The 115,343-nt window shown below is 44.5% G+C and carries 92 protein-coding genes, 1 tRNA gene, 9 pseudogenes and 1 riboswitch (2 of these 103 only partly in view); of the genes and pseudogenes, 65 read left to right on the top strand and 37 right to left on the bottom strand.

The genetic code is table 11. The annotated features are described in order from the left end of the window. The 11 genes from BFO_RS16305 to BFO_RS13180 all read left to right on the top strand — a co-directional run. A protein-coding gene (locus tag BFO_RS16305) for a helicase-related protein (protein WP_014226275.1) crosses the window boundary here: on the top strand, window positions 1-2,813 show its 3' portion. Its footprint begins 793 nt before the window's first position; the window shows 2,813 of its 3,606 coding nt (coding positions 794-3,606); the start codon falls outside the window, past its left edge; its stop codon occupies window positions 2,811-2,813. 178 nt (window positions 2,814-2,991) lie between these two features. Further along, a complete protein-coding gene (locus tag BFO_RS14620; RefSeq protein WP_051322484.1) occupies window positions 2,992-3,588 on the top strand; it encodes a TetR/AcrR family transcriptional regulator in 597 nt (198 codons plus the stop codon). Window positions 3,589-3,635: 47 nt separating this feature from the next. Continuing rightward, window positions 3,636-4,445, top strand: coding sequence for a hypothetical protein (locus BFO_RS13145; protein ID WP_014226277.1), 810 nt, complete (start codon window positions 3,636-3,638; stop codon window positions 4,443-4,445). Beyond that, on the top strand, window positions 4,438-5,568 hold the full coding sequence (locus BFO_RS13150; protein ID WP_014226278.1) for a beta-ketoacyl-ACP synthase III: 1,131 nt from the start codon (window positions 4,438-4,440) through the stop codon (window positions 5,566-5,568). The genes BFO_RS13145 and BFO_RS13150 overlap by 8 nt, the downstream gene beginning before the upstream one ends. Window positions 5,569-5,591: 23 nt before the next feature. Then, window positions 5,592-7,844 carry an efflux RND transporter permease subunit gene (locus BFO_RS13155; protein WP_014226279.1) on the top strand — a complete coding sequence of 751 codons (2,253 nt, stop codon included), beginning with the start codon at window positions 5,592-5,594 and terminating at the stop codon, window positions 7,842-7,844. Next, window positions 7,841-8,575: an outer membrane lipoprotein-sorting protein gene (locus BFO_RS13160; protein ID WP_021644789.1), complete on the top strand. Its 735-nt coding sequence runs from the start codon at window positions 7,841-7,843 to the stop codon at window positions 8,573-8,575. The genes BFO_RS13155 and BFO_RS13160 overlap by 4 nt, the downstream gene beginning before the upstream one ends. 11 nt (window positions 8,576-8,586) lie before the next feature. Continuing rightward, window positions 8,587-9,993: a hypothetical protein gene (locus tag BFO_RS13165; RefSeq protein ID WP_014226280.1), complete on the top strand. Its 1,407-nt coding sequence runs from the start codon at window positions 8,587-8,589 to the stop codon at window positions 9,991-9,993. Window positions 9,994-10,047: 54 nt separating this feature from the next. Then, complete coding sequence (locus BFO_RS16310; protein ID WP_244262921.1) at window positions 10,048-11,478, top strand: DVUA0089 family protein; 1,431 nt, start codon at window positions 10,048-10,050, stop codon at window positions 11,476-11,478. After that, window positions 11,478-12,476 carry a DUF7689 domain-containing protein gene (locus BFO_RS16315; protein ID WP_456243253.1) on the top strand — a complete coding sequence of 333 codons (999 nt, stop codon included), beginning with the start codon at window positions 11,478-11,480 and terminating at the stop codon, window positions 12,474-12,476. Before BFO_RS16310 ends, BFO_RS16315 begins: the two co-directional genes overlap by 1 nt. 10 nt (window positions 12,477-12,486) lie before the next feature. Next, entirely contained in the window at window positions 12,487-13,014 is a 528-nt protein-coding gene (locus BFO_RS13175; protein ID WP_014226283.1) for a hypothetical protein, read from the top strand. Window positions 13,015-13,098: 84 nt separating this feature from the next. Beyond that, window positions 13,099-13,767, top strand: a complete 669-nt coding sequence (locus BFO_RS13180; RefSeq protein WP_014226284.1) for an HAD family hydrolase — start codon at window positions 13,099-13,101, stop codon at window positions 13,765-13,767. A 521-nt stretch (window positions 13,768-14,288) separates the two neighbouring features. On the opposite strand, the gene BFO_RS13190 is transcribed toward BFO_RS13180, so the two are convergent. The 7 genes from BFO_RS13190 to BFO_RS15225 all read right to left on the bottom strand — a co-directional run bounded on the left by BFO_RS13190 (window position 14,289) and on the right by BFO_RS15225 (window position 22,072). After that, on the bottom strand, window positions 14,289-15,350 hold the full coding sequence (locus BFO_RS13190; protein ID WP_014226286.1) for an AMP-binding protein: 1,062 nt from the start codon (window positions 15,348-15,350) through the stop codon (window positions 14,289-14,291). A 23-nt stretch (window positions 15,351-15,373) separates the two neighbouring features. After that, on the bottom strand, window positions 15,374-16,444 hold the full coding sequence (locus tag BFO_RS13195; RefSeq protein ID WP_041590813.1) for an o-succinylbenzoate synthase: 1,071 nt from the start codon (window positions 16,442-16,444) through the stop codon (window positions 15,374-15,376). Continuing rightward, a complete protein-coding gene (gene menB, locus BFO_RS13200; protein ID WP_014225282.1) occupies window positions 16,444-17,268 on the bottom strand; it encodes a 1,4-dihydroxy-2-naphthoyl-CoA synthase in 825 nt (274 codons plus the stop codon). Before menB ends, BFO_RS13195 begins: the two co-directional genes overlap by 1 nt. A gap of 18 nt (window positions 17,269-17,286) precedes the next feature. Continuing rightward, window positions 17,287-19,023, bottom strand: coding sequence for a 2-succinyl-5-enolpyruvyl-6-hydroxy-3-cyclohexene-1-carboxylic-acid synthase (gene menD / locus BFO_RS13205; RefSeq protein WP_244262901.1), 1,737 nt, complete (start codon window positions 19,021-19,023; stop codon window positions 17,287-17,289). After that, entirely contained in the window at window positions 19,020-20,138 is a 1,119-nt protein-coding gene (locus BFO_RS13210) for an isochorismate synthase (RefSeq protein ID WP_041590956.1), read from the bottom strand. The genes menD and BFO_RS13210 overlap by 4 nt, the downstream gene beginning before the upstream one ends. 66 nt (window positions 20,139-20,204) lie before the next feature. Continuing rightward, window positions 20,205-21,656, bottom strand: a complete 1,452-nt coding sequence (locus BFO_RS13215) for an RNA-binding domain-containing protein (RefSeq protein WP_014226288.1) — start codon at window positions 21,654-21,656, stop codon at window positions 20,205-20,207. Window positions 21,657-21,844: 188 nt separating this feature from the next. After that, window positions 21,845-22,072: a helix-turn-helix domain-containing protein gene (locus BFO_RS15225; RefSeq protein WP_014226289.1), complete on the bottom strand. Its 228-nt coding sequence runs from the start codon at window positions 22,070-22,072 to the stop codon at window positions 21,845-21,847. Window positions 22,073-22,110: 38 nt separating this feature from the next. Between BFO_RS15225 and BFO_RS13220 the strand changes: the two genes are divergently transcribed. Next, the gene (locus BFO_RS13220; protein ID WP_005874550.1) at window positions 22,111-23,436 is read left to right on the top strand and encodes an ATP-binding protein; all 1,326 of its coding nucleotides are present in this window, start codon (window positions 22,111-22,113) and stop codon (window positions 23,434-23,436) included. Window positions 23,437-23,492: 56 nt separating this feature from the next. On the opposite strand, the gene BFO_RS13225 is transcribed toward BFO_RS13220, so the two are convergent. Both BFO_RS13225 and BFO_RS13230 read right to left on the bottom strand, forming a co-directional pair. Further along, on the bottom strand, window positions 23,493-23,687 hold the full coding sequence (locus BFO_RS13225) for a helix-turn-helix domain-containing protein (protein WP_010956331.1): 195 nt from the start codon (window positions 23,685-23,687) through the stop codon (window positions 23,493-23,495). Beyond that, window positions 23,684-25,150 (bottom strand): annotated as a pseudogene (locus BFO_RS13230) (toprim domain-containing protein); the annotation flags it as partial. The pseudogene BFO_RS13230 and the gene BFO_RS13225, both read right to left, overlap by 4 nt. A 63-nt stretch (window positions 25,151-25,213) precedes the next feature. On the opposite strand from BFO_RS13230, the pseudogene BFO_RS14265 reads away from it, so the two are divergent. Next, window positions 25,214-26,297, top strand: a pseudogene (locus tag BFO_RS14265) (IS5 family transposase). A gap of 250 nt (window positions 26,298-26,547) precedes the next feature. Here the strand turns inward: BFO_RS14265 and BFO_RS13240 are convergent. Next, entirely contained in the window at window positions 26,548-28,893 is a 2,346-nt protein-coding gene (locus tag BFO_RS13240) for an outer membrane beta-barrel family protein (protein WP_041590957.1), read from the bottom strand. A gap of 11 nt (window positions 28,894-28,904) precedes the next feature. Further along, window positions 28,905-30,236 carry a radical SAM/SPASM domain-containing protein gene (locus BFO_RS13245; RefSeq protein ID WP_244262923.1) on the bottom strand — a complete coding sequence of 444 codons (1,332 nt, stop codon included), beginning with the start codon at window positions 30,234-30,236 and terminating at the stop codon, window positions 28,905-28,907. Between the two features lie 465 nt (window positions 30,237-30,701). On the opposite strand from BFO_RS13245, the gene BFO_RS16730 reads away from it, so the two are divergent. Both BFO_RS16730 and BFO_RS16735 read left to right on the top strand, forming a co-directional pair. Further along, window positions 30,702-30,902 carry a transposase family protein gene (locus BFO_RS16730; protein WP_394329991.1) on the top strand — a complete coding sequence of 67 codons (201 nt, stop codon included), beginning with the start codon at window positions 30,702-30,704 and terminating at the stop codon, window positions 30,900-30,902. Window positions 30,903-30,935: 33 nt separating this feature from the next. Continuing rightward, window positions 30,936-31,358, top strand: coding sequence for an ISAs1 family transposase (locus BFO_RS16735; RefSeq protein ID WP_080561830.1), 423 nt, complete (start codon window positions 30,936-30,938; stop codon window positions 31,356-31,358). 383 nt (window positions 31,359-31,741) lie between these two features. On the opposite strand, the gene mobC is transcribed toward BFO_RS16735, so the two are convergent. Continuing rightward, the gene (mobC, locus tag BFO_RS13255) at window positions 31,742-33,727 is read right to left on the bottom strand and encodes a conjugal transfer protein MobC (RefSeq protein ID WP_014226294.1); all 1,986 of its coding nucleotides are present in this window, start codon (window positions 33,725-33,727) and stop codon (window positions 31,742-31,744) included. A gap of 88 nt (window positions 33,728-33,815) precedes the next feature. On the opposite strand from mobC, the gene BFO_RS15955 reads away from it, so the two are divergent. The 9 genes and pseudogenes from BFO_RS15955 (at window position 33,816) to BFO_RS13295 (ending at window position 40,200) form a co-directional block, all read left to right on the top strand. Then, window positions 33,816-34,124 carry a hypothetical protein gene (locus tag BFO_RS15955; protein WP_208854691.1) on the top strand — a complete coding sequence of 103 codons (309 nt, stop codon included), beginning with the start codon at window positions 33,816-33,818 and terminating at the stop codon, window positions 34,122-34,124. 56 nt (window positions 34,125-34,180) lie between these two features. Beyond that, entirely contained in the window at window positions 34,181-35,638 is a 1,458-nt protein-coding gene (locus BFO_RS14630; protein WP_099046125.1) for a DUF3289 family protein, read from the top strand. A gap of 2 nt (window positions 35,639-35,640) precedes the next feature. Beyond that, complete coding sequence (locus tag BFO_RS13270) at window positions 35,641-36,186, top strand: hypothetical protein (protein ID WP_014226298.1); 546 nt, start codon at window positions 35,641-35,643, stop codon at window positions 36,184-36,186. Window positions 36,187-37,502: 1,316 nt separating this feature from the next. Then, window positions 37,503-37,628, top strand: a pseudogene (locus tag BFO_RS15895) (conjugative transposon protein TraK); the annotation flags it as partial. Between the two features lie 7 nt (window positions 37,629-37,635). Beyond that, a complete protein-coding gene (locus BFO_RS16320) occupies window positions 37,636-37,797 on the top strand; it encodes a hypothetical protein (protein ID WP_244262973.1) in 162 nt (53 codons plus the stop codon). Between the two features lie 135 nt (window positions 37,798-37,932). Further along, window positions 37,933-38,256: a hypothetical protein gene (locus BFO_RS16325; RefSeq protein ID WP_014226302.1), complete on the top strand. Its 324-nt coding sequence runs from the start codon at window positions 37,933-37,935 to the stop codon at window positions 38,254-38,256. Beyond that, window positions 38,249-39,151 carry a conjugative transposon protein TraN gene (gene traN / locus BFO_RS13285; RefSeq protein ID WP_014226303.1) on the top strand — a complete coding sequence of 301 codons (903 nt, stop codon included), beginning with the start codon at window positions 38,249-38,251 and terminating at the stop codon, window positions 39,149-39,151. Before BFO_RS16325 ends, traN begins: the two co-directional genes overlap by 8 nt. Continuing rightward, window positions 39,145-39,723: a conjugal transfer protein TraO gene (locus BFO_RS13290; RefSeq protein ID WP_014226304.1), complete on the top strand. Its 579-nt coding sequence runs from the start codon at window positions 39,145-39,147 to the stop codon at window positions 39,721-39,723. Before traN ends, BFO_RS13290 begins: the two co-directional genes overlap by 7 nt. A 12-nt stretch (window positions 39,724-39,735) precedes the next feature. Beyond that, the gene (locus tag BFO_RS13295; RefSeq protein ID WP_014226305.1) at window positions 39,736-40,200 is read left to right on the top strand and encodes a DUF3872 domain-containing protein; all 465 of its coding nucleotides are present in this window, start codon (window positions 39,736-39,738) and stop codon (window positions 40,198-40,200) included. Between the two features lie 354 nt (window positions 40,201-40,554). Here BFO_RS13295 and BFO_RS13300 read toward each other — a convergent pair whose 3' ends face one another. Further along, window positions 40,555-40,938, bottom strand: coding sequence for a PH domain-containing protein (locus BFO_RS13300; protein WP_244262924.1), 384 nt, complete (start codon window positions 40,936-40,938; stop codon window positions 40,555-40,557). A gap of 537 nt (window positions 40,939-41,475) precedes the next feature. Between BFO_RS13300 and tssD (BFO_RS13305) the strand changes: the two genes are divergently transcribed. The 5 genes from tssD (BFO_RS13305) (at window position 41,476) to BFO_RS13325 (ending at window position 44,710) form a co-directional block, all read left to right on the top strand. Further along, window positions 41,476-41,901 carry a type VI secretion system tube protein TssD gene (tssD, locus tag BFO_RS13305; protein WP_014226309.1) on the top strand — a complete coding sequence of 142 codons (426 nt, stop codon included), beginning with the start codon at window positions 41,476-41,478 and terminating at the stop codon, window positions 41,899-41,901. A gap of 12 nt (window positions 41,902-41,913) precedes the next feature. Then, window positions 41,914-42,318 carry a type VI secretion system tube protein TssD gene (gene tssD / locus BFO_RS13310; RefSeq protein ID WP_041590961.1) on the top strand — a complete coding sequence of 135 codons (405 nt, stop codon included), beginning with the start codon at window positions 41,914-41,916 and terminating at the stop codon, window positions 42,316-42,318. A gap of 10 nt (window positions 42,319-42,328) precedes the next feature. Next, window positions 42,329-43,420, top strand: coding sequence for a hypothetical protein (locus BFO_RS13315; RefSeq protein WP_014226312.1), 1,092 nt, complete (start codon window positions 42,329-42,331; stop codon window positions 43,418-43,420). Window positions 43,421-43,895: 475 nt separating this feature from the next. After that, window positions 43,896-44,099: a hypothetical protein gene (locus tag BFO_RS15745; RefSeq protein WP_157755326.1), complete on the top strand. Its 204-nt coding sequence runs from the start codon at window positions 43,896-43,898 to the stop codon at window positions 44,097-44,099. A gap of 77 nt (window positions 44,100-44,176) precedes the next feature. Then, a complete protein-coding gene (locus BFO_RS13325) occupies window positions 44,177-44,710 on the top strand; it encodes a hypothetical protein (RefSeq protein WP_041590964.1) in 534 nt (177 codons plus the stop codon). A 374-nt stretch (window positions 44,711-45,084) separates the two neighbouring features. Here BFO_RS13325 and BFO_RS13335 read toward each other — a convergent pair whose 3' ends face one another. The 9 genes and pseudogenes from BFO_RS13335 to BFO_RS15250 form a co-directional block, all read right to left on the bottom strand. Continuing rightward, on the bottom strand, window positions 45,085-45,276 hold the full coding sequence (locus BFO_RS13335) for a hypothetical protein (RefSeq protein ID WP_014226314.1): 192 nt from the start codon (window positions 45,274-45,276) through the stop codon (window positions 45,085-45,087). 222 nt (window positions 45,277-45,498) lie between these two features. After that, on the bottom strand, window positions 45,499-45,801 hold the full coding sequence (locus BFO_RS15750; protein WP_157755327.1) for a hypothetical protein: 303 nt from the start codon (window positions 45,799-45,801) through the stop codon (window positions 45,499-45,501). A 598-nt stretch (window positions 45,802-46,399) separates the two neighbouring features. Beyond that, a complete protein-coding gene (locus tag BFO_RS13340) occupies window positions 46,400-46,915 on the bottom strand; it encodes a hypothetical protein (RefSeq protein ID WP_014226317.1) in 516 nt (171 codons plus the stop codon). Between the two features lie 40 nt (window positions 46,916-46,955). Beyond that, window positions 46,956-47,570, bottom strand: coding sequence for a class I SAM-dependent methyltransferase (locus BFO_RS13345; RefSeq protein WP_014226318.1), 615 nt, complete (start codon window positions 47,568-47,570; stop codon window positions 46,956-46,958). 14 nt (window positions 47,571-47,584) lie between these two features. Then, on the bottom strand, window positions 47,585-48,157 hold the full coding sequence (locus BFO_RS13350) for a methyltransferase family protein (RefSeq protein ID WP_014226319.1): 573 nt from the start codon (window positions 48,155-48,157) through the stop codon (window positions 47,585-47,587). Further along, window positions 48,154-48,798: a DUF6796 family protein gene (locus BFO_RS13355; RefSeq protein WP_014226320.1), complete on the bottom strand. Its 645-nt coding sequence runs from the start codon at window positions 48,796-48,798 to the stop codon at window positions 48,154-48,156. The genes BFO_RS13350 and BFO_RS13355 overlap by 4 nt, the downstream gene beginning before the upstream one ends. Window positions 48,799-49,393: 595 nt before the next feature. Beyond that, the gene (locus BFO_RS13360) at window positions 49,394-49,852 is read right to left on the bottom strand and encodes a DUF1896 domain-containing protein (RefSeq protein ID WP_014226322.1); all 459 of its coding nucleotides are present in this window, start codon (window positions 49,850-49,852) and stop codon (window positions 49,394-49,396) included. Window positions 49,853-49,878: 26 nt separating this feature from the next. Then, window positions 49,879-50,412 (bottom strand): ORF6N domain-containing protein, encoded by a 534-nt coding sequence (locus BFO_RS13365; RefSeq protein WP_014226323.1) that lies wholly within the window; start codon window positions 50,410-50,412, stop codon window positions 49,879-49,881. Window positions 50,413-50,447: 35 nt separating this feature from the next. Further along, window positions 50,448-50,654: pseudogene (locus BFO_RS15250) on the bottom strand (tyrosine-type recombinase/integrase); the annotation flags it as partial. A 284-nt stretch (window positions 50,655-50,938) separates the two neighbouring features. On the opposite strand from BFO_RS15250, the gene BFO_RS13370 reads away from it, so the two are divergent. The 4 genes and pseudogenes from BFO_RS13370 (at window position 50,939) to BFO_RS13390 (ending at window position 54,989) form a co-directional block, all read left to right on the top strand. Continuing rightward, window positions 50,939-52,168 carry a site-specific integrase gene (locus BFO_RS13370; RefSeq protein ID WP_014226325.1) on the top strand — a complete coding sequence of 410 codons (1,230 nt, stop codon included), beginning with the start codon at window positions 50,939-50,941 and terminating at the stop codon, window positions 52,166-52,168. A 52-nt stretch (window positions 52,169-52,220) separates the two neighbouring features. Further along, a complete protein-coding gene (locus BFO_RS13375) occupies window positions 52,221-53,423 on the top strand; it encodes a site-specific integrase (RefSeq protein ID WP_014226326.1) in 1,203 nt (400 codons plus the stop codon). Between the two features lie 60 nt (window positions 53,424-53,483). Beyond that, window positions 53,484-54,614: pseudogene (locus BFO_RS15755) on the top strand (IS630 family transposase). A 12-nt stretch (window positions 54,615-54,626) separates the two neighbouring features. Beyond that, window positions 54,627-54,989 (top strand): hypothetical protein, encoded by a 363-nt coding sequence (locus tag BFO_RS13390; protein ID WP_014226327.1) that lies wholly within the window; start codon window positions 54,627-54,629, stop codon window positions 54,987-54,989. 61 nt (window positions 54,990-55,050) lie between these two features. On the opposite strand, the gene BFO_RS13395 is transcribed toward BFO_RS13390, so the two are convergent. Continuing rightward, on the bottom strand, window positions 55,051-55,455 hold the full coding sequence (locus tag BFO_RS13395) for a nuclear transport factor 2 family protein (RefSeq protein ID WP_014226328.1): 405 nt from the start codon (window positions 55,453-55,455) through the stop codon (window positions 55,051-55,053). 133 nt (window positions 55,456-55,588) lie between these two features. Here BFO_RS13395 and BFO_RS13400 point away from each other — a divergent pair, with 133 nt between their 5' ends. From BFO_RS13400 to BFO_RS13440, 7 genes and pseudogenes are all read left to right on the top strand, one after another. After that, on the top strand, window positions 55,589-55,903 hold the full coding sequence (locus BFO_RS13400) for a winged helix-turn-helix transcriptional regulator (protein WP_014226329.1): 315 nt from the start codon (window positions 55,589-55,591) through the stop codon (window positions 55,901-55,903). Window positions 55,904-55,956: 53 nt separating this feature from the next. After that, entirely contained in the window at window positions 55,957-56,805 is an 849-nt protein-coding gene (dinD, locus tag BFO_RS13405; protein WP_014226330.1) for a DNA damage-inducible protein D, read from the top strand. A 19-nt stretch (window positions 56,806-56,824) separates the two neighbouring features. Further along, a pseudogene (locus tag BFO_RS14285) lies at window positions 56,825-57,418 on the top strand (type 1 glutamine amidotransferase family protein). 451 nt (window positions 57,419-57,869) lie between these two features. Next, on the top strand, window positions 57,870-58,400 hold the full coding sequence (locus BFO_RS13420; RefSeq protein ID WP_041590967.1) for an HXXEE domain-containing protein: 531 nt from the start codon (window positions 57,870-57,872) through the stop codon (window positions 58,398-58,400). 33 nt (window positions 58,401-58,433) lie between these two features. Continuing rightward, complete coding sequence (locus tag BFO_RS13425; RefSeq protein WP_014226333.1) at window positions 58,434-59,282, top strand: AraC family transcriptional regulator; 849 nt, start codon at window positions 58,434-58,436, stop codon at window positions 59,280-59,282. Between the two features lie 96 nt (window positions 59,283-59,378). Continuing rightward, complete coding sequence (locus tag BFO_RS13430; RefSeq protein WP_014226334.1) at window positions 59,379-60,731, top strand: MATE family efflux transporter; 1,353 nt, start codon at window positions 59,379-59,381, stop codon at window positions 60,729-60,731. 297 nt (window positions 60,732-61,028) lie between these two features. After that, the gene (locus BFO_RS13440) at window positions 61,029-61,349 is read left to right on the top strand and encodes an RteC domain-containing protein (RefSeq protein WP_021583719.1); all 321 of its coding nucleotides are present in this window, start codon (window positions 61,029-61,031) and stop codon (window positions 61,347-61,349) included. Here the strand turns inward: BFO_RS13440 and BFO_RS15760 are convergent. Further along, window positions 61,345-61,485: pseudogene (locus tag BFO_RS15760) on the bottom strand (conjugal transfer protein MobA); the annotation flags it as partial. The gene BFO_RS13440 and the pseudogene BFO_RS15760 overlap by 5 nt on opposite strands. 671 nt (window positions 61,486-62,156) lie before the next feature. Here BFO_RS15760 and BFO_RS13445 point away from each other — a divergent pair. From BFO_RS13445 to BFO_RS13485, 9 genes and pseudogenes are all read left to right on the top strand, one after another. Then, window positions 62,157-62,582: a DUF3408 domain-containing protein gene (locus BFO_RS13445; protein WP_014226339.1), complete on the top strand. Its 426-nt coding sequence runs from the start codon at window positions 62,157-62,159 to the stop codon at window positions 62,580-62,582. Between the two features lie 595 nt (window positions 62,583-63,177). Then, on the top strand, window positions 63,178-64,428 hold the full coding sequence (locus BFO_RS13450) for an ATP-binding protein (RefSeq protein ID WP_014226340.1): 1,251 nt from the start codon (window positions 63,178-63,180) through the stop codon (window positions 64,426-64,428). 96 nt (window positions 64,429-64,524) lie between these two features. After that, a complete protein-coding gene (locus BFO_RS13455) occupies window positions 64,525-65,301 on the top strand; it encodes a DUF4007 family protein (RefSeq protein ID WP_244262925.1) in 777 nt (258 codons plus the stop codon). Next, a complete protein-coding gene (locus tag BFO_RS13460; RefSeq protein WP_014226342.1) occupies window positions 65,298-68,507 on the top strand; it encodes a hypothetical protein in 3,210 nt (1,069 codons plus the stop codon). Before BFO_RS13455 ends, BFO_RS13460 begins: the two co-directional genes overlap by 4 nt. Continuing rightward, a complete protein-coding gene (locus tag BFO_RS13465; RefSeq protein ID WP_014226343.1) occupies window positions 68,504-69,610 on the top strand; it encodes an adenine nucleotide alpha hydrolase family protein in 1,107 nt (368 codons plus the stop codon). The genes BFO_RS13460 and BFO_RS13465 overlap by 4 nt, the downstream gene beginning before the upstream one ends. After that, window positions 69,611-71,882 (top strand): annotated as a pseudogene (locus tag BFO_RS14290) (DEAD/DEAH box helicase family protein). Between the two features lie 6 nt (window positions 71,883-71,888). Further along, complete coding sequence (locus BFO_RS13475; RefSeq protein WP_014226344.1) at window positions 71,889-72,122, top strand: hypothetical protein; 234 nt, start codon at window positions 71,889-71,891, stop codon at window positions 72,120-72,122. 11 nt (window positions 72,123-72,133) lie between these two features. Next, window positions 72,134-74,272 carry an AAA family ATPase gene (locus BFO_RS13480; RefSeq protein ID WP_244262926.1) on the top strand — a complete coding sequence of 713 codons (2,139 nt, stop codon included), beginning with the start codon at window positions 72,134-72,136 and terminating at the stop codon, window positions 74,270-74,272. A gap of 7 nt (window positions 74,273-74,279) precedes the next feature. Continuing rightward, on the top strand, window positions 74,280-74,852 hold the full coding sequence (locus BFO_RS13485; RefSeq protein ID WP_014226346.1) for a hypothetical protein: 573 nt from the start codon (window positions 74,280-74,282) through the stop codon (window positions 74,850-74,852). Window positions 74,853-75,586: 734 nt separating this feature from the next. Here the strand turns inward: BFO_RS13485 and BFO_RS13490 are convergent. Genes BFO_RS13490 through BFO_RS13500 form a run of 3 tightly spaced genes read right to left on the bottom strand, consistent with a single transcriptional unit; the run spans window position 75,587 to window position 79,282 of the window. Further along, window positions 75,587-78,103: a S8 family peptidase gene (locus BFO_RS13490; protein WP_014226347.1), complete on the bottom strand. Its 2,517-nt coding sequence runs from the start codon at window positions 78,101-78,103 to the stop codon at window positions 75,587-75,589. 5 nt (window positions 78,104-78,108) lie between these two features. Continuing rightward, window positions 78,109-79,062, bottom strand: a complete 954-nt coding sequence (locus BFO_RS13495; protein ID WP_014226348.1) for an AAA family ATPase — start codon at window positions 79,060-79,062, stop codon at window positions 78,109-78,111. 1 nt (window position 79,063) lies between these two features. After that, window positions 79,064-79,282 (bottom strand): helix-turn-helix domain-containing protein, encoded by a 219-nt coding sequence (locus BFO_RS13500; protein ID WP_014226349.1) that lies wholly within the window; start codon window positions 79,280-79,282, stop codon window positions 79,064-79,066. 389 nt (window positions 79,283-79,671) lie between these two features. Here BFO_RS13500 and BFO_RS13505 point away from each other — a divergent pair, with 389 nt between their 5' ends. Continuing rightward, entirely contained in the window at window positions 79,672-80,760 is a 1,089-nt protein-coding gene (locus BFO_RS13505) for an IS5 family transposase (protein WP_394330007.1), read from the top strand. A gap of 220 nt (window positions 80,761-80,980) precedes the next feature. Here the strand turns inward: BFO_RS13505 and BFO_RS14295 are convergent. The 4 genes and pseudogenes from BFO_RS14295 to BFO_RS13525 all read right to left on the bottom strand — a co-directional run bounded on the left by BFO_RS14295 (window position 80,981) and on the right by BFO_RS13525 (window position 85,619). Further along, a pseudogene (locus BFO_RS14295) lies at window positions 80,981-81,916 on the bottom strand (IS1595-like element ISTfo1 family transposase). Window positions 81,917-82,716: 800 nt separating this feature from the next. Beyond that, window positions 82,717-83,919, bottom strand: coding sequence for an IS110 family RNA-guided transposase (locus BFO_RS13515; RefSeq protein ID WP_014225157.1), 1,203 nt, complete (start codon window positions 83,917-83,919; stop codon window positions 82,717-82,719). Between the two features lie 218 nt (window positions 83,920-84,137). Beyond that, entirely contained in the window at window positions 84,138-85,235 is a 1,098-nt protein-coding gene (locus BFO_RS13520) for a site-specific integrase (RefSeq protein WP_041590969.1), read from the bottom strand. Window positions 85,236-85,545: 310 nt separating this feature from the next. Then, window positions 85,546-85,619 (bottom strand) — tRNA-Asp (locus BFO_RS13525). Window positions 85,620-85,787: 168 nt separating this feature from the next. After that, a riboswitch (cobalamin riboswitch) is annotated at window positions 85,788-85,992 on the top strand. 69 nt (window positions 85,993-86,061) lie between these two features. Here BFO_RS13525 and BFO_RS13530 point away from each other — a divergent pair. From BFO_RS13530 to BFO_RS13540, 3 genes are read left to right on the top strand one after another with little or no spacing between them, the layout of a single operon-like run. Next, the gene (locus BFO_RS13530) at window positions 86,062-88,044 is read left to right on the top strand and encodes a TonB-dependent receptor plug domain-containing protein (RefSeq protein ID WP_244262927.1); all 1,983 of its coding nucleotides are present in this window, start codon (window positions 86,062-86,064) and stop codon (window positions 88,042-88,044) included. A 36-nt stretch (window positions 88,045-88,080) separates the two neighbouring features. After that, a complete protein-coding gene (locus BFO_RS13535; protein WP_014226354.1) occupies window positions 88,081-89,181 on the top strand; it encodes a YncE family protein in 1,101 nt (366 codons plus the stop codon). Between the two features lie 22 nt (window positions 89,182-89,203). Continuing rightward, the gene (locus tag BFO_RS13540) at window positions 89,204-90,343 is read left to right on the top strand and encodes an ABC transporter substrate-binding protein (protein WP_014226355.1); all 1,140 of its coding nucleotides are present in this window, start codon (window positions 89,204-89,206) and stop codon (window positions 90,341-90,343) included. Between the two features lie 2 nt (window positions 90,344-90,345). On the opposite strand, the gene BFO_RS14300 is transcribed toward BFO_RS13540, so the two are convergent. Continuing rightward, entirely contained in the window at window positions 90,346-93,192 is a 2,847-nt protein-coding gene (locus BFO_RS14300) for a T9SS type A sorting domain-containing protein (protein ID WP_080561833.1), read from the bottom strand. A gap of 215 nt (window positions 93,193-93,407) precedes the next feature. On the opposite strand from BFO_RS14300, the gene rpmH reads away from it, so the two are divergent. From rpmH to BFO_RS13605, 11 genes are all read left to right on the top strand, one after another. After that, window positions 93,408-93,563: a 50S ribosomal protein L34 gene (rpmH, locus tag BFO_RS15275; RefSeq protein WP_014226357.1), complete on the top strand. Its 156-nt coding sequence runs from the start codon at window positions 93,408-93,410 to the stop codon at window positions 93,561-93,563. Window positions 93,564-93,674: 111 nt separating this feature from the next. Further along, on the top strand, window positions 93,675-94,343 hold the full coding sequence (locus BFO_RS13555) for a PASTA domain-containing protein (RefSeq protein WP_014226358.1): 669 nt from the start codon (window positions 93,675-93,677) through the stop codon (window positions 94,341-94,343). After that, window positions 94,334-95,422 carry an RluA family pseudouridine synthase gene (locus tag BFO_RS13560; RefSeq protein WP_014226359.1) on the top strand — a complete coding sequence of 363 codons (1,089 nt, stop codon included), beginning with the start codon at window positions 94,334-94,336 and terminating at the stop codon, window positions 95,420-95,422. The genes BFO_RS13555 and BFO_RS13560 overlap by 10 nt, the downstream gene beginning before the upstream one ends. A gap of 17 nt (window positions 95,423-95,439) precedes the next feature. Next, on the top strand, window positions 95,440-96,435 hold the full coding sequence (locus BFO_RS13565) for a D-alanine--D-alanine ligase (protein WP_014226360.1): 996 nt from the start codon (window positions 95,440-95,442) through the stop codon (window positions 96,433-96,435). A gap of 52 nt (window positions 96,436-96,487) precedes the next feature. Further along, window positions 96,488-97,654, top strand: coding sequence for a 1-acyl-sn-glycerol-3-phosphate acyltransferase (locus tag BFO_RS13570; protein ID WP_014226361.1), 1,167 nt, complete (start codon window positions 96,488-96,490; stop codon window positions 97,652-97,654). Then, on the top strand, window positions 97,651-98,301 hold the full coding sequence (locus BFO_RS13575; RefSeq protein ID WP_014226362.1) for a redox-sensing transcriptional repressor Rex: 651 nt from the start codon (window positions 97,651-97,653) through the stop codon (window positions 98,299-98,301). The genes BFO_RS13570 and BFO_RS13575 overlap by 4 nt, the downstream gene beginning before the upstream one ends. 4 nt (window positions 98,302-98,305) lie before the next feature. Then, on the top strand, window positions 98,306-98,917 hold the full coding sequence (locus BFO_RS13580) for a fumarylacetoacetate hydrolase family protein (RefSeq protein WP_014226363.1): 612 nt from the start codon (window positions 98,306-98,308) through the stop codon (window positions 98,915-98,917). A gap of 19 nt (window positions 98,918-98,936) precedes the next feature. Further along, entirely contained in the window at window positions 98,937-102,368 is a 3,432-nt protein-coding gene (gene porU / locus BFO_RS13585) for a type IX secretion system sortase PorU (protein ID WP_041591401.1), read from the top strand. Between the two features lie 106 nt (window positions 102,369-102,474). Continuing rightward, window positions 102,475-103,524, top strand: coding sequence for a hypothetical protein (locus tag BFO_RS13590; RefSeq protein WP_041590971.1), 1,050 nt, complete (start codon window positions 102,475-102,477; stop codon window positions 103,522-103,524). A gap of 1,415 nt (window positions 103,525-104,939) precedes the next feature. Beyond that, window positions 104,940-108,185 carry a S41 family peptidase gene (locus BFO_RS13600; protein ID WP_014226367.1) on the top strand — a complete coding sequence of 1,082 codons (3,246 nt, stop codon included), beginning with the start codon at window positions 104,940-104,942 and terminating at the stop codon, window positions 108,183-108,185. A 154-nt stretch (window positions 108,186-108,339) separates the two neighbouring features. Then, the gene (locus tag BFO_RS13605) at window positions 108,340-110,151 is read left to right on the top strand and encodes a glycoside hydrolase family 2 protein (protein ID WP_014226368.1); all 1,812 of its coding nucleotides are present in this window, start codon (window positions 108,340-108,342) and stop codon (window positions 110,149-110,151) included. 12 nt (window positions 110,152-110,163) lie between these two features. On the opposite strand, the gene BFO_RS13610 is transcribed toward BFO_RS13605, so the two are convergent. From BFO_RS13610 to BFO_RS13625, 4 genes are read right to left on the bottom strand one after another with little or no spacing between them, the layout of a single operon-like run. After that, window positions 110,164-111,315, bottom strand: a complete 1,152-nt coding sequence (locus BFO_RS13610) for a Rid family hydrolase (RefSeq protein ID WP_014226369.1) — start codon at window positions 111,313-111,315, stop codon at window positions 110,164-110,166. Further along, window positions 111,312-112,100 carry an amidohydrolase gene (locus BFO_RS13615; protein ID WP_014226370.1) on the bottom strand — a complete coding sequence of 263 codons (789 nt, stop codon included), beginning with the start codon at window positions 112,098-112,100 and terminating at the stop codon, window positions 111,312-111,314. The genes BFO_RS13610 and BFO_RS13615 overlap by 4 nt, the downstream gene beginning before the upstream one ends. Further along, the gene (locus BFO_RS13620) at window positions 112,093-112,677 is read right to left on the bottom strand and encodes a lysophospholipid acyltransferase family protein (RefSeq protein WP_014226371.1); all 585 of its coding nucleotides are present in this window, start codon (window positions 112,675-112,677) and stop codon (window positions 112,093-112,095) included. Before BFO_RS13620 ends, BFO_RS13615 begins: the two co-directional genes overlap by 8 nt. After that, the gene (locus tag BFO_RS13625) at window positions 112,674-112,973 is read right to left on the bottom strand and encodes a hypothetical protein (RefSeq protein ID WP_014226372.1); all 300 of its coding nucleotides are present in this window, start codon (window positions 112,971-112,973) and stop codon (window positions 112,674-112,676) included. Before BFO_RS13625 ends, BFO_RS13620 begins: the two co-directional genes overlap by 4 nt. Window positions 112,974-113,125: 152 nt before the next feature. On the opposite strand from BFO_RS13625, the gene BFO_RS13630 reads away from it, so the two are divergent. Then, window positions 113,126-114,781: a glycogen/starch synthase gene (locus BFO_RS13630; RefSeq protein WP_014226373.1), complete on the top strand. Its 1,656-nt coding sequence runs from the start codon at window positions 113,126-113,128 to the stop codon at window positions 114,779-114,781. Between the two features lie 18 nt (window positions 114,782-114,799). Here BFO_RS13630 and BFO_RS13635 read toward each other — a convergent pair whose 3' ends face one another. Then, window positions 114,800-115,343, bottom strand: the 3' portion of a protein-coding gene (locus BFO_RS13635) for a hypothetical protein (protein ID WP_141729019.1). It continues 236 nt past the right edge of the window; 544 of the gene's 780 nt are visible here — the last part of the coding sequence; its start codon lies beyond the right edge, outside the window — the gene reads right to left on this strand; it ends in the stop codon at window positions 114,800-114,802.

The following is a 115,343-nucleotide window of genomic DNA, read 5'->3' on the forward strand; positions in this document are numbered from 1 at the left end:
AGCCCGACACTTTCAAGGAAAAGCTTGCCGACCGCTACAACCGGCTGTTCAACTGTTTCGTAAGACCGCAGTACGACGGCAGCCATCAGACCTTTCCGGGTCTGGACGTAAAGGCATTGGGATTCGACGATTTGTACAAGAGCCAGAAAGATGCCGTATGGATGCTCAAGATGAACGGTGGCGGCATCTGCGACCATGAAGTGGGAGCCGGCAAAACGATGATCATGTGTACAGCCGCTTACGAGATGAAACGGCTCGGTCTGGCGAACAAACCGATGATTATCGGACTAAAGGCCAATGTGTACGATATTGCCGCCACATTCAGCAAAGCCTATCCCAATGCACGTATTCTCTATCCCGGCAAAAACGACTTTACCGTCCGAAACAGGGCAAGGATTTTCAGCGATATCAGAAACAACGACTGGGATTGCATCATCCTGACCCACGAACAGTTCGGGGCCATTCCCCAATCGCTCGAAATACAGGAGGGGATTTTTCAAAAAGAACTCGACTCGGTGGAAGAGAATCTGGAAGTGCTCCGTCAGCAGGGACGGGAAATTTCCGGACGAATGCTGAAAGGGTTGGAAATCCGGAAAAAGAATCTGGAGGCCAAACTCACCCGGATTGCCGACGACATCGCCGAACGGAAGGACGATACGATCGATTTCAAACGGATGGGAATCGACCACCTTTTTGTGGACGAAAGCCACAAATTCAAGAACCTGACTTTTACGACCCGTCACGACCGGATAGCGGGGCTGGGCAACAGCGAAGGCAGTCAGCGTGCCCTGAACCTGCTCTTTGCCATCCGCACCATTCAGGAACGCACGGGCAAGGATTTAGGGGCGACCTTCCTTTCGGGAACGACCATTTCCAACAGTCTGACCGAGCTGTATCTGCTGTTCAAATACCTGAGACCGCAAGCGCTCGAAAAGCAGGGAATCGGAACGTTCGACGCATGGGCAGCCGTCTTTGCCAGGAAAAGCACCGACTATGAATTTTCGGTGACCAACGAGATTATCCAGAAGGAGCGATTCCGCACCTTTATCAAAGTCCCCGAATTGGGAGCGTTCTACGCCGAAATCTGCGATTTCCGCACGGCGAAGGACATCGGGATCGACCGTCCGGAAAAGCATGAAATTCTGCATCACATTCCGCCGACGCCCGAGCAGGAAGCCTTTATCCAAAAGCTGATGGAATTTGCCCGTACGGGTAATGCCGAGCTATTGGGTCGGGAGAAACTCTCCGATCGGGAAGAAAAGGCGAAGATGCTTATCGCTACCGACTATGCCCGAAAGATGTCGCTCGACATGCGGATGATCTCTCCTTCTTACGAAGACCATATCGACAACAAGGCTTCGCACTGCGCCCGACTGATCCACGATTATTACCGGAAATATGAACGGGAGAAAGGTACCCAGTTCGTTTTCTCGGATTTGGGCACGTACAAGCCCGACGAGTGGAACGTTTACAGCGAAATCAAACGAAAACTGACCGATGATTACGGCATCCCTGCGTCGGAAATCCGTTTCATTCAGGAATGCAAAACGGAGGCTGCCAAGAAAGCGATGATCGCGGGCATGAATGCCGGCAGCATACGTGTCCTGTTCGGCTCCACCGAAATGCTCGGAACGGGCGTCAATGCCCAGCAGAGGGCTGTGGCGGTGCATCATCTTGATACGCCCTGGGTGCCCAGTGCTCTGGAGCAACGGGATGGCAGGGCAATCCGCAAAGGCAATGAAGTAGCCAGGTTCCATGCCGGCAACAAGGTCGATGTCATCATCTACGCCGTGGAAAAGTCGCTCGACAGCTACAAGTTCAATCTGTTGCACAACAAGCAGCTTTTCATCAATCAGCTGAAGACAAACTCCCTCGGAAGTCGAAGTATCGACGAAGGTGGCATGGACGAAGCAACAGGCATGAACTTTTCCGAATATGTAGCCGTGCTATCCGGTAATACCGACCTGTTGGAGAAAGCCCGGTTGGATAAGAAGGTGATGGCGATGGAGAGCGAGCGAAAGAACTTTCTTTACGAAAGAGACACGGCCCGTTCGCAACTGGCGAAACTTCAGGGCGCAGTCGAGTTTCATGAGAAGAAGATCGCCGAAGCCGGGAAAGACCGGACGGTTTTCGAGGAGCGGGTAAAGAAAAACGAAGACGGGACATACCAAAACCCGATACGGATCGATGGAGTGGAAGACGGCAGGGATATCAAAACGATCGCCCGCAGGCTGAAAGAGTACGAAGAGAAAGCCCGGACAGGCGGTGAGCACATGCCGATCGGCGAATTATACGGCTTTCAGTTATCCGTCAAGAGCGAAGCCTCCATGAAAGAGAGTTTCGACTTCGTGGATAACCGGTTCTTTGTGAAGGGTTGTGGCAGCATCTATTATACTTACAACAACGGACATTTGGCTGAAGACCCCAAACTGGCCTGCATGAACTTTCTGAATGCCTTGGAGAAGATTCCCAGAGTTGTCGAGAGTCACCGGAAAGAACTGGCTGCGACACAAGCCAAGATACCGACGTTCGAAACGATGGTTTCTGCCGTATGGAAGAAAGAGGAGGAATTGCAGGAGTTGAAGAGACAGGCCGCGGAGCTGGATCGCAAGATCGCCCTTTCGCTCAAAAAAGAGGACAACAGCGAATTGAAACCGGAAGAAACGGTCGCTCCCGATGCGACAATCGCAGTCGATGCGCCCTTACGGGAGGAGCTAAAAAGGGAACGGTCTTCCGAGCGGAGTCATACCGATTGGAAAGAAATACGGGAGGATGAAAAAATCAAACCCTGCATAAAATCCGGAAGGTGGTGAGAAGAGCTTAGAAATTAAAAATCAGCCTGCTGTTTTCATATATATGAGTCAACTCTACATTGGATTATTCAACACGGACGATTTTTTTATGCTGTATTTTTTGCATCTCTTAAAATCTTTCTTACTTTTGCACCTGTAAACCGACCGCTCGGTCTTGTTTGCAGCAAAGGATAATGATATGAACGCAACAAAGAACTTTATTTTAGAAAAGTCGTTCGGCCTTTTTCTTCAAAAAGGCTATAATGGTGTTTCAATCAGAAATATCCAAGAAGAAACCTGCTTATCAAAAGGGGCCATCTATCATCATTTCCAAGGCAAGGAAGAAATCTTTGCCAAAGCAATGGATTTGTTCTTTTTTCCGGCTCTCAGAAGTTTTCATTATTCTGATGATGAAACAAACACTCCATTGAAAAATGCACTTAATGAAGCTATTGAACATAGAAAAGGACATATTGATAAATTGCGGGAAATGACCGATTTCAAAGTTGATGACTTTTATTTTTTCAAGCTGGCCTTTCAGGTAGAAGAATTTTATCCGGATTTTAAGAGCAAAGTTGAAAATACATTTTCAGAAGAAGAAAATGAATGGAGAGAAGTGCTGCAAATGGCTGTTCAAAAGGGAGAAATCCGTAAAAATACGGATATTGATTTAACACTGTCTCTTCTTATGCTTATCCCACGAGGATTGGGATTGAGCATGGCATTTTCTTCCGGTATTTCGACCGACTCACTGAAGGAGATCTATGAAAAATTTTATCGGACATTAAAAGAATAATTTTTTTACCCCAACACAAACCGAGCGGTCGGTATCTTACAAAGGATATGGAAAAAAGAAGGATACAAATAGTCTATTATTCGCAATCGGGTTCTTTGAAATACTTGATAGAAGAATCGATGCGTCCTTATCTGGGAGATTACGTCCTTATCTGGAATCCCATTCATTGTGCGAAACCATTTCCTTTTCCTTGGAACAGGAGGCGTTTTTTTAGTGTCTTCTGCGACTCTGTTTTACATAAAGGATGCCGGATTGTATGCGACGAAATCGAAATAAAGATTGAGAAAGGTGATATGATTTTACTTGGTTTTCAGCCGTGGTTCCTTCATCTTTCATTACCCATACAGTCTTTTATAAACTCTACGCAGTTCGGTCGGATCGTGAAAGATAGAGAAGTTATTCTCTTTACCTGCTATCGCAATACCGGAGCCATGGCAAGGAAACAAATGGCGGCGCATGTAGAAAGCCGTGGCGGGCATATAGTTGCCGAGCTGGAAATCTCGGATCAATCTAAAGAGCGGTCAAGCGCTTTCCGATTTGTCAGATGGTTCTTTACAGGAAAGAATGACCCGTTTAGAAACATGGAAAAGCAGCAGGAAAAAGTTTGGAATGTTTTAGATGAAGTATTGCATAAGTCGAACCGAATCAGAATTCAATATCAAGAAAAACAACTTCTGAAAGAACAATATATACTTGGGAAATTTCAAAGATGGGCACATTTTATTCAGCCTGCAGACAAAATATATCGCTTTCGTTTATTGCTGTTTCAAATATGGATTTTAATGGCATTGATATTTGTTTCACCAATCATGAACCGTATAATCAAATCAAAAAAAACAAAGAACAGTTATGAATGAAGTCTTTATTACAAGAACATCTTCTTTCCTTCCTAACGAAGCCGTTGAGAATGACAACATGGAACAAATCCTGGGGATGGTCGGTGGTCATCCTTCCAGAGTCCGCAGTATCATTCTCCGTCAAAACGGGATTAAGAAACGCTATTATTCTCTTGACAGAGAGGGAAAGATTGTTTACACAAACGCAGAATTGACCGCTATTGCCGTAAACAAGTTATTCGATCAGGCTATTTCGTTTAAGGACATAGGTTTATTAGCCTGCGGAACGTCGCTTCCGGATCAACTTTTCCCATCACATGCCGTTATGACACATGGTCTTTTGGGGAATAAGCCGATAGATCTGCTTTCTCCTTCGGGTGTCTGTTGTGCGGGTATGCATGCTTTCAAACATGCTTATTTATCCGTGCTTTCCGGCATGTCTCAGAATGCCGTATCGACAGGCTCGGAACTGGTCTCGCCTGTACTTCGTGCCGATAATTTTGAAGAAGAATATAAAATGTTGAGTCTGGTCGAAGAAAAGCCGATTATTGCTTTTGAGAAAGACTTTCTCCGTTGGATGTTATCGGACGGTGCCGGAGCATTCTTATTCGAAAACAGATGCAGAGGAGATTTGTCTTTGAGAATCGATTGGCTCGAATCCATCTCTTACGCAAATGAACTGGAGGTCTGCATGTATGCAGGAGCCATTTTCGAGAACGAACGTTTCAAAAGCTGGAAAGAAGCCGATCCCCTGGAATGGGGACGAGAATCTTACTTCGCTGTTAAACAGGATACGAGACTTCTCGGAGCCCATGTCATAGAAAAAGGAGTCGACTTCGTTTGCGAGAATCTTTGCAAACATGATATCGGCTTCAATGAAATAGACTACGTGCTTCCCCATATATCCTCAATGTACTTTTTCGATAAGCTGAAAAAAGGCTTTGAGATGAAAGGTTATCCGGTGGCGGATGGACAGTGGTTCCTCAATTTGCCTTATGTGGGAAATGTCGGGTCGGCTTCTATTTATTTAATGCTCGACGAATTATTCCATTCGGGTAAACTCAAGCAAGGGCACCGGGTTTTACTTATCGTACCCGAAAGTAGTCGATTCTCCTATTCAGTGGCGTTACTCACAGTTGTATAAGTAAATTTCAAATTATATCGTATATGAACCGTATTGCAGAATTTATCGTCAAAAAACGTCTTGCCATCATTACGGCCGGCGTAGCAGTTACGTTGATACTCGGCTATTTTTCGACCAAGCTGACCATCAACTCCAATTTTATGTCCTACTTACCCGATGATGATCGGAAAGTTATGCTGTTTGAGCGAACGGACAGCTTATATGCCACAGGAAATATCATCGTAATCGGGATGAGCAATACGGAAAATACCATTATAACGCCAGAAGGAATATCGGTTATACGGCAGGTTACCGACTCCATTTCCGAAATAGAAGGAGTGGAGAAGGTAACCGGCCTGACCAATGTAATCGATATCAGGCATCGTAACGACGGAGTGGAAATAGGACGATTGATGGATGAAGAGATAATTCCCGACTCTTTACCCTCCTTACAGTCGTATATTTTGAATAAAGAGATGTATCGTGGCCGACTGTTGTCGGAAGACGGTCGAAGCACGGCAATCATTGTTTTTGTCGAAACAGCTGCCGACAAGGAAAAAGCAGCCCGGGAGGTAAATGACCTGCTTGATGAAGTCAGGCGATCGCATCCCGAATTAACTGTTTATTGCGACGGTTTGCCGATGCAGCAACAAAGCCTTACGGAATCGACGAAAAAGGATCTGATCCGGCTTGTTCCCCTTGTCTGCTTGCTGATTGCTCTTATTCTCGCATCGACACTGCATTCGTTGCGAGGCATATTCCTTCCGCTGCTTTCCGTGGCGATGGGCAGCATTTGGAGTATGGGGGCGATGGGACTGTTCCATGTTCAACTTTCTCCCATATCCGGTTCGATTCCGGTTGTCCTTTTTGCCGTAGGATCGGCTTACACAATACATGTTCTGAACTTTTTCAAATTGCTTGAAAACGGCGAAAATCATAAGGGAATCGTCGTAAGGGGAATAACGATTATAGGGGTTCCCGTAATGCTGGCCGGACTGACGACCATTGTCGGTTTCCTTTCATTTATTCCGGGGACATACCTGAGCATCATTCGTGATTTCGGTATTTTTATGGCATTGGGTACATTCTTTTGCCTGCTTTTGTCACTTACCTTTATTCCGGCTGTCGAGTCCTATCTTCCACCCTTGAAACATCAGGAGAAAAAACAGAAGAAACACGTTCTTTCCGGTGTTTTGCAATGGCTTGCCGGAGTTTCCATACATCGCAACAAAATGGTTCTTTACTGTGCCGGTGGCTTGATTCTTCTGATGGGAGCCGGCCTTTTCCGACTAAAAAGTAATATTGACGTACTCTATTATTTCCCCGAAAAGCATCCGTTAAGACAATCCGCAGCCTTTCTCAACCGGGAATTCGGAGGAACCCTCCCTGTTCAGATCAAGGTGACTGCTGACCTGAGACGTTCCGAAACGCTGGCAGCCATGCAAGATTTCGAAGATTTCCTTTCCAGACTTCCGCATGTGCATAATCCGCAATCGGTAACAGAGCTTATCAAAGAAATGAATCAGGCTATGGGGGAAGGCAAGCAAATACCCGACACACAAGAGAAAATACAAAACCTCTGGTTCCTGCTCGAAGGAGAACCCGTAATGGAGCAGCTCTGCAATACCGACAAAAGTGAAGGCATGATCCATGCTACCATGTGTAATGCACCGACCGGAGATTATCATGCGGTAAGCCGGAAAATCGACGAATATGCCGCCGCACATTCATCCGGTACGGTGCAATTCGAAACAACCGGATTGCCTTCCATCTATTCGAATTTTGACTATAATTTGATGCAGAATCTCTTCTGGAGTCTGCTGTTAGCCTGCATATTGGTATTTATCTGTATGACATTTCTGGTCAAATCGCTTAAAAGCGCCCTTGTCGGATTTGTACCGCTTATGAGTGCCATCCTTTTCATCTTCGGACTGATGGGCTATCTCGGCATCGCCCTTAATCTGGCGACTGTGCTGATTGCCGGAGTTGCCGTAGGGATTGGGGTAGACTATTCCATCCACTTTATTTCCGGTTACCGGAATGCGCTCGTATCGGGGAAAGAGTGCAATGAAGCTGTCATCCAAACACTTCAGACTTCCGGAAAGGGCATCCTGTTCAATGTAACGGCTGTTGCATTCGGATTTTTGGTTTTGGTGTTTGCAGACCTCGTACCATTGAAAGAGTTCGGTCTGATCATGTTTGCCACCATGTTCGTATCCGGCTTGGCGGCAACTCTCCTCCTGCCTTCGATAATTCTATGTTTTCATATCAATCTTAATAAAACTCAGAAACAATGAAAAAATTATCTTTCTTCTTCATGGCTGCCTTTCTGCTTTCGTATTCGGCAGCATCGGCTCAAAATGCTACAACCATTTTAGAAAAAGCAGACAGTGTGCTGAATGCACCTAAAGATGTGACAGCAACCAGTACGATGACAATCACTGCCAAAAACGGCAGTCGGAGTGTCCGCACCATGCAGGTCTTTCAGAAAGGAACCGACAAACGGTTGGTTCGGTTCCTCTCGCCTGCAGATCAGAAGGGCATCGCTTTTCTCTCGCTCCCCAACGACAATCAGATTCTTTATTTGCCGGCTTTCGGAAAAACGCGTCGGATAGCTTCGCACGTAAAGAACACCCGTTTTGCCGGAACGGATTACACCTATGAAGATTTGGAGGCCAAACGTTATGCCGATAAGTGGGATGCAGAACTGAAAAGTCGGTCAGCCGGCGAATACACATTGTCGCTTACACCGAAAAAGGGGGTCAAGACAGATTATGCCAAGATGGATATCCGGATAAAAGCGGATACCTATTTCCCCGTGGAAGTTGTTTTCTACAACAAGAAAGGAGTGGCTTCCAAACGGATGACCGTCTCGGAAATCTCCAATCACAAAGGTTTTCTTATTGCCAAAACATCTGAAATGAAAGACCTTTCAGGAGGCAGTTCGACACAAACGCATCTTCAGCATGTGGAACTGAATACAGGCTTAAAAGACGATGTTTTCACCGAACGGAATCTGATGAAATAAACCATTGAACCATGAGATTTCTTCTGTTTATCCTGATGGCATGTCTGACGATATTTGCCAAGGTGCACGCTCAAACCGTCGAAGATAAACCTTTCGAGCTGAATGGCAGTCTGCAACTCGATGACCGTATCCGCCTGAAAAGCGGAGGGCTTGACTGGCAGGAATACCGGATGAGCCTGCAACCCGTGTATAAGGTAAACGATAAGGCACGGCTCCATGCCGATATTTGGATTCGCAAACTTATCACAGCTTCACCTTTCGACCAACCGGTCGAGAATGTACAGCTTCGAGAGGCATACGTCGATTTATACGGCTTTTTAAGTGAGCATATCGATGTCCGTATCGGCCGACAGCGCATTGCCTGGGGAACGGCCGACCGGCTCAACCCTTCGGATAATATCAACCCTTGGGAGCTGGAGGACTTTTGGGATTTCGGACGGCATACACCTACCAATAGTCTTCTTGCCAAATACTATTGGAATGGGTTCACACTTACGGCTGTATTCACGCCCCGGTTTTCTCCATCCTTACTTCCCGACCAAAGTTGGAAAGCAGCGTTTATGCCTGAAGTTCCCGATCGCTGGCAAATTCCGTTACCAGACGGGACGATGACGGATATATTGCTTCAGCCTCTTTCTGTTTCCCGGATGGAAAATCTGCCCGAACGGAAACTGAAAGCATCGACTTATGCTGTCAAAATAGCCCGGGATATACGCAATTATACCGTTTCGTTCGGATGGTTGCGCCAATATGCACCGATTCCGGTATTGACCCGTTTATCCGTTCAAGGGAAAATAACGAGCCTGCCCACTTCCCCTGATATGCCTGTTCCGATGAATACGACTGTCGATGCAATGCTCTCATACTCGTTGCGCAACGTCGTGAGTGCCGATTTTTCCGGTTCCCTCGGAAGTGTGGGCGTATGGGGAGAGGCGGCTTTATTTATTCCTGAAAAAACGATACTCACGCGTTCGGTCTCTATAGAAAGTCCTATGGGAACATTTAATCCGGTTCTTCCCGACAGTACAATCTTTGACGGCAATCCGTATTTGAAATATACACTCGGATTCGATTACACTTTTCCGGCTAATATCTACCTGAATGTACAATACGTACATGGGTTCTTTCACGAGGAAGGGAGGAAGAGCCTGACCGACTGGCTGGCGTGGACATGCGAATGGAAATCGGCTGATGAAAAACTGAAATTATCATTGTTGAACGGAGCTTTTCAGGTTGCCGATTTCAATAACATCAAAGAAGGGTGCACATTGTTCTGGTTGCCGGAGCTTTCGTATAAGCCGGTCGACAATGTCGAACTCAAGGCCGGTGCACACTGCATCTTCGCCGGAAAAGATGCTCCGTTTTACCCCATAAGAAAAAACGGAGATGCATATCTGAAAGTGAAATACTCGTTTTAGGAACAATCATACCGAGAAGCAATATAAAATACTAACCCCTAAAAGAGTAAAAAGATGAAAAAGTTATCGTTACAGAGTATTGGACTATTTTTCGCTGCTGCTGTTCAGACGGTATTTCTGACAGGGTGCGAAAACCGGTTTGACTTGGAGGACATTCCGCAAGAAGCGGAAATCCGGACATGCTCGGCCGTAGGCGAGACGGATAACGGCAGAGAATACCTGGGCCGTAATTTTTACCTGACAAGTTCGGATGAAGTGGTTTCGGACAGTCGATCCGGAGCAGAAAGGAAAATGCTGGCCCGTACATTTAACATTCAGACCGGTTCTGTGGGGAGCAATTACTTAGGTGTACACGTCATGGCATGTTATACCGATAAGGATGGAACATTGCAGCAAATCGAAGTGTGGGTTAATGACGAATATGCCGGAGAGCTTGACATTCGTAAAGCCGAATGGGATTTTGTTACGCTCAAGGATGGAAAAACAGTCCGGCTGCGTCAAGGAGCCAACAAAATTACTTTCTTGTCCTCTTTGCCGTATTTTCCCGAAATAGACGCTATTCAAGTTGAATCGGCGCGGCAGGCACTCATAAAAGAAGATCCTCAGTATAATGCCTTTATCGCTCTATTGAAACAACAGCGGAATGCTTCGACGAGCAAGTTGGAGCAGGAAGAAATCATCCGGATGACATCGGAGAGCGACGACGGACTAAGTGCTTTTTCCCACTCTGTGGGCAGGTCAGCTTATGACCAGGGCTGGAACTGGCAAGTGACCCCACGCGAACTCAGTAATCCCGACGGAAATTACAGGCACCTGGTTTGTGTCCCGGTAACTTATACTTATCATCGCAAGCTGTCATTGAGCAGCGGAACGCATACATTTATGACCACTCCCATCGAAGGAGACAGCTATTACACCGTCGATCCGGTTATGTATTTATACAAAATCGATGATCCTCACAACTATACGTATTATAATGATGATGCCTCCGGGCTGGGACATCACGCCCAAATAACCGCAACATTACCTGCCGGAGAATACTATCTGGTTATCCGGGCATACAGCAGTTATTATGCCTCTACTACGACGGGAAGACAAGGCTTGGTCAATGTCTTCCAGGATGGTTATATCCTGAATTCACAATGTCCGATAGCCGGTTATTCCGTGGATGTCGATTCTCCGAACACGGGTATCATCAACTATTTTACAGCGTACACGACAGGTATAGCAGAGTTCTTTCTGGAAGAAAAAGGAAGCAAAAAAGTGAAATTCTTCGGCGAATCCTATTTCTACGTTCCCCCCATGGAACAGATGTGGTTCAACGATGCACGCGTGAGGTTGACGAAGCCATCGAGTCAGGCCCGATACAATATGATTATATCTTCCGTAGGTGCTTTCGGTGCTTATTACGGCAACTGCGACGTGTATGGTTCCTGCCAGCAGGTAATGTCCGGAGACTTGGTGCCAACAGTTTTCCCAACTTGATGGTAAACGATGGCATATACAGTAGCGGAGGAGAGACCAACGTATATAACTGCGCGTCATGGGCCGGAGGCTTAACATACGGCTGGACGTGGGGAGGCATCTATGAAAGCAATACAAGTCCCTATTTGGTTGGTCCTTATTACGGCGATCCTAACGTATGGAGCAGTTGGGACGCTTTCTTTGCCAACAACCCGCAACGATATGCCGGCGCGACTGTATACACACGTGAAAATGCCGATGCAACCAATGGAGAAGTAGCCGTATGGTCCTATAACGGAAACATAAGCGGAGTTACTCATTTCTCGTGCAGAGGTACAGCCAATGACCATCCGCACGGTTACGCATGGGAAAGCAAACCCGGAGCACTCAGAAGAATCTTTCACCCGCGCGATGCTCTTAGAGGTCAAGGCATGTATTCGTATGGTCAAGTGTTCGCTTATTATAGAGATGCTAATAAGCCGGCCGGTCCTTATCCCAATCCCGGTTTGAGGAAAAATTCTTCCCAATCCATTTCTTTCGAAGAATCGGTACGGAGAGGTTTGACGGTGATTGAAAAGGTGGAACTTACTCCGGTCGAAAAAGAAACGTTCACACGGAAAAGCAAAGAGAAAGGGTTGACTGCAAACAATCCCGAAATAAGAAAGCTGTATGAGGCCTGGGACAAAAAAATCTCTTCTCAATATGCTCATATCAGCAACCCGTATGTGCTTATGGAGATTCAGGAAGGGAAAAACCTGATCGCATATTGCCGGGAAAAACAACAGGAGGCTCTGGTATTCTTTATCAACCTGTATTTTAACGATAGTCGCGAGACTGCCACCAAGGCAGTGTCCCACTATATGTTTTGCGTAATATTTTCAGAATATGGTGCAGAAATCGAGGCGATAAAAAATGATTGGAGACGTAATCAGTACAATCAAAAGGGAGCTTATATCGCACCGGTTCCTGAAATGTTCGTGAAGAAATTCGCAAAAAGATTGTTTAATAAATTATTATAGGAGGAATTGTATGATGAAAAAAATGTATGTATTTATTTTATGTCTGATCGTTTTCGCCGGTTGCAGCCAAACGGACAATGAACCGGCTACCGAAGGGAAATCTTTGATAACGGCCGTCACAAGGAGCGGCAATGTGGAAGGGATCGTCTCGGAATATGAAACAGCATCCGATGATGAATCACAATATGGTTCGATTTCTGCAAGGCTCGCTTTCACGGGAGACGATATCGAATGGTTCAATCCGAGAACACGGGAAATTAGATTCAGAAAGATCAACTCTATTCCAGTCTACGCACGAATAGAGATGAAGGTAGGGGAAGAAACGGTCTTTACGATTGTTGCGCATATAAGTGATGCTGTCAATCGGGCGTACAACAATCTTGTGTTATTTTATGACATGGAGAAGAATGCCTATTTTCTGAACGATAATTGGCCGGATTATTGGGACCCGGAGGGTACTCGCCGGAATGCGGAGAAAAGAGCTCCCGGATGGGCTAAATTCCTAAAGCAATTGAAGAAGGAAGGCAAACTCAAATGATTTAATCATTTTCCTGTAGAGAGAGAGGATGCGGCTCCCTTGCATCCTCTCTCATTTTATTGAAGCATTAACACAAAGAACAAGATGCAGGATCAGGTTATCATTTGCGACTTGGACAACACGATATTCGATACTTCGAGCATCGATCCCGAGTTGTTTGCGTCGTTGCTTCACAAAGCAACCGATTATTTATCAGGACGCTTTACCGCGGAAATCATCCTCTCGATCATTCAAGACATCGTATCCAATCCGTTCGACAGGGTATGCGAGAAGTACGGATTGCCCAAATCAATGATATTACCTGTCTTGGATGAATTGAACGGTATCTCTCTGGAGCATTCTGCCATGGTGCCGTATGAGGACTACGCCGCTTTCAGAGCGATACCGGCATATAAGATTTTGGTGACTACCGGATTCAAAAGATTACAAGAGGAAAAATTGAGAAAACTGCAGATAAGTCAAGACTTCGACCGGATAATCATCAACGATCCCGTCTATGCGAATTCGAGCAAACTGGATATCTTCCGTGAATTAAGCAGGGAATTGGACCTAAAAGACCGAAAGACGTATGTGGTAGGCGATGATCCCGCTTCCGAAATAAAAGCAGGACGGGAGTTGGGATTTACAACCGTCCTGATGGTCAGAAAGGAATACCTTTCCAACCCCTACACCGATTATATTGTCTCCTCTTTCGAGGGTTTGAGAGACCTTTTGAGAGATAATATGGAAAACGATTGCACCCTTAGGAAGTAGAATATTTTGCAAAAACTTTCTACTTACTCGTTGTGCCGATACTTCGGAATCGCTGCTGTAATTCTTTAATGCGAAGCAAAAGTTGTCCGAAAGAAATTTTGTTTCCATAAATAAAAGATTCCTGTAAAGCAGCATAGTCGTTCTCCCAATCCTTTATACATTCTACAGGAGGATAGAACTCTATTTTGTCCGGATAATCTTTATCACAGTCAGCATAGAGAACCGAACTTAATAGACCGAAAAGCGTATATACTCCGAATACATTGACGGAAATACAAAAACAAGTCGTCATTTTCCACCGATAAGAACGATAGTTTACAAAGAACAGGGACAAGCCTCTCGTTTTGCCGAGGACGACGTATTGTTCCGGTTAGGACGACCCTCCGTCTGTTTTAGGTCGTCCTAATCGTTCTGTTAGGTCGACCTAAATGCTCCGCAAGGTCGACCTTACCGGCCGTTTAGGTCGACCTTACTTTTTGTCGGGGTCGGCGTGTGTGGTTTATTGTCTCGTAGTGTGCAGATCAGAAGGGGGGGTAAGAGTCCATATTTCGGGAACGGATAATCTTTCCGGATTTTGTCCTCGGAATGCGTTCCGTATATATAATCTCCCGGGGGATGGCATGACGGGGCAACAGTCTTCTGAAAACCGCATCCATCCTCCTGCGCTTTTCCGGCGACCACTCCATATCCTCCACCACCATAACGATACGTTCCCCGAGACGTTTATCGGGCAGAGAACTGATATAAAAAGGGACTTCCATCTCCCTGAAAACGAGGTCTTCCAGTTCCTCGGGGGAGAATTTGATTCCCCCGCTATTGATTACGTAATCCAAACGCCCCTTCCACACGAAATGCCTTTCATCTACGAGCTCCACCATATCCCGGGTGCAAAACTCCGATTCCCGAATATGGGGAGCATGTATGCAAAGACATCCGGATTCGTCCCGGCGGAAACGCACTCCTTCCAAAGCCTCGAAACAAGCGGAAGCTCCCTCTCCGTTCAATCGCATGAGAGCCGTATGGGATGCCGTTTCCGTCATTCCGTAAGTAGCGAAAAAACGGGTGGGAATATCCGCCAACCGCTCTCTCGTAGTCCGTGCCAGGGGGCCTCCTCCTATCAAAAGATTTTCTACCTTTTCGAACCGGTGGCATTCCCCCGAAGACAGGATGTCCTCCACCTGCAGGGGTACGAGCGCTCCGAGTTTGACCTTCGTATGCAGGGAAGAAAGAGGCAAAGAAGAGGGAGATTCCGGCAACAGAACGGCCCCTGCTTCGAATGCCCTTACCACCATCATTTTACCGGCTATATAAGAAAGCGGAAGAGAGAGCATCAGTACGGAATCCCGGGATATGTCGAAAAAAGCATTGGTCAGCCGTGCCGAAGCCGCCATCGCTTTTTTAGGCAGACGGATAAGCTTGGGCATACCTGTAGAGCCGGAAGTACGCACCTCTATAAAATCCCGGGAATCGCACCATTCCGATACGAATGCACGCAATGCGGATTTCCACGGAACATCATCTCCCAAGGCGCCGGCGGCTATCTCCCGCAAACCGAAATACCTGTCTTCATACAGAATTTTCATAAGCCCCCCCTTTCCATATCCGTTTACAATCCCCCGTTCCCGTATTTTTCCCGGAACAAGGCCTCGATATCGCAACGGGAAGGTCTCTTCCCTGCGGCATATCTCAAATAACCGCCTTCCGTATAAAGAGGCGTATCCGTATTATTCGTAAACAAAGCGCCCGTACCCAATCCCTGAGGCAGGGGATTCCCGTGAATATAGGTCCACTGGGCAATGGCATTCAGGCCTATATTCGACTCCAAAGCGGAAGTGATCCACCACGCTATCCCCATGGATTCGGCAATCCTTATCCATTGCTCCGTGCCGTAAAAACCTCCGACAAGTGAAGGCTTGAGTACGATACAGGCCGGACGGATATAAGCCAACATCTCCCGTTTGGAAGTTTCATCGTATAAGCCTGTCAATTCCTCATCCAAGGCCACGGCAACAGGGGCATTCGCCGCAATCCTGCGCATAGCCCCGTAATTCCCGGCCCTGACGGGCTGCTCCACCGAATGGATACCGAAGGCGGATAAACGTTCCAATTTATACATAGCCTCCTCTTCTTCGAAAGCCCCGTTCGCATCGAGACGGATAACGGCATCCTTCCCGAATTTCTCGCGGACCATCCGTACCAAAGCGAGTTCCGATTCGAAATCGATAGCCCCGATTTTAAGTTTTATACAGCGGAAGCCCTCCTCCAGTTTCTCCTCCACACGCCTTCGCATAGCTTCGAAACTCCCCATCCATATCAAACCGTTTATGGGAATCCCCGCCTCGCCGGAAGTGAAAGCCGAAGGAAAAAGCAATCCCCCGCCCTCGAAGTCGGCAAGCGCCGTTTCCATCCCGAAACACAAAGAAGGATATGCCTGCCAGACGTCGGGAGTAAACTCGCAAACGCCGTTGCAAACCTCCGCCAGCCGCTCTTCGTAATCCGCTCCCTCTTCCGCACTCAATCCCCGGAATAAAGCCGCCTCGCCGTAACCTGCCCGAGAGGGGAAAGCATCGTCGTATACCCTCACGAAATAAGTCTGCTTGGTATGCAAAACGCCCCGCGACGTCCCTGCCGGCTCCTTGAATTTCAAGGTATAGGGGATATAATCGGCCTTAAGCATCAACCTGGGAATTTAGGGAACTTGTCGAAATCCGGAGTCCGCTTTTCCAAAAAGGCATTTTTCCCCTCCTGAGCTTCTTCCATAAGATAATACATAAGGGTGGCATCCCCTGCAAACTCCATCAATCCTCTCTGACCGTCGAGCTCCGCATTCAAAGCCCGTTTAATCATCCGGATCGCCATCGGACTCCGGCTCAATATCGTCTTGCACCAGTCCACCGTTTCGTCCTCCAACCTCGCGGCAGGTACCACCCTGTTTACCATCCCCATAGCTTCGGCCTCCGCAGCGGTATACTGACGGCATAAAAACCAGATCTCCCTCGTCTTCTTCTGACCTACACAACGGGCAAGATAAGAAGAACCGAAACCTCCGTCGAAACTCCCGACCTTGGGGCCGGTCTGCCCGAAACGGGCATGCTCGGCCGCTATCGTCAAATCGCATACCACATGAAGCACATGCCCTCCTCCTATGGCATAACCGTTGACCATGGCAATGACGGGCTTGGGCAGAGAACGGATGGCTTTATGCACATCCAAAACATTCAATCGGGGAACTCCTCCTCCGTCGATATACCCTCCCATTCCTTTCACATGCTGATCTCCTCCCGAACAAAAGGCCTTATCGCCGGCTCCGGTCAAAACGACTACGCCTATATCCGGACGCTCCCTGCATATATCCATGGCATCCAGAATTTCGGCATTCGTCTGCGGCCGGAAAGCATTATAAACCTTGGGCCGGTTGATGGTTATCTTGGCTATTCCCTCGAAATACTCGAATAAAATATCCTCGTATTTCTTTATTTCCTTCCATTCTCTCATATTCATCTATTTTAATTGTAAGTTCTATCGGTTTACGGGGTAAGACTCCCCCGAAATATATGTAAAATACGATTTCAATACAGGGGCGTTTTCAAACCTCGGCGTTTCCACCTCGAGCAGGACCGCCCTGTCGCCGGATGCGAAAAACGAAGGCAACACCGTTTCCAGTTCTTCGGCGGAAGCGGCCTTCATATACCTCCATCCGTAAGCTCCGGCCATTTCCCTTACGGGAACTTCGAGCGGAGTCTCGAAACAGGTCTCCAATTCCTTCAAAGAATCCGGCCCGGGAATAAAACGGAATATCCCACCGCCGCCGTTACGCATCACGATCACCCGTATCCGCCCGTTTACATAAGGCATCCACAAAGCATTGGAATCGTACATAAAACTCAGATCTCCCGTAATCAAAAGGGTGGTTCCGGAATATACTTCGGAAAACCCCATTGCCGTGGAAGTGGCCCCCTCGATTCCGTTGGTTCCGCGATTGCTCCATTCTCCTCCCGCATAATGCGCGTGTTCGAATAATTGGAGATAACGTACGGGCGTGGAATTAGCCACATGCAAAGCAGCATCATGGGGAATATGCCTTAAAATCACTTCGAAAGCCTTGAGGTCGCTCCATCCCGCATCCGCCATAAAGGTACGGTGCAGAAGGTCCGCCTTCCGTTTTATCCTCTGCCACGAACCGGCATAGGAAACTCCTTCCGGTGAGAGGGACTTCGGCGCCTTGTCTTTCAACCGTCCGGCGAATTCCTTCCAAAAGCCCGAAGCTCCCGTACATATATGATGGGTAAGCGCACAGAATGTGTCCGGAGCCGGAAACCTCTCGTCTATCCCCCAATGCTCCGCCGGTTTCGCTCTCCGTAGAAAAGTTTTCAACATACGGGAAACCAATGAGCCTCCGAAAGAAATAAGGAGTTCCGGATAAAGCGATTCGTCTTCTCCGGCTACAGCCAATACCCGGTCTACCGTACCTATACTCGTATCCGTACGGATATTGGAGAGACTCTCGGCAAACAAAACCGTATGGGGAAATTTGCATATATCCTGCAATGCGGCGGACACGTCTTCGTCGGGAGGATAAAAACCGGCGACGATCATCACTCTGGGAGCTTCCAAAAACCGCCTTACGAGCATATCCCATACCTCTTCCGGCAATTCTTGCCGTTCCCTCACGAACGTTATCGCCCGCTCTTTTCCGGAATATCCGGAAGAAATCCCATATAGCGGTTCGCAAAACGACATATTGATGTGTACGGGTCCTCGCCGGGGCATCAGGGCATGGTTCAACACCTCATTCAAACGGCGATTGGCATACCATGCCGAGGCGGAAGTATCGAATTCCGCTCTCAAGCTGCAATACGACTTAACGAAACCGGCCATAGCTCCCTCTTGTCGAATCGTCTGTCCCTCGTCCTGATCGATCCATTCGGCCGGACGGTCGGCCGTCACCGCAACCAAAGGAATTCCCCTGTAAAAAGCCTCGGCAACGGCAGGAGCATAATTCAACATGGCCGTACCGGAAGTACAAACCAGTCCTACGGCTTCACCCGAGGCCAAAGCCAATCCGAGAGCGAAAAAACCGGCGGAACGCTCATCCGCAATCACGTATTTCTCGAAAGCGGGATTCCGGGAGAAAGAAAACAGAAGAGGAGCATTTCGCGAACCGGGCGACATAACGAGTTTACGTATGCCCTTCATCTCGAATAAATCCATCAATACGCTTACGCCTTTCTTATCCGAATAATCCGAATCCATCATCTTGCATTATCATTAAAATTCGCCTTATCTCCGACGGAATGTATTCCAAGCACATTCAAAAGAGTAGCCGCCTTATCCGAGGTCTCTTCCCATTCGTCTTCGAATACCGAATCTCCGTTTATACCTCCTCCCACATAAAGCCGGAATGCCCCGGGAAACAATTCCATCGAACGGATGTTCACATACAATCTTGCAACATCCTTACCCACAGGTCCCAAATATCCTCCGTAAAATTTGCGTTCATGCACCTCGACCTCCCGGATACACGCCAAAGCTTCCTTACGGGGGAATCCGCCGAGTGCCGGGGTAGGATGAAGCGCTTTAAGCAAGCTTTCTAAGCCGTCTCCGGTCAATGCCGTAAAATCCGTACACAAATGGCAAATATTCCCGGCCATAAAGGTGCGGGTCTCCGACATCTCTACGCTGCGACAGTGGTTCTCAAGCACTTCCCTGATATAGTCCCTGACCACTCCTTGCTCTCTTATCTCTTTTTGTGTCCACGGCTTAAGCAACTCGCCTTCGAAAGATACGGGTCTGGTTCCGGCCAAAGCCATCGTCTTTACACGTCCTTTCGTATAATCCAACAGGAGTTCCGGACTCGCTCCCGCCCATACTCCCTTTCCCGGAATAAAATAGAGAAAAACGAAAGCATGGGGATAAGCCCTCCGGAGCAACTCCCAATAAGAAAAAACGTCGGAGAATCCGGAATCGCCCCTCTTAAAGATCAAGGTGCGGGATAAAACGACCTTTTCCAATACCCCGGAATCTATCCGGCGCATGATCTCCTCAAAAGCCGTACGGTAAGCTTCCTTATCCATATCTCCGGATTCCGGGCAAGGCATGCGGATACCGGAGAATACGGCATCCTTCAAATTCCGCACCGCCCTATCCGTCAAATCTCCCCCGCATTCGAATTCCCCGGGAATGAAGTAAGCCTCTTCTTCCGAATCGAAAGGAGCCGCAACAAAACCGGGAACGGAAAAATCCGCCGTCTTACACTCTATTCGTCCGCTCAGCGAAACTCCGAAACTCAGCCGTCCTCCCTCCCGCTCGGGCAAACGATATAAATAAAACGGCACGAAAGAATCCAGACAATGAGTCACCGCCTCTTTCATACCCACAGGAAGATATTTCTTATAAAAATTCAATTTGTTGAACGCTTATATTAGAGAATGGATATGTTATTTGACGACCTCCTTTGTTCGATACTTCTGGTTCTTACTTTGGGGCTTTTCAGGAATGGTCATTTCGATCTTTTCCTGCTCTAATAAAGGACGGAGGTATTTCTTATGAAAATGAACGCGATCTTTTAACCCAACAAGCTCCATCATCTCTTCTCTGCTGCGAGGCGTTTGGCAGAAAGAAAGTAACAAGGCGATTTTATCATGTATGGTATCATGTATGGTGTCATGTGGGGCATCATGTGGGGTAACATGTGGGGTAACATGTGGGGTAACAGACTCAGAACGATAATTAACATTCGGAATCGTCAGGAAGAAGTCATTCTGTTTATTCACAAGGAAAAACGGCTTTTTTTCTTCCGTATAGCCATAAAGATTCTTCGTTGCTTCAAAGATTTTCTTTATCCCGCTTCCCCGACGTTCCATATACCTTAGCCGGCTGAAAATGTCAGCTAATATCGGATTACGCCTTTTAGAAATATAAGAACCGTCGCTCATGGGCTCCAATTCTCCCCCTCCATAGATTCCCCCGGGAGATGAGATAACTAAACGGTCGTCATACATTTCCACATGAACTTCAGTCCCTCGAAAATCATATGTCCTATGGATAAGAGCATTCACCACTCCCTCAAAATAAGCACGTTCGGCATAGTCAGGTTTCTCCACTCTTCCATTAGCTGTTTTAGTCCATCCTTTGCGGGTATTTCTGTGAATAAACTCAGTGGCACTTTTTAACAAGTATATCAGATTGCCACTGTATTCTGCATCATCCGTCGCATCTTCATGCACTGATCCTCTTTGCAACCCATTCCAGCGCGTACAGAAGACTCTGCTGTCAGGTAACGGACATTGGTCGGCAAAAAGCAATCCGGCGTTTGTCAAACGACCATCTTCTACCGCCAAACCGAAAGAAATATAGTCGCTATCTGACATATGCTGATTCAAGGTATGCAAATATGTCGCCTCCAACAATGTAAAACTATAATCTGTGCGCAGTCTCTCCGTTATTTGACTGTCATATGTTTCGTTTCTTCCTTTCAATATAAGCTCATTAAGCTGATAATCGGTTGCCGGAACAGATTCGTCTCCCATACGTATATATGCTGTATGGTGATGATCGTGAACATAGTAGAAAGGAGTATGTTTTCCGAAATCCACTCTGACAGCCAGAATATCTTTTCCTTTCTGTTGCAGGGGGATGCACTCAAAAACCGGACGCGGGGTGATACGAGCCACAATCAGCTCTGTAATTTTATTGATTGTCAATTGAATATCCTGTACGCCAATTATCCGGCGCGTGCGATCTTCCACGCCGAAATAGAGCGTTCCTCCAATTCCGTTGGCAAAAGCGCTTACACTTTTCAGCCAGCTTTTAGCATTTTTAGTCTCAAGCCGTTCTTTGAAGTCACTATCACCAGATTCGGCTACTGCAATATCCGTTATTTCCCTCATGTGCCTATTTATATCGGCAAATATACTCCAAATAAATGAAAATATTTTTTGCGATAGGATTTATTAAAAGATAAATTCCGATTTGTCAATCCGATAATCTTTATTTCGATATATATAGTTATCTTATTTTGTTTATGATAACCCCAATAAATAAAGATATGCTTTTAACCGTTTTATTTCTATTTCATTTACCACATCTTTTTATAAGACAGAATACCTTCTGCCGGAAAATAACGCCGGTTCCCGATTTTGAAAGACGGTAATTTTCCGTTTCTTCCCCACCTCAAAGCTGTTTTGAAATGTATTCGCAAAATCCTCGCTACATCAAAAGCATCGTAATAGATTTGTTCCTCTATTTTTTTTGTTAGTTCGAAGCAAAAAAATATCTTTGCACTGACAAAACAGTTGTAATACACGACTGAAATTTCAGAGAAATCATCAAGAGACCTTATTTATGATAATAGACAGAAATGAATACATTGCACAGTTATTCGCAAAGCGATGGAATGGTAAGGTGAAGATTGTTACGGGATTAAGACGTTCAGGAAAGTCATTCCTACTCTTCACTCTCTTTAAGAATCGATTGATTGAGGAAGGAGCTCAAAAAGAAGATTTCGTGGAGGTAGCTCTTGATAGAAAATCGGATATCAAGTATCGTAATCCCAATCTCCTATACGACTATATCATGGAGCAAACAAAAGATATGGGCAGGAAATACTATGTTTTGATTGATGAGATACAGCTATCATATAAGATTAAAAATGAACACATTGATGAATCATCGGTGCCTGAAGAGGACAGAGACATGCTTTACATCACGTTCTATGATATCTTGAATGATCTGATGGCACGCCCGAATCTAGATGTGTATGTGACCGGTTCAAATTCCAAGATGTTGTCGCATGATATCGTGACTAATTTTCGTGACCGTGGTTCTGAAATAAAAGTTTATCCGCTATCCTTTGCAGAATACTTGTCGGTGTCCCGGATGGAGAAAGCCGATGCTCTGGAGGAGTATCTAATGTACGGCGGTATGCCTTTGACGGTTCTTGAACCGGATGAAAAGGAAAAACGCAAGTACTTACAAGGGCTCTTCTCGAATGTCTATATCAAGGATATTGTGGAACGCTACAACCTGAAAGATGACAACATATTAAGTGCTTTGGTTGATGCTCTATCGTCATCGGTAGGCTCACTGACGAATCCAAATAAACTTGCCAATACGGCCGGTTCTCTGATGGGGAAGTTACCTTCACACAATACTATTAAGAACTATCTGGACTATTTGGAGGAGGCATTCCTTTTCCATAGCGCAAGACGATGGGATGTAAAAGGGCGTAAATATTTCGACAAGATTCTGAAGTATTACGCCATGGATTTAGGCTTAAGGAATGCCAGATTGAATTTTCGACAACAAGAGCGTTCGCATCTGATGGAGAATATGATTTACAATGATTTGATTCGCAGAGGATACTCTGTGGATGTGGGCATTGTAGAGTTGACTCGTGTAATAGACGGTAAGCGTAAGTTGTCGCAATACGAGATTGATTTTGTGGTTAACGCAGGTAATAATAAGGTGTATATTCAGTCGGCATTGAATGTGGATACTCCTGAGAAGAAGGCACAGGAGACTTTCTCTCTGAGAAACACCGGCGACTTTTTTCGTAAGATTGTCGTGTTGGACGGTAGCCGCAAACTTTGGTCAGACGAGGATGGCGTAATGTATGTGGGTGTGATACCATTCTTATTAGAAGATGTTGTGGCGGAGGTAATTGGATAAACAAACAAAAACCTAATATCCAGATGCAACATGAGGTAGAGTTGAATAGTATAAACTTACCATATCGTTTTTTTATAAGACAGAATGCCTTCTGCCGGAAAATAACGCCGGTTCCCGATTTTGAAAGACGGTAATTTCCCGTTTCTTCCCCACCTCAAAGCTGTTTTGAAATGTATTCGCAAAATCCTCGCTACATCAAAAGCATCGTAATAGATTTGTTCCTCCTTTTTCAAATTTTTCTCTGTCATCATAGTTTCAGGTTGTAAAGATTATTCGTTTGTTGTTCGATAATTCCATTGTTTCGCATATAACTGATATAACTCTTGGCCGTACGGTCTTTGACGTCGACCGTTTGCATGATTCTTTCGACCAGTTCGTTGTAAGATAAATGCTCTTGGGCGTGAAAGACTTCTTTTGCGATTTGTCCCAATTCCGTAAGTTTCCGTTTTTCTTTGTCTTCTGGAGATTTCTCTCCCCTGTAAACGTGCATTTCCTTTTCCCTGTCCCATCCGAACAGCATCAAAGGCACATCCAACGGGCTTCCATCTCTTACTTTAAGGGCTTTTACGACCGACAAAGCCGGATTCTCATCTTTCTCTATGGAGAGGATGGCCGCCGACTTGCGCTGAAGTTCCGAACCGATATGCCCACGCAGTTTAATCCCGTTCGGGACAAAATGGAGTACACAGATAATACAGGTATTATAGATACCGGCAAGCCGGTAGAGTTCGTCCACAATGGCAATACTCTCGCTTTCATCATTAGCCGAACGGATCAAGTCGGCTATTCCATCGATGACGACCAGATGAATTCCCCCATACCGGTGATGATACAAATCGATGCTGTCTTTTATCAACTGCAATCTCTCTTTACGTGAAAGAGCTGCAAGAAATATGGGATGATAGAAATCGGGAACAGATGTAAGAGAGCCTCTTCGGAGTGTTTTTCCGATGTTTTTATGAAGTTGGTATTCCGACTGTTCCGTATCGTAGTGCAGAACCGCTTTGCTCCGCATATTCGGACAAACATCCAGTCCGAGCAGATCTATCGGGAAATCCCTCTTTTCAGTATGCAACACTCCGGAAATAATCGCCGCGATATAGTTGCTCTTGCCCGTTCCCTCACCACCCGTAATGCAGAACAGATTGTCGTAGGTTCCCAAAGGAACGTCGTTCACGGAAATAACCGTTTTGGAACGATCGGGCGGATTGTTATAATTGATTTCACACGAACTTAAAAGCATAATGGTTTGTGTATATAATTGTTCCAAATGGTCGGATATCAGCTTCCTGAAATCTTCTGTGCTGTTTCCCAGCTTGAAGTAGTCGGAGATATCTTTCTCTTGTTTGTTCCCGGATAAAGGCAATTCGATCCGCTGTAATTTATGGTGAGAAAAACGTTCGCACCAGCGTGTAGAGGCTTTTATGCCCGTTTCGTCCATATCGTACAAAAAGAAAATATGCCTGAACCTTCGTGCAAGCATTTCGATGACGGATTCTTCGATATTGCCTGTCTCACTGTTGAAACAGATAGCATGGAATCCATGAGAGGCAAGGGATAATACATCTTTCTCTCCTCCCGTGATGAAAAGTATATCTCCTCTTTGCGGAAGTTGCTCCATCCCGAACACATAGGTTTCCGGCAATATTCCCCCGTAAACGAACCGGCATTGACTAAAAAGAGACCATTGCACGGCATTTTTGCGATATATTTTCCTGCATTACTTGCATATATCACTGATATTTAGTATTTTTTATATATAAACAAGAGCGTAAATATGGCTACCAAACAAACAGAATCGGCACCAAGCTTTCTGCAAGTATACACTCAGGTTCGCAGAGATCGTATGAAACACTCTTTCCTGCGTCAAATCAATTCCTCCTGTTGATTGGCGTGGTATTCGCACACTGCTGAACAAGAAATACACTAAGACACAGAATGCAATAGGTAACCCCGCCTACGATGCACTGTTGATGTTCAAGATTCTCTTGTTAGAGACCTGGTATGGTTTGAGTGACTACGAGGTTGAGGAGCGCATCAACGACTCCTTGCTTTTCAGTGAATTCCTTGGTTTGGAACTCGGCTTCCCTTCTCCCGATCATAGCACGATCAGTCGTTTCCGTAGCGAACTCACCCGCTTGGGGATTATGGATAAACTCCTTCGGGAGCTGAACAAGCAGTTCAAGAAGCACGGCATCAGCCGTATTGATCAAGGTGCTATCGTTGATGCGAGCATTGTGGATAGTCCTTACTCCCCTGATGGTAGCGTAGTCATAGAAGTGGCCGAAGATCGAGAGGATACTCGTTCGGACGAAGCCCGTACACGGGAGGAGGCTTATCATTGTGAACTCAAGAGTGGTAAACCGGGCGTAGACTCGGAGGCTCGTTGGGTACGCACAGGCAGGCACTATCGGTATGGATACAAGAAGCACGTCTTGACGGACGAGCAGGGCTTGGTAGAAACAGTGGTCACTACCTCGGCTGATTGTTCAGACACGGTTGTATTACCTGAGCTGATCAAGAAGTCCAAGTTGCCGGGAGGAATCGGTGTTCTGGCCGACAAAGGCTATTGTAGCAAGAAGAATTCGGAGTATTTGGCCCGTCAAGGTTTGATAGATGGAATTATGCTCAAGGCTCATCGAGGTCAAGTCCTCAGTGAAAGTCAGAAACAACTCAATCGGATGATCAGTAAGACGCGCTGCTTGATAGAACGTACCTTCGGCAGTATTCGACGATGGTTCTGTGGCGGACGATGTCGCTATCGAGGGTTAGCCAAGACACATACCCAAAATATCCTTGAAGCTATGGCCTACAATCTCAAGCGTATGCCGGGGCTTCTTGTGCTTCAAGGTGCCAAATAGGCGCAAAACGACCGTTCCTCAAGGTCAATTGACCTTGAGGAACGGGTTAAGGGGACTAATCTCCAAGCTGAAAAACACATCTAAATGCTCAAAAAACACAAGGAAACTTGTTCGGTATTGGTGAGCTGGATTTGTGCAATGGTCTCAATTGGCTTCAATGGTCTCTTGGGGGGATGTCCTATTCCGATTCATCCGTAAGCTCTGCAATCACCGGGAGCGGTTTATAACTGCAAGATGAATTCCCTCGTTTTTATAATCTTCTGATTATAGAAGAATTGTTATTTTGAACTTTAAATCTTCTCAATTTACCCAAAGAAAAATTATAACGAGCATTAATCTGTACGTAAGTATTGTCAGGAAAATATTCATGAATGACATCATAGATACCATAAAGCCTATAATCCTTGAATTTATATGTATTGAGAATGTCGTTTGCGACAATATTGAGAATCAGTTTTTTATCAAAAAAACTCCCAGATATTCCTATCGAAAGATTGTACATGCCTTCCTTTTTCTCTAATAAAGTCTCCCCTAGATTGTTATACAAGAAATCTATATAAAAAGAAATGTTCTTTAATAGAATAAAATCATTAGATGTTTTAAAATAATATGCAGGGCGAACTAATTTTATTTTTTTGCCATTAAATGCTAATTCTGCGAATGGCTTAGTGAAAATAAAACTGTTCGATGAGGTAAAGTTCTTCGACTTAAACAAATAAAACACATTGGCATATGCAAATTTAATGGATTTATGGTTATTCAGCTTGACAATAGTAACGCCTTCATTATTGGTATCTTGATAATAGTTATAAATAGTGGCATTTTTTTTGTGCCTATAACCGGCATTTAGTCGAATTGATTTAAAAGAATAAGATAAAGAAAGATCATCTGTAATAGTAGGCAACAAGTAGGGGTTTCCCTGTCGATAAAAGAAAACATTATCGTATCTAATATTAGGACTCAGATTATTGAATGATGGTCTACTGATTTTTCTTGTATAATTGAAATTTATTTTGCTATTCTTGTTTACAGCCCAATTTAATCCTAAAGAAGGGAAAAAATTAATATATGTAGTATCTATAACTTGTGTGTATGCATGATTACCCTTAAAATGAGTGTTTTCTATTCTCAATCCAGCAAAAAGATCTATGTTGTTGATTTTTTTTTCGATATTAGAAAAAAATGCAGGGATAAACTCTTTGAAGTCACATTTGTATGTAAAGTTGTTGTTCCATCCAATATTGTTTTCAAGGAAACGACTGTCGGAATTATTTGAGACATAGGAAATTTTAGTCCCCATAGCCAGTCTTAGTTCTATTTTTTTTATCAGCAAACTATAATTAATCTGATAGTCAAATGCTTTGTTTTTTCCACTGAAGTCATATTTATGATTAAGAATATTATCCTGTGAATAGTATTCTGTTATTTTTTCTTTCGAATTATTATTATGTAATGTATAATTAAATGATGAGTTAAATTTGTGAATATCAAGATATTCTTTTTCGTATAAAAGACTAAGATCATAATGATCTTCATCAGACAGAGGGCTTCTATTTGTCTTGATCGTGCTTTCCTGCATACCTTTTATATAGAAATTGTTGATTTTGATTTCAGGTTTTGCTCGATTGTTCCAACCTAATAATTGAAAAGCAAGTCGGCCCTTCTTAATAGGGAAATCGACCCCAATCGTATAAGCATGATTATTTGATTTATAATAACCATTATTATAAATGTTATTCTTGTAGCCGTTTGATAAATTATTTGTCAATGTGTTTTCCGTTGATTTTCCTTTGTTATTCGAATATACATAATCTAAGTACAGATTTATTTTTTCATAATTAATATTGATGTTGGGATTAATATTACATGAAAAGGCATTGGAAATGGTTTCTGTAGTTTTCAGAGACAACTCCAATCCTTCTTGTTTGTTTGTTTTTGTATTGATGATAATAACTGCATCTGCATCTGCATCATACTGAGAACCAGGATTGCTTATTAATTGAATATCCTTTATGTTTGCCGGACTTATAACTTCTAATTCATGCGTGTATAGAACTTTACGATTATTTATGTAAACTACTACATTATTTTTCCCAGAAATAGAAATTTTATTATTTGAGTCTAAAAGAACAAATGGCAATTTTGTAATAACATTATTGATAGAGGCTTCATTAGAAAGGTAAGTTTTATCTACAGAAAGGATGTAACTATTGTTTTTTATCGAAATTTTAGGTTTAAGGGCTGTTACAACAACTTCATCCAGATCTATAGTCTTTTTTTTCATGTAACAAATTAAAGCGTCCATGGTACTTCCATTGCCATCTATGTCGATAATCTTATCTTCATACCCCATGGACGATATCTTTAACCTGTGTTTTTTTTGACCAGGCAATTTAAATGTAAATTTTCCATCCAGAAAACTTCCTTGAAGTACAACCGTTGAATCTGTAATTATTTCAATATTAAAATAATCTATATTTTTATTATCTTCCAAATCAATAACCTTTCCATTTAATGTCATTGATTGACTCTGGATTTGAGAATGAAGCTGACAGGTCGATCCTAAAACTATCATTATTAAAAGAATTGTCCTCATATCCTTTTAAATTATTTTATTAACTGCTCATAATATAGCTCAAATGCTTTCTCCGGATTACTAATGCGACTGCTGCATAGTTGCATGCTTGCTCCATTGAATATATTCTTGTGACGATTCCATGCACATCCCCCATCACATATTGGAAATAATTTACATTCACAACATTTTGGATCATCCATCATATTGGGTCCCCCTATATAACGAGATAGCAATTCATAATTAGTTATTTTATTTTCTACAACATTTCCTACAATGAAATTCTCATCTCCAATATCATTCCAACATTTATACAATTCACTTTTAGGCCCTATCACAAAATAATTTACAATTGTGGCACCACAACCTCCTACGGTATATTCTGGTCTAAAATTTACTTCTAAACCGTATTTCTTATGTAACTTTTCAAAGAACTGCATTTTTTCTGAGGTTGTAAAACAGATATCTCGACAACCGTTTGCTGCAAAATTATCCTTATTTGTTTCACGATTAAGGGATTGAAAGTCTTTTACAAATGCTGGATAAACAATGACATTTCTACCTTTCCATCTATCAGATAATTCTTTGAAAATTTCAATAAATGTTTCAGAATTAGAATGATCTAGATTCGCACGAATAGCAACTCTCGTATCTGGATTTAAATCAATAAACTGCTCAATATTTTCTACAATCACATCGTAGGTTGGCATTCGGTTTGGAGCCAATGTACGCCTATTATCATGAGCCTGTTTGTTTCCATCAATGGTGATTTGTATACATGTCAATGGATAGTCTCTGAAGAATAATGATTTCTCTCTTGTTAACAAATATCCATTAGAAGTCATTGTATGATGGCACAGCTTTATATCTGATATCTCTTTTATGTCAAATAAAAGCCTTTTAATTGACTCAAAACCCATCAGCGGCTCTCCTCCGTACCATGTTAAATTGAGATTCTTAACCCGCTCATATCTTTTTATAAATTTGATTATTTCTTTTTCGACCTCAGGTGTCATATAGATAGGTTTACGACTACCTTCATAGCAATATGAACAACTAAAGTTACAGTGTGTCGTAGGAGCAATAGCTAATCCTAAATTAACAGCATCGAAAGTGTTAAAGTAGAAGTTCATTCTTTTGTTATAGAAGAATTGATTGTCATCGGTTACGATTACTTTCGCTTCCTTCAATTTTTTCAGCGACGAATCGCTGAGTTTATTAATCAAGGTTGAATTTTGTTCTATTTTTTTTAATTCTTCAAAAGAGTTTCGATCCAATCGAATAAATGCATTAGATACCGAGTTATATAATAAACATCCATATTTAGATGATTCGAAAAGGAAGTTGTATTTAGAAAAGACCATATTTTTTTTTTTTATAAAACCACTTATGGCATGATTTTTTATACACAACCATATCGCTTCCCCAATAAATTCACTACAAATGTAGTGAATTTATTTTTTATGACACGAGTCGATTCTGCTTAATTATAGATTATTAACAAATAAAGACCATTGCTTCTCTTTCAATTTCAACCAGGGCTATCACATTTGAAAGTTTATACCGTATACTTGCCCTCTTTCTTCTATAATTTTATATCTCTAACACATTAATTCGTGCTTGTTTTGATAACTGAGCATAGCAATCATCATGTTTAGATGTGTATTAACGGTACAAATACGATCGCCCTGTCTTTCAACAATATGGTATTCAAGGCAACCACATCAAAATGTGTGTATCTTTGGATTATACATGTGAAAGATTATTTTTCTGAAATATAAGATCCTCGCGTCGTGGGTCGTTGTAAGCATAAGTTAAGCGATATATTGGTGATTGCTTTGGTTGCTTATCTGTATGGAGGAGAGGGCTTGAGTCTATGCATGAGCTTTGTTCAGAGCGAGAAACTTCGCTTCGTCCTCTTGGTGGAACTCCCTAATGATTGTCCGAGCGTAGACATCTTCGAGAGGGTTTTACAACGCATTGAGCCTGAGTCTCTCTATGCCTGTCTTGAAATTATGGTAAAGATTTGATTAGTGATCTAGAGGGTAAGCATATCGCTATAGATGGTAAATGTCTGCGTGGATCCAAGAAGAGAAGAGGGTGTACGCGTATTCTCTTGGGTTGATGAAGTGGGCTTAAGCCTGATACAAGAAACCGTTGTGGAGAAACACAATGAACTACAAGCTATTCCAGAAGTTTTGGATAGCCTCGATTTATCAGGTGCAGTCGTCAGCATTGATGCTATGGGAACACAAACTGCGATTGCAGAGCAGATTATTCGATCAAATGCAGACTATGTTTTAGTCTCAAGGGCAACCAGAAACATTTGTATGAGGATGTCGAATCTAATTTTACAGGTAAATATAAACATCATACTTACGAAACCTTGGAGAAAGATCATGGTCGTATTGAGAAGCGTATCTACACAGCTTTGCAAGCCACAGAGGTCTTTAATGAGAGTGAATATATTCAGTGGCAAGGCTTAAGAAGTTTAATTCAAGTAGAGCGTATGGTAAGTAATCCGGAGGGTGAGAGTCCTGCAGAAAAACAGTATTATATCAGCAGTTTGGCTCCCGAATACTGCGAATAGCTTGGGCGATATATTCGAGGGCTTTGGAGCATTGGGAATCGCTTGCATTGGCTCTTGATGTAACATTTAGGGAAGACGCTTGTCGAGCACGGAAGGATTATTCAGCAACCAACCTAAATACCCTGAGGAAGTTTGCTTTAGCCATCGTATCGCAATACAAAGACAAGCTATCCTTACGAAAGAGATTATTCAAAGCTGCTCAAGATTTGATGCGGTTGCCCTGATATGGTCTTAGACTTATCACGTTATTATTTTAACTTTGAAGTCGATCTTTGTTTTCTAGCTTTTAGCCAGGGCGGAAATACGGTTTACTTCTTCATTAACCAGATAGATTATCTCCTGTTTTATCTGCTTGTAGTTGGCTTCAATGGATGCTTTGAGGCAGTCCTGTCCCGACTCATCCGTAAACGCTGCAATCACAGGGATCGGTTTATAGCTTTTTGTTTCTGCGGAAATCTTTGCACTGTCCACGACAATCTCCGCGTGGAAAATCTTCTGTTCGATACGTTCATCGAAGTTGTCCGAAACGGCACCGACAAACATCCCTTGCATCAGGTTGCTGATCTTGCTGGCCGGGATAAGGCTGTCCATTTGCGTACTGATGGAGGTGGATTTGTCGTTCCGGTTAATCGTCATCGATTGGCGTTGCTGCAAGACTTTCCCGAAGCGCTCCGATAACGTCTTGGCCGTTTCACCTACGACCTGACCGCTGAAAACATTTCCCACCGTATTCTGAATCACCTTGCTCTCCTTGTCTCCGTAATCGCGGGTAAGCTGACTGAAATCCTGAAAGCCCAGACAGACTGCCACTTTATTGGAACGAGCCGTAGCAATCAGGTTATCCAGCCCTCGGAAGTAGATGGTGGGCAACTCATCGATAATCACCGAACTTTTGAGCTGTTTCTTTTTATTGATCAGTTTCACGATCCGGCTGTTGTATAAACCGAGTGCCGCCGAATAGATATTTTGTCGGTCGAGATTGTTGCCCACGACCAGGATTTTCGGTTCTTTCGGGTTATTGATGCCGAGCGAGAAGTCATCGCCCGTCATTACCCAGTAAAGTGCCGGAGAAATCATCCTCGAAAGCGGAATCTTGGCCGAAGCGATCTGCCCCTGAAGCTGATCCTGTGCGCCGCCTTCCCATGCGTCCATAAAGGGTGAAAGATAGTTGGCCAGCTCATCGTAAGAAGTCAGAACAGGAAAGATCTGCGCATAAGGTCTGTTCAGAAACTCGATGGCATGCGGAAAGGTGCAATACCTGCCGTTCTCGTATATCTTCAGGAACCAGATAATAGCCGCCAACAGGATGATCGGCGACTCCACAAAGAAATCCCCCTGCTTCTGAATCCACGTGCGGTTAAGATTCAGCATGATCGTGTACGCCGATTCGTAAGCATCCGATATATCGGACATAAAATCCGGATTGATCGGATTGCAACGATGCGATCTTCTGGGATCATCGAAGTTGATTACGTAAAACTTCGGCTGCACTTCATACGCCTTCCGATGTCTGAGCAGATGGTTGTAAGCGATCTCGGAAAGGTCGGGAAATTTATAGTCATAGATATACATGGCAAATCCCTTCTCGATTTGCTGCTTGATGTAGTTATTTACGATCGCGTAGGATTTTCCCGACCCCGGTGTACCGAGCACCATGCTCGCGCGGAAAGGATTCACGACATTGATCCAACCGTCGCGCCACTTTTTCCGGTAATAAAAACGAGTCGGGAGATTCACCGAATACTCGTTCGTCATCAGACGGATTTCCTGCATGAAACTTTCATTTTCCACATTGAATACATCGTCCATCAGGTTGTACTTCAACAGGCGACTGATCCAGGAGCCGGCCATCAGCAGACAGATAAATCCCGCGGCCAGGGTAAGGAGGTAGCAGACAGCCCGAAGGTCTATGCCGACCGGCAGGCTCAGTATCCATCCGTTCAGCAGATAGAGAGCTGCTCCGGCACTCAATACGACCCCGATCCTGCGCCGGGTGATCCGTTCTTCCTTGACACCTTTCGTTCCCAGACAGGAAAGTCCGAGGAATACCACAGCAAAGAGCTTTGTCCAAAGGATGGAAGAGAAAAGCCCCGTCGTTCGATGAAAGTTCATCAGGATGGTATCTGCAACGCTTATGGTAATCTTCCATTCGTGTAAAGCCTCGTAACAAAACCAGTAGCCGTTGATTACCGTAAAAAGGATGGCGATGGCGCGCATAAAGTCCATCGTCTTGGCCAGTCCTCTCAAATCATCTTCATTCTGCATCTTATGTTCTTCTTTTTCCGGTTATATCCTGTTTATGCCGCCTGTTTCTCAGCTTTCGCTGGAAAGCCAGCTCCTTATAATCGATCCCGTGAACGACGATTCCCGACTCATCCGTTCTGACCGGCTCATCGTAACAATCATCGCCGGTTTCAGCTTCCGGCAACATCTCCGGAGCAGAACGCACTGTGGGAAGCTCCCGAATCTCCTGCCGCCTGTAATCAAGGAAGGGATTCTCACCCCCGAGAAAGTAATCGTTAAAGACATGGGCCGAATAGCCCTTCCCCAAGCGCGAGCCATTGGCAGCGATACCGGCTTCGTCCGAGATAAACGTGATGCCGTAAATACGTCCCTGCTCGTTTTGGCGGGCATGCCTGGCAATGCGGGCGATTTTCTTTAATATTATTGTTAATTATTGCATACCTTTGAAGGCGTATAACAAAATGATTACCATTCATGAGTATCAGAGCAGTCTTGTGTATCAACAGGCGTGAATATCGGGTGCTGCGTTATCGGCAACGGTTTGCCCGAAGGGTCAGCAGCAATGGCATGCCTGCTTCGGATTTGTACGGCGGTACTATCGATGTCGAGTTCGAGTCGGAACGCGATAGTGGCGTCTTTGCTTTGATGACGGATGAGAATACCCCCACGATCGAGGGGTATCTCCGTATTTCCCCGTCGGAAGAAGATACGATGGTCAGGGAATTGAAATTCGACGAAGCCTATCTTGTCGGTTATTCGGAGCAGCAGTATGATGATTGGGGTGCACCGGTGACGATGTGCGTCTCGATCTCCCCGATACGTTTGGATTTCAATCGTACCGTATGCATAGAACGTCGCAACAGCAGCATTTGGCGAGAGTATCGGGCGGAAAAACCATTGTTCAAGGCTCCGGTTCATACTCCGCCGTCTCCGTTGGTTACTTCCGTCAAAGGTGAAGAAACTGCTCTGCCGACACACACGGTCAAATACACGGTGACGGGGTATAACCTCGCGACGATCGGCGCAAGCGACCGTGAGCGAGTCAAATGGCTTGTCCGGGTAGACGGCAGGGACGAACTGCTATCGCAGCGAGGCGAAACGCTCGAACTGACGATCAAGCCCGAGTGGACGGGAAAAGATGTTACCGTCATGCCTTACCTGAGGAAACCCAATGAGGAGGTAAGCGTAAAAACGACGGTAGAACGTTTCCCCAAATCCATCCTCTTTGCCCGTTCGATGAAAAGGCCCGGGAAGACGCTGACAGGCGAGACGGCCGAAGATATGCTGTGCGCCGACAAAACGCCCGAAGAAGTGCGCAGGATGCACCGTCTTTTCGGCCTCCAACTGAAAGCATCCGACAAGGAGCTTTTTGCCGACATGTATATGCTGGCCGGTATGGGGAGCCTCTCCGGCGGTGGGGAGTTGCTGACGACTCTGATCGGTCACTTCAAAGGCAGTACAGGCACTCCTTTCTCCAACGCCTATATGGATCAAAAACTCAAAGAGCATCCGTCATTCCATACGTTTGTTTATCAAAAGGGTGAGGGAGTCTTAGACAATTTGATAAAACAACTTAGAAAGATTTTGGGAAATATAAATAAGATATATATACTGCAAAAAGGAGAAATTATTTCAGACCGAACTAAATTCAACACCTTAAAGGATAAACTCAATGGTATGACTTTGGCCGTGGATGATACTTCGGCATACGAAGTCTACGTGGACGATTACAAACTGACTGCTCCGAATACATTCAATTGTAACTTGAGGATAATCGTGTATGACAACTATGGCTTGGATGCAGCCGACATTGCCAAGTATGGAACAATAGCCGGCTTTCGGGCTTGGTATGTATTGCAACATGTGAGAGGCTACAAACCCTTCCTGACCAAGATGACCTGTATAATCCCCATTAAAAACCAAACTTTTTAATAATGAAAAAGCTGAAAATCTTCCTGTACGGTGTGCTGTTACTTGCTGTGGCTGCCGGTATTTTCGCCTTGAAATGCTATCTCAGCCCTATTGAGATCTATGAGATGCCTATTAACGCATGGAAACGGCCGGTGTGGGACGGGCCTGATTCTACACAAAAAGAAGAAAATTATGTGATATACAATCATCTTGGCAAACCGGAGCAACAGGTTTTAGATAGTGTAATGGCTTTTGCTGAAGGAACTATGAGTATTGACACCTTGAAGAAATACCAAAGCATGTATTCTCGTTCTTTTTATAAAAGAGATTGGACTGTAAATAAACACTATAGAGAAGAACCTGACGGGTCAGATATAATAATAGATCATGGTAATAGAAGAATTTATAGGATATTATGGGTAGTAGAAGATGAAATAGCTAATATATATGTCGGTGGCAAATACTATGTTGTCCCGATAAGCGATTCCACATGGCATATTATTTCTTCGATACGGCTGCTTGAGAGCAATGACAAATATCTTTGCTATCCGAGAAAGAGTGAAGAATGATCTGTATGAAAAAGAAAAGAAGAGCAATCTTATTGTATGGATTCCTATTTATTGTTGTTTTATGCGGTGCAGTTGCGCTTGAATGCCGTCTCAGCCCCATCAAGATTTACGAGATGCCCATTAACGCCTGGAAACGGTAGGTGTGGAATTGGCCTGATTCTACACAGAAAGAAAAACATAAAAGTTCTAATAGAGTATAGAGATGAAAAGACGAATTATACACCACAAATTATATATAATGAATAAGAGAAAACTAATCTTTTCAATTGTGGGGATATTGATAGGGTTTTCATTCTCTTTTTGGGACGCATTGGTGTCTTATGCAGATACAGCTCCAATAGAGGAGCCACTAAAAACGGTGTTAATCAATGTTGTTGGCACTCCCATATTTATATTACGAACTGTCCTATATGGCGGAATCGGTTTTTTTGCAGGTATTATAATCTCATACCTATTGACTGTTAAACAAAAAACAACATGAAGTATTATCTGCATCTGCCGAAAAGAATCTATAGACGATAGATAAAGGTTGGGATAATCTTGACATGGAAGCAAATAAGAAAGGCATAGAATTTGGAAGGAGCCTTCCTAAAAAATAATCAAGATAAGAATAAAACCTTTTTTAAGATTATCCGGCGTACTATTAGTTCCGATTCTCTCCCTTGCAGTCATGGGAATAGTGCATGGTATGTGGTTTGACCCCGAACGAAATATGGAAAGAATGGATGCCGAACTATATTCTCCTCCCATCATACAATACGGAGTCTATTATCTGGTATTTGCCGCATTAGCGATATTCGGCGTCCGGTTTCTTTGGTGTTCTTATCGGATGTACAGGACTGCACTACCACGATTTTTATGTTTGTTCTCACTCTTCATTACGCTCGTTATATTGCTTTTCTCACTACTTGCCATCCACAAACTTTATTAAAGAGAAACGAGAGAAACGCAATCGGCATTTCTCTCGTTTTGCAAAGACGACGTGCCGCTCCGGTTAGGACGACCTTCCGTCCGTTTTAGGTCGACCTAACCGCTCTGTAAGGACGACCTATTTGCTCCGTAAGGTCGACCTAAACGCTCGGTTAGGTCGACCTGACTTTCTGTCAGGGTCGACGTATGCGGTTTATTCCCTCGTAGTGTGCGGACGAGTAAAGTCTTAAAAAGACACCCCGAAGGGCTATGCAAGCCTTCGGGGCGTTATTCACAAAACAAAAAATATGACGTGTTGCCACGTCCGGAAAGATTGATTCTGTATTCTTTAAGAGTAAAAAACGTTTTTCGTAAACATAATGTTTTGTTGTTTACATAGACAAGTATCGGAAATCACGGAGCGGTCGCTTATCACCGAATGCAGCCTGATCAATTCCGTTCGTTCGGACAACAATCCGCAGGGTTTCCTGTTGGAACGTTTTACCGTGCTGCAAAATCAGGACATTCAAACCGGAAACGATGAAACGGCTCTATCCTCCTTCGGCCGAAGAGCGACAAAAGGAAGAGAGGACAGCAGGTCTTAACGATACCGTTCCGCAAGCCACCGACGGGGAACTGCCCGACGATAAACTGAAAGGCTATGAACTGGGGCGCGATGAAGAAAAGGAATCCCACCGGTAGGAGACCCTCGGCAACCTCTACGACTATTTCGAGAAGAAAGACGAAACACGGGAGCAGGAACTCTCGGAAGAGGCCGCTTCGGACGGGCTTCATCCGATCGAGCGGTCGGTAAGCCGGTATGAAGAAACGTCGCAGATGGTACATTCATTCTACGAGCCACCGGCATACGACTATGAGAAAGAAGCCCTGTGGGAAGAGCCGGACATGATACGCTCCGAACTCGCAACTCTCAAGGAGGAAAAAGAGGAGGAGATCGATCATCTCGAACTGCTCGAAAAATCTTACCGGATGGCAGCCAAATACTTCCCGGCCTCCGGTGATGCAAATTCCCGGAATGCATACGCCCGAAGTCAGGAACGCCCGGCCGATGCTCCCGCACCCAAGACAGCGGCGACAGCGCAACGGACGGCTTTACCCGCTGTGGAGCTTCTTCCGGAGAATTTACCGGGGAATGAGTAAGGCGATTCCCGAAGGCCGGGTCGTATTGCCTTACGGACTGGAGGTGACTTTTGAAAAGACTGTTCACCTGATTTTTCCTTCCGCCATCCGCTATGTCGATCTGGGAAGCAATAACCTGATTGCCGGAAAAGCGGAAGATGCCGAAAACGTGCTGCGTGTCAAGGCTGCCGTACGGAATTTTGAAACGGAGACCAACCTGTCGGTCATTTGTGAAGACGGTTCATTTTACTCCTACAATGTGAAGTATGCCGAAGAGCCGAAGAAACTCAATGTGGAGATGAAAGACTTCTTGTGCCAACGAGGGCAGAGCGGAGCTTGCTCCAGCTATGCCGAGGGCAGCCAGGACAGGCGCGAAGCGCAGTTTTTGTATCCCGGAGAAGGACACCTGCCTTCGAACCGTGCCGACATCTACTTCAAGGAATTGGGCAACGAGTCGCCTGTACTTGTGAAGTTGATGATGCAAACCATCTACAAGCATAATAAGCGAACGGTCAAGCACATCGGTGCGCGGCATTTCGGCATGCAGTTTCTCCTTCGAGGACTGTATGCACACAACGGGCTGCTTTTCTTCCACATCGTTATCGGAAATCAGACGAATATGCCTTACTCGGTGGACTTCATCACCTTCAAAGTGGTGGATAAAAAGGTGGCCAAACGCACAGCGATTCAGGAGCAGGTTTTGCAGCCGCTTCGCGCCTGCCATCAGGTGGCATGGATCAGGGGGAAGACGTCCGAACGGACGGTCTTTGCGCTGGAGCAGTTCTCCCTGCCCGAAGACAAGCAGCTGGAAGTAACGCTTTACGAGCGTAACGGTGGACGAACCCTGACATTCCGCGTGCAGCAGGAAGACCTGTTGCGAGCCGAACGAATCGATAACCTGAAACTCCGATGGTGATGAAGAAGTGTCTGTTTTTACTCGTCTGTGTCGTCGTAATGGCCACTCCTTCGTACGCACAACGCCTGATTCCCGGACAAAAGGGGATGGAGATTACGGGCAGCCTGCCTGTTATCAACGGAGAGAGGCTCTTTCGAAAAGATCATTTCGGTGTCGGAATATCGTTTACCCGCTACCTCAAAAGCGAAAACTATGCCTTTCTCGCCGCCGAATATGAGCAGCAGGATATGGCTTATCGAAGCTATCGTGTGCCGATGAAAGATGCCTTCCTGCAGGTCGGCTATATGCATCCCGTACTGTCGGATGGCGGGAAGAATCTCTTTGTCTGTGCGGGTATTTCCGCTTTAGGCGGTTACGAAGAACTTTACCGGGAGAGAACTTTTTTACCCGACGGAGCCCGCCTCTTGGATCGTTCGGGCTTCGTGTATGGCGGCGCCGTGCATCTGTCGATGGAGCTTTTTCTGACGGACAGTCTCTTGCTGCTCGTCAAAGCTCAGGGACGCTTGTGTTTCGGATCGGATGTGAATCTCTTTCGTCCCGCTCTCTCGGCGGGATTTCGTATAAACCTCTAAACCAATGAAACGATGAAAAGAAAATGGATCGATGCGCTGTGGGTGATGGGAGTATTGCTCATGGCCGGGTTTTGTTTATCTGCTTGTAATCGGGAGCTGGACGTGCAGACGGTTTTTCCGTTTGAAGTAAGCACGATGCCGGTTCCCAAACAAATCAAACAGGGCGAAACCGTGGAAGCGTGCTGTACCCTCGTTTCGGAAGGCGATTTTTCCAGAACGCGCTATACAATGCATTTTTTTCAAACGGAAGGGAAAGGCGTTTTGCGGATCGGACGCGGGGTTGCTCTCAAACCCAATGACCGTTATCCGGTGGGTAGGGGAGACTTCCGCCTCTACTATACCTCACGAAGCAAAGAGCGGCAGTCGCTCGAAATCGTCTTCGAGGACAATCATGGACAATCGCAAACGATCGTTCTGGATTTTAATCACAAAGAATCGGACGAGGATAAAGAGCGAGAAGCCGGTTATCGCACCTGACCGCTCCAATAATTCCTTTTTTTGTTCTTAATCAATCGAAGGCGCCCGTCCGAGAGGATAGGCGCTTTCATTCTGTTCAAAGAGTTCATAAATAAAACGACCTGCCCATTTGAGCATCGCAATGAGAGGCTTGGCAGGTTCTACACGATGCAAAGATAACGGGTTTCCGGGTAAATGGAATAATATCCCTTGTTTATTCAGGGCAACCGCATCAAAATATAAGTGCCTGATTATCAATTATAGTTTTGAGTGCATTCTTTATCTTTGAGTATAATCTCCGAAATGCAATCATTTGAAAATTAGCAACTTGTATTTTCTCGAAATTTTTGATGCGGTTGCCCTGTTGTTTATTGTTTATTCGTTGCTTTTGCCGAAACGCTTATCTACCTCTTCGCTGATGGCTCTGCGAAAGCTCAGAGGATCGGCGATATAATGATAGGTATTGGTAGCGCCTCCGGTAGTTACGACCACTGTTCCGAAGTTGAAAATTCGTCCCCAGAACGATTCTCCGAAAGCGATGGCTTTGGCTTTGTTCAGCTGCAATTCGACAACGCTGCGACGAATCAGGCCTAATTTGAAAATCACCCGTTTGTTGGTTACGACGTATTCGGCATAGCGCCGGCCGAGGTAGCTGTTGATAATCCCCCATAGGGCTATAGCGATCAGCACATAACCCGGAATCTTGATGTAGAGTGGTGAAAAGGATATCAGCAGCAGTCCGAACAACAGGAATTTCATCGGATAAACAAAAACCCACCAATGCACTTGGGCTTTGTATGTAACGGTTTCACCCGTCAGCAATGTTTTGTCTATGTAGCTCCTAACTAATTACAAGTTTACCGTATCAATGAACTTATAGCGTCCAAAGATATAAGTTTAGTATATTTTTTGTGAATAAATCTCTCTTTGCTTGTATTTACGCAGTTCTATCTGCCTATTATCGCGTTAGCCTTTGAGGTCAGAGGGGCTAAGGGGGGCTATGAATGCTCCGGCCTAATCTTCTAAGCATATCCCAAATAATTAAATCATATCACATTGAAGCTCCTTGAGAGTATAGCCGTTACACCCCTCCTTCACAATGTGGGTAAATCGGGGGTATTAGAAGGAATTAGGGTCCGCAAAGATATATATTTTGGATATTCAAGCGTTTTTTTGTACAATTGTGTGGTTTTAAGCTTTGGAAGGAGTGTATATACAGGTTAGAAATAAAGAAAGATCGCTCTTTCTGAGAAATGCGAAAATTTGGGATATGGTTCCCTTAAGATTTGACTAATTATGTTTGGACACAGAAGTTTTTTACGCATCGGTTCGCTGGATGATGCAAGCATAAAAGGATTGCTGGCAAGTGGAATGGAATTGAACAGCTTTAGTTATTCATATAACCAAGCAATTGATATTCGTGGAAAAGCTCAGGGTGAAGTCCGAAGTGGGACACTATTGCTGACTTTTGCCAACTTACCCCCTGATGAAATTATTGATTGGATGTTGAATCCTCGTAAATATAAAGATGGCTCTATTGTTCTCTGTGACATGAATGATACTCCTTTGCAAAAAATCTCGTTTGAGAATGCCGCTTGCGTAGGGATGGACATAAGCTATTTGGAATCAGGAAATAGTTATGCCTCTACCCGAATTACCCTACGAGCAAAAAAAATGACAGTAGGTAATACAGTCGTTGAGAACAATTGGAAGAACATATAATCGTAACTTGTTATGGATTTTAGTCTCATACAGCCCGATGGAAACTTAACCGCGGTTTTAGTGTTTATGGGGAAAACGTACAATTTGTGTCAATTCAGTACCACTTTTGAGCAGTCCACTGATGAAAAAGGTGAGCCACAAGCTGAAGTACGTGGTGGTAAACTATTGGCAGTTCTCTCTCAAATACCGGATGACAATTTATTGTATTGGGCATCTAACCAATGGTCACGTAAAGACGGCGAAATTGCATTCAGGAATGAAACGGGGACACCTCCCTTGCGTATTACTTTCAAAGAGGCGTATTGTATTGGGCTGGTACAAGAAATAAACCAAGGAGTAAAAACGTCTCTGCTTATATCCCCTAAATCTATTCAAATCAATGGAGCCTCAACCTTATATAACGATTGGATTGATTGAATGAAGTAATATGTCACAGCCAAAATACAATAATAAATATATCAGTCGGGAGCTTTTTGATTTCTACCGAATGACCAAACAGCCGTATGAGGGTTTTGTGATCGGATTGGGGTATGCCTTTACGCAAAAAGGTGCAATAATGACTTCGTTTTCTACAAACTATAATCCCTCTAATCCCTTTTGCCAGGGAACCGGCTTTTTCGATATGTGTACCACCCAGCTTTTGGATACTTCTCCAGAGGCGGTTGTGAGAAGTTTGAATCTAAAAACGGAGGATATTCTCTCTTTTTTAGTACAACCACGGCTCGACGGCTCATTATTGGTTAATATGGGGAATGATAAATTTTTATCTGTTCCATCCGATAATACTAAAGTCCAGTTCATAATAAATGATGACGGATCAACCTTAAAATATAAATTTGAGGTTTCAAATATCAAAACCAATGAATATCATCTTGTGCAAGGCTCTTTGAGAGATATGCCCTATACATTCGGCCAAAATAATTTGTGGGATATACTTACTTCTGAAAATCTCAAAAAAGCCAGTTTTATAACGGGCTCCGTATCGTTGGGGTATTCTGCATGGGAGAATATCTTATTTAGCAGAAATAGTGAACTTTATATTCCCCGTGCAGGAGAAAATAAGGGAATTCCAACAAGTGTATGGAAAAGAACAAAATCAGGAGACTTTGCACTTAGAAATGGAAAAAAAGTACCAGTGTCCGCCAATGCTGCCTCTAAAATCAGGCTTGTTAAAGCGGTTCGTACTGGGGGGGTCGTACTGAATGCAGTTGGAGTTATTATTACGATGTACACAATTAGGGAAGAAGGATTTACATTAAAAAACTCAGCGGATTTGATTTTTGGAGCAATTGGGTTTATACTTGGTTGGGGCTGGGCCGTTTCGGGTGTGTACTTTGGGCTTGATGCATTGGGCGTTTTTGACCAGCCGGTTGCGCGTGTTATAGAAAGGCCTGAGCGCGCGAACCCATTTGAAGCTGTGCGAGATAACACCTATGTGGCTCCTCATCCTCAACTTCTTGAAATAGGCAAGTCAAGGGACTCTATTTCCAAGACTTTTGATAAATTCGAAAAATATTGACACTTCATGTTCTCTTACATATACTACAGAATATATTCAACTTACCAGATAAAGTGGAAGAGCGATATTGCCGGACTCTATGCACTTTTCATGCTTTCCATCGCTCAATTATTAAATCTTAATACAGTTATAATTCCAATCTGCTATGCATTGGGAATCAATTTTCTTCCCTCTAAATTGTCGTGGATGATAGTACATATCGGCTTCATAACCTGCAATGCAATCTATTTTTGGAAGATTACTAATTATGATAAATTACACAATAGATGGAAGTCAGAATCTAAATATAAAAAGAAAAGAAATGGATATTTAGTAGTGCTGTATCTGCTAATTTCATTTGTTTTGGGATTAACCGTCCTCCATTATTTAGGCAATTGGGAAGCAAAGAATACTAAGCATAATATTGAGAAAGTGAATTATCCGACAATAATTCGGAATTTTTGATTCAGAAGAAGAATGAGTTATAGAGCAAGATTTGAATCGAAGTTTAAAAGGTGAACTCAGAATAGGTGTGTCTATTGTTTTATTGTACCTGCCTGTTGTCGGTTGGATTTATACGGGTTATATGCTTCTTGATTTAATTGGTGCGTTTGATCGTCCTATTATTCAACCCATTCGTAAAGATCCCTATATTATAGAAGCAGATAGTACACGTATAGTAAAACCTCCGAATGATTAAGAAAAAGTCGCTAATTATAGATATGCCACAACGAAAACAGCCGGAATTTAAACAAGGTAAAAAGAATTGAATAAGCTATGAATATTTATAAATATACATTTTATTTGTCTTACAAATTTGGAGTAAAAATAAAAACTCCAAATCCGGCATTCGCAGCAGTATGTGTGGCGACAGCAGTAAAATTTATTCATCTTGCTTTTTTTGTGGGGTTTCTTTACTCTTTTGGCTTGTTTCCTGCGTTAAAGATATTTTTTGACAATTCCATTTTGGGAAAGTTGTTGGCGTTGTTGATTGGATATATAATATTGGCAATAAATACTCGTTATGTGTTTGGGGTAAAAGACGCTAATTATCAAGGTCTCATTGATAAATTTGATCGCGATTCCTCCAAAGAAAAAAAAACAAAAGACTTTTGTTACTCTTTTCTTCGTTATAATTCTGCCTATTTTGGGTTTGGTCGTTTTATGGTATGTTTAGAAAGGATGACCAAGTGTTATGTTCTCTTACATATACTACAGAATATATTCAACTTACCAGATAAAGTGGAAGAGCGATATTGCCGGACTCTATGCATTTTTCATGCTTTCCATCGCCCAATTATTAAATCTTAATACAGTTATGATTCCCATCTGCTATGCATTGGAAATCAATTTTCTTCCCTCCAAATTGTCGTGGATGATAGTACGATGTAAACAGTTTTACGCCTTTGTGAACCGATTTCGGATAGAAATGGAGCGAGCGGAAGTTTATGGAAACTGAATCGCGCCAAGCAGGATACAGTGCATCCAATGCAACTAATTCGTTGCAGCATATTTGTTTAAATTTCAGAAAATTGACCAATATTGCCATTTCATCGTATTCAGGCATTTTCTTGGATTGCTCGAATATTTCGCATAATCTCTCCTCATCCCTACTACTCGTGCAACCGAAGCATAGAAGCAAGGTTAAACCAAGAAAAAAGATGAGTCGTATTTTCATGAAGTGTCTAATAATTTGCTTTTTGCGGACAGTCCTTGTCAAACCAAAATTGCTGCCAAAGAAAATCCTCCATTCTTGCGGGTAGGAGGTGTGCATTTTCCATGCAGAACATTTTGGGAACGATGTTTTTTTCATCGTAATCAAGATATTTCTTCTTTTGGTTTTCTTTGCGATAGGCAAATGCAATGCCTTCGGGCATATATACCGTTCCTCCGATGTTTATACGAATCGTCGAAGCCGTATCGGATTGATTCGATAGGAGATCTGAATATTGCTCAAGGGGAAAAGGCTGCACAGTGTCAATCTTTACTCTCCATCCGCCTTCCTTTCGTGTTATTAACCCGACGGGACTATTTCGTGATTTTTGAAACTATTAAATGTCTGACTAATATATTTTTGTCAAAATAAAAATAACGTTATATTATCGCCGTGTTAATAGCTCACCAAAACACAGCAAAATAGAACCGATAGCTTGGGGTTCTACATCCAAATCTTTTATTTTCAAATCCATGGTATAGAACATGGTACATGTATCACGTGTCGGATAAAAATAGGCCGTCCGAAAATCAATGGAAACCGAATCCCGCCAACTCGGACATAGCCTTTCCAAGGTTGCATTGGCAAATTCATCACAACATATTTGTTTAAATTCCAATGAATTTACAAAAGCTGCAACTTTGGTGTATTCGGGTACACGTTTCGATTGCTCGAAAATTTCATGCAAACGTTTCTTTTCCGCTCTATTGACACAACTGACCGCAGAGAGCAGTTATATAAAAAAGGAAATGGTGTACAATAATTTTTTTTTCATTTCCCAGTCTTTTTCCAATTTATCTAATTCTAATTGTGTCGTTGTATTTGCCCACGGGAGGAATTTATTCCACAAGATCTGGTTTCGATTTACAGAGTCTAACGGTTCCCATTTTCCATTCTCGTTGCGCCTGTAGCGAGCTTCTGTACTTATAAGGATTCTACTTCCCGGAATAATCCTAACTCTAATTGGAATCGGAAGTCGTAGAGTATTTATTTTCCCTCCATTAAAAAATTGCTTTGAAGTCAATACTCTTAAAAGTCCGTTAGGATTGCTTACATCATCAATATAAAATTCATTTATAACCCAAAGTAATAATTTTTAATGAATATCCGTTTTTGCACCTAAAAACTCTATTAAACTATTTAACAACAATAATTTAGATGTATAGGTCGGAGAGAGAAATAGATTTCTGTATATCAGCAATATATAATTAATTTTAGGCATATATACGGACATTCATTTAATTTTTACACACCAATCTGATACAAATTTCTTGAAAACTTCAAATCTATTCTCTTCTTTTCGTCGCAACGACCCGGGCGACCGTCTGCCATGTTCCGTTTTTATTTTGTTGCTCTTTGCGCCAATGAAAAGCGGTGGCAGTCATATCGGAAAAAACATACCTCATTCTGCCGGTCGTGTTTTCGGTCAATACGATGTTATCTCCCGTTTTACGGGCTGTCAAGCGGATGGCTTCGCCCGTACAACCGTAGAAAATATCCCATGCCGAAGTCTTCGGGTTGAAAATACGGAGTGTGGTTCCGTATTCGGCATCCGGCTGTTTGTTTATCAACCTCTCGGAACGCGACGGGACGATGAACAAGTCCTGAATGGCAGTCCCGTCCAAAACCCAAGAGAATATCCATTCGCCTTTTACCCGTCTGGGTGTTGCGTCGTACAAACGGTCTGTCCATTCGATCTCCCATTCTCCCACCAAAGAACCGAAGAAATCGAGCTCTTCGGGGATTCGTTCACTTCTTTTTTCGCTGCAGAGAGCAGTGCTAAATTCTTTTATCAGATTCATTTCGATAATGATTTGGAGGCAATCGGAGTAGGTCAAGTATTCATTTATGCCCGATAACACAGATACGATTACCCTGCGTAAATACGGAGGTCTGTGTAAACCCTGCTTTCGTCATGTTCTCAACGATTTCGTCCGGGGTATAAATTTTCATATCCAAGAGTGAAATCCATCGCTCGTTTCCTACCTCGGAAGCCATTTCGTTGCAGACGGCAAACCTGCCGCCCGGCTTGAGTACACGCCTTACTTCTTTGAAATCCTCGACGATGTCCGGCCAGAAATAGATGGTTTCAAAAGCTGTTGCAAGATCGAAAGTCGCAGATTCATAAGGAAGGGATGAGACCAAGGCCTTCATGATTTCCGCCCGGCCGTCTCGGACAGCTTTCCTGTTCCTGGCAACGGACTTTGCCACGCTCTGCGCCGAGTAGTCCGCTCCGCATACTTTTCCTTTCGTCCTTGTCAGAAAGTTGGCGATGTTTTGCCCGCCGCCGCAACCGATGTCGAGAATATCCTCCTCACCGGACGGTCGGATACATTCGTCGATGCACCAGAGAGCCATTTTATTATGGCCGTAGTTCATCCCCGCAAGCATCATTTTTCCCCAGAAATTGTTTTCAGGTCTGCGGCAATTGCTTATGAACTTCTTGAACAGTCTCATCTTCTATTCAGCAGCTAAAAGAACAAGAAATAACGAGGAGTCTTGGCCTTGTATTCGCGGTATTCCTCTCCGTAGGTTTCCTCACAATAGCGTTCTTCTCCCAATATGAGGAAATGTGTGGCAATGATGAAGGGTATCATGACGAGTAGCATCCACAACGAGGCGGAAGCGATACAAACGCCGAGCATCCCCGTAAAAAAGAAAAAGTACATCGGATTGCGCGACCAACGATAGACTCCTCCTTTGATGGTCTTTCCGGCAGGAGTTGCCACATAGTTGTGAAAAGCCCGGACAAAGAGCACCAGCGAAAGCACGTAAACCACCATTCCCGCAAGAAACCATGCCGTACCGAACTTGAACGGGACGAAAACGGAAAGCACCAATATGGCAATTTGCAGGATTGTACTGACAGAGGCGTTCGCCTTGTCTTTGGCCGTGTACCACGAGGTGTCCACCGCGCGCTTTCCTCCCTCACGGAAGATTGCCATATATATAAACTGTATCAGCACCATGCCGAACGAAGGTATCCATGCGTTCAGCCATCCGGCTTGCAACGTGGTGAAAAACGAAAAATCACTCATAGTCATCGGGGATGATATTGTTTTTTTAATGTGATCAGCGATACGGCAAAAATCAGGGTATACACCAGATTATTCCATCCGCCCGCTATCAACAGAAGAAACGGTTGCGGCAGCGTTTTCCAAAGGAAATTGAGCCAGATGGTGATCAACGGTGTTGCGAAAACTATCCAACGAGGAAAAGAAGTCTGCTTTTGCAGCACCAATACAGAAAAGAGCAACCATCCGATTCCCATTAAGAAAAAAGAAAAACCGCCCAACCAGCCGATATAGGAGAGAAAATGGTCGATGATTTCGGGATGTCCCTGCGACGATACGATGCCGAAAGCCGGGAAGAAGGCATGATAAGCACCTCCGACAATTATACTTACGGATAGAGAAGCAAGCATCCAGCAGGCTGTTTTTCGTCGCGCTTTCTTAACCCTGAGAAACAAATGGTAGAATCCGATGATGTAGAGAACCGCCGCCAACGGGCCTATTATCCCTCCGGCAATGAGACGCTCCAAGGGCACTGTGCCCATAGAAGGCAACAGATCTTTTTCCAAATCGGGAATGGGTTGTGTCGTAAAATACAGCAACATGTCGCCGGTATACATCAGCAGGCTACCCGTTATTCCTGCATATCCGGTCAATCTGAGTATTTTATCCATACCTTTTTCTTATTATTTGAGTTTACAAAACTATACAAGTGGAATATCGTTTGCAATCGCCAATAGTGGCTATTTTCACAGTCCGGAATCCCTATTTCTTAGGGTTTGTCGATTCGTCAATCAGTAACTCATATCCTCAAAATTCAACCTTTAATAATCTGTTTGGCATTGGCTCTCTGCCGGATTGCGACCCATCGCATGAAGGGATTTTGATGTGTCGGGACGACCTGTCATCTGCATTAGGACGACCTGTTATTTGTTTTAGGTCGACCTAATCGTTCAGTTAGGTCGACCTAAACAGTCTGTAAGGACGACGTAAACGGTCTGCAAGGTCGACCTAAACGGCCTGTAAGGTCGACCTAACATTCATGTAAGGACGACCTGACTTTCTGCCGGGGTCTTTTTGCACATCGTCAGCCTTCAATACGGACTGTGATACATTGCATTATCGGCAGTCCGGGATCGAAGACAACAAGTGGAAGATTTGGAGACGGAAAAGATGCTCCCGAAACTCTCCGGAAAAGAAAAAAGGACAGCCCCATGTGTGAAGCTATCCCTTAAAAAAAAAGAGGTTGTCGAGAAGAGATTGATCGGGCTAGCGGAGAATGTCCTTTAGCAAATCGTGCTCTTCCATGACCGTAGCGATCGTTCCGGTCAGTTCGGTATAGAGCCGGTCATATTCCGACTTTTCATCGAAGTCGTCTCCCGGATGGTAACGGTCGAAGGTATCTTTGACTTCTTTGTGCTCCAACAGAAGCAAAGAGAGTTTTCCCGACAGTTCGGCGGGAACTTCGTTTGCAAATTCGTTATCGATGATTTGTTCGATAAACTGATACGGCGAAAAATGCAGTCCTCTAAGCAATACTTCCATGGCCATGCTTTCGGCTATGCCGATGGGATTGTCTTGCAGGAAGGCTTCTTCGTACGTTTTTGCAGCAGCTTCGGAACGTTCACGGATAAACGTTTCGTCACCGAGCAGTTGCGGATGGTAGTCTTTCAGATAAACTTCCAGTCTGAGTCGGTAATACGACAAGGTTTTCTTTTCCTGTTTCATCTTCTTTCCTCATTTAATTACGGTGATCATTTCTCTTGCTTGGGAATGATAAAGCCGATGGGATTACGAGGCTTTTCCGCTTTTTCTTTTTGCTCCAACAACTCCGTCAGGGCCGTGTACAACTCACTGAACTGCACATTACAGCTTACTTCAAGGTCTTCGATACGCTTTTTGAGTTCTTCATAACCGGCAATCATCCGACGCATGGCAACGAAAGTCCGCATGATGGCAATGTTCACTTCTATTGCTGTCGGACTGCGCAGCACCGATGATAGCATGGCTACTCCCTGCTCGGTAAAAGCCATCGGAGCAACGGAGCTGTGCTTGAGGGTTTCGGGTAACCGGTCACAATTTGTGACCAGTTCCGTCCATTCGTTTTCGGTAAGTTCGAACATAAAATCTTCCGGGAAGCGCTGCAAATTTCTCCTGACGGCCTGTTTGAGCACTTTTGTCTGCACACCGTAGAGTCCGGCCAAATGATAGTCCAATATCACTCTGTTGCCACGAATCTCAAGAATTTTACTCCGGATGACGCTTACATCTGCTGTTATTGTATTCATATCATTGATTTATAGAATTTGTATTGAATTTCAAGTCATTGTTTTGCTTGTGACACCGGAGATCTGAATATATCCAGCTTATCCGATAGCTTGAGCATGTCCTGTTCAATCTTTTTATTGGTGATACGGGCGTAAATCTGCGTCGTTTTGATATTGGTGTGTCCCAGCATCTTCGACACGGATTCGATGGGAACGCCTTTACTCAAAGACATCGTGGCAAATGTATGGCGTAAACAATGGAAAATATCGTCCATTTAAGGATTTGGAAGAATATAGAGAATAAACCGGTAACATGTTGTAAATTAGTCGATTTTCTATATGCTGCGAGTGTGGCAGGAAAGCAATTCGGCACGGAATATTGAATCCTTTCAGTTACCAAACCGTTATCCGCCAGTTTCCCCAGTGGGGCGAGGTAACGAAAAAGGAAAGATTTTTCTGGAGTAGGTTCTATCTCTATGTTCCACAACGTTTTGCTTATCAAAGGACGCTTTAACAACGGGTAATTTTGCCCATAAAATTAAAGCGTATGAAAATAGAAAAATTCAAAGTGTTGCTCTACCTCAAAAAGAGCAGACCCGACAAGTCGGGCAAAGCGCTCATTATGGGACGCATCACCGTCAATCATTCGATGGTGCAGTTCAGTTGCAAAATTTCCTGTACTCCCGACTTATGGAATCCTCGTGAAAGCCGTCTGAAGGGCAAGAGTCATGAAGCCGTAGAGACCAATGCAAATCTGGACAAGCTGCTGCTCTCCATTCACTCTGCTTTTGATACGCTCGTGGATAGGAAAGCAGACTTCGATGCGGAAGCCGTCAAAAACCTGTTTCAAGGAAGTCTCGGAACGCAGATGACTCTGTTGGGAATGACGGACATTGTCTGCGAGGAATTGAGGAAACGCATCGGGATAGACCGTGCAAAGGGAACTTACCCTGCCTATATCTATACCCGGAGAACCTTGGCAGAGTTCATCGAAAAGGAGTTTAGCACCAAAGACGTCGCTTTCGGTCAGATGACGGAGCAGTTCATTCATGACTATCAGAGTTTCATCTTGGATGATAAAGGACTTGCCATAGATACCTGCCGGCACTATCTGGCTATCGTCAAGAAGGTATGCCGAAAAGCCTACAAGGAGGGACATGCCGACAGATGCTTCTTCACCCACTTCAGCCTTCCCCAACAAAAGGAGAAAACACCGAAAGCCCTAAGCCGGGAATCCTTTGAGAAAATCCGTGACTTAGAAATCCCAGAACATCGCACTTCCCATATCTTGGCAAGAGATCTCTTTCTCTTTGCCTGCTATACCGGAACAGCTTATGCCGACGCCGTTTCCGTTACACGGGATAATCTGTTTACGGATGACAGCGGCAGTCTGTGGCTCAAATACCGCCGCAAGAAAAACGAGCTTCGTGCCTGTGTCAAGCTGCTGCCCGAAGCCCTTGACCTGATAGAGAAGTACAGGGATGATGCTCGTCCGACACTCTTTCCCATGCTGTACCATCCCAATCTACGCCGTCTGATGAAAAGCCTTGCGGTTCTTGCGGGCATTAAGGAAGACCTGACCTACCATGCCGGCAGACATTCATTTGCATCACTGATCACCTTGGAAGCCGGCGTTCCTATCGAGACCATCTGCAAGATGTTGGGACACTCCAACCTGCAAACTACGCAGGTCTATGCGAAGATTACGCCCAAGAAGCTTTTCGAGGATATGGACAAGTACATCGAAGCAACAAAGGATTTGAAACTCATATTATAAACACACAGACATATAGAAAACAGAGTGAAAATCAAAAAACAATGAAACAACCATGCGCAGTACATTCTCTTTATTGTTATACATCAACCGAAGCAAAGTCCGTGCGGACGGTACGACCGCCGTACTTTGCCGAATCTCCATCGACGGGAAAAGCACGACGATAACCACGGGCATCTCCTGCAATTCCAAACAGTGGAATGCAAAAAAGGCGGAGACCGCGGACGTGCGGACAAACAACCGTCTGAAAGAGTTCCGCAAACATGCGGAGCGGCTCTATGATGAAATGCTCAAAGAGCAGGGTGTGGTCAGTGCAGAACTGCTGAAAAACAGGATAGCAGGTCAAGCAGTCATTCCTATCCATTTGCTCCAAATGGGAGAAAGAGAGCGGGAACGCCTTGCCGTCCGTTCCAAGGAAATCGACTCCACTTCGACTTACAGAAGCTCACGGTATTACCAGAACTATATCCGTGAGTTTTTGGACTCGAAAGGCAAGACGGATATTGCCTTTTCGGACATCACCGAGGAATTCGGACGGGAATATAAGGTCTACCTGAAGCGGTACAAGAACTTCGGAGCATCGCAGACCAACCATTGCCTTTGTTGGCTGAACAGACTGATGTATCTCGCCGTAGACTATGAGATTATCCGTGCCAATCCTCTGGAAGAGTTAGAGTATGAGAAGAAACCACCCTCCAAACGGATGCACATCAGCAAAGCGGAACTCAAACAACTGCTGAAACTGAAACTGCCCGCCAATGACCCTTTGAAGGAATTGGCTCGCAGGACTTTTATCTTCTCCTGTTTTACGGGACTCGCCTATGTCGATACCCAACTGCTGTATCCGCACCATATCGGGCGGACTGCCGACAATAGAAGATACATTCGCATCAACCGTAAGAAGATGAAAGTAGAGTCATTCATTCCCCTGCATCCGATAGCGGAGCAGATACTTGATTTGTACAATACGACCGATGACACGCAGCCGGTTTTTCCTTTGCCAAGCAGAGACATGATGTGGTTTGAGATACACGAACTCGGTGTCATTATCGGGCGGAAGGAGAACCTCTCCTACCATCAATCCCGGCACAGCTTCGGATCATTTTTGATTTCTGAGGGGATTTGTACGGAGAGCATTGCCAAGATGATGGGGCACGCCTCCATCGCCAGCACGCAGACCTATGCGAAGATTTCTGAGAAGAAAATTGCAGAGGATATGGATAGGTTAATCGAAAGAAGAAAAAGCAATGAATACTAAACTACTGTTCTGTAAATTTTGACATGGCGCATATTATTTGTATCTTTGTCTCAAAAAGTCATGATACGATACACTATTAAATTAAGCAAGCAAGAAGTGGAAGAATTGGAAGCGATAGTCAACAAAGGCTCTCACAAGTCCCAAACCTATCGTGCCGCCTATATCCTGCTCAATACCGATGAAGGCGATTATTCCCGGAAGGTGACAAACGAGCGTATATGTGAGGTTTTACGCATAGGCATGCGTACCATCGACCGAGTGAAGAAACGATTTGTTGAAGAGGGCTTTGAAGCCACGTTGGAGCGTCGCCCAACCCAACGCGTATACGAAAGGAAAGTCGATGGCGATGTGGAAGCCAAATTGGTGGCTTTATGTTGCAGCGCTCCCCCTGAAGGGTATGCGAGATGGTCTTTGCGCTTGCTGGCAGACAAGATGGTTGAATTGGAGTATATTGACAAGATTTCCCATGTGACGGTGGGGAAGGTTTTAAAAAAAATGAACTTAAGCCCTGGAAAGTAAAGGGGTGGGTTATTCCAAGAGCCAACGGCGGGGAATTTGTAGCCCATATGGAGAACGTCCTGGACGTATATAAGCGGCCCTATACCCCTTCCAATCCGGTGTCTCTTCATGGATGAGTCATCCAAGCAGTTGATTGAGATGCGTGATTCAATCCCTGTAAAACCCGGGCGAGAGGCGCGGATTGATTACGAATATATCAGGCATGGCGTAGTCAATATATTCATGGCAAACGAGCCGCTGAAAGGGAAAAGGATGGTGGAAGTAACCACTACAAAGACAAAAGTGGATTGGGCTCATTTTATCAGAAAGATATCCGATGAAATGTTTCCACAGGCAGACAGGATAACATTGGTTATGGATAATTTTAAGACACATACTCCGGGAGCGCTATATGAAGCATTTGAACCGGAGGAGGCCAAAAGGATATGGGACAGGTTTGATTTCGTATTTACCCCAAAGCATGGGAGTTGGCTCAATATGGCGGAAATAGAGTTGCACGTTTTAAACAGGCAATGCTTGAACAGGCATATTTCAACCATGGAAGAAATAAAAAAAGAAGTTGCGCTCTGGCAGGAACATCGGAACAACAAAAATTCAACCATTAACTGGCAGTTCACAAACAAAGATGCAAGAATCAAACTAAAGAGACTATACCCGTCAATTAATAGATAACATAACACTACGATGAAAAGAGGAACTATAACCATAGATAAGAAGGGAAAAGTACATATCCCGATGACTGCCGTTTGGATGTCAGCTTGCGAGATAGCCGACCTGCTCGGGGGATTTTCCGGCAAGGTGAACACACAAATCAAAGCGATATTCAAAGAGGGGCTTTTGATGGAGGCGGAAGCAATGAGAACAATCCGCTCTGAACGAGGATTTATTGATTTGTACAGTATTGAAATGATAACGATGTTGTTGTTTCATATTGCCACACCACAGGCAAAGACTTTGCGAAGGTGGATAATCGGCAGGCTTTCGGAGAAGACAAAAGCAAGTCCTCTGATACTTGTCTATTATGGCAAAAACGGATTATGCAATTAAGGAAAAGCAGGTAGTAAGACGCATTTACCTTACTGCCTGCCTTAGTGTTTTTGATAAACGATCAACCTTGTGCCAATGCCGTCCAGAAGCGGTCTTCTTCGTCGATTTGTTCTGAGAACAGCCAAATCTCCTTAATCAGCCCATCCTCAAAGCGAAAGAGATCCACGCCTTTCATCTGCATCGAACGTCCATTTGTCGATACTGCAAATCCAACCGCAGCCACGACCAAATCGCCGTTTTCCGTAATGTAATCCACTTGGTCGACGGCGAATGTGCCATTGCTCAGTTGAGCCATTCTTCCCAAATGGGCGAAAACATTCTGCTTGCCGTTGTAAACGCCCGACAATGTACCCTTTCCCGGCTGATGCCATACCAACTCATCGGAGAGCAATGCCCCCACCGTTTCAAAATCACCCTGTGCCAAGGCGGTGTAAAATTGACGCACTTTTTTGATTTTCTTTTCCATAAATCTGTATTTTTAATTGTTAGAACCACTGCAAAGTTATACCTTTGCACTACAATCTGCAAGTACCTACAATATTGTAGGATACATACCGTATTATTAGATTTATTGATTATCAAGAATAAAAAAGTTTGTCATGGAGAGAAAAATTTCAGACGATAAATGTCCCGTACGAAAGTCTATGCAGATTTTCACCGGAAAGTGGACACTGCTCATCATCTTCCAAATCAACCGCAGAATAATCCGTTACGGAGAACTCAAACGTGCCATTCCCGGCATCAGCGAGAAGATGCTTATCGACGAGTTGAAATTCCTGTGCGGTAAAGGACTGGTTAAAAAGAAACAGTACCCCGAAGTTCCTCCACGAGTAGAATACTCCCTCACGCCATTGGGCGAGAAAGTCTTGCCGATTATAGACGAGATAGCAAAGTTCGGTATGGAGAATCTGTAAGTGTTTAGTAGGCTCAGCATCCCTCATAATAATAAACTAATGATACTTGTAATATGAACGAATTAATAAACCCACGAAAGTCTGTCTTTGAACAGATTAGACATGTTGATGAGAATGGCGTAGAATATTGGTCAGCACGAGAAATGGCAAAAGTACTTGAGTATTCTGAATACAGACATTTCCTACCGGTAATAGAAAAGGCTAAAGAAGCGTGTGCCAATAGTAACAACAATCCCTTAGACCATTTCGAGGATATCCTCGAAATGGTCAGTATCGGATCTGGAGCAAAACGCCCTTTGGAATCTGTAAAACTATCCCGTTATGCCTGTTACTTGATTGTACAGAATGCTGATCCGGGCAAAGAGGTAGTGGCGAATGGACAAACTTATTTTGCCGTTCAGACACGGATTGCAGAGATAAAGCAAATGGACGAGTACAATCGTCTGACAAGCGAAGAAGAAAAACGTCTCTTTTTGCGTAATGAACTGGCTCGCCACAATAGTCAGTTAGCTGATGCTGCCAAGAATGCCGGTGTCGTTGAATCTCGTGATTATGCAATCTTCCAGAATCATGGTTACAAAGGTCTTTACGGTGGATTAGACGCAAAAGCGATTCATGCCCGAAAAGGTTTAAAGAAAAGCCAAAAGATACTTGACCACATGGGAAGTACCGAATTAGCTGCTAATTTGTTCCGTGCCACACAAACCGAAGAAAAACTACGCCGTGAAAACATAAAGGGAAAAACAAAGGCAAATCAGACACACTATGAAGTGGGGAAAAAAGTTCGCCAAACCATTCAAGAACTTGGAGGAACCATGCCAGAAGACTTGCCTGTGGCTGATAGTATAAAAAGTTTGGAAAGCAAGGAGAAAAAGCAGCTAAAGGGGAAAGGCAACAAGTAATAAGAGGAATGAATTTATTATGAAACAGAAAGTTTTATTTATCCTGTTAAATGAATACACAGATTGGGAGGGGGCTTTTCTCTCCACGGCTCTTCATGTGGGCGTGATACCGGGCGGTGAAATCAAGTATGAAGTGCATACCGTTGCCCCGACGTCGGACACAGTCTGTTCCATCGGAGGTTTCAGAACCTTGCCCGATTATTCTTTCGAGAATATGCCGAAAGATTATGCCGCCTTAGTGCTTATCGGTGGCAACCGCTGGGACTCGCCTGAAGCGGAACTTGTCGTACCATTGGTACAAGAGGCTTTGGATAAAAGTAAAATCGTCGGGGCGATATGTAACGGTGCTTCGTTCCTATGTTCACATGGTTTTCTGAACAACATAAAACACACAGGCAACGGTCTTGACTAACTCAAAAAATGGGGCGGTCCCCGTTATACTAACGCAGAAAACTATGTGGGAGCGCAAGCCGTCAGTGATAAGAATATCGTTACGGCAAATGGTGTAGGGCATTTGGAGTTCACTCGTGAGATGCTTCTGTTGCTGAAAGCCAACAGTCCCGAACAGATAGATGCTTGGTACGATTTCTATAAAAATGGTTTCGTGAGATAAAGTTATTTTTCTGAGATACTAAACTTTATGTTCGTAAAGTCAAACATAAGAGCCACGTTTCCGTGCAATTTACAAAGCGTTTGGCAAGTTGTAACATCGCTAACAGACTATTCGTGGAGAAGTGATGTCGAAGAGATAGAGGTCATATCAGACACGCAATTTGTAGAGATGACGAAGAGTGGATATAAGACAACTTTCACGGTAGCAAGACAAGAACCTTGTTGTCGATGGGAGTTTGACATGGAGAATGACAATATGAAAGGACATTGGGTCGGTGTTTTCTGTGGCAATGAAAAGAATGCTACGATTGACTTTACAGAACACATTGAGCCTAAGAACTGGTTTATGATTCCGTTTATGAAGATTTATTTAAAATATCGGCAAGCCAAGTATGTCAGAGATTTAAGAAACGTGTTAAAAAGAGTACAGCCATAGATTTTTGGAAACCATTATGATGAAATTAGAATTAATAATGCTGCTTCTCCCTGTTGTGTTCATGCTTCACGAATACGAAGAGATTATCATGTTCAGGCATTGGCTTGACAGAAATAGGGACGAATTGAAAAGGCGTTTCCCGAGATTCGAGCAGTTTCTTGCACACAGAGGACATTTTGATTATTCCACAGCCACATTTGCCATTGGGACTGCCCACGAGTTCATTCTGATTTCCCTTATTTCTTTCTGTGCCGTGTGGATAGATGCTTCTCAATGGTGGTTCGCTGCATTTGCAGGGTATTCCGTCCATCTTGTGGTACATCTTGCACAATGGGCAATATACCGAAAATATGTACCTGTCATCATTACCACAATCTTGACATTGCCTTATTGTATCTATGCCTTTGCTGAATTTGCAAAGGCTTCCGTTCTATCTCCTTTGCAGATGTTCTTATGGGCAGTTGTTGGGATTATCCTAACGATGCTTAGCTTACTCTCCGCTTTTTTCTTGATGAGTAAGTTTCAACAATGGCAGAATAAAAGATAGAGAGTGTTGTCAATCATGAAATAACAGAAAAACATGCCCCAGTTACCCATCCATAGAAGTTCACAACTCACAGAAATTGGAGTCTATCTGAAGACGATTATATCTCAAACATCGGCATCTTCAGACAGATACGCCTTTTCCCATACCGATGATTATTATTTCTTCGGCTTCATAGAGGATGGGCAATGCCGTCTGAATATTGATTTCGAGGAATACGTTTTCGGGAAAGGAAGTCTGGCTATCATCCGTCCGGGACAAGTGCATCGTATCATTGACGCTTCCAATCTTTCTGCAAAATTTCTGGTTATCGACTCGGTATTGGTGGATAAGGAGGAAAAACGAACGCTTGAGAGATATGGTTGCCCCCAAATACAACTATCCGACATATTGGAACAGAAACTATTATTATCACTTCTTAACCGCAAACTGAGTGGCATGGAAAATCCATCTGCCAAAGCGGTCGTTCAGCGACTGACCACCGTCATTGTGGGATTGGTCGTGGAGAACGTTGCAAATGCGATAAAGGTTCAATCCGAATTGCAGGGAACTGTGGGTCGACACAAGGAGATTGTATGGGAATTTCGGGATTTGCTGGAAAACAATATTCGAATTAACCGTTCGCCATCATCCTATGCCGGACGGCTGAACATTACCGTTGCCTACCTGAATGAGGCAGTAAATTCTGTTCTGGGGACAAGTGTGAGCCACCATATCCAAAACGAGATTATTTTGCAGGCTAAACGTCAATTGGTCTATACTACAGATTCCGTCAAAGAGATTGCACATAGTTTGGGCTTTAACGATCACTCCTACTTCACACGACTGTTTACCAAGGTTGTGGGCATTTCTCCCTCGCTTTTCAGAAGAACTTACCACGAATAGTGCTATTATCACCGTTGTCCGTCTATTGTGGCAGCCTGTATTCAACCATACCTTTGCAGCGAACTTTATTCACTTAAAAAGATACGGATTAGAAAGATGAACAACGCTGTGAATATATTGCAAGAAGGAAGTATGATGAAAGCCCTGACAAAGTTGGGGATACCTATTGTCATTGCAATGCTGATTATGGCAATATACAATGTGGTAGATACGTTTTGGGTTGCACGTTTGGGAACTCTTCCTGTCGCCGCCGTATCAGTTGTTTTCCCTCTGTCGCTGTTGTTTCTCGGGATAGGACTGATGTTCGGTGTCGGAGGCGGAGTGTATATATCCCGTTTGTTGGGGGCGAAGCAGATTGTCAAGGCTGGTCAGGTTGCTTCCGTCTCGGTGATTACTTCTGTGATATTGGCTGCTCTCATTGCCCTTGTGTGCAATGCGTTCCTGCCGGACATCCTTCTGTTTATGGGAGCAAACACCGGAATGATGCACTTGGCAGAAGCATACGGAAGACTTTTCGTCATCAGTTGTGTCATAGGGGCGTTGAATGTGTCTATGTCCAATATCATTGTTTCACAGGGTGCATCGAAGACATCTGCGTCGGCAATGATTATCGGCTCTGTCGTCAATGTTACATTAGACCCCTTATTTATCTATACTTTCGGCTGGGGAGTGGAAGGTGCGGCATGGGCAACCATTCTTTCAAGAATCATCACGACAGCCATTTACATCCGTTTCCTTACGAAAGCAGAGGTAAAAGTATCGTTTGCCCTGTTCGTTCCCACGATAAGGATGTATGCGGGTATCATTAAGATAGGCATCTCGATGCTCTTTCTGCAATCGCTCCAAACTCTCTCCATCAGTCTGTTGCAGAGAGCCGCCGTGAAATATGGTGCAGAGGCTGTCGCGGCTGTGGGTATCGTCCTGAAAATCGTCACATTGGGAACAAACGTGGTCTTCGGGTTTGTCAAAGGACTGCAACCGATGGCAGGCTATAACTACGGAGCGGGCAATTTCCAACGATTAAAGGAAGCGGTGCACTGTTCCCTGATACTCACAACCTCGTTTTGTGTGCTTTGGAGCATACTCATAATGGCATTTACCTCTCCTGTTATCAGCTGTTTCGGCAAAGACGAAACAATGCAAGAAATAGTAAGAATTGCGCTTAGAGCCAATACCATCATGTTCTTCACATTCGGTTTTCAATTTGTGTATTCCACACTATATATGGCAATCGGAAGGGCGAGGCAGAGCCTTCTGCTCAATATCGGACGGCAAGGACTCTTTTTTATCCCCACCATATTGCTGCTTCCATCGTATTGGGGATTGAACGGAGTACTCTATGCCCAGCCTGTCGCCGATGTCTTTGCAACCTTGATGACGCTGCTCTTTGCCGTCCGAATTCACAGGGAGATAGGTCATCAATCACATCTCACAACAGAGAATTTATAATGTTGAACTTAAAAGATATGATTATGCTAAGACTTACTCAAACAGAAAACTTTAAGATAATGCTCTCTTTTTGTTCTACAAAAGAACAGATACAAAAGGCGTCAGACAACTTTATATTGAAGGTTGTTGCTCTATGTGATACAGAAGAAGATACTGTCTCGTTGTTTCGTATCCTCCGCTATACTCGTTTTCGTTTACAAACCTTGCAAGAGAAGTACTTGATGGACGGAGAGGGGAAAAAATGTATTGGAGCTACTCTCTGTCATTGACACAGAGCTGGAATTGCTGAAGGTGCGAATGCAGGGGCTTCTTCCTGCTTTGCCCGTCAAACCAGCCAAGAAACTCCGTTGGACAGGAAAGGCGACAGACTTGGTGGAACTGCTCTATGCCCTTGACACCTGTGATTGTATCAATAATGGAGAGATTGGCGTAGAAGAACTGGCAGACGCTCTTTCTGAAATCTTCGGTGTGGAAATCAAGAACTGCTACAACGTCTATATGAATATAAAACGACGCAAGGATGACAGCCGCACCTATTTCCTTGATGAACTCCGTGAGAAACTCAACAAACGTATGGTAGAGAGCGACCTGAAAGGTGGCAAGTTCAAGAAACGATAACTGCATTCAGACTTGGCACACCGCTTTCCTCTTTCATCGTGAGGAAATGAGCGTATTCCGTTGGCGTAAAATTGACCGAAACACGCTTTTCTGTCTTCTCCCTGGAGCGTGCGCTCCGAATTTTCTTCATTTTCATTTCTTACTTTGGATTTTAGTGTTTTACAACGTCACCGGCATTTGAGGCATTGCGTTCTCTCTTTCAAGAAAAAACGACTTCGGAGTTTTTTCAGCTCTCTGCAAGAGCAAGGGTTTTATGCTGCAAAAACGGAGTTGTGCTGCATAAAACATACCTTGCTATTTGCTCCGACGCAAATAAATCCGTCCGTGAAAGACGGAAAACGATTCTCTCAAAAAAAGAACGCTTTATGCCTCGAAGGCTTCAGTTTACCGCTTGGAGGCAAAGTTACTAAGCGTTGTGCCTAAACCACTTACCTTTCACAGGGTCACAAATACGCAAATCGAAGCCACAAGTACGCAGTTAGCAAAAAGCTACTGACAACAGTACCATAAAGCCATATTTTTGCATTGTCGAATGTGTCTGCGAGGGTATATATCTTCGATAATATCCACTCTCGATGAACGAGATCCTCGAACGTATAAATGTACAAAAGTGGATGCAATCGAACGATTGTCCTGATAAACGAAAATGAGAACCTCTGCCGGAATACATAGGCAGGAGGTCGTGCCTATGCGGAAGTAACCCCATAGCTGTACCAATATCCGATAAAAGGCAGATTCTTTCAAAGAAGTGAATATGCCTATATTGAAGTGACCAATAGAATGTATCACGATTAAAACCAAAAGAGTATGACAAAGAAGAAAATTGGCACTGTTGATCCCGTTGCCATCCGAGAACTTATTTCACAGGGTATTCCTATGGAAAGAAAAGAGAGGGAGATGAAAAGCTCTCAGGAAGAAAAACAAGAAAAATCGGAGTTCCCAGATGATGCACCAATAGCAAGGGATTTCGTGAAAAGCCAAAAGCGAGAAAAGCGTATGGTCGCGAAAGGAGACTATGAATCCCTTTTCATCTGTCGAAACACCCTGAAAAATCGCAAGACTATCTATATTGCCAAAGAGCTGCAGGACACGTTGGCGGAGATAGTCATGTCGATGAGAAACAGAGATATGACCATTGGTATCTATGTGGAGAACATCATCCTCCATCATCTTGAAACTTACAAGGATGAAATTAATAGATTAGCGGAGATGAAGTTCAAGAAGTTATTGTAAATCCCTATCTTCAGATGTTTTAAATGGAACTGTTTTTCTCCTTGTCGTATTGCCCTACAACACCGAAGGGTTAGCTTACTGAGATGCGGCAAACATCCCACGAGCAGAATGTTACCGAAGATAGAGTCGGGAGACAGGAATTTGTCTCTTTCTGCCGATACAAGGCAAAGTCCTGCGAGGACTAGTCGAACGACGAAATGTGGAGTGTGCCCTGTTTTATGTAAATACACCTCTTGCGACATTTTTATGCTCCGCAAGGGGCATGTTCTTGCCTCATTCTTTACTTCTGTGCGCTCTTCCAATACCAATATATAGAGTTATGACTATTTCGATCTTCTATATCCCCTTGTTCTTTAGTGGTAAAGATTGTACTCCTGTAAAATTAAAGGTATAACACGATCTTCCTAAAAGTAAGAATAAAGTAGGAAATATCAGGTATATGAGGATTTTGTAGAATAATCTAGATCTTCCTCTTATTCTAAATTTCTGTGCTTTTACACATGTTTTTCGAGAAATCTTTCTTGGAATGATAGAAAAACACTACTTTTGTAGTCGAGAATTACGAGACGGTTACACATAAAATTCGATTACAGGGATGATAAAGCGTGATAACTACTTGGCCGAATTGGTTTCATTGCAAGGCAATGGTATGATTAAAATAATAACAGGAATGCGTAGATGTGGAAAATCGTATCTCCTGTTTGAGATTTTTGTATCGTATCTTGAACAACAAGGAATTACATCAGATCATATCATAAAAGTGGATCTTGAAGATTTCAAGAATAGAGATTTAAGAAATCCAGACAATTTGTATTCTTATATTGAAAATTGCATTAGAGATAAAGAGAAGTATTATGTGCTACTGGATGAAGTTCAGATGCTTGATCATTTCGAGGACGTTCTCAATGGTTTTCTCAAGATGCAGAATGTTGATGTATATGTTACTGGTAGCAATGCAAAATTTCTTTCGAAGGATATTATAACAGAGTTTCGAGGACGTGGATATGAAGTAAAAATGTTCCCATTATGTTTCCATGAATATATGTCTGCATATAAAGGCTCTATTCAAGCCGGGCTAAATGAATATCTGCTATATGGGGGATTGCCACAGATTCTGTCATGTACTACAGAGGAACAAAAAGTCAAGTTTTTGAAATCTCTATTTGAGGAAACTTATGTCAAAGACATTAAGGATCGGTATGATATACGAAAAAATGATGATTTAGAAGAACTTATCAACATTATGGCGTCTGGTATCGGAGCTTTGACAAATCCCAATAAACTTGCAAATACATTTCGCAGTGAGAAAAAATCATCTATATCCTATGACACAATAAAGGATTACATCGACTATTTATATGATTCTTTTCTTGTTGAAAAGGCAACTCGATATGATATAAAGGGCAAACGCTATATAAACTCTCCATTCAAATATTACTTCATGGACTTAGGGTTGCGTAATGCTCGTATCAATTTCAGGCAATATGAAAAGAGTCATTTGATGGAAAACCTTATCTATAATGAAATGCGTATTCGTGGATTTAATGTAGACGTTGGGGCTGTTCCTATTGTAAATGTCAAAGATGATGGAAAAAGACAACGTTCCACTTTGGAGGTTGATTTTGTCTGCAATCTTGGAAGCCGAAGGTACTACATTCAATCCGCATACAGAATGGGAACAGAAGAAAAAGTGAAACAAGAGCGAGCATCTTTATTAAAAGTGGATGATTCATTCAAAAAGATAATCGTTATAGGTGAAGAATGCCCCGTTACAAGAGATGAACAGGGAATAACCACAATTAGTATTTATGATTTTCTTCTTAATAAAAATTCTCTAGAGCTATAAATTACAGAAATCCTTATGCTTATAAATAAATATACATTTTCTGGCCACGAAACTTTTGCTTGCAAAAGTCTGTGGCTAAAAAAAGGCTACGACTTTGTGAAAGACGGTCATTCATTCAATGATGAAGATGCTGTTGTCGCTTTGGGCGTAGGCAAAAATATGGTCAGTTCCATCAGGTATTGGCTTCGGGCTTTCGGTCTGATTAACCAAGACAATGAAATATCGCCTTTGGCTGATTTCATTTTCGACACGGAAACAGGTTGCGACCCGTTTGTTGAAGACACCCAAACCCTTTGGCTTCTGCATTGGAATCTGATTTACACCAACTACGCAACCATTTACAGGCAGATTTTTCTCAATTTCCACAAAGAGCGAAAAGAGTTTTCCAAAGCGAACATCTTTGCTTTTCTGAAGCGTAAGAATCTCGACAAGGCATTCAGCGGCATTGTTTGGAACGACAACACCATCAACAAGGACATTGCAATGTTGTTGAGAATGTATGTTTCTCCCAACACCAACATCTACGAGGATTATTCCGCTATCTTACTCGATTTGAACCTAATCAAGCGTATCGAGAAAGATTTGTATGAGTTCAACTATCCCACGAAAGCGAAAATCAATCCTTTGATTTTCTTCTATGCCATTCACAAAATATCAGGTGGCAGTCAGGTTGTCGAGTTTGACAAAATGCTTGAACTTGCTCTTGTCTTTTGCCTGTCGCAAGGCGAACTATACGACATTTTCAGCCAATTGACAGCCATAAATTTCAACATAACATTCGACAATTCAGCTGGTGAACAACTGTTTGCTGTAAAGCAGGATTTCAACGAGTTGGAAATCTTGAATATGTATTATAAATCAAAAGAAAGATGAAGTTTTCAACATCGGTCAATATAGAACGTGATAGGGATAAGACCTTCAACTACATTGTAACAGCTAATGCCAAACAAACCATTGGCAAAATAGTTGATTCGTTCACCGCTGGAATACACTCCTTCTGCTTGATTGGCTCATACGGCACAGGAAAATCGAGTTTCCTGCTGGCTTTAATGCAATGTTTAAATGGAAATCTTCCAATTGATAATCCCTTAATCAGAAATAAAGGACAGTTCAACGGCTTTACAAAATTTCGTTTCATAAACATTGTCGGAGATTATACTCCTTTAATAGATTTGCTTTATCATCATATTCAACCCAATACAAGTAAAAGAGTTAATATTTTTACGGCATTGGATTGTTTATACGACAACTGCAAAGCAGATGATTCGCTCTTGGTATTCGTTATTGACGAATTTGGTAAAGTGCTTGAACACGCTGCAAAAAACAATCCAGAAAAGGAAATGTATTTCCTACAGCAATTCTGCGAGTATGTCAACGACACTGGTAAGGATATTCTTCTGCTTACCACACTGCATCAAGGTTTCAACGCATACGCAAAGGATTTGAAACTTGAACAAAAGCAGGAATGGACGAAAGTAAAAGGTCGTATTCAGGATATTGTTTTCAAAGAACCCATTGAGCAGTTGCTGAATCTCGCCGCCACAAAAATGGCAGCCAAACGCAAGGCTTCAAACAACAAAGCCATTCGCCAAATCGTAGATTTGGCTATTAAGTCGAAGTTTGCCAACGACAATCTGAAATCAGATGTCGTGTCGGCTCTATATCCGATGGATATTTTCGCCGCCTACATTCTTACGCAAGCCAATCAGCGTTACGGGCAGAACGAGAGATCTTTGTTCTCGTTTTTAGAGGCCACGGGCGATGATTCCATTGCCAATTTCTCTGCATCGAACAATTCTCTTTATAACCTTACAAATGTGTACGATTATGTTCAATACAATTTCCATTCGTCCTTGACCGAGGTAAACGCCGATTCAACAAATTGGTCGGCAATCAAAATTGCCATTGAGCGTGTTGAGGGGCTTCCGTTGGAAGAATCGGAAATTGAAACAGCCATCGGACTTGTCAAGGTTATTGGATTGCTCAACATTTTTGCCTCTTCAGCAACCAAAATAGATTCTGATTTCCTTGCTCAATATGCCCGATTGTCAATGGGGGTCAATGATATTCTGCCATTGATGGGCAAATTGGAAAAGGCTCAAATAATACGTTTTGCCAAATACAAATCGAAATACATTCTGTTTGAGGGTACTGATGTTGATATTGAAATGGGGCTTTACAACGCCTCACTCGAATGTAAGCGCACAGATGACTACATTGACAAGTTGAAGCAACTTTTTACATTCCGCATTTCAATCGCCAATGCTCATTACTACCGAACAGGAACGCCACGCTATTTTGAGTATCAGATAACAGATGAACCTATCACAAAAGTCCGTCAGGGTGAAAATGATGGCATTATTGATTTGATTTTTGCCAAAGACAACGGCTACTCCATCATAACAGACGAATGTTTGTCGCACAAAGGCATCGCCGTCGCCTATTGTGTTTTCAAGAATGCCCAAGAGATTATCGACCACATTTTTGAAATCGACAAACTGTATTGGGTGCGTGATTTCTACATCAAAGATGAAAACGACAAAGTGGCACACAAGGAAATCGAAAGCCTTATTGAATACGAGAAATCGCTGTTGAACAAGTCAGTAACCGACAGCCTTTTCTCTGACAATGTTCAGTGGGTTTTCAATGGCAAATGTATTGACTGCATTCGCTCACAAAAGGATCTGATGAAATTCCTTTCTGTCATTTCCGATACCATTTACAGTGCCACACCTGTCTTCAAAAATGAGTTAATCAACAAGCACCGTCCAAGCGGTACAATGTCGGTTGCCCGGCAGAACTATTTGAATGCTCTGCTTGAAAACAGAGAAAAGGAAGATATTGGCTTCGACAAGGACAAGTTTCCACCCGAAAAGTCTATCTATCTCACTATGATGAAAAGCACTGGAATCCACGTTTCCGCAGATAATACTTTCGGTTTCAGCGAACCAACCGAGCCATCGTTTATGCCGCTATGGAACTGTTGTATGGACTTTTTGAAATCGGCACAGCAGAAACAGCTCAAAATCGGCGAACTTGCTACCATACTTTCAGAACCGCCATACGGCATAAAGCAAGGCTTTATTGAATGTTGGCTTCCGTCATTCCTGATAATCAAGAAAGATGATTTTGCACTATACAGCGGCGATTCTTACGTTCCGTTCATCAACAAAGATGTTTTGGATTTACTCTACCGCAATCCAAACGGTTTGTCTGTAAAGTCGTTTAGTGTAAAAGGTGTTAAACAAATCTTTTTTGACAAATATCGTGAAGCTGTCAATTTGCAGAAATCGGAGTTAAATAGTAATGCTTTTATTGAAACTATTCGTCCGTTCCTTACGTTTTACAAGCAATTAAACACCTACGCTCAAACGACAAAAGATATTTCTTCGGAAACAAAAAAGTTTCGTGATGTTATTGCACAGGCGACCGACCCAGAAGCAACTTTCTTTGAGCATTTGCCCGAAGCGTTAGGATTTCGCGAAGTGGTTCTGACACAGAATTCCGAAGCAATTGACAGTTTCGTATCCGTCTTGCAAAATGCCATTCGGAATTTGAGAAGTTGCTACGATGATTATGTAAAATCAATCGAACAGCAGATTCTCAAAGCTCTAAAAATAAAAGAGACTGATTTTTCAGCATATAAGCCGATTATCGACAGCAGGTATAAATCCGTCAAGGTGGCTTTGATGCCTAACGATGTCAAGAATTTCCATTCCCGACTGACAGGCAACTTCGACAATCGTACAACGTGGATTGAATCAGTGTGCTATGCCGTTTTGAACAAGCCACTGGAAAAGATAAAAGACACCGAAAAGGCGTTTTTGCTCACTTCGTTACGCGATAAATTGTTCCAACTTGACGATTATGTTGAAATGCACAAAACTGACAATGAATCAATTCTCCGTCTGCATATTACCCAAAACAAAGAGGGTGCAATAACCAAACAGGTTGTTGTTCCGCAGGAAAGCATTCGGGAAGTCTGTCAGTTGGAAAAGAGAATTGAAGAATTGCTTTCTGCCGATAACACCGTCAATGTGGCGGCACTTATTAACCTGATAAAAAAGAAATTACAATGAATAAAGTCAGACACGTATTAGGCATATCAGGCGGCAAAGATAGTGCAGCATTGGCTATTTATCTGAAAGACAAATATCCAACGCTCGACATTGATTTCTATACTTGCGACACCAAATGCGAATTAGCTGAAACAGAGCAACTTGTTGAGCGATTGCGATCATATTTGGGCAAGATAATCACGCTTCAAGCCGCTAAAGACAGCCCCGAACCAACACCATTCGACCACCTTTTGAAAATCAACGGCGGTTTTCTGCCATCAGTTCAGCAGCGTTGGTGTACACAGAAAATGAAGTTAGCCGAATTTGAGAAATACGTAGGTAACGACATGGTGATTTCATACGTAGGTATTCGTGGCGATGAAGACCGTGATGGATATGTTTCTACGAAGCCTAATATTCAGTCCATTTTTCCGTTTCGAAGAAATATTTGGAGTTTAGATGTCATAAACAAGGTTTTAGGTAATGTCAGCATTGACAAGTTTAACGATTGCTACCGCTCTGTTGCCAACGATGATGTTTACGAGCAAGCACAGAAATTCATTATTGCACCACTGACAAAAGATTTCTTCTACTCGAAGAAACTCAATGCTTTGCTCGATGTTGATATAAAGACATTCAATCACGCCGTTTTCGCATTCCTCAAAGAATACACCGATTATCCTGTGGGCAAGTTGGATTCATTTCCCTTGCTTGATAACGAAGATGTACTTTGCAAAGAGGATATTTTAAGAGTACTGGAAGAAAGTGGAGTTGGGGTTCCCGCATATTACAACCTCATTGATTTTGAGGTTGACGGCAAAATCGGTCAATATTGCCGCAGTCGTTCAGGGTGCTATTTCTGTTTCTTCCAACAGAAAATAGAATGGATTTGGCTCTATGAGCAACACCCCGACCTGTTCAAAAAGGCAATGGAATACGAGAAAGATGGCTACACATGGATTCAAGGCGAACCACTTGAAAAACTGATTCGTCCCGAGCGTGTCCGCCAAATCAAACTCGACCACATAAAGAAAACAGAAGACTTGAAAGCAAAGAGCAAAAGCAAATTGCTGATAGATATGTTTGAAGATGATGAAATTAATTGTGCTAATTGTTTTATATAGATGCTAAAAGAGGTAACATTTCCGGCACACCGCCATTTTAAATCGCGGACAGAGTGGGAGCCGATAGGTTTCTTCTCTGACTGCCTTTGCAATGCCACACAGTTCGATTTGATGTTAGGCTTCTTTTCCTCGTCCGCAATCAATGTTTTGGCAGACGGGTTTCGCCTCTTTCCTCTACAATGGTGGTCGTATGAATCTGATTGTAAATGACATTCTTACCGAACAGGACAAAAACGCCATTGCCAACGGTGAACTTGATACACCAATTCCGTTTTTTGATATTACAGACATTGAGAAACTGAAAAACACACTTTCGGAGCGTGATGCTCACTTCTTCGATTGTCTTGCGTGGCTTATCCGTAACAATCGACTTGATATAAGAATCGTTGCCCCCAAAGACGGCATTGGCATTTCTCACACCAAAACAGGCGTTTTCAGCGATGGCGTGAATAAAGTTGGCTTCGATGGCTCTTGCAACTTTTCACGGTCGGCATTGATTGACAACATCGAAAGCCTTACGGCTTTCTGCGATTGGGACGGTAACCCTTCATCCGCTACAATAAACAAAATCAATGGCGAATTTGAACTTGTGTTCACAGGCAAAGATGAGAATGTTGTTTTTGTTCCGACCGACAAAGTGAAAACCCACATTGCCGAATCGTTCAAGAACAAGGAACTGAAAGATTTGCTTGAAGATGAGTACAAATTTATCCAACAGGATATTGCCGATAAATCATTGCCAAAATCTGTGATTAAGGCATTAGATAAAGCCAAAAACAAGGTTGAAATTGAGATAGAGAAAATCAAGAAGCAAGGCGAAGTCGTTGAACCAATTGATTTTGGCAAGCCTCGTTTCCCATACGAATCTGGTCCACGTGAATATCAGAAACAGGCATTCGATAATTGGAAGAATAACAAGCAGAAAGGCTTGTTTGCTATGGCAACAGGTACGGGCAAAACCATTACCTCGCTGAATTGTCTGCTTGAGATATACAATAAGTTAGGCTACTACAAAGCCATTATTCTTGTTCCAACCATTACACTTGTCGAACAATGGGAAATTGAATGTAAAAAGTTCAATTTCAGTACTATTATAAAAGTTTGCTCGAAGTATAACAATTGGAAATCGGCTGTTGTCAATCTGCGCTTGCTCGAAATGACAAACACCAACAATGATTTGTCATACATTATCATATCAACTTACGCTTCGTTTGTCCGTTCCAATGTTTTTATGGAATTGAACCAATTTCCCAAAAACAAACTTTTGCTTATCGCTGACGAGGCTCACAATATGGGCGGTGGTTTGATGGCTCAACGCCTTTCGGACATAAAATATTTGCGCCGCATTGGGCTTTCTGCTACACCCGAAAGGCAGTTTGACGATACGGGCAACCGCAAACTGATGGATTTCTTTGGCTGTGCCGACAGTTACACATTCGAGTATTCAATGGCTGAAGCCATTCAGAATGGTGATTTGTGCCGTTACTATTACTATCCGCACATTGTTCGTTTGACTGAAAACGAAATGGCTGAATACGTTGAACTTTCAAAAAAGATAGTCAAGATAATGGGCTTTCACGATGAGGAGAGCCAGGAACGTTTGAAAATGCTTTTGCTCAAACGCAAACGTATCATTCACAAAGCAGCAAACAAGTTGTCCGCTTTCAAACAGATTGTTCAGCAGCGAATGGAAGAAAGAGGCAGTTTGAAATACACTTTGGTCTACGTTCCCGAAGGTAACAAGCCCGACAATTTCGAGGCTGATATTTTCGACCAGTCCGACACCATCGCTTCCGACCTCGACACCGAACATTTGATAGACGATTTCACTCGCATTGTCCGTGATATGGATTCCCATATCATTGTCCGTCAGTTTACTTCCGAATCAACCGACCGCGACGCTATGCTCAAAGGCTTTGCCGATGGCAGTATTGATGTGCTTACCTCAATGAAATGTTTGGATGAAGGTGTTGATGTGCCGCGAAGCGAATTGGCTATTTTCTGTGCAAGCACAGGAAACCCACGCCAATTCATTCAACGCCGTGGTCGTGTCCTGCGAACACACAAAGACAAACGCTTCGCCATCATTCACGACCTCATCGTAATACCCGACAATGTGTTCGATGAAGAATGCTACGCTTTGGAAAAAAGCCTTGTGCAAAGCGAGTTGAGGCGTGTCCGTGATTTTGCCTTGTTGTCTGAAAACTTGAACGATACGATTTGCGAGTTGGACGATGTGCTGAACAAATATGTAATATCAATTTTCAAATAATAAATTATGGCTAAATATCTGACAAATAGCGACAGAGTGCTACAATCCGTACTGCAAAACGAGAAACTTGCAGAGGAGTATCCGTTTAATCCTTCTGATTATGAGACGGTTGATGAAGCACTTCAATCTGATAATTATTTGGTTTGCACTATTGCCAAAATCATCGAGGGCAAAAATGAAGACAAAACCGATAAGCAACTTTATAACGAAATCAATAACTACTTAAACGGAAAGATATGATACTCAAAAGCATGAACATCAAAAATTTTCGTAGTTATTACGGAGATAACACATTTGAGTTTGCCCAAGGTCTTACGCTGATTATCGGAGACAACGGAGATGGGAAAACCACTTTTTTCGAGGCATTGGAATGGTTGTTCGACACTGCCACTGAAAACAAGAGTGCCACAAACATCTCTGAAAAGAGAAAGTCAGAAATGGAAGTTGGCGATATTGATGAAGTTGTTGTTTCTCTGGTATTCGACCACGATGGTATTATTGAGATTGAAAAGAGTTTTAGTTTTGAGAAACAAACCGAAAATTCTGCCCGCACATTCGATTACAAATTTATCGGATATGAGGATAGAGGCTCTGAACGTTTGTCAAGAAATGGCAAGCAGTTATTGGAAGCGTGTTTCGATACTGCCATTCGCAAATATTGTTTGTTCAAAGGTGAAAGTCAATTGGATGTTTTCGACAATAACACAGCATTGAAAACATTGGTGGACACTTTTTCAAATATTCGTCAATTTGAAGATTATGTTGACCTTACCGAAAAATTTGAAAGAGATTCCGATGCGGTTGTAATAAAGGCTTTGAAACAGGACAAAGCCCAAACAAAAAAGGTTCAGCAGTTGGAATCTGACAAAATAAGGAACTTGAATGATATTCAAAACGTGAAAGATGATATTCGCACACAAGAACAAGCCATATCTGATTTCACATCGAGTTTGGAAAAATTAGAAGAAAACCAAGATGCTTGTGAAGCATATCAGGAGATAAAAAAGAGAATTGAAGCCAAACAAAATGAGGTTGCAACATACAAGGCTCGTACTTCGATTGATTACAATGCACAATTGTTAGATGATTATTGGATTTTGAGAGCCTTTCCAAGTGTCTTGAAGGAGTTTCAGAAAAAGGCATCGGCTATCAGTAGGGAGAAAAGAAAACTTGACAGAGCGGAAACAGAACGCCGTGCCATAGAGAAAGGAAAGCAAGAAATGGCCAACGCTCTTGCCAATGGTGCGACAAAACTTCCGTGGTACGTTCCCAATAAAGAAACCATGCAAGAAATGATTGACGATGAAATTTGCAAGGTTTGTAATCGTCCCGCACATAAAGGAACGCCTGAATATGAATTTATGGTCAATAAATTGAATGAATTTCTTGCCAATTCGCAAGCGAAAAGCAAAAGCGAGGAGGAAGAAAAGCCATATTTCCCAAACCACTATGTTGAGGAAATAGACAAAATTTCTAATCGGTTGGGAGGTTGGAACGAAAAGGAAATTGCTGAAATTGCCATAACTGTATATGATAGATTGGAACTGATACAAGCACATAAGCAACGTTTAGAACAAGCGATTAAGGATTTGCAAGAGGCAGAAGACGAGAAAGCAAGATTATTGATTCAAACGCAAGGCATTTCAGAGTCTTTCCTTGAAAAAGGATTCAAAGATTACAAAGGAATGTCCGAAAGAAAGAACAGGGCAGAAATCAGATTGACAGACTTAAACCGCCAACTTGCCGACCTCGAAAAAGAACGCAAGAGCATTTCCGATGCATTCAACGAAATCGCACCATCAAACAATGCAATAAAAAGAAGTCAGCTGATTCATCAAACGCTCAAACTCATTATGGAAGCCTTTGCCAAGGCAAAAGACAGAAATGTAAATGAGTTTTTGACAATGCTTGAAAACGAGACCAACAAATACTTTGAGTTGTTGAACGAAAATGATTTCCGAGGTCAGATACGCATTATAAAAAGAGCCGATGGCTCTGCCCGCATTCAATTGTATAGTTCCAACGGCACAGTGATTTCAAATCCTGGCGGTGCACAGCGAACCACAATGTATATGTCCGTTTTGTTTGCCATCTCAAACATTACGACAAGGAGAAGAGAGCAAGATTATCCTCTCATTTTTGATGCTCCGACATCATCGTTTGGTGAGTTCAAAGAAGATGTATTCTATAACATCATCGACAAACTTGACAAGCAGTGTATAATTGTTACGAAAGACTTGTTGGAAATTGATTATGCCACAAAAACAAAGAAACTGAATCAAGAGAAACTCAACCAACTCACTTGTGCGGTTTATCAAATTAGCAAAGCGGAAGGTTTTGACAAGGAAGATTTGTCAACAATTCAAACAATAATTGAACATATCAAATAAATAGGCTATGGCAACAGAGAAATTATATGATAAGTGGGCGGCTCGTAATCCGCAATGGGAAACAAAATACGAGGATTTGATAAAGACCTACTGCGATTATGGCAAGGGTGAAACATCTTTGCGTGAAGCCCGTGGAAAACTATTCGGTGCTGGTTACGAACTGTACATTGTGGCGTTTTTTATTGGCTTGTATGCCAACCAACGCCGTCCATTGATAGAAGATACCACAAAAAGAAAAGAATTTGGTTGGGCTATCGAAAATTGGGGCAACATAGAAAAACGATTGGGGCGTACACCTTACCCCAAAATCAGAGATTATATGTTTGCCGCCCTTATTGCTCGTTCCGATATAGATTTCATCGCATTGGATAAAGGAGATTTATCACTGCGCAAGGCGGTTGATATGCTGATGCAGTCAATGGAGGAATATGCAAATTATGGTTTTCACTTCATAAAGGAAAAGGGCGAAGATATTCCGAACTACTTCTATAAAGAAGATGCTTTCTTAGGAATATTTCTTCAATTTGATGCCTCTGTCGCTGAAAGTACAGACGAAGAAGAGCCTGAATCTTTGGATTAAATTGATGGAGTTTGCTTTACAAAGTACATTTGATACTCACTCATAACAGATTTGTTCTAATCTCCTTGTTCTTACATCTCGTATATCCTGCATCTTATACGTTTTTTCCGTCGGGGAAGTCTTTTTCGTTTCAGTGGCGTAAAAAAAGGAGGGCTTAGGACAAACAAGGTTTTACGGCGAGAATACTACCTGCAATGAAATGGAAGTGTGGAGATTGTCGTCGTAACGGCTTGCCGCTCCGACCTTTTTTGTCCGTGAAAGCCCAAAACTACCTTTGTCACTGACAACGAACAACCGAGCCCGACATGATATACGGGCATAAGTGGAGGATGTGCAGGGAGAGAAGCAGGACAAAACAAAAAACACAGTCTTTAAGGACTCATTTTATCATAAGAATAGAATACACAAAAACAAAAAGCTGCCCCAATGACGGCTTAAGGAAAAAATCAAGAGAGAAAATTCTTTTTTCTCACGATATACCTTTATCTTTGCAACAGGTTATTCGAGTTATGTAAAGCGTTGTATATCATTACGGAAGATAGGTCGCCCAATCATTACCTATAGCATTTTATAACTCATTAGGCATTGAATACCAATCATTTGAACCAAAATGATAGATTTTACGGAGACAGTTTTTCTCTATCCATATTTTGTGTCAACCCATATAATACAAGAACTGCGATTTATCGGGTAAGCCAATAATCATCTTTGTTTTTTAGGTTCCCACCTATTTATTAATCATTCGTTGAGATTTCTATGGGAATATTAACTACGGTTTCTATCTTTGCCTTAACGGTATTATAAAAATCTATATTTTCAACAGGGGTATCCAAAGATATAATCAAAGAATACCGCAGCTTATTGTTATATTGTTTCAAATTAGTACGTGTTTTCCACCAACCTCCAATTGGATAAACAACTATCAAGTTACATACTGCTAATTGAGCAGCTGTGAGGTTTAATTCGTCTGAATGTATTGATCCTTTATTTCTATTGTCCGAGCCAATTAACCATCTGGTAGAATCATTCCTTCCACGCTCTTCGTTTTCTTCGGCTTCAATCAATTTATTAATTCTTAATTGAAAAGCCCTTTGATCTTCATCTTCTTTATTTACATCAAAACGCAATCCGCATGACGCATATCTGTATTTATCTTTCCAACCGATTTCTCCAGGAGCTGGTTCAATAAAATATGATAAAGTTACTCGCATTGTAACATTTGTTTCTGCAAGTTGCTCTAAAACCTCACGAGGCCAAGGTAACTCAAAAAAGTGCATTTCATTTATTTTTGGAGAATTATCTCCTCGCTCCTTGATAAAGGGCTGTATTATTTCTTGGGCAACATACGTTAAACCATTTTCTGTACTATAAAATGCTCTTTCTTCTGATGGTACACCATAACCACAATGGCGCAATCTTCGTTCCATGTCTCCTCTATTTCTTACAGGGAATTGTATTTCCATAGATGAAGTCCATTTTGCAGAATGAACCATTATTCCACGAATGCTTTCTGCCCATAAATGAGGATACCGAGCCTGCAATTTACCTGCAAAATTTGCAGCTAACGCCGTTGCTGCACTTGTCGCATTAATAGTGTCAAAATAACTGCTTATTTGGTAATTTTTACTCGTTGTTATCAATTCTAAATCTTGATGAGAAGAAAATGGGAATTGAAGATCATTGGTTTTATATAAATTTCCTCCTTCAAACATAACTTCTGGCTTAATCAATGCACCTTTTTCCCATAGTGATGACGTTCGAGAAAAGGGACTAATTCCACCACTTGGCGCAACACGATCATAGTTTCTCAAATTAGGACTATCTATTGCTACAATATTGGTAAAGGCCCCAACAGTCAAACCATTCCAAGCTTGAGCAGGATTCTGTATTGGTCGAAGGCTATTTCTGTTTGGATAACCAGTAACAATTTCCTTATCCAAATTATTTATATCCCTAATATTACCAGCAGAAACCATAAAAAAGCGACCTGTATTGCCATTGTTGTACGCAATCGAGTCAACTGCTCCTGACCAAGATGTTGGCTTTCCTTGCTCACTATCTTCTGCCGTTATTGCCATGCAATAGCAAACGGTTTTGTGAGGGAATATAATTTCAGACGTCAAAACTGCTTGTTCTGTCAAAAATCCCCATGCTTCTTTGGGATTAGGAAGACCATGCGGATATAATTTAATTGAACCAACTTGGTTATCAATTTGTATTTTCTGGGTGCTGGCAAGGCAAGAAGACATATCGCCATAAATGACGGTTCCGCACATTCTTGTGCCATGCCCATCCCTATCCGCAAGACCCTCTCCAACGACAGAGCCACAATTTTTTTCTGGAATTATAGGTTCCAAAAGAGGATGTCCATTATTAACACCTGAATCTAATACACAAATGACGGAATTTGTATTTGGGTTAAATTGGACTCTATTATGTAAATCTTCCACCCATTCTTGTTGCTCATTTCTATACTCATCAAATAGAAATCCTGTCAATACACGTCCACTTCGCAATTCTGCTAATTGGTCTGAACATCCCAATAATTTAGTCAGAGCATCTATATTTGCATATACTAAAAATACAGTCCTTTCTGGAAATGTTAGAATTGAATCCTCTTTGAAGTGAATGTCGAGACTCTGAAGAGAATCTATAAATCTGTCATGTTGATTTACAATATCTTCTGTTACAGAAGTTCTTATCCAAACCTCATACCAATCATTGTGATCAGTTGGAAAATCTTCATATCTGTCAGTCCATAATGCTTTCAGGAGAGCTACATTAATATTTTCGATACTCCGGAAAAGAGTGTCATTTTTAGGTTTCCCATTACGTAACTCTTCCGTCGCATATTTATGTAGCTTTTCTAAAAGTCTATTTTCCTTTCCATGAGGAATATAGATAGTTGCAAAAGTCTGTTCCTGGTTATCTTCTGTTTTTACCTGTCGAATATTTAACAATCGGATACCAGCTTTTTGATCTTCTAAACTTTTTGATACTAAATCATAAGTGGGAGCACTTGCAAATTCGAGATAAATTCCACTTCTCGCAGGTAAGGAGATTGCTTCCATTTGTTGTTTGACATTTGTATCATCAACTCTGGCAGCATCAAATTTCCGTTGTAAATATTCTGCATGTGCTTGCCGATTGCGCACAGGTATAGAGAGACCGCCACCACCACTACCTCTGGGAGAATATTTAATAGCTTTTTTTATTGTTTCAGGGATAATAATATGCTCGTATTTATTCATATTTATTATTTTAAATTGTAAGCTGATTTTCTTTCTTGAATTGTCTTTGCAAGCAAATCTGTGGATATTTTAACATTATTTATTACAGATTCTTTAATTGCATCTAAGCATGCTTGATTTATTTCTGCATGACTTAAAGATTCTAACTCTGGCAAAATCGAATCAATATCTTTTTGTGAAAGTTTCCCATATAATCGGTTTTTAAGCAGTTGAACTTTTTCAAGTTCGCTTGGAAGATGATAATGAATTACATCATCAAAACGTCTAAATAATGCCTGATCTAACAATTCTAAATTGTTAGTTGCTGCAATAATTAAACTATCAGAATGGTCTCTTTCAATAAATTGTAAAAATGAGTTTAATACTCGACGCATTTCGCCCACGTCATTATCCTTACCTCGTTGTCCTCCGATTGCATCAAACTCATCGAAAAGATAAACGGCAGGAACATCTTCAATATAATCGAATATTTGCCGTAATTTAGCACTTGTTTCTCCCATGTATTTTGTTACTATTTTATCCATTAGTACTACATATATTGGCAAGTGCAATTCATTGGCAATTATTGATGCTGTCATAGTTTTTCCTGTACCAGGATGTCCCGAAAAAAGAATTTTTCGTCTGTTTTCAAGGTTATGCCTAAACAATTTATCTTTATAGGTAAATTCATTAATAATTCTTTCTATTCTATTTTTTACTTGCGGGGCAACAACTAAATCTGTTAAATGTTCCTGTGGATAAATTTCTAAGAATAAGCCTTGTAAATTAGAATCTATGTTTTTTAATTTAGGCTTATTGATTTTTGCAGCATCAATAATTTTTCGTATATCATTAGCTAAATTTGTATGTCCCAATTTAGCTTCATGAGCTGCAATTTGTAATGCAACAGTGTTAAATCTCTCGCTATTGTCTTCAAAGTGGCTCTTTACGAGCGTTTTTAATTGATTCGCTGTTGCCATATTATTGCTTATTTTTAATTTGTTCTATATCATCTTTTGAATATAGTAGTTCATTTACCTCTACATCAAGAATTGAAGCTATTTTGTATAGAGTTTCAAGGTTTGGCTGAGTCCTATTTTGCACATAAGAATTAACCATATTAAAACTCTTTCCTAATTGCTCCGCTAACCATTTCTGTTTAATGCCTTTATTGTCAAGCACAAGTTTTATCTTATTCATAGATCAAATAATTTACTCAATTTTTCAGTGCAAATATACAAAATAAATCGAGATGTTTATATCTCAGTCAGATAATTCTTTTGTGATTTTAAACCTATTTAAGCTCTTCTCCGCCTGCTTGAATATGGGAAGACTAATTTTGCTTGTGCCTATCTAACACATTTATCTTTCATTAAAATCTTAAGAGTTTTTAGTCTTCTTGCCCCTACAAAAACAATCAAAACAAAGTATAGATATTTTAACAACTACTTAAACATGATATGTTGTTTTTCGCTCAAAGAGAAGATTTATACCAATAAGAGACCATTGCACGGCATTTTGCGATATATTGGCTAGGATCACTTGTCTATATCACTGATATTTAGTATCTTTATACATAAAACAATAGTATAGATATGTCTACCAAACCAACTGAATCGACCCCAAGCTTTCTGCAAGTATACACTCAGGTTCGCAGAGATCGTATGAAACACTCTTTCCTACGTCAAATCAATGCCGGTGTTGATTGGCGTGGTATTCGCACACTGCTGAACAAGAAATATACTAAGACACAGAATGCCATAGGTAATCCCGCTTACGATGCCCTGTTGATGTTCAAGATTCTCCTGTTAGAGACCTGGTATGGTTTGAGTGACTACGAGGTTGAAGAACGTATCAACGACTCCTTGCTTTTCAGTGAATTCCTTGTTCTGGACGTTGGGTTCCCCTCCCCCGACCATAGCACGATCAGTCGTTTCCGTAGCGAACTCACCCGCTTGGGGATTATGGATAAACTCCTTCGGGAGCTGAACAAGCAGTTCAAGAAGCACGGCATCAGCCGTATTGATCAAGGTGCTATCGTTGATGCGAGCATTGTGGATAGTCCTTACGCCCCTGATGGTAGTGTAGTCATAGAAGTGGCCGAAGATCGAGAGGATACTCGTTCGGACAAAGCCCGTACACAGGAGGAGGCTTATCATTGTGAACTCAAGAGTGGTAAACCGGGCGTAGACTCGAAGGCTCGTTGGGTACACAAAGGCAGGCACTATCGGTATGGATACAGGAAGCACGTCTTGACGGACGAGCAGGGCTTGGTAGAAACAGTGCTCACGACCTCGGCTAATTGTTCAGACACGGTTGTATTACCTGAGTTGATCAAGAAGTCCAAGTTGCCAGGAGGAATCAGTGTTTTGGCTGACAAAGGCTATTGTAGCAAGAAGAATTCGGAGTATTTGGCCCGTCAGGGTTTGATAGATGGGATTATGCTCAAGGCTCATCGCGGTCAAGTCCTGAGTGAAAGTCAGAAACGATTCAATCGGATGATCAGTAAGACGCGCTGCTTGATAGAACGTACTTTCGGTAGTATTCGACGATGGTTCTGTGGCGGACGATGTCGCTATCGAGGGTTAGCCAAGACACATACCCAGAATATCCTTGAAGCTATGGCCTACAATCTCAAGCGTATGCCGGGGCTTCTTGTGCTTCAAGGCGCCAAATAGGCGTAAAACGACCGTCCCTGGAGGGCAATTGCCCTCCAGGGACGGGAAAGGGTGCTAATTCCTAAGCGGAAAAACAGACGAGAATGGTCAAAACACACCAAGAACAAGCGAGGAGAAAGAACACCCCCTTTGTGCAATGGTCTCAATAAAGATGACAGAATAATGTTGATAAGTTGCCTGCTTCGAGGTTTTGGAAATAACTCTATAAAAATCTTAATGATTATCCGTATTTATACCTAAACTCATTTTTATAGGTTACGCAAGCTACGAGCAATCTTCCAAAGAGGGCTTCTCCCCAGTATCTTCGATTAAACTTATAACAGAATTCATCGAGATAATTTTGTAAGAATTCGGGCTTGATGTCATGGAACGTATTTATCAACTGTCTCTTGGCATTGCTGATGGCGATATGAACCCAAGGCAAGGCTTCCCCCACCTTCTCTTTGGGAATCACCTGAGAGTTGTGTCTAGGTACAAAGTCTTTCAATTCCACATAAGAGGTAGAATGATCCGTGTCGATTTGATTAGCTCCGGAAGCTAACTGCTGAACCGCTGCATTAATGGTCTCTTTTTTCAAGTCATCGATTACTTTCATTTTCAAATAGCCGACTCTTCGTGGTTTTTGACCGGTTTTCGGAAATTCAACCATTTCACTTTCTGCCATTACTAAAACTTTGCTTTTCTTTTGACTGCCACGTCCACGCTTCAAGGGTTTATCTTTTTCCTCTTGACTCATCTCTGTGGAAAAATAACCCTCATCCAATTCTATACAACCTGCAAGGACATATTCATCATCTCTTTTACCCATGGCCTCGCGAAGTTTGTGAACCATATGCCAAATAGGATGATAACGATTATGTCCCAATTGACGTTGGATTTCTTTGGCCGAAAATGTCTTTTTCGTTGACGTGAGCAGATGCATGGCTATAAATCAATAACGAAAAGGAAGTTTCGATTTATGCATTACCGTTCCACTTTTTAGCGTGGTGCGCGTTTGGCAGTGTTTGCATTCATATTGCTCCTTGTCTTTTTTCCAATAATGATCCGTGCCTCCGCATTTGGAACAAACAACTCCTACTTGGTCGCGATATGCCTTAAACTTTTGCTTGCAGCTTTCTTCGTCTGGAAAGTGAGATAAAAAATCGATCAGTGTCATTGCCTTATTTTTTTTGCAAAGATAATTATTTCTGGGCAAATATACGGATATTCATTAAAATCTTTCTTTAAATATAGACATAAAAAACAGATTACTCTTCGAATGAATGTATCTACCCCCAATTGATACAGCTCTTGAACTCAGAAATGGGATCCAAAACATGGATAAATTTCTACTGCTTTGAGAGACCACCCCAAAGCATCGCCAGGCCACTACCAGCTATGCTATATGAATAATAGTAGAAGCTGCATAAGAAGAACAATAAACCATATCAAAGAAATTCTGTATGTTTCTAACTGTGAAAGAAAAAGGCAAATCCGTTGTCTAAAATTAGGGAGTGCTATAATATGATAAAATGTTTCGATAAAGAATGACCTTTGTTTAAGTTAAACAACCACTAAGTTCTATGTCCCAAAAGCAGAATTTAAGGAGTGCTATATGAATATTTTGTCATGATGGATTACTTTTTATAATACCCAAACTATTTTAAACGAAGAAATTCCCATCTTTTCGCGAAAATATCGCTACCTTTCCTCTAAAACGTATTTTGTGAGTTTGCTTACATTGCTGCTCAATCCCTCCCAAATTCGGTTGTTTGGGTGACTATAACACACGACTGTTGGCTCCGTGACGGTCGGTGTGTCTCGGAGATTGCGAATATAAGTATGTTACTTTCCTCTACAAGCTTGGGTAGCTTATGCCGGTGTCCGACTCCTTCCGGTGTATCTGTAAATTTGCGAAACGGGCTACTCTGTGCACCACAAAGGTAATTACGTGGCACCGAAAGGTATATCAAATGGCTAATCGGCCATATACGATTCAAGCAGTTTGATTTGTCCTTCTGTTCTTTTCAACTCTTCCTGCCTTTTGAGATAAATGTCAATGAAATCCTCTTCTTTGGAGAGCATGTGCCATACGGCAACGAGTATTTTCCGAGCGATGGCCACCTGGATCTTCATTTTGTTCTTTTTCTTGACGGTAGTTTGGAGGTAGCTGAAATGAGAGAAGAAACAGTTTCGGGTTCGTGATGCAGCCCATGCAATTTCGATCAATATTTGTCTGAGGTATCTGTTTCCGTGTGTCACTTTTCTGCTTTTGAAACGCCCGTTGCTTACATCGTTACGCGGTTTCAGACCGCACCATCCCACAAGGCTTGCCGCCGTAGCGAACATCTTCATATCAACACCTGTTTCCGCAATGATTGCCGTGGCTGCGCGTTCCTTGACACCGGGGATGGTTTGCAGGCGTTCGTATGGTTTGGGGTAATGTTCTTTGCAGAGCCGGACGAGTTCTTGCTGACAGTACGCCGTCTGTTTTTCGATCAGGTCGAGTGTTTCCTTCAATTGTCTGAGAACAATCAGGTCAGTTTCTGAGAACGAGCCTGTCAGCGCGGCTTTCACCCTCTCACGTCCATGTTTGTTGAGTATGCGTCCATGCACAAGACTGAGGAGTTCATCAGGATCGGTCTGTCCGTCGATTATCGCTTTGAGTACAGACCGATAGCTTTTACTTTTGGTGGTAGCCACGTAATTGCTGAGCCTAAAACCGCATCTTTGCAAAGCTGCGTCGAGTTTGTTGCTGTTGTAGGTCGTATCTTCGCACAGGTCCATGATACGGCGGTTCAATTTGCGCATATCCTGCACGATGGGCTCGGGAACGAAGCTTCCCTTGATGAGATTTTTCAGAAGACACTCCGCGATCCATCGGGCATCCTTCACGTCACTTTTCCTGCCGGGAAGCTGCTTGATGAAATAGGGATTCACCAATCTGAGTTCCATCGATTCGCAGAGTTCCGTCCATACCGGAACCCAATAGACGGCCGTGCTCTCCATAGCTGCTTCGGTGACACCATGGGCTCTCATGTCATGATGCATCTCACGCAAGTCGGGAGTAAGCACTCCATAAGTATTTTCCCAAATAATGGCCTGGTCATACCCCATAATACAGAGATAAATGCTATCTTTGTGCACATCAAGGCCGGCAACTGTTCGAGTTCTGTTCATAATTATTTTTTTAAATTTTTTTCCCTCCAAGATAGTAAAATTGTGGCTAAGAACACGCAGAGGAGGGGACAGAAAACAGAGCGTCGGCCTTGTGTTTTTATCTGCCCGGTGTAAAATCTCGAGGATTTTATCTAAATTTGCAGCAAACAAAGTGGTTCTTTGAAATGGCAAAACAAGGTAGAGTATAGAAGTTCGCTGGTTTCCTTATCGTTACCTCCCTATATTGACAAACAATTTAATCTATTGATTATTTGTCGTTTATAAAAATCTCTATGTCGTGCCATGTGAAAGGTTAAATGCTTCTTTATTCCGCACAAATCGGCAATCTCCTTCAGGTAACCGTTCATTTTCTGATTAGATATGACAGGCAGTAATTTCCTTTCTTTTCTTACCGGTCTATACTTTTCGAGAATCATCCCAGGTATTTCAAGAAGAAGAATATTTGTGGCTATATTTGTTTTTTGTCGTTTAGTCATGATCCATTTCCTACCATCCAGCTCAACAATATTGTCTTCGGTAAGATTAGCCACATCTATATATGCCAAACCCGTGAAACAAGAAAAGAGAAAAATGTCACGAACCAAATCCAGTCTCGGAGAAGCCATTTCTTTGTGAATTAAATTCTTGATCTCTTCGTCCGTAAGAAACCCTCTGTCCGTATTTTCCAGATGAAAACGCTTATTGGCAAATGGGTCATGTGCTAAAAAACCATGTTTCTGCCCATAAATGGTTATGGTCTTGAGAAACTTCAAAATTTTTGTTGAAGTATTGGGGCGGCATTTGGCGACCGTCAAAAGAAATAGTTCGAAATTATGAATAATCAACGGAGTAAGCTCCGAAAACTTCAGATCTGTCCGCTTGTATTTACTTTTGAGAAACTGTTCGAAGTGACGTTTACAATTTTCATATTTCTGTAAGGTTGCCACTGTTTTGGTTATTCCTACTTGAACGCGTACATCGCTATTGTGTTTTTCGAATAATTCCATGACACTTGTCAGTGTGTCAGATGTACCGAAATATTCCGATTTGATACGCTCCAACGTCAAATCTTCCACTGTAACATCCAAACGTTTGTAAATGGTCAGAATATCAGCCCTGATTTCTTCAATCTTTCGATTGACTTCAAGTGCTTCTGCACTATGTCCTTTGACTTTTTCTTTTTCTGAATCCCATAATTGGGCATTGATAGACAGGCCTGTAGATCCCAGCGACAAACGCTCCTTATTCAGATAAATCCGAATGAGGATGGGCGTCTTACCTTCTTTGTTGATGTAATTGCTGCGCAAGTAAAAAACTGAACGAAATTGACTCTTCATTTTGCTCCAAAATTAGTGTAACCATACGGCTACAAAGTTCGACATATGATTTTGAAACAGAGTAATTTGTCAATCGTCTAAACATCGTCTTAACGTCGTCTGTGGTTACAATTTTCAGCCCCTTTGTTTTTTGTAACCAAAATGGAACCACCGGAGGCATATTTACGGAATATACGCCTATTCCGAACCTCATCCGACGTGTGGGGTGGCGACAAAGAAAAAGCGCCTTAATTCGTTGGAATTAAGACGCTTTTGGATTCGTTTCTAAAATTGCTTCAGATGACCTATAGCCTATCTTTCAGCTATTTAGCGGTATGGACGGGACTCGAACCCGCGACCCCCTGCGTGACAGGCAGGTATTCTAACCAGCTGAACTACCACACCAATATGTTGCATTGAATTCTCAATTGCGGTGCAAAGGTAATACTTTTTTTTAAACGCACAAATACTTTCAAAAAAAATGAGCAATATTTTTCTGACAGTATGGGGAAACTGTCCCAAAGCTCTTTATTTTTATTTACTTTGTTTGTATATAATTCTCAATTTTATGATACCTTTGCATCTGATTTCGGTGTAGCCGCGATGCTTCCGTATCCGGTTAGTAAAAGGGAATCCGGTGAAAGACCGGAGCTGTACCCGTAGCCGTAAGTTCTTAACACCTCGGCATATCTATCCGCCACTGGCTCGATACGAGCCGGGAAGGCAGCCGACCAAAGGAGGAACGAGCCGGAAAACCTGCCGGAATCGGATACTCAGACGTTTCGGGTCAAAACGCCTGACATCAGACGGATTACGTATGTATATTGACAGAAGAAGTAAACCAAAGATGTGTGTTATCATCTTTATGCTTACACTGTTTCTCGCCACGGCAAGCGCTCAGGAGCGTGACACGATGCCGGAGAGGAGAATCGACGAGGTGACGGTGTCGGCTCATTGTATGCCGCGACAGGTAACAGCAACCGTTCCGGTACAAGCCCTCAGCGGAGAAAAAATTAAGACACTCGGTTTGCAGAATATTGCCGATGCGGTGCGACGCTTTGCCGGTACCACCGTACGTGATTACGGCGGCATCGGCGGAATGAAAACGGTGTCGGTCCGTAGTCTTGGCACGCATCACACAACCATCAGCTACGACGAGGTAGCCGTCAGCAATTGTCAGGCGGGACAAATCGATATCGGGCGCTTTTCGCTCGATAACGTTTCAATGCTTTCGCTCTCGGTCGGACAGGAGGAAGACCTGCTCCGATCGGCACGCATGGCGGCCTCGGCAGCCGTCTTAAGCATCCGCACCGAGATGCCCCGGTTTATCGACAAACGAAAGTACAGCGTACAAGCCAACGTGCGCACCGGCTCATTCGGGCAATTCCATCCGTTTCTACGAGCTGCATTCAAAGCCAGCGAACAGACCATCGTTTCCATCGACGGTCATTTCCTGAGAGCGGACGGCACCTATCCGTTCATCCTCAAGAACGGAGCCTTAAGGACTCGTGAGAAGCGATATAATTCCGATATCGTCGCATGGCACAGTGAGGCGAATGTTTCCCATTCTTTTAGCAACACCTCCGATCTGAACATCAAAGCATATTACTATAATTCCGAACGCGGACTGCCCGGAGGAGTGATCCTCTATAACAATGATAACCGCGAACGGCTGTGGGACGAAAACTTTTTCACACAAACGTCGTACAAAAATCATTTCTCCGACCAATGGTCGATGCAGGCACAACTTAAATATACCTACTCCTGGAACAAATACGAAGATACGGATGTTAAATATGAAAACGGAAAGCAGATTGATTTGAATACGCAGAACGAATATTATGCCTCGGCTACGGCCCAGTTCAATGCCACGGACCATCTCCGATTCTCTCTGGCAGAGGATGGGGCAATCAATACGCTGAACAATAACATCAACGAAAATCCATCGCCCGTGCGCTACACTTCGCTGACGGCTCTGCGTGCGCATTTCCACCGAGGGGTACTGACCGTAAACGGGACTTTGCTTTACACGTTCGTCACCGAAGAAGTGAAACGCGGAGACCGGCCGGATGACCGCAAAAAGCTGACTCCTTCGCTGTCGCTCACCTGCCGACCGTTCACTACGCACCATTTCTATATTCGTGCCCTGTATAAAAAGACGTTTCGTGTGCCCACATTCAACGATTTGTACTACCTGCGACTCGGAAATACGGGATTGCGTCCCGAACTCGCCAACGAATACAACGTCGGATTTACATGGAACGGAACACCCCTGCGCTTTCTCGACCATCTCAGTCTGACCGTCGACGGCTATTACAACGAAGTCCGTGATAAAATCGTCGCTTTCCCTTCGACCTACGTATGGAAGATGGCGAACTTCGGAGAAGTTAAAATCACGGGATTAGATATCAACGCGTCGGCCGGTGCCCCCGTCACCGACAAGATCCGGCTCGCCCTCAACGGGAGCTACACGTATCAGCGTGCCATCGACCGAACGGACCCGGAGGCAAAGAATTATAACCAGCAGATACCCTATACGCCACGTCATTCGGGCAGTGGGGCCGTGACCTTCGAGACGCCGTGGGCAAATGTTGCCTACACGCTCGTAGCCGTAGGTAAACGGTATTACCTGAAGCAAAATATCCCCGTAAACCGCATCAACGGATACACGGAACATACGCTCGCCGTCTCCCGCCTTTTCCACCTGCGCTCGTGTGAAATGCGGGTGCAAGCCGAATGTGTGAACTTGACCGACGAACAGTATGACATTATTAAATATTACCCGATGCCCGGACGATCATTCAGGGCAACGGTTTCAATCAAATTATAACCAACATTTTTATTAACCCCATAAATAAAGAAAAGTATGGAAAGAAAAGTCTTAAAAATCAGAAGTTTATTATTCAGCGTATGCTGTATGTTGGCCATTGGCCTTTCGTTTACCTCATGTGATAACGACGAAGGTGATTCCTTGATCGACACCGGATCGACCTTGACTCTTCCCAAAACGCGTGTGTTTATCCTGAATGAAGGAATACACAAACTAAACAATGCCGGTATGGCTTTTTACGCGCCGAATAAAGACGCCGATTTCGTGTCCGATATTTTTATGAAACAGAACAAAAAAGGACTCGGCGATACGGGACAGGATGTTATTCTGTACAAGAATTACATGTATGTATCCGTTTTTGGTTCTCAGGTATTACTGAAGCTCAACTCCGCGGGCGTCGAAGAAAAGCGTGTAGCCTTTTCTAAAAGCGACGGTGCTCCGCGCCAGTTAGTAGCGGATAACGGAAAGATTTATGTGACGCTGTATAGCGGAAAGGTCGCTAAAATCGATGCGACAACGCTGGACATAGAAGGGTATGTTGAGGTTGGAAGAAATCCCGAAGGAATTGCTGAGGATAACGACTGGATTTACGCCGTTAACTCCGGTCACGGTAAAGATTCTACGATGACCGTTATCGACAAAAAAGCGTTCGCCGTATCGAAAACTATTATCGTAGCCAAGAATCCTCAAAGAGTACTTGAATCCGAAGGACAAATTTTTGTTCAGGGCTATGGTCCTGATTATAGCTATCCCGTACAGAAAGTCGATGTAGCCAAAGGAATGGTTACAACGATTGCAAACGCTACCCATCTTTGCGAACACAATGGAATTATTTATATGGTCTACGGCGATACGGACTGGAGCTCCAAACCTTATAAAACAACCAATACATTCTCCAGTTATAACGTAAAAACGGGTACACTGAACAAAACGAATTTCCTGACTAACATGCCGGAGAAGCTGGGAAAAACGAGTGTTTACCTGATGGAAGTAAACCCGAATAACGGCGATATCTATATCGGTACATCGAGCTTTACCGAAAACGGCACGATCTATCGCTTCGACCGTAACGGCAAATTTATCGAGCAGTTTGAATCGGGCGGTATAAATCCGAACCATGCCGTTTTCTTTAACTGATCGTTTCTGAAGAACAAAACCAATGATACGCATTTGCTTCTGCCTATTATGGTTATTCCTCTGCCTCACGTCCGGCTGTAACGTGGGGCAGAGCTCTTCTTCGGCAGCCGGAGGAGAGAAGGCGCCTTCAGCCGATTCGATAAGATATGCCGCGGGATATACCATAACGGCATACGACGGTTACACGAAAGTCGAAGTACGCGACCCTTGGAACGAAGGCCGTCTGTTGCAACGTTACCTGCTTATCCCTCGCGACGCTCAACAACCCGACGGACTTCCTCAAGGAACAATCGTCCGCGTGCCGGTCAAAAACATGGTCGTTTACACCTCCGTACATTGTGCTATCCTCGATGAGCTGGGTGCTTCAGACCGTATTGCCGGTGTCTGCGAATCGCGCTATATTGATGTGCCGGCTGTTCGAGACGGTTTGCAAGGCGGAACGATCATCGATCTCGGCGAAGCGACATCCCCCAATATCGAAAAGATGGTGGAGATCGGTACCGAAGTAGTGCTTGCTTCTCCATTTCAGAATGGAAGTTACGGGCCCGTCGAAAAGATCGGGATTCCCATTGTCGAATGTGCGGATTATATGGAAGCCGACCCGCTCGGACGCGCGGAATGGCTCAAGTTTCTCGGACTGCTGACCGGACACTCGGCACGTGCCGATTCTTTGTTCCGTGAAACCGAAACGAACTACCTGCGCATAAAATCGCTGGCTGAAGATGTCACGCACCGTCCGACGTTATTGACGGGCATGAAGTTCGGTACACCGTGGTATGTCCCGGCCGGAGAGAGTTACATGGCGCATATCTTTCGCGATGCCGGCGCCGATTACATCTTTCGCGACTTGCCCGGCACCGGCAGTTCCCCGCTTGCATTCGAAACCGTACTCGACCGTGCAATCCATGCCGATTTCTGGCTGATCCATTACAATAAGCCTACGGCCATGACCTACGCCGATTTGCAATCCGAATACAGCCCTTACAGTCGGTTCGACGCTTTCCGCGAACGCCGTATTTACGGATGTAACACAAACTCATCGCTTTATTACGAACAAGTGCCGATGCATCCCGACTACCTTCTGGCCGAACTGATTGCCATCTTTCATCCGGATCGGATACCCGGCTACCGGTTTCGTTACTTTGCTCCGCTTGGCGAATAAACTTACTTTCTGACGCCGCGGGCAACGTCGGTCTGTCCGTCAATCGTATAAATGCGTATCAGGTACATCCCCGAAGATAGCGAGTGAGTATCGATTACCCCTCCGGGACGGTCTGCCTGCAAACGCATCCAGCCGTCGACGGTATAGAACTCGATACGCTTTACCCTTTCGGCGCCTTTCAAGTGCAACTGTTCGGTAAATACCGTAGGATAAATCGTCACATCTTCAGCTCCCGGCACATTGCTCATCGGTATAAATTCCACCGCCTTACTCCATACGCTCTCCGCATTTCCGTACAATGCCGAAACCTGATAATACACCGGTTTGGGATGAGTCATCGGATCGATATAACGGGTAGGTGCGGCCGATACTGTGGCGATCTTCACCTTATCACGGTAGATATGGTATCCGGTAACCTGAGGGAAAGCATACGGTTGCAGGCTACGCATCGAAACCGTATCAAGTTCGATATCTGCAATTTGCGCTTTTTGAACGCGAACCGTCTCCGTAGAAGAAGTCGAAAACAGCTGCGGCATTGATACTTCGGATGAGTACGTGGTGGGCAACTCGCCACTCTTGGAACTGACAACGGCAGCAATGAAAAAGTTGAAATTAAATTTATGTGCATCAGGGCCACTATGGAGCGTTTTCCACATCTTACCGTCGTACGAGTAGAGATCTCCTTTCCCGTCGATAGCGGGGCCTTGGTCGCATACGGCAGGATAATTTGTACTGCTGGCTGACAGCTCCGATACATAAATTGCCACAGTCAGCGGTTGTGTCCCGTTGATAACGAAAGGAGTCGTCAGCTTGATGGTGTTCGTCCTGCGATACGTTACATCCACAATCTTCTGTCGATAACTGCGGTTTCCCTGTACGATATAAATTTCGTATGTGTTATTCTGAATCGGAATAAACTTCACAGCCGTAATCGTTTTCAGATGTAGTGGCATGATTTCGTCCCTCGTCCATGCCTGTCCGAAATAGAAAGGCTTCGTTTCGCCCTCTTTATTCATATTCACCTCATATTTCGAGTTCTCTCCCCCCCAATAAATCGTTTGTTCGTAAACGGGCATATCCCACACGACAGCCGCTTTTCCGGTCGACGTTCGCGTTACCTTTACATTATCGGGCGCCTTATATTCGGTCAGAGCAAGAGTAGAGGTGATCGATGATGACTCATTGCCGTTGGCATACACTGCGGTCACGGCATACGTCACCGTTCCGGCCGGCGGCGATGGATCAATATATGAGCGAGCATTCGTTTCCTCTATCTTCGTATTGTTCCGATAGACGCGATACCCTTGAGGAATGCCTGACGCGGGAGCATCCCAAGCCAGTACAACCGTTCCAGTCTGATACGTCGAGCGAAGATTCGAAGGCGGCATCAGCAACGTGTGATAACGTCCTTCTAATACTTCGACACCGCTTTTTTTCGGGTCTAAGAACTGGTCCATGTGAGAATGTGGCTGATCCGTATATTTATTCCAGTGGTAACTCATCTTACCGTACAAATTCAAGCCTTCCGGTTTGGCACACGTTGAACTTCCGCCCGTCAGGGTCCCGACAATCAGTTTGTCGGTATTAAACAGTGGCGACCCGGACGACCCGTCTTCCGTCACGCCATGCCCGTTGCGCGTCTTACTGAAAGTCACGTTCCAATGCGCATGCATATCGCCTTTGAGATCATTGTCCGAGACGAACGTGCTGTGTGTGCCCGGTTTACTATAGGTCGAAATTTTTTTATAATCCCCCTTCGGGTGATGGATACAGACGCCGGACCGGGGGGGGCGATTGCGCCGATCCCATCCGTTATAGTAGACGTTATAATTCTCCGGAACGGGAGTATTAAGGAGTAACAACAAGCCATCGGACTGTCCGTTTGTGAGGGTATAGGCCATACGCTTACAGCCCGTCAACGTTTTAGAGCCGACAGCAGGCGAACTTGTACTGCAACCGCTCTGCTCCATATGAAAATAAAAAACCCACTGTTTCATGTTTTCATCAGAGGCTTCCGTGTTTTTTTCGGTAGAGCAGTGCATGGCTGTCAAGACATACGGTTTCAGGTCTTGCGCCGTATTATTGACCAATGAACCGGTGCAGATATAGCTTTTCGTGCCAATGCGTTGCACCGTATGACAGACCCCTTTCTTTTGGTTTTGCCACGCGTCACCCTCTTCGCAATTAATATTGACCTCGCATGGACCGGAAGATTTCGCTCCACGCCGTAACTGCACGCCTCCCTGCTCCGGAACGGACAAGTGATTATACCCGTAACCGACGGCCTCGATCTCGATACGGGGCATCTGCCCCTCGGGATCCTTGACATACTCCAGCGTCACGACATCACCCGCCACAAATTCGGTCGCAAACCGCCCGCCGGACGGATGTGTCGCATGTGTATAAGCCCCCAAAATTTGAGTCTTTTCCGCGTTATACAGAAAGAGTTTTCCGCCCTTAGGGATGTAAAAGTCGGAGTAATAGAGCATCAGTGCAATCGCACCGTCAGCCCTCAATTCCAATTGCCAGATTTCCTGACCATCGGGCAAGATATTCCACTTCCCGGAGTTTCCGGGGTTCAGAGCGACGTTGATAAGTGTCGAAACACACAAAGGCGTCAATCCTTCCTGTTCCTGCCAACGATCGACCTGCTTCATGTCCTCGACACTGAATGTGACAGGGATATCCGTTACGGCTGCCTCACTGCGCAGCATCGTCTGATAGCGAAAACTCGGCGGAGTTCCACCTTCGCCTATCTGTGCGCTTGCTGTGGTTGAGACCCCTATCCCTATTGCTGTTATGATCTGACAAAATCTTTTGGGATTTCTTCCTATAATACTTCTTATCATCTATTTCAATTGAAAAGTAAACGGTTATATTTTTTCAAGCGCACAAAGGTAGGCGATTTTCCGAAATGTTCAAATTTTTGCCTCCATACCTTGACCATCGGAAAAGAATAAAATGGAATAGATAGAAAAAAAGCGTTAGACTATTTGCTTTGATAAAAAAAAGCGTTTATCTTTGCAGCCCAATTCACGACTAATAATAAAAACAAGATAATAAGATGAAAAGAACATTTCAACCTTCGAACCGTAAGAGAAAGAATAAGCACGGATTTCGCCTAAGAATGTCGACGGCTAACGGACGCCGTGTGTTGGCTTCGCGTCGGGCTAAAGGGCGGAAAAGACTGACTGTATCGGACGAATATCCGAAATTTTGATAAACGATTCGTTTAAACGCATTGACCAGAGAAGGTAAAAGTTTCCGAGACGAAACTTTTACTTTCTTTTTTTGTGCATATGCTCGTTTTTGCCTACTTTTGCCTGCCAAGATGCAAATAGATTTCAAGAACATACGCGAACAGTTCATGCGCATCCCGATCATTCTGCATGTGCTTTTAATCGGGGGAGTGCTTTGCCTTCTCTCAGCTCTTACGTTACAAGCATTAAAGGGGTATACGCTTCACAATCAGGCGATCATCGTACCGGATGTAAAAGGTTTGCAACTTGAAGAGGCAACGACGTTTTTCGAGAACAACGATTTGCACTATACGGTGATCGACTCTGTCTATACGAAAGACGTTCCGCCCGGTGCCATCTACGAGATGGTGCCCGGTGCCGGATCGAAAGTGAAAGAGGGGCGTATCATTTTCGTAACGTTGAATGCCCGAACAGCTCAAACGGCCTCTGTCCCCGATGTCGCAGACCTCTCTTTCCGTCAAGCTTATGCCTTGTTACAATCGAAAGGATTCACCTCTATTGAAATCTTATATGTACCCGGACGCTATCGTGACTTGGCGCTCGGCATCGAACTGCGAGGCCATCTTCTCAAGCCCGGCGAACGAGTGCCTGTCGCTGCTCGTCTGGTACTGAAAGTAAGTGATGGAGGCTCAGCTCCAGATGCAGCATCGGGCGATTCGATCGATACGTCTCCGGAATCTTCGCGTCCCCGTACGGAAGAAACAACGTCTTCACCGTCGGAAAACGAAAAATGGTTTTAAGTTTTAAGATGGACGATTGGGAAATATCGGACGACGAACAGGCAGATGTGTTTTTTGAGTCCGAAGACGAGTTCGAAAGATCACAGGCATACGAACATTTCCGTTTTACGGCCGATAAGAAGCAGACACCGATCCGCATTGACAAGTTTCTGACCGACCGTCTGCCACATACGAGCCGCAACCGCATCCAACAAGCTGCCGAAGCCGGATGTATCCTCATCGACGGACAACCCGTCAAAAGTAATTACCGTGTCAAGCCTTCCGACGTCATCTCCATCGTCATGGCGTATCCGCGCCATGAAACGGAAATCGTGCCGGAAGATATTCCGCTCGATATCGTCTACGAAGACGAAGACTTGCTCATCGTTAATAAACCCGCCGGATTAGTGGTACATCCCGGACACGGGAACTATACGGGTACGCTCGTGAATGCGCTGGCTTTTCATTTCAAAGACCATCCATACTACGACCCGTCCGATCCGCGGTTAGGACTTGTACATCGCATCGACAAAGATACCTCCGGACTGTTAGTCATCGCCAAAAAGCCGGAAGCTAAGACCGACCTCGGACGACAGTTTTTCAACAAAACGACCCAACGTAACTATGTCGCTCTCACATGGGGTATCCTGAAAGAAGACGAAGGACGTATCGAAGGAAATATCGGTCGTGATGTACGCGACCGGCTGAAGATGTGCGTCTTCCCGGACGGCGAACAGGGTAAGCCGGCCGTCACGCACTATCGCGTACTCGAACGGTTAGGCTACGTCAGTCTGGTGGAATGCCGACTCGAAACAGGACGTACTCACCAGATACGCGTGCACATGAAGCATCTCGGATATCCGGTGTTCAACGATGCGCGTTACGGCGGAGACCAAATCTTAAAAGGACAACCTTTCTCACGATACAAACAGTTTATTCAAAACTGTTTTGCCGTTTGCCCGCGTCAAGCGCTGCACGCTCAAACACTCGGATTCATACACCCCTCGACAGGAAAAGAGATGTTTTTCAAGGCCGAGCTTCCGGACGACATGCGGCAATTGACGGAGAAATGGAGACTTTACAGCTCAACTTACGGATAAAGAAAGAATTGTAGAACATGAAGAAGATTATTGCCATCGTAGCCGGAGGCTATTCCCGCGAATACGACGTTTCGCTCAGAAGCGCCCAGGGGCTGGATCGATTCATCGATCAAACAAAGTACGACGTGTATCACGTACTCTTGACACGCAACGAGTGGAGCGTCAGACTCCCTGATGGCTCTATGCAACCGATAGACCGCAACGACTTCAGTTTTAACCATAACGGTCAGACCGTAACTTTCGACTTTGCCTATATTACAGTGCATGGCACACCTGGCGAAGACGGACGGCTGCAAGGCTATTTCGATATGCTGCAAATCCCCTACTCTTCGTGCGGGACACTGTCCAGTGCACTGACATTCAACAAATATACGTGTACACAGTTTCTGAAAGGACAGGATGTAAGGGTACCCGATGCTCTTCGAATCCGCCGCGGACAAACCTTGCCGACCGAAACCATTGTGGCACAACTCGGACTGCCGGTATTTGTAAAGCCGAATGAGGGCGGAAGCAGCCTCGGCACGACCAAAGTCAAAGAGCCCGGACGAATGCAGGGTGCCATTCACGTAGCTTTCGACGAAGCGGACGAAGTCATCATCGAACGCTTTGTACCAGGCATCGAGGTGACTTGCGGATGTTATAAGACAGTCGAAAAAGAGATTGTTTTCCCTCTGACTGAAGTCGTTACAGACAATGACTTTTTTGATTACGGAGCCAAATACAACGGCGAAGTGCAGGAGATCACACCCGCACGTATCTCCGATGAGGTCGCCGATTCTATCCGCAAAGAGACCTTGCGAATCTACGACCTCGTCGGAGCAAAAGGTGTCATCCGTGTGGATTTTATCATTCCCTCGGACGGAAAACCCGTCATGCTCGAAATCAATACCACCCCCGGAATGACATCTACCAGCTTTATTCCTCAGCAAGTGCACGCTGCCGGGCTAAACATGACCGACGTGATGACCGAAATCATCGAGAACGAATTAAAAAATAACAAAAAGAGGATTTGAACAATCGTTGTAGCATTTTAGTTGTAAGTTTACTGTGAATCTCGGAAGAAACATGGACAAAAAAGAACACTCGTATAATTTTGACGATATACGCCCGCTGAATGATAACGAGGTGGAACAAGCGATCGAAACGCTGGTATCGTCCGAAGGATTGCAGCATGCGTTACGTTTCATCCAACCAGAGTTGGACTGGGAGGCATTCGTGACCGCGATGCGATCATGCAAAACGAAAGCGCAATTCAAATCTGCGATCGGCTACAAGGTCGTGATGGATGTAGCCCGACTCAGTACCTTCTCATTGACCATCTCGGGACGAAGCCGGTTGACTCAACAAACTCCGTGCACCTTTATCTCCAATCACCGCGACATCGTACTCGACGCAGCCTTCCTCAATGGATTACTCTACGAAATCGGATATGACATGACACAAATCGCCATCGGAGACAACCTGCTTATTCATCCGTGGATCGACACCGTCGTACGTCTGAACAACAGCTTCATCGTCAAACGGAATGTACCGGTGCGTCAAGTACTCGAAGACAGCCGGAAATTATCCGCCTATATCCGCCATACCCTCGAAGTCACAAAAGAATCCATTTGGATCGCACAACGCGAAGGACGAGCCAAAGACTCGGACGACCGCACCCAAAGCAGCGTCCTGAAGATGCTCTGCATGGCCGGTGAAAGGGATGATCTGCTGACGAATCTCATGGCGCTGAACATCGTACCCATTGCCATCTCGTACGAGTATGACCCGTGTGATTACCTCAAAGCGCAGGAATTTCAGTTGAAACGAGACCGTCCGGACCATGTAAAAAGCAAACGCGACGACTTGCTGAACATGGAAACCGGTATTTTGGGAGACAAAGGACGCGTACATTTCACCATCGGTACACCGTTGAACGATACGCTGAAGAACCTCGATCGCGACATGGGACGCAACGAGTTGATTGCCAAAGTTGCACACGCCATCGACTGCGACATCTATGCCCACTACCGCTTTTATCCCTGCAACCATGTGGCTTACGATATGCTGTACCGAACCATGCGCTTTCGAAGTCATTACGACCGGCGCGATAAAATGCGCTTCGAAGCATACTTGCAACAGCAACTGAACAAAATCGATCTTCCGGATAAGGACGAAACGTTTCTGCGCACCAAGATGCTCGAAATGTACTCCAATCCGCTCAAAAACCATTGGGAATACAAACAGGAATGACAGGCGGCGAACAGAAACCTACCGGAAGAGTGCCGGAACCGACGTTACGCAGGTTACCGTGGTATCTTGCATTCCTCAAACTGCTGAGAGGCTGTGGCGAAATATCTGTTTCATCGACCCAGATCGGGAAGGAGATCGGCGTCGACCCCAGTCAAGTAGCCAAAGACCTCTCGTTTGTGAATATTTCGGGGAAGACACGTGTGGGATACGAAATCGATGCGCTAATCGATATTCTCGAAAACTTCCTCGGTTTTACGCGCCAGCATAAGGCCTTTCTCTTCGGTGTCGGACGCCTTGGGGCTGCTCTGATGCGCGACTCGGGGCTCAATCAGTACGGGATGGATATCGTAGCCGGCTTCGACGTGCGTTCCAAAGTCGTCGGAACGTCCATCGATGGAATTCCCGTATTCCATATCGATGATTTTGAGGCTAAACAGAAAGAATATGACGCCACGATCGCCATCATCACGGTACCCGTCGAGGTAGCGCAGCAAGTTACAGACCGTATCCTGACCGGAGGCATCCGCGCCTTGTGGAATTTCACCCCGTTCCGAATCCGTGTGCCGGAAAACGTCGTCGTACAAAACACTTCGATTTACGCACATTTGGCAGTAATGTTTAACCGCCTGAATTCAATTATCCCCTGAACAGATGAAAATTTTTGCCGTCGGGATGAATTATGCCACCCACAATAAAGAACTGCATCATTCGTTAGATTTATCGGAGCCTGTGATTTTTATGAAAGCCGACTCGGTGCTGAAAGACGGAAAGCCGTTCTTCATCCCGGACTTCTCGGACGAAGTCCATTACGAGACGGAAATCGTCATAAAAATCTGCCGGCTGGGTAAAAACATCGACGAACGGTTTGCTCCGCGCTACTACGACGAGGTGACGGTAGGTATCGACTTTACTGCACGCGACCGGCAACGGGAACTGCGCGACAAAGGGCTGCCGTGGGAGCTTAGCAAAGCCTTCGACCATTCGGCGGCGGTCGGTGAATTCGTCCCACTCAACACACTGGGCGACATTCAGCAACTGGCTTTCCGACTCGACAAGAACGGACAAACGGTTCAGCAAGCCAACACGTGCAGCATGCTTTTTTCGATCCCCCGGATCGTAGCGTATGTAAGTCGCTTTTTTACCCTGCGCATGGGCGATCTGATCTATACGGGCACCCCCGCGGGGGTCGGGCCGGTACGGATCGGAGACCATCTGGAAGGCTTCCTCGAGAACCGGAAGGTACTCGACTTTTATGTACGTTAAAAACAAGGAAGAAAAAAGTATGAGGCAAACGATCGCTGTTTTATGCGCCGTCTTATTAGCTTGCAATCTCGTACGGGCAGACCGAAGCCTGTATGCAACAAGTTCCGTCCTGTCGAAAGGACGATGGGTGAAAATCCGCGTCAGTGACGACGGCATCTATAAACTGACCCATTCAGACCTGAAGGCCATGGGGTTTTCCGATCCGTCGAAAGTATCGATACATGGCTATGGAGGCTGGATACTCGACGAAGATTTTTCTAAACCTTACATCGACGACGTTCCGGCAACAGCCATCTATCGCGGGACCGACTATATCCTATTCTACGGGCGCGGACCGGTAAAGTGGAGCTACGACAGCCACAAATCCCTCTTCGTTCACGAAAATAACCCGTACGCAATGCACGGCTACTACTTCGTGACCGACGCAACGGAAACGCACGACATGAGCACGACACCCTCTCAAGGCAATCCTTTACGCAAAGTAACGACCTTCGACGAACGTCTGCTGCACGAAATAGACCGTGAGTTCCTGCAAAAAGAGGGGCAGACCGGCTCCGGACGAGAACTGTTCGGCGAGAGCTTCACCAGTGTGCTGTCTCAAAATTTTCCGTTCTCCATGCCCGGCATCACGAGCGACGACGGCAAGATCACCCTTCGTTTCGTAGCCAATACAGGGGTTACCGGAGACGGAACCGTCACGCTCTCCATCGACGGACAGCAACTGCTCCACGGAGTAATTCCTCAGAGCGATTGTATATATATATATACGAAAGCATGCGAATTTGTGGGAACAGCCGTATGGAAAGGACAGAAAAGCGAAAACCCGAAAGTGACTGTATCATATAACAGACCTTCCTCACCGAGCTTTTTGGACTATATCCGTCTGCAAGCCAGACGGAGACTGCAGCCCTACGGTGCCTATACGTTCTTTCGCGATGTACAATCGAGACAGGAGGCATCGCAGTTCGTCATCCGGAATGCCACGTCCGATATGGTTGTGTTCGACGTGACGGACGGCATAAAGATCACCCGGATGGAAGCCTCTCTCAACGGCTCCGAGTTATCGTTCTCCATCCCGGCAAGCCATACCGTCGTACGTGAGTTCGTGCTCGTCGACCTGTCCAAATCGTTTCCCCAACCCGAAACGGTGGGCGAAGTGACAGCACAAGACCTGCACGCTCTTCCACAAACGGACATGGTTATCCTCTCTCCGCCGGCATTCGTACCCGAAGCCGAACGGCTGGCCGCAGCCCACCGCCGCAAGCGCGACAGCATCCATGTGACTGTCGTCACCCCGGAGCAGGTGTACAACGAATTTTCAAGCGGTACCCCCGATGCCACAGCCATCCGGCGCTTTATGAAAATGTTTTACGACCGACGCACCTCGGAAGCCGACGCACCGAAATACCTGTTGCTTTTCGGCGACGGAGCACACGATAACCGTCAACTCTCCACAGCGTGGAAGTCAATCGATATGACCAATTTCCTGCTTACGTTCCAGACCCAACAGTCCATTATGGGAGGGAACTACAATCAACCTGATAAAGAGACTTATGTTACCGACGACTATTTCGGTTTTTTACGCGACGGATCCGGGAGCGATATCGGTAGAAGCTATGTCGACCTGGGAATCGGACGTTTTCCGGCACGTACCGTCAATCAGGCAAAAGCCATTGTAGATAAAGTGGTTCGTTACATCGAGACCCCGGCCTACGGCAGTTGGAAAAATCAACTCTGCTTTATTGCCGATGATGGAAGCAGCAGTGAACATGAGCCGTATGCAAAGGATCATATGGAGCAATCCTATCAACTGACACAGATCATAGAAGATAACCACCCGGAATATATCACGAACAAACTGTTTTTCGATGCCTTTAAAAAATCAAGTAAGGGCAGTAGCGGTTCGTACCCCGATGTGGAAAGAAACATCCAAAAGCTGCAACGGCAAGGGGTGATGCTGATCAACTATACGGGGCACGGCAATGCCGCATCGTTAAGCGACGAGCACGTAATTACGCAAAGCATGATCCGGCAATATACCTACCCGCATTTACCATTGTGGATTACTGCTTCATGCGACTTTACCCCGTTCGATCACACAACGACCTCGGCCGGCGAGGATGTCTTCCTGACCGAAAAAAGCGGAGGGATTGCACTAATTACCACTTCGCGTGTTGCGTTTGGTACCCCCAATTTTGCTATCAACAGATTACTTGTAGCCAATATTTTTAAGAAAAATAAGGGGAAGCGGATGACCTTGGGAGATGTACTGAAAGAAACGAAAAACGGATATCGGCACTATTTCAACCGCTGTTTTGTCTTAATCGGTGACCCGGCCCTTTCGCTCGCCTATCCGGAGTACGAAATGAATGTGAAGGAGATCAACGGGAATCCTGTTTCCGAAACATCGGTCAACTTTAAAGCGTTGGACCGGGTAACTGTAACCGGAGAAGTGACTGGTGCAGACGGTGCCATCCTGACGAACTTCAACGGCCAAATGACGGCTGTGGTACTTGACAGCCAGCAAGAAATTACAACCCTCGATAACAACAGAAAAGGAGAAAAATTCAGCTATAAGGACTATCCGAATACGATCTATAAAGGCAATGCGATCGTTGAAAACGGGAAGTTCACGTTTTCGTTTATCGTGCCTGCCGATATCTCCTATGCAAACGGTCCCGGAAAAATGAGCCTTTACGCCTTCGACGAGACGAATGCTCTTGAAGCGAACGGCTCCTTCCTGAAGTACACGGTTGGCGGTACGGCCAACCCAACCGAAAGAGATACCGTCAAGCCGGAAATCCGCATGTTGTACCTGAACGACAGCACCTGGACCGACGGGCACGATACGAATGAAACGCCTTTGTTCGTCGCCAAGGTATGGGACAAGAGCGGGATCAACATCACCGGCAGCAGCATCGGACATGATGTGATGCTGACGATCGACAACAACCCGTCGCTCAGCTATACCCTGAATGCTTACTATACGAATATAGCCGGTAGCGAGGGTGAAGGGATCGTCAAATTCCCGATTCCTGCACTGCCCGAAGGAAAGCATACGGCTGAATTCAAAATCTGGGATATCTTCAATAACTCGACGACGAAAACCTTTACGTTCAATGTCGTCAAAGGACTGAAACCGTTTCTTTCCGGTCTGACGGCCGGCCCCGTGCCCGCACGCGAAAAGGTGACGTTCTACCTGTACCATAATCGCCCCGAATCGAAGATCGACGCAACCATCTACGTGTACGATCTGAGCGGACGCCTGTATTGGAAGCATCAGGAGATCGGTTCGTCCGACTTGTTCAAAGCCTATACCGTAACATGGGATTTGACGAGCAGTGACGGCACACGCCTCCGGCCGGGAATTTATCTCTATCGCGCCGTGATCCGTTCGGGAAACTCGGCCGAAGCCACATTGGCAAAGAAAATGATTATTCTCGCAAAATAAAGAGTCGTATCCAGGCGAAATGTTAATGATGAGATTTTTTAGTGTCGATAAAAATGATTCGATTATATTTTCCCCGAACATTTTTATAACTTAAATTAAGAACAACATGAAAAAAGTTATGTTAGCTGTATTATGCAGCATGGGATTGGCATTTACCTCTTGCCAAAGTGACAATGTCTTGACTGAAACGAATCAGAGCTCAGTCCGGAGCGGAAAAGACACTCCAAAGGAGGGTCGAAAATTCACCTTAGTACGTGACGAAATCATCGACACGGAAAGCGAATCGGTTGAACTTAGATCATCCGGTAACGGACTTTCACCATTCGAAGCCTCTACTCCCATCCATGTGTATTACTACCATGGAGGCGAAAAGAGCGATCATTATTTCGGCACGGAGGCACCCAACCAGCCGCTTATCATCAACGGACGGCACTATCTTCACATGTGCCAGGATTTTAATCTGGCAAGTGAGAGCATCTGGAATGCTCAACCTTTATACAGATATTATTCGGAAGCCTACAACGACCATCTGCTCTCGACTGAACCGTCTGTCCAAGGCTACAAACAAGAGGCCCATCTCGGATATATTTATCCTTCCATGCAAATAGGAGCCGTTCCGCTAAAAGAATATTATTCGGCGGAAAAAAAGAATCATTTCTACAAAGTTTGGAATGATCCGGATAAAGAAAAAGATTATGTCTTTCAACGAAATATCGGATATGTATATTATGGACGACCCAATCCATGGAAACAAGCGGATGTTATTACAGCCAAAATAGAATATATGGAATTTTCTCCATGCATCATCACTTTCAATTTAAAAGTAAAGGATGGCAATAACCGATACCGGAATCTTTCATATTCAGAAACATTCGGTACAAATAATGACTCTTCTATAAAAAATGAATCAGGTTACATTACTATTCCCAGTTCATATATCATTATATCTATGGATATAGTGGTCAAAAGGAGAGAAGACGATTTTAGGCCTTTTGTATATAAGAATATAGAAAGGCCTGATAATGTCTGCTCTTGGAGGGACGGTATGCCTAAATGGTGCAAAGATCCCAACATGTATGTTATTCAAGAAAGCATTAGCGATAACCATATAACATATACATTTCTGGGATGTACCCCTCTTGGAAATAATGAATAAATATAAACATCTTTAAAAGATTTCTGGATAAAATCGCAGTAATTAATGAATCTAAAGTCGGTTTAAAGACGTTTTTTTTGCTTTGGTAAGCAAGCAGATTTTCTATCTTTAATGCTTGCTTACCAAATTTTCTTTTGCAATCACCTCTTTTTGGGACCAGTATTTTAGTGGCCAATATGTATATTACGCCCAGTCTCATCTGGGAAATTATCCGGGCCCAATGCCTTTTTATTTTATCTTGGCACTCCCCTTTTACCTCATCGGAGAACTGGGATTTCTTTCGCTTGCAGGAATCGTTGTTTTTTATGGATTAATCAAATACATGAAAATAGCGTCTCCTTATCCTGTCTTATTCATACTGTTGATAACCACGTCCCCTTTTTATCTTTGGGAAGTATTGGTAAGAAGCAATATTTTTCTGAATGCCGTCCTTATAGCATGCTCCATTGTCTTATTTTTTAGAATTAAGAATTACGCATCTCTGAAAAATCAATTATTTATCGGAGGAATAATCGGTTTGCTTTTGTCTACCCGAAACGTATTTGCGCTCTGCTATATCATCTTTTTTCTGCATACCATCAGAACCGGGCAGCTATCTCTGAAATCGGCAATAAAGATCGGAGCGATATCCGTCCTCATTTTTATCTCTACATTTTTACCTTTTGTGATGGGATTCCGGGATGACTTTCTGCAGATGAATCCATTCATCATTCAATCATCTTTTTTGATGCCGTTCGGATGGGTGGTGACTGCAATTCTTTGTTCCTGTTTTATGTTTCTGTTTTGCAAGCAAAATGCGGATGTGTTTTTTTACAGCGGAGTCATCTTGTTTATAACGATTATGCTGCATTTTGCGTATCACGCCCTCAGCACATCGGTCTATATCTCTCTGATTCAAGAATCATCCATCGATGTATCTTATTTTATCCTGTGTATTCCGTTCTTTTTATGTTACCTTCTGAATGGACAATCGGATCGACAAAACATTTATATGGAAAGCTCCTTCATTAAGACATCAGAAAAAAAGTAGGCTTTCAGCCCTCTATCGGGGAATGCTTTTTCCCAACGCTTTGCTTCGCTCTACATTGGGCTGAATTAACGTGCCCTTTCAGGGCTTTTACAGCGTTCAGTAATCAGTAGTCAGTAAACAAATTAACATCTCAACAACCAAACACCTCAACGCCACGAAAGGGTTAGCTCGCAAGGGGTACAAGGGCTGTAAGCCTGACATCATTGAATAGTCAGGGCGGGTACACAGTGTCCGAACGCCCCCCCCTCCCCCCTTCAAAGGGAGAATTTGCAGGGATGAAGCTGACAACTGACGCCCCCCAACAACTAAACAGCTAAACAAATCAACCCAATTTGAGGTAATAATGCTTACCTTTGTACACGTCTAAAATCAAATGTAAAAACGTATGAAGAAAAAACAACTATGGAGCCTGGTATGTGCGATGTTCGTCGCAGCGCAACAGGGACAGGCCGAAGAAGCGCGGTTGCTGCGTTTCCCTGCTACAAACGGTAGCGACATTGTGTTTTCGTATGCCGGCGATTTGTACAAAGTATCTGTCCGCGGCGGAGAAGCGAAACGGCTCACTTCGCATGTAGGCTACGAAATGTTTCCGCACTTTTCGCCCGACGGAAAAACGATTGCCTTCACCGGACAGTATGACGGAAATACGGAAGTGTATACCATCCCCGCCGACGGCGGCGAACCGCTGCGCGTAACTTACACTGCGACAAATCAACGCGACGATGTGGGAGACCGTATGGGACCGAACAACATCGTGACCGCATGGACAGCTGACGGCGCGAAGATTGTTTACCGCAACCGGATCGGCTCGGGATTTGGCGGTAAACTGTACACCGTAGCCAAAGAAGGCGGACTCTCCGAAGTCATCCCCTTGCCCGAAGGCGGCTTTTGCAGTTTTTCTCCCGACGGGAAACGACTGGCCTATAACCGTGTGATGCGCGAATTCCGCACATGGAAATACTATCGGGGCGGTATGGCAGACGATGTCTGGATATATGACGCCGGAAAGAAAACGGTCGAGAACATCACGAACAACCGCGCACAAGACATCTTCCCGATGTGGGTCGGCGACGAAATCTATTTCCTCTCCGACCGCGACCGGACGATGAACCTCTTTGTCTACGATACAAAAACAAAAACGACCTCGAAGGTAACCGACTTCACCGAATATGATATCAAGTTCCCAAGCACGAACGGGCAACTGATCGTCTTCGAAAATGCCGGCTATATCTATCGGTTCGATCCTGCCACAAAGAAAGCCGAAAAGGTCAACATCACACTGACCTCCGACCATCTGTACGCCCGGAGCGAAATCAAGGACGGCGGACGGTACATGCGCGGAGCCAGCCTCTCGCCCGATGGGAAACGGGTTGTCGTCACGGCACGCGGCGAAATCTTTAACCTCCCCGTCGAGAAAGGAGTGACGAAAAACATCGTCCGCACGCCGGGAGCGCACGAACGCAGCGCTACCTGGTCGCCCGACGGCAAGCACATCGCTTACATCTCCGACGCAACGGGCGAAACCGAGCTTTACATGCAACCGGCCGAAGGAGGCGAAGCCGTTCAGCTGACGAAAAATAACGATACGTATATCCGTAACTTCGAGTGGAGTCCCGACAGCAAATCGATTGTGTACACCGACCGCAAGAACCGGATCAACCTGCTGAATGTGGCTACCAAACAGGTAACCGAAGTACTGCGCGATCCGAAGAAAGAACCGTATGAGGTCACTTTCTCGCCCGACAGCAAATGGCTGGCATATACACGCATGGCCGACAACGAATACGACATCATTTACCTCTACCGCATCGACGACAAGAAAGAATTTCAGGTAACCGACCGGTGGTACGATTCGGGTTCTCCCACGTTTAGCACAGACGGGAAATACCTTGTATTTACCTCGATGCGTGACTTCAATCCGACCTACGGATCGAAAGAATGGAACCACGTCTACGGTTATTCGAACGGAGTTTACCTCGCGCTGCTGACCAAAGACACGCCCTCCCCCTTCCTGACCAAGGACGACGGTAGCAAAGCTGAACCGAAGAAAGTAGAAATCAACGTAGAAGAAGGCGGCAAGAAAAAAGAGACGGACGAGAAGAAAAAACCCGAAGGCGTCACGGTCAAAGTCGATGCGGACGGACTGAGCGACCGGATCGTGAAACTCCCCTTGCCGCAAGGATATCACGGTAATCTTTATTCCGACGGGCAAAAAGTGTATTACAGCCGTAACAACTCCACCTACGTCTATGATCTGAACAAGCAGAAAGAAGAAACCGTGGCCGAAGGCGCCCGTATGTGGGTGGAGCCGGGAGGCAAAAAAGCCGGATTCTTCAAAAACAAGCAACTGTTTGTCAAAGATATTCCTTCCGGGAAAATCGATTTGAAAGACCCTGTAAATTTCTCGGATATGAAGATTACGATCGACTATGCCAAGGAGTGGGCACAAATCTTCGATGAGGCATGGCGTGCCTTCCGCGACGGCTTCTACCTCGAAAATATGCACGGCGTAGACTGGAAAGCGATGAAGAAGAAATATGGCGTATTACTCCCTTATGTGAAGAACCGTCAAGACCTCACCTACCTGATCGGCGAAATGATCGGTGAACTCAATTGCGGCCATGCCTACGTGAACACCGGCGAGACGAATCGCCCGCAACGCATCAAGACCGGACTGTTGGGCGCAGAGATCTCGCGCGACAAGAGCGGCTTCTTCCGCCTCGAAAAAATTCTGCCGGGCGAATCATGGAGTCCTGCTCTCCGTTCTCCGCTCACCGAGCCGGGCATCGAAGCTCAAGTCGGCGATTTCATCGTCGCCATCGACGGAGTGCCGACCAACACGGTTAACGACCTGTATGCCCTCCTCGTAGGGAAAGCCGACGTTCCGACGGAATTGTCGATCAACGGCAAAGCGCAGCTCAACGGCGCCCGCAAGGTGGTGATCCGCCCGCTCGAAGAAGAATATTCGCTCTATCATTACCAATGGGTAAAAAATAACATCGAGAAGGTTGACAAGGCTTCGGGCGGCAAAATCGGATATATCTATATCCCCGATATGGGAGTAGACGGACTGAACGAATTTGCCAAATATTTCTATCCGCAACTCGACAAGGAAGGACTCATCATTGACGACCGCGCGAACGGCGGCGGTAACGTCTCCCCGATGATCCTCGAACGTCTGGCTCGCGAACCGTACCGCATGACCATGCGCCGCGGATCGACCCGTAACGGTACCGTGCCCGATGCGGTGTTGGTTGGCCCGAAAGTGTGTCTGATCAATAAATATTCGGCTTCCGACGGCGACCTGTTCCCGTGGGGATTCCGCGCGCTTAAACTCGGTAAACTGATCGGAACCCGCACATGGGGCGGAATTGTCGGGATCACAGCCTCGTTACCGTTTATCGACGGTACCGACGTGCGCGTGCCGTTCTTCACAAGCTATGACATGGATGGCCACTGGATGGTAGAGAATGAAGGCGTAAAGCCGGATATCCTCATTGACAACGATCCGGTAAAAGAATGGAACGGCGAAGACGAGCAGCTCAACCGTGCCATCGAAGAAGTCATGAAAGAACTGAAGAACCGCAAACCGTTGCCCAAAACTCCGGCGCCGCGGGTGTGGAATAAATAACCCTTATGGATGCTCTCTGTGTCTGCCGGATGGAATACCCCTCTCGGCACGGACACGGAGGGCATCGATCTTTCTCCGGCATATCAGTACAGTCGGCAATATACAAAGTTCCATTATCATTCATCTATCTCACAAAAATTCACACAAAATCATCATGAAAAAGACAATCCTGTTTATATATATCGTACTTTTCTCACTCGGCGTATCGGCACAATGGAAACCGGCCGGCGACAAGTTAAAAACTGTTTGGGCTGAACGCTTTGACCCGAACCGGATATTACCCGAATATCCGCGTCCCCTATTGGAACGATCGGTATGGATGAACCTGAATGGTCTCTGGGAGTATGCGATTCGAGACAAAGGAAAAGCCGAACCGGCCGATTTCGACGGAAAGATTCTCGTGCCTTTCGCCGTAGAATCATCGCTTTCGGGCGTACAAAAGACCGTGAACGAACAGCAGGAACTATGGTATAAACGTACGTTCACCGTACCGTCATCCTGGAAAGGTCGGTATGTAAAACTCAACTTCGGAGCCGTCGACTGGCGCGCCGACGTGTTTGTAAACGATATCTTTATCGGCACACACCAAGGAGGCTATACGCCTTTCTCGTTCGATATAACGTCGTTTCTTAAAGCAAACGGACCGCAGAAACTCGTCGTACGGATATGGGATTCCACGAACAAGGGGTATCAGCCGCGAGGCAAACAGACATTGAACCCCGAAGGCATCTGGTACACGGCCGTTACCGGGATCTGGCAAACGGTATGGATCGAGCCGGTTGCGGAGCATCATATCACAAGCGTGCGCTCAATTCCCGATATCGACCATGAGATCGTTGAAGTAACCATCTCGACCAACGACGATCGGAACCATGATATCATCGAAGTCTGTCTTTTCGACGGTGATCGTATGGTATCTTCGGCCAAAGGCATCAGTGGAAAGACTTTGCGTATACCGGTTACGAACGCCCGGCTGTGGTCGCCCGAATCTCCGACGCTCTATGCGATGAAGATCAGCCTCACACACAACGGCAAAAAAATAGACGAAGTATCGTCCTATACGGCTATGCGCAAGATATCGACGGCTCGTGACGCCAACGGCATCATGCGCATGCAGCTCAATAATAAGAATTATTTCCAGTACGGACCACTCGACCAGGGCTGGTGGCCTGACGGACTCTATACAGCACCTACCGACGAAGCGCTGCTTTATGATATTCGAAAGACGAAAGATTTCGGATTCAATATGATACGTAAGCATGTCAAGGTTGAGCCTGCACGCTGGTATTACCACTGCGACAGGGAAGGGATGCTCGTCTGGCAGGACATGCCGAGCGGCGACATGGACAATGTGTGGGAGCCGCGTCAATACGGCGGAGGCACAGACAGACAGCGAAGCGAAGAGTCTGTCGCCAATTACTATCATGAGTGGGGAGAAATCATGGACTTGTGCATCTCCCATCCTTCCGTCATTATCTGGGTGCCTTTCAACGAGGCATGGGGACAATTCGACACCGAAAAAGTAACGGCATGGACGGAACATCGTGATCCGTCACGACTCGTCAATCCGGCCAGCGGAGGAAACCATCGCCGGTGCGGAAGCATACTCGACCTGCACAATTATCCCGGTCCGGAAATGTATCTGTTCGATCCCGAACGTGTAACGGTTCTCGGCGAATATGGCGGTATCGGGTTGGCGCTCGAAGGCCATCTATGGTGGGATAAACGCAACTGGGGATATGTGCAGTTTAAAAACAAAGAAGAAGTAACGGCCGAATACGTGCAGTTTGCCAAGACGCTTCAGTCATTCGTCAGACAAGGTTTCTCCGCAGCCGTTTATACGCAGACAACCGATGTGGAAGGCGAAGTGAACGGGTTGATGACCTACGACCGGAAAGAGATCAAAATCAACGAAGCCGAAGTACGTGCTGCCAATCAGGAGGTTATTCGTATGCTATCGGAATAGCCTGACGCATTCTCAAAATACGGGGAAACGGTCGTCGCCGTCGGCAGTGACGGCGATGCACTCGACCTCGACGAGCCATCCCGGACGACAGACCGCAGCACAGACCGTGATACGGGGTATTTGTGGAAAATAAGCGTCTATCCATGTGCCGACCGCTGCGTAATCGCCCGGGTCGCGCACGTAGACAATCATCTGCATGACGTTGTGCATGCCGGCATCAGCCTCGGCCAACAACGCCCTGATATTTCCGAATAAACAGTCGAGTTGACCGGAAAGATCGCCGGGATGCACGATCTCGCCATACTTGTTAATGCTTGCCGTACCCGAGATAAAGATATGCCGCCGGTCACCGTATTGCACCATGGTACCCCGCTCGAACGTCACGCCGTATTCGCTCGTTCGATTCAGATGATCAAGCGCATCAAGATAGCGCACCTGCTCCGTTTCCAAGCCGTGCACCGCATACGCATCCATCGTCACCAATGCCCGCGGATCGGTATGCCGTCCCTCAATGCCCGTGCTGGCAATGAAATGGGTCTGCACTGTCAGTCCTTCACGTTCGAAACATGCTCGGCGCGCTTTCACCATGCCGGCATAACGCAAGTCGATGTCGCGCACAAAAAGCCATGTACGAATACAGTGACGGCTCAACGTACATGCCTGCGTCGCCAATAAAGCCGTGTAACGGTCAAAAATATCGATTGTCTGCTTCTCTTCGTCCGAAGCCGATGAGTGAAGTTGTGTATGATAAAAGTGACGATAAGACGGACGGATCAGTTCCGTAGCCTGTACAGACAGGTTTTTAGACACACGTGAACTTTCGGATGTCACCCAATAAGCCCAGAGGGCTACCTTTGTCAGACCGGGCGCCTGCTGTACGACAGACAACGCCGCGTCTTCGTTATCGTATCCACACAAAAAACCGTGTTGATTCATGACATCGCTGAGGAAGTAACGCCTCCAGACGAGTATCGTATGAGGATATTCGCGCTGCCAACGGCTCAAAGCCTCTTCAAACTGTGTAAATTGCGTTGGGGTATCCGACTCCGCTGCCGTGATTCGTATCGACAAATGGTACTCGGCAGCCTGCCCGGACAGAGCAAATTCGCTGTAAGTAGCGAGGACCGGCAGATCCGCCCATTCTCTGTGATGTGTGCAGATCATCGGATATCGAACTGATCCGCATCACGCCAGACCGGAAACTTCTCCCGAAGCGTATCCAACGGCTCCCGCTCCAGCGTACACGTGACGATTGTTTCTTCCTCTTCGCCGGCATCCGCCAGCTTTTCTCCTTTCGGAGTATATATTCTCGAGCTGCCGTGATAAGCGAACTCGCGGCCATCCACACCGACACGGTTCACCCCGCACACATACACCATATTCTCGATCGCCCGCGCATGCAGCAGCGTCTTCCACACATCCCGTCGCACACTCACCCAGTTGGCCACGTAAATCAGCACGTCGTATTTGTTATTCACATTGCGGCTCCAGACCGGGAAACGCAAGTCATAGCAAACCATCGGGCAGATTTTCCAGCCGCGATAATCGAGAATCAGCCGCTTATCGCCGGCCGAGAAACTGCGATCTTCGCCCGCCATACGAAACAGATGACGCTTATCGTAATAATACTCCCGACCATCGGGGGTAATAAAGAATGCACGGTTATAAAAACGCCCTTCTTCCGAAGCGATAAAGCTCCCTGTCACGGCAAAGCCGTATTCTCGGGCCCACTGCTTCACCGAAGCGATCGTCTTGCCGTCGACCGGCTCCGACAGGTCGTGCACGCGCATCGACAATCCCGTCGTAAATAACTCCGGTAAGACTGCCAGATCGGTTTTGCCGGTTAAACCATGCAGCAATTTCCCATAATAAGCCACGTTCTCCGTTCTGTCTTCCCACACAATCGGAGCTTGAATCATACTGACACGCAACGAACTATTACTATTCATCGATCTTTCCGTTTTTCTTATCGCGTTCTTCCCCGACTTCTCCGAATTTCTCTCCATGATGGCCTCTGATTCCCTTATAACACGAACGGATATAACGGATGTCCGCATCCGCATCGCCCGTCGGCCAGAAAGTCGACATAATCCCGACTTCTTTCCTGCCGTAATCGATATAACCAAGCTGAATCGGTACCTGTGCCTTCAAAGCGATGTAATAAAAACCACGTTTCCACTCATCGACCCTCTTGCGCGTCCCTTCCGGCGTGATAGCTACACGGAAATAATCGTGTGATGCAAATTCAGCCGCCATCTGTTCGGTCATGGACTGGTTACGGCTCCGATCAATGGGTATGCCCCCCATGCTCCGAAAAACCCATCCTAACGGAAAGAAAAACCATTCTTTCTTCATCAGGAATTTAGCCTGTTTCCCGACCGCGTTGTAAAACAACTTGCCGACCAGAAAATCGGTGTTGCTCGTATGAGGGGCTACACAAATCACACACTTGGGAACATCGTCGCCCGTCAGACCGATATTCCATCCCATGCACTTAAGAAGCCATCTACAGATCGCTTTTTTCATGCTTTCTTATCAAGCGCTTCGGTCAATCGGACGATCTCTTCGGCCAACGCATTCCATTCTTTTCTCAGATCAGCAGATAACTTTTGATAATATTTCTTGACCTCTGCCCGGTTTGTGCCCGGAGCATGATGTGCACGGCAAATAAACTCATCGTTCCGATCGCCCATGCGCGTCGCCAATAATAAAACTTTCTCATTGTCTATTTTCGGAAGTAAATAATGACAGATTAACAAGTCGGAAAACAACATCCCGAACAGACGGGAGATATGTTTCTTTAATTTTCTTCTTTTTGCCATTTTAGTTTCTTCTTTTTGAGTTAAACATTTTCTTTTTTTCGACAATCAAAGGTATGACAATTCTCCGGGATTTGGATAAAGAAACACAAGAAAAAGAAAAAAAGACGTATCTTTGCCGGCTAAACAACTACCTTTTATAAGGTTAGACAACTATGATAAAAAAGGCAATAACTCAACCGGATTATATTTTTGAATGCAGCTGGGAAGTCTGCAATAAAGTTGGCGGTATTTATACCGTCTTGTCCACAAAAGCACGCACGTTACAACAGCGTTTTACCGATACGATTATTTTCATCGGGCCGGACCGCGGAAAGCCGGATGCCGATTTTCGAGAAGACCCTGCGCTCTACGCCGACTGGGCGAAAGCGGCAGCTTCCGAAGGGCTATCCGTGCGCAAAGGACGATGGCAGATACCGGGCACACCTCCGGTGATTTTAGTCGACTATCAGCCTTTCTTCGAAAAGAAAAACGAAGTCTATTACGAAATGTGGGAATCGTTCGGTGTCGATTCGTCAAAGGCTTATGGCGATTATGACGAGTCTTGTATCTTCGCCTACGCCACCGGAAAAACGATCGAAAGTTTCTACCGCTTTCATGGGTTGGAACAGAAAAAGATCATCGCCCATTTCAATGAATGGATGCTGGGGTTCGGAGAGCTATATCTACAGAAATACGTACCGCAGATTGCTACGGTGTTCACGACACATGCTACCTCCATCGGACGTTCGATTGCCGGAAACGGTAAACCCCTCTACGGATGCATGAATGGATACGACGGCAATCGGATGGCAAGAGAATTAAACATGGAAGCCAAGCACTCGGTCGAGAAGCAGGCTGCCCGTTATGCCGACTGTTTCACGACCGTAAGCGATATTACGGCCACCGAATGCAGGCAGCTCTTGGACAGAGCACCGGATATCGTGACCCCCAACGGTTTCGAGCCGGACTTTGTGCCTGTTGCCGATGCTTATCCGGCACGTCGTACTGAAGCCCGTAAAAAACTGCTCAGGGTAGCCGAAACGTTATGCGGCCGGACGATCGATGAAGATGCTTTTCTCATCTCGACGAGCGGCCGGTATGAGTATCGTAACAAAGGAATCGACGTTTATATCGAGGCCATGAACCGTTTGCGCACTTCCGGCAAACTGAATCGGCAAGTCGTCGCTTTTCTGCTTGTCCCGGCGTGGGTTTTCGCTCCGCGTGCCGACCTGAAGGAAATTCTTGCGAAAGACTTTCATACGACGGAGCCAATGCAGACCTCATGCATCACGCATTGGCTTAACAATATGAATGAAGACAGCATAACGAATTTCATCCTCCGTTGCGGCTTTACGAATACGGCAGACGATAACCTGAAAATCATCTTTGTGCCCTGCTATTTGGACAGGAAAGACGGTATATTCAACATGACGTACTACGACCTGTTGATCGGTATGGATGCGACCGTTTATCCGTCGTATTACGAGCCGTGGGGCTATACGCCGCTGGAAAGCATTGCGTTCGGCATCCCGACGGTCACCACCGATCTGGCCGGATTCGGGTTATGGGCTAAGGCAAAGGTTTCGGGCGATGACATCACGGAGGGAGTCGCCGTGATTCACCGGACAGATGATAATTATTTTGATGTCGTGAATGATATTTCGGAAATTTTACTTTCTCTGATATGCAAAGATGCAGCCGATCGGGAATATATTCGAGAGAATTGTCGCAAGTTAGCTGCACAGGCTGAATGGAAGCAATTCATTACATATTATTATCAAGCATTTGATATGGCTTTTGCGAAGGCGAAACAGAGAAACCGTATGTGATGTTATAGGTTGTCCCGATTATACATTCTCTTTTAGCAAGCAACTGTCTTTATACATAAAATCTGCTCGCAATCCGGTGGTGACGTCCAAATACCGTACATCCGTGTATCCGCTGTCGGTGTATGAATAATAATGATCGCCAATACGGTAACGATGCCCATTGATGCCTGAGACATACTTATCTTCATCGTTTCTATTGATCGAGCGAACCACGCGGCCTTCCTTGTCCAACACGTATTCAATCTTTTCCTTTTCGATGTTGCCTTTACCTTTGTCAAGGTCTTTCGTTATGGTCCGGTCGGCTATGTATCCGCTGTCAGTTATCATATATGTATATTCGGATATGCCGAACAGCTTATCTTTATTCGGATGGCTGTAGTCCACATCATAGTTTTCCGTTTTGAGCAGCCGACCGTCATCACCGTACGTATATTTTAAGATATTCCATTCTCTGTCCGGATAGACTTTACCATCCAATTCTACTTTCCGTGGAAAATAATCCGACCGATAAAGCAAGTGCCCATCCTGAGAATATTTACTAATGAAACAATCGATCGTCCCA

Origin of the sequence: Tannerella forsythia 92A2, from assembly GCF_000238215.1 — a bacterium.
In the GTDB taxonomy this organism is placed as follows: Bacteria; Bacteroidota; Bacteroidia; order Bacteroidales; family Tannerellaceae; genus Tannerella; species Tannerella forsythia.

Bases quoted from the DNA above. Each gene is read 5' to 3' on its own strand.
- BFO_RS13370 (WP_014226325.1), top strand. From the start codon at position 50,939: ATGAAAATAGAAAAATTCAAAGTGTTGCTCTACCTCAAAAAGAGCAGA.
- BFO_RS13295 (WP_014226305.1), top strand. From the start codon at position 39,736: ATGAAAAGAAAATGGATCGATGCGCTGTGGGTGATGGGAGTATTGCTC.
- BFO_RS16325 (WP_014226302.1), top strand. From the start codon at position 37,933: ATGGTACATTCATTCTACGAGCCACCGGCATACGACTATGAGAAAGAA.
- BFO_RS13440 (WP_021583719.1), top strand. From the start codon at position 61,029: ATGCAGGGGCTTCTTCCTGCTTTGCCCGTCAAACCAGCCAAGAAACTC.
- BFO_RS13485 (WP_014226346.1), top strand. From the start codon at position 74,280: ATGGCAACAGAGAAATTATATGATAAGTGGGCGGCTCGTAATCCGCAA.
- BFO_RS13155 (WP_014226279.1), top strand. From the start codon at position 5,592: ATGAACCGTATTGCAGAATTTATCGTCAAAAAACGTCTTGCCATCATT.
- BFO_RS13300 (WP_244262924.1), bottom strand. From the start codon at position 40,938: ATGAAATTCCTGTTGTTCGGACTGCTGCTGATATCCTTTTCACCACTC.
- BFO_RS13555 (WP_014226358.1), top strand. From the start codon at position 93,675: ATGCAAATAGATTTCAAGAACATACGCGAACAGTTCATGCGCATCCCG.
- menD (WP_244262901.1), bottom strand. From the start codon at position 19,023: ATGATGGATTCGGATTATTCGGATAAGAAAGGCGTAAGCGTATTGATG.
- BFO_RS13605 (WP_014226368.1), top strand. From the start codon at position 108,340: ATGAAAAAGACAATCCTGTTTATATATATCGTACTTTTCTCACTCGGC.
- menB (WP_014225282.1), bottom strand. From the start codon at position 17,268: ATGAATATGAGAGAATGGAAGGAAATAAAGAAATACGAGGATATTTTA.
- BFO_RS13165 (WP_014226280.1), top strand. From the start codon at position 8,587: ATGAGATTTCTTCTGTTTATCCTGATGGCATGTCTGACGATATTTGCC.
- BFO_RS13290 (WP_014226304.1), top strand. From the start codon at position 39,145: ATGGTGATGAAGAAGTGTCTGTTTTTACTCGTCTGTGTCGTCGTAATG.
- BFO_RS13590 (WP_041590971.1), top strand. From the start codon at position 102,475: ATGAAAAAAGTTATGTTAGCTGTATTATGCAGCATGGGATTGGCATTT.
- BFO_RS13335 (WP_014226314.1), bottom strand. From the start codon at position 45,276: ATGCCCGAAGGCATTGCATTTGCCTATCGCAAAGAAAACCAAAAGAAG.
- tssD (WP_041590961.1), top strand. From the start codon at position 41,914: ATGGATTTTAGTCTCATACAGCCCGATGGAAACTTAACCGCGGTTTTA.
- BFO_RS13615 (WP_014226370.1), bottom strand. From the start codon at position 112,100: ATGAATAGTAATAGTTCGTTGCGTGTCAGTATGATTCAAGCTCCGATT.
- BFO_RS13360 (WP_014226322.1), bottom strand. From the start codon at position 49,852: ATGAAACAGGAAAAGAAAACCTTGTCGTATTACCGACTCAGACTGGAA.
- BFO_RS13465 (WP_014226343.1), top strand. From the start codon at position 68,504: ATGAATAAAGTCAGACACGTATTAGGCATATCAGGCGGCAAAGATAGT.
- BFO_RS13225 (WP_010956331.1), bottom strand. From the start codon at position 23,687: ATGATGACAGAGAAAAATTTGAAAAAGGAGGAACAAATCTATTACGAT.
- BFO_RS13625 (WP_014226372.1), bottom strand. From the start codon at position 112,973: ATGGCAAAAAGAAGAAAATTAAAGAAACATATCTCCCGTCTGTTCGGG.
- BFO_RS13575 (WP_014226362.1), top strand. From the start codon at position 97,651: ATGACAGGCGGCGAACAGAAACCTACCGGAAGAGTGCCGGAACCGACG.
- BFO_RS13535 (WP_014226354.1), top strand. From the start codon at position 88,081: ATGGAAAGAAAAGTCTTAAAAATCAGAAGTTTATTATTCAGCGTATGC.
- BFO_RS13350 (WP_014226319.1), bottom strand. From the start codon at position 48,157: ATGACTATGAGTGATTTTTCGTTTTTCACCACGTTGCAAGCCGGATGG.
- BFO_RS13390 (WP_014226327.1), top strand. From the start codon at position 54,627: ATGAAAAGAGGAACTATAACCATAGATAAGAAGGGAAAAGTACATATC.
- BFO_RS13515 (WP_014225157.1), bottom strand. From the start codon at position 83,919: ATGAACAGAACTCGAACAGTTGCCGGCCTTGATGTGCACAAAGATAGC.
- BFO_RS13175 (WP_014226283.1), top strand. From the start codon at position 12,487: ATGATGAAAAAAATGTATGTATTTATTTTATGTCTGATCGTTTTCGCC.
- BFO_RS13145 (WP_014226277.1), top strand. From the start codon at position 3,636: ATGGAAAAAAGAAGGATACAAATAGTCTATTATTCGCAATCGGGTTCT.
- BFO_RS13345 (WP_014226318.1), bottom strand. From the start codon at position 47,570: ATGAGACTGTTCAAGAAGTTCATAAGCAATTGCCGCAGACCTGAAAAC.
- BFO_RS13220 (WP_005874550.1), top strand. From the start codon at position 22,111: ATGATAATAGACAGAAATGAATACATTGCACAGTTATTCGCAAAGCGA.
- BFO_RS13375 (WP_014226326.1), top strand. From the start codon at position 52,221: ATGCGCAGTACATTCTCTTTATTGTTATACATCAACCGAAGCAAAGTC.
- BFO_RS13270 (WP_014226298.1), top strand. From the start codon at position 35,641: ATGAAAAAGCTGAAAATCTTCCTGTACGGTGTGCTGTTACTTGCTGTG.
- BFO_RS16320 (WP_244262973.1), top strand. From the start codon at position 37,636: ATGAAACGGCTCTATCCTCCTTCGGCCGAAGAGCGACAAAAGGAAGAG.
- rpmH (WP_014226357.1), top strand. From the start codon at position 93,408: ATGAAAAGAACATTTCAACCTTCGAACCGTAAGAGAAAGAATAAGCAC.
- BFO_RS13325 (WP_041590964.1), top strand. From the start codon at position 44,177: ATGAATATTTATAAATATACATTTTATTTGTCTTACAAATTTGGAGTA.
- BFO_RS16315 (WP_456243253.1), top strand. From the start codon at position 11,478: ATGGTAAACGATGGCATATACAGTAGCGGAGGAGAGACCAACGTATAT.
- BFO_RS13240 (WP_041590957.1), bottom strand. From the start codon at position 28,893: ATGAGGACAATTCTTTTAATAATGATAGTTTTAGGATCGACCTGTCAG.
- BFO_RS13365 (WP_014226323.1), bottom strand. From the start codon at position 50,412: ATGAATACAATAACAGCAGATGTAAGCGTCATCCGGAGTAAAATTCTT.
- BFO_RS13245 (WP_244262923.1), bottom strand. From the start codon at position 30,236: ATGGTCTTTTCTAAATACAACTTCCTTTTCGAATCATCTAAATATGGA.
- BFO_RS13580 (WP_014226363.1), top strand. From the start codon at position 98,306: ATGAAAATTTTTGCCGTCGGGATGAATTATGCCACCCACAATAAAGAA.
- BFO_RS13490 (WP_014226347.1), bottom strand. From the start codon at position 78,103: ATGAATAAATACGAGCATATTATTATCCCTGAAACAATAAAAAAAGCT.
- tssD (WP_014226309.1), top strand. From the start codon at position 41,476: ATGTTTGGACACAGAAGTTTTTTACGCATCGGTTCGCTGGATGATGCA.
- BFO_RS13445 (WP_014226339.1), top strand. From the start codon at position 62,157: ATGACAAAGAAGAAAATTGGCACTGTTGATCCCGTTGCCATCCGAGAA.
- BFO_RS13560 (WP_014226359.1), top strand. From the start codon at position 94,334: ATGGTTTTAAGTTTTAAGATGGACGATTGGGAAATATCGGACGACGAA.
- BFO_RS13215 (WP_014226288.1), bottom strand. From the start codon at position 21,656: ATGAGGGAAATAACGGATATTGCAGTAGCCGAATCTGGTGATAGTGAC.
- BFO_RS13340 (WP_014226317.1), bottom strand. From the start codon at position 46,915: ATGAATCTGATAAAAGAATTTAGCACTGCTCTCTGCAGCGAAAAAAGA.
- BFO_RS13180 (WP_014226284.1), top strand. From the start codon at position 13,099: ATGCAGGATCAGGTTATCATTTGCGACTTGGACAACACGATATTCGAT.
- BFO_RS13495 (WP_014226348.1), bottom strand. From the start codon at position 79,062: ATGGCAACAGCGAATCAATTAAAAACGCTCGTAAAGAGCCACTTTGAA.
- BFO_RS13500 (WP_014226349.1), bottom strand. From the start codon at position 79,282: ATGAATAAGATAAAACTTGTGCTTGACAATAAAGGCATTAAACAGAAA.
- BFO_RS13420 (WP_041590967.1), top strand. From the start codon at position 57,870: ATGATGAAATTAGAATTAATAATGCTGCTTCTCCCTGTTGTGTTCATG.
- BFO_RS14630 (WP_099046125.1), top strand. From the start codon at position 34,181: ATGAGTATCAGAGCAGTCTTGTGTATCAACAGGCGTGAATATCGGGTG.
- BFO_RS13210 (WP_041590956.1), bottom strand. From the start codon at position 20,138: ATGAAAGAGGCGGTGACTCATTGTCTGGATTCTTTCGTGCCGTTTTAT.
- traN (WP_014226303.1), top strand. From the start codon at position 38,249: ATGAGTAAGGCGATTCCCGAAGGCCGGGTCGTATTGCCTTACGGACTG.
- BFO_RS13610 (WP_014226369.1), bottom strand. From the start codon at position 111,315: ATGATCTGCACACATCACAGAGAATGGGCGGATCTGCCGGTCCTCGCT.
- BFO_RS13460 (WP_014226342.1), top strand. From the start codon at position 65,298: ATGAAGTTTTCAACATCGGTCAATATAGAACGTGATAGGGATAAGACC.
- BFO_RS13530 (WP_244262927.1), top strand. From the start codon at position 86,062: ATGTGTGTTATCATCTTTATGCTTACACTGTTTCTCGCCACGGCAAGC.
- BFO_RS16310 (WP_244262921.1), top strand. From the start codon at position 10,048: ATGAAAAAGTTATCGTTACAGAGTATTGGACTATTTTTCGCTGCTGCT.
- BFO_RS13570 (WP_014226361.1), top strand. From the start codon at position 96,488: ATGGACAAAAAAGAACACTCGTATAATTTTGACGATATACGCCCGCTG.
- BFO_RS13400 (WP_014226329.1), top strand. From the start codon at position 55,589: ATGGAGAGAAAAATTTCAGACGATAAATGTCCCGTACGAAAGTCTATG.
- BFO_RS16735 (WP_080561830.1), top strand. From the start codon at position 30,936: ATGGTAAATGTCTGCGTGGATCCAAGAAGAGAAGAGGGTGTACGCGTA.
- BFO_RS13520 (WP_041590969.1), bottom strand. From the start codon at position 85,235: ATGAAGAGTCAATTTCGTTCAGTTTTTTACTTGCGCAGCAATTACATC.
- BFO_RS13540 (WP_014226355.1), top strand. From the start codon at position 89,204: ATGATACGCATTTGCTTCTGCCTATTATGGTTATTCCTCTGCCTCACG.
- BFO_RS14620 (WP_051322484.1), top strand. From the start codon at position 2,992: ATGAACGCAACAAAGAACTTTATTTTAGAAAAGTCGTTCGGCCTTTTT.
- BFO_RS13475 (WP_014226344.1), top strand. From the start codon at position 71,889: ATGGCTAAATATCTGACAAATAGCGACAGAGTGCTACAATCCGTACTG.
- BFO_RS13150 (WP_014226278.1), top strand. From the start codon at position 4,438: ATGAATGAAGTCTTTATTACAAGAACATCTTCTTTCCTTCCTAACGAA.
- BFO_RS13430 (WP_014226334.1), top strand. From the start codon at position 59,379: ATGAACAACGCTGTGAATATATTGCAAGAAGGAAGTATGATGAAAGCC.
- BFO_RS13600 (WP_014226367.1), top strand. From the start codon at position 104,940: ATGAAGAAAAAACAACTATGGAGCCTGGTATGTGCGATGTTCGTCGCA.
- BFO_RS13620 (WP_014226371.1), bottom strand. From the start codon at position 112,677: ATGAAAAAAGCGATCTGTAGATGGCTTCTTAAGTGCATGGGATGGAAT.
- dinD (WP_014226330.1), top strand. From the start codon at position 55,957: ATGAACGAATTAATAAACCCACGAAAGTCTGTCTTTGAACAGATTAGA.
- BFO_RS13565 (WP_014226360.1), top strand. From the start codon at position 95,440: ATGAAGAAGATTATTGCCATCGTAGCCGGAGGCTATTCCCGCGAATAC.
- BFO_RS13630 (WP_014226373.1), top strand. From the start codon at position 113,126: ATGATAAAAAAGGCAATAACTCAACCGGATTATATTTTTGAATGCAGC.
- BFO_RS13450 (WP_014226340.1), top strand. From the start codon at position 63,178: ATGATAAAGCGTGATAACTACTTGGCCGAATTGGTTTCATTGCAAGGC.
- BFO_RS13355 (WP_014226320.1), bottom strand. From the start codon at position 48,798: ATGGATAAAATACTCAGATTGACCGGATATGCAGGAATAACGGGTAGC.
- BFO_RS13395 (WP_014226328.1), bottom strand. From the start codon at position 55,455: ATGGAAAAGAAAATCAAAAAAGTGCGTCAATTTTACACCGCCTTGGCA.
- porU (WP_041591401.1), top strand. From the start codon at position 98,937: ATGAGGCAAACGATCGCTGTTTTATGCGCCGTCTTATTAGCTTGCAAT.
- BFO_RS14300 (WP_080561833.1), bottom strand. From the start codon at position 93,192: ATGATAAGAAGTATTATAGGAAGAAATCCCAAAAGATTTTGTCAGATC.
- mobC (WP_014226294.1), bottom strand. From the start codon at position 33,727: ATGCAGAATGAAGATGATTTGAGAGGACTGGCCAAGACGATGGACTTT.
- BFO_RS13160 (WP_021644789.1), top strand. From the start codon at position 7,841: ATGAAAAAATTATCTTTCTTCTTCATGGCTGCCTTTCTGCTTTCGTAT.
- BFO_RS13425 (WP_014226333.1), top strand. From the start codon at position 58,434: ATGCCCCAGTTACCCATCCATAGAAGTTCACAACTCACAGAAATTGGA.
- BFO_RS13195 (WP_041590813.1), bottom strand. From the start codon at position 16,444: ATGCTTAAGGCCGATTATATCCCCTATACCTTGAAATTCAAGGAGCCG.
- BFO_RS13315 (WP_014226312.1), top strand. From the start codon at position 42,329: ATGTCACAGCCAAAATACAATAATAAATATATCAGTCGGGAGCTTTTT.
- BFO_RS13190 (WP_014226286.1), bottom strand. From the start codon at position 15,350: ATGAAAATTCTGTATGAAGACAGGTATTTCGGTTTGCGGGAGATAGCC.
- BFO_RS13480 (WP_244262926.1), top strand. From the start codon at position 72,134: ATGAACATCAAAAATTTTCGTAGTTATTACGGAGATAACACATTTGAG.